Origin of the sequence: Halegenticoccus soli (assembly GCF_002844195.1) — an archaeon.
Taxonomy (GTDB): Archaea; Halobacteriota; Halobacteria; order Halobacteriales; family Haloferacaceae; genus Halegenticoccus; species Halegenticoccus soli.
Map to the genome: position 1 here is coordinate 107,871 of NZ_PEND01000007.1, position 111,949 is coordinate 219,819.

The window sequence follows — 111,949 nt, forward strand, 5'->3', positions numbered from 1 at the left end:
GACGAGTTCGGGTCGGGAGAGGTCGTGCGCCGCGGCGAAGCGCGCGAGCGAGAGGGCGACGGCGATCTCGTCCACCGCCGCGACCGCGGCGTCGACGTCCTCGCGGGCCGCCTCGACGGACTCCCGGAGGTCGGCGGCGACCTCCCTCTCCCGCTCGTCGACCCGCTCGCGGAGATCCGCGGCGAGCGTCCGCAGGGTGGTGCTGACGAAGTCCGCCGCGTCCGCGGCGTCGTCGGCCGCGGCGCTCCGGATCTCGCCCCGCGTCAGGCCCGTCTCGCGGGCGACGTACTCGACCGTCGCGGCCTCGAAGTCCTCGAGGCTCGATACTCCGGCGCCCCTGACCTCGTCGAGCACGTCGAAGGCGCTGTTCGCGAGCCGCTCCGCCTCGGCGAGGCGCGCGCGCAGCCCGTCGAGGCGATCGTCCGCCCCTTCCAGCACCGCGTCGCCGTCGACGTAGCCGAGGGCCCCCGCGGCGGCTTCGAGCGCCTCCTCGTCGACCTCGTCGAGCGCCGCGAAGGTGTCGCCCCGCAGTCCCGCCTCCCGGAGCGCGAGCGCGCACCGCACCGCCGCGCGCTCCGTGCCGCCAGCCTCGTCGTAGGCCGAAAACGCGTCGAGGACGGCCTCGCGGGCCTCGTCGTCGAGGGCGGTCCACGCCTCGCGCGCCGAGCGAACGTCGTCCAGTCGGTCCGCCGCCTCCTCGCGGTTCGGCAGCGGCGTCAGCACCCGGATGCGGTCGGCCGCGTGCCGGGAGACGGCGAAGTCGCTCGCGAGCCGCAGCAGGTCGTCGTAGACGCTCCGCGCGTCTCGGGTGCCGAGCATCGCCATGCCGGCCTCGCCGTTGGCGCGGCGCAGAATCCTCGTCGCCCGGCCGCGACTCAACCCCGCGTCGACCAGCGTCCGGATGTCCGCCGACTCGATGGCCGCGACGGCCGCCTCCACCCCGAGGGAGTCGCGCAGTAACTCGCTCGTCTTCGGGCCGACTCCCCAGTACTCCTCCAGTCGCATACGCGATGCTGTCGGGGAACGGTCTTAGTGGTTGTCGGTCTCCGCGACGGTCGCGGGGTCCGACTTCTCTCGGGTGTGACGTCGCGGTAGTGTGCCGGAAGAGAGTCCGGTCCGCGGACCGGAAAAGAGAGAGACGCCGAGCTAAGCGGGACAGATAACGTTTCGAGGGGTCGCGGAAGTCGGGCGGGGCATCGGTCCCCGGCGGGGTCGAGGTGTCACCCTTCGACGAGTTCGGGGTGCGCCTTCGGTTCCCGCTCCGACAGGGAAGCGAGAATTCCGGCGAGCGTCGTCACCGCCTCCTCGTGGCGGTCACGGGATGCGGTGAGCGTCATGGGGGTCACGCCGCGTTCGCGGTACGGGTCGAAGTCCCCCTTGCCCGCGATGCCACGCTTCACGTAGTCCTCCGCGATGATCGTGAGCAGCGTGTGAAGGTGGATCAGTTCGTTCTTCTTCACCGTGCGTATGATACGCGTTCGTTACGGGTAAACCACACGGTGGACGAGTGCTGTAAATTAGTACTGAGAGGCGCACGAACGGCCAAATAAGGGCGGATAACCCGTCGAAATTCAACCCTTCTACTCGACTGATTAATACGGCGGCGGCGTACGATACCGTTACCCCCGTTCGGTCGGATTCGAACGTCCGGCCCGCGGCGTTCGGCCCGTCGCCGTCCCCGCTCGCGGTCTCGTCGCTCCGGGCGGTCCCGCGACTGCGACTCGATCTCCCGGGGCGGTCCCGCCCCTCCGAGACGATCCCGTCACCCCCACCCGCCGTCGAACGACTCGAACCGTTCGAGGTCGTGGCCGTACAGCACGTCCGCGTCGTGGACGCGCTCTTCCTCCTTCAGTTTCCTGACGGTGTCGAGCCACCGCCGCTCGCACCAGAGGAGCCCCGGTCCCATCGGGAGCTCGTCGGCGTAGTTGGCGTCCACGTACGCCGCGTCGCCGGCGAGGAGCACCGTGCCGCCGTCGCGGTCGATCCGGGCGGCGAGGAGGCCGGGTGTGTGTCCGGGCGCGCGGATCAGTTCGAACCCCTCGGCGAGCGTCCGACGGTCGCGGTGGATCACGTTCCAGTTCAGGTCGCGGTCGAAGTCCGACGCCAAGTACGCGACCGATCCCTCCGTCGTCTTCGCGCTGTAGTAGGCGTACTTGAGCTCCTCCCGGTGGACGTAGATCGGGACGCCGCTCCCGTCGAAGTTGTACAGCCCCCCGGCGTGGTCGAGGTGGAGGTGGCTCGTCACGACCGCGTCGAGGTCGGACAGCGAGTAGCCCGCGGCGTCGAGGTCGTCCTCGAGGCGGTGCTCGTCGGCGTCGACGTGCTCGAAGGCACCGTAGAGGGGCTCGGGCCAGTAACCGCTCCCGGCGTCTGGGTGGGAGCCGGTGTCCCAGAGCACCGTCATCTCGGGGTGGTCGACGACGGCGTTCCAGACGACGAACTCCCCGATCTCGTGTTCGGGGCGCGGGTTCTCGGCGTCGGCCATGACGTACCCGTCGACGACGTAGTTCACGTCCGCGCGGACCCGGCCGCGGTCGAGGAGGTGGACGCTGGCGTCTGTCATACCGACGGTTGGAACGGCGAGGGGATAAACCTCGGCTCACCGACGCCGCTCAGATCACGTTCTGCGTGATCCCTCCGTCGACGTTGACCGCCTCGCCGGTGACGTTCCGGTTCGTGGCGAAGAAGACGGCGAGTCGGCCCATGTCCTCGGGCGTCTGATCCCGACCGAGCGGGATGACGCGCTCTATCGTGTCCGCGTAATCCTCTTCGAGCGTCGGCGTGAGCGCCTTCTCCCACATCGGCGTGTTCACGATGCCCGGGCAGACGGCGTTCACCGTCACGTCGTCGGGCGCGAGTTCGAGCGCCAACACCTTCGTCAGCCCGATCACGGCGTGCTTAGAGGCGCAGTAGTGGCCGAGACCGGCCGCGCCGATGGTGCCCGCGATGGAGGCGACGTTGACGATTGTCCCACGCGACTCTCGAAGGTGCGGAATCGCCGCCCGCGAACAGAGGAAGACGCCCTTCGCGTTCACGTCCATGATCGCGTCCCACGCGTCCTCCTCGAGCTCTTTGACCGGCGCGACGGTGATGACGCCCGCGTTGTTGACCAGCACGTCGAGGCTCCCGAACGCCTCCACCGTCCGATCAACCATCGACCCGACCTCGTCGGCCTTCGTCACGTCACACTTGATCACCATCGCCTCCCGCCCGAGCGACTCGATCTCCTCGACGACCGACGTCGCCCTCGTCGCGCCGCCGACCTCCGCCGATCCCTGCTGGTTGTGTGCCGATTCGAGGACGTCCACGTCGGCGACGACGACATCGCACCCCCCTTTCGCTAATTCCCTCGCGATGCCGTGACCGATCTCACCGCCGGCACCGGTGACGACCGCGACCTTCCCGTCGAGCGAACGTTCGACTGACATGATCCGACGTGACGTACGACGCACGTTAGCATATCAGGTGACATCGTCTCGATCGCGGACAGGTGTCGAAAAAGCGGCGCGAGACCGCGTGAACCGACGAATCGCCGCCTCGACTCACCGCGACTGCCGGTAGATCAGGTTCCGCTGGATCTCGTTCGCGCCCTCGTAGATCACGGGGATGCGAACGTCGCGGTAGACGCGGGAGATGCGGCGGTCCGCGAGGACCGAGCGGCCGCCGTGGAGCTGCATGCCGCGCTCGGCGCAGAAGTTCGCCACCTCGGTCGACTTCGTCTTCGTCGCCGCCGCCCAGAAGCCGGCGTTCTCGCCCGCCTCGACCTTCTCGGCGGCCCGCCAGTTCAGCGCGCGGGCCGCCTCGAACTCCGTGCGCATGTCCGCGAGGATGTGCTGGACCGACTGGAACTCGTTGACGCGCCGGCCGAAGGCCTCGCGGTCGTGGACGAACTCCCACGCCTCCTCGATCGCCGCCGCGGCGAGCCCCAGGCCGTGGCCGCCGACGACGACCCGGCCGTGGTTGAAGAAGTCGGCGAGCATGTAGAAGCCGCCGCCCTCCGCGCCGACGAGGTTCTCCTCCGGGACGGCGCAGTCGTCGAAGACGACGTGGCCCTGCTTGGAGGCGCGCATGCCCATCTTCTCCGGGATGTGCTCCGCGTCGTAGCCGTCGGCGTCCGTCGGGACGACGAAGAGCGAGTAGTTCGAGTAGCGGTCGTCCAGATCGCCCGTCTTCGCGTAGACCGTGAGCCAGTCGGCCTCGACGGCGTTGCCGATCCAGTACTTCTCGCCGTTGAGGACGTAGCCGTCGTCGGTCTTCTCCGCCGTCGTCGTCATTCCGGCGAGGTCGCTCCCCGTGTCGGGCTCGGACACCGCGAGGCCGGAGATCTGCTCGCACTCGGCGACCGGCCGGAGGTACTCCTCCTTCTGCTCTTCGGTGCCGTACTTCTCGACGATCTCGCAGCCGAAGCTCGCGAGCTGGAGCGTCAACGCGATGCCGGCGTCCGCGCGGTAGAACTCCTCCGCGATCGCCAGGATCTGCCGGAGGTCGTAGCCGGCTCCGCCGTACTCCTCGCCGATGTCCTGGGCGACGAGGCCGGCGTCCTGCCCGGCTTCGAGCACCTCCCACGGGTACTCGCCGCTCCGGAAGTACTCCTCCGCGTTCGGTGCGATGTGCTCGGCCGCGAACTCCCGGGCCTCCCGCTTGACCCCGCGGGCGTGCTCCGGCACGATGCTTTCGTCGAGAAGTTCCATAACGCACCTCCGAGGGCCGTGCTAAAATATCTCGTGGAACTCCGAGTTCCGGAACCGCCGTTTACTCGGTCGACGACGGCTCCGGCCCGTCGTCGCTCTCGTCGGTGTTTCCGTCGTCGCCCTCGTCGGCGCTGTCGTCGCCCCCAGTGGCACCCTCGTCGGCGATCGCGTCGTCCCCCTCGTCGATTCTGCCGGCTCCGTCTCGGTTCGCGTCCGGGTCGCCCCCGCGGTTTCCGCCCTCCGGGCCGCTTCCGTCTCCGCCGATTTCCCGGCCGTCTTCGCCATCACCGTCCTCGACGCTCTCTACGTCTTCGCCGCTCTCTTCGCCATCGCCGTCCTCGCCGCTCTCTACGTCTTCGCCGTCTTCGCCGTTCGTCTCCCCCGACTCGGCGGCCGCCGCGACCCCGTCCGCGGTGTCCGCCTCCGCGACCCCGTCCTCGCCGTCCGCCTCCCGAGCTTCGACGAGCGAGACGATGCGCTCTCGGACCGCCGGACGCTCGACCGTCCCGGAGGCGGTCCGCGGCAGCTCCCCCTCCTCGAAGGCGATCGTCCGCGGGAGCTTGTAGCCGGCCAGCCGCTCGCGGCAGTGCGCCTCGACCGCGTCGGCGGTCAGGTCGGGGTCGTCGCGGACGACGAGCGCCGCGACCCGCTCGCCCCACTCGTCGTCCGGGAGCCCCACGACCGCGGCCTCGGCCACGCCGGGGCAGTCCCGGAGCGCCTCCGCGACCTCGCCGGGATCGACGTTCTCGCCGCCCGTGATGATCCGGTCGTCGATCCGGCCGAGCACGTACACGCGGCCGGCCTCGTCGCGGTAGCCCACGTCGCCCGTCCGGAGGCCGCGAGGCCCGAAGGCGTCCGCCGTCGCCTCCGGGTTCCCGTAGTAGCCGGGCGAGACCGTCGCCCCCGAGACGACGAACTCGCCGATCTCGCCGGGAGCGACCTCGTCACCCTCGTCGCCGACGACGGCGAGGTCGGTCCACAGGAGCGGCCGGCCGACGGTCCCCTCGAACTCGAACGCCTCCCCGGGCGAGGCGGTGGCAATCTGCGACGCCGTCTCCGTCATCCCGTAGGTCGGACACACCGGGACGGAGTAGTCGCGGCACCGCCGGACGAGCGACCGCGGCGCGGGCGCCCCGCCGAGCAGGACGAACCGCAGCGAGTCCGAGAGCGTCCCGCGGCTGTCCAGCATCCGCCGGAGCATCGTCGGCACGAGCGAGATCCCCGTCGCGCCGTACGCGCCGACGTCGTCCGCGGTTCCCCCCGGGTCGAACGACGTGCGGAGGACGACCGCCGTGCCGTAGAGCGCCGACCGGTACAGGGGGGCGAGCCCGCCCATGTGGTACAGCGAGAGCGCGACGAGCCAGCGGTCGTCGGGCGCGACGCCGAGGCGGAACGCCGAGGCGACGGCGCTGTGAAAGACGTTGCCCGCCGTGAGCACGACGGCCTTCGGGGCTCCGGTCGTCCCCGAGGTGAAGAGCATCGCCAGCGGGTCGTCGTGCTCCCACGACGCGGGGTCGAACGCGACCGGCTCGGCCGCCGACAGCGACGCGACTCCCCCGCTTTCCGGGTCGTCCACCGACGCCGCGGGCACGCCGCCCGCGGCCTCGACCGCCCGCGCCTCCGTCTCCGCCCCGCAGACGAGCGCCGTCAGGTCCGCGGTCTCGATCTGATCGGCCAGTTCGGTCGCGGTGAGCCGATCCGAGAGGGGAACGAGCGTCGCGCCGAGGCGCATCGCCGCGTGGACGAGTCGGACGTAGACCACCCGCGACGGCAACAGCACCCCGAGATGATCCCCGGCGGTCACTCCGAGCGCGGCGAGCCGACCGGCCGTCCGCTCGACCGCGGCGTCGAGTTCGGCGTAGTCCCACTCCCGACCGGTGTCGGCCGCGACGAGCGCCGTCGAATCCGGCGTCGCCCGCGCCCGGTGAGTGAGCCAGTCGTTCATCGACCGCCCTTCTCGGCCGATCCACTACTCTTTTTGCATCGTTCGGCCCCCGGTTCGTCACCGGCGCGTCGAGCGGGTCGGGTCACCGACCCGTCCGCTCAGTGCTGCACGAACTCGACGAGGACGCCGCCGGTCGACTCCGGGTGCAGAAACGCGACGTCGTGGCCCCACGCGCCGGGACGCGGCCGCTCGTCGATGAGATCGAGTCCGAGGTCGCGGGCGCGATCGAGCGCCGCCTCTATGTCGTCGGTGGCGAGCGCGACGTGGTGGATTCCGGGGCCGCGGCTGTCGAGGAACCGCGAGATCGCACCCTCGGCGTGGGGTTCGAGGAGTTCGAAGTAGCCGTTTTCGAGTTCGAGGAAGACGACCGTCATCCCCTCGAACCGCTCCTCGTGCGCCACCGGCGCGCCGAGCAGATCGGCGAACAGGTCCGCGAGCGCCGCCGCGTCGGTCGTTGCGATTCCGGCGTGATCGAACTGCATGTGTCGGCACTCGGGAGGCGAGGTGATAAATCCGAGCGGAGGAGGAAACGGCGCTCACGTCCGCCGATTTCGCCGGACCCGCCGAACAGAAAACATATACCCGGACGTACGTCTCTGGTCGTAACGACTGTCTCGAAATATGATCTATACGAACGAATTTACCAACCATCCCGTCGGGAGTGGCGGGGAGCGGCCGTCAAATCGGCACGGACGCGTCCGATGACCGTATCACGGATATTGTACGTGGGAGAAGGTGTCCGGGTACCGTCACGGCTTCCGGCCGAACGACCGCACACCGTGGTCAGCGCGGCGGCCGGACCGGACGCGGCGACGGCCGAACTGCTCGCCGGCCCGGTCGACTGTCTCGTCTGCGGCCGTCCGATCGGGGACGAGCGCGTCGGGGACTTCCTCCGTTTCGTGCGCGAGGCGGCCCCCGATGTGCCGATCGTCCTGGCGGCCGAAGCGCCCGGAGCGGCGCGGGACGTCGCTCCCGGTCTGTACGACGAGTGGGTTCCCGCCACGGACGACCGGCGGGCCGACGAGCGGTCGCTCGTCGAGGCGGTCGAACGGTGCCTCGATCGACGGGCGGGGACGGGGAGCGCGGACCCGTCGAGCGGAGCGTCGACGGATCGAGCCGTCGAAGCGACCGGCGACGCGGTCCTTCGGCTCGACGCCGACGGCGCGATCAGCGCCGCGAACGCCAGGATGGCCGCCCACCTCGGCGTCCCGCGCGAGGAGGCGCTCGGGCGGGCGCTGTGCGACGTGCTGGACGCGGACCGCGGGTGCGAGCGGTGGCTCGAAGCCGTCGACGCCGCCGTCGAGGAGGGGCGGCCGGTCGAACTGCGCGAGTCGATCGACGGGCGGGTGTACCTGCTGCTCGTCGTGCCGCTCGACGACGGCGGCGCCCAGATCCTCCGGCGGGACGTCACGGAGCGCGTCGAGACGCGCCGCGCGCTCGAACGGGAGCGGGCGTTCATCGACGGCGTCCTCGACAACCTGACGGACATCTTCTTCGTGATGAACACAGACGCCGAGTTCGTCCGGTGGAACGAGCGCGTCGGCGCGGTGACCGGCTACGGGGCGGACGAGATCGCGGCGATGAGCCCGTTCGACCTCATGGCCGCCGAGGACGTCAGCCGGGCCGCCGCCGCGGTTTCGAGGATCGTCGAGGACGGGGAGGCGACCGAGGAGATCAGGATCGAGACGCGCGACGGCGAGCGCATCCCCTACGAGTTCACGGGGTCGCTCGTCCGCGATTCGGCGGGCGATCCGCTGTACATCTGCGGCATCGGACGCGACGTCACGGAGCGGAAGCGACACGAGGAGCAGTTGCGTCGCAAGCGGGAGGAGCTGGACCGCAAGAACGCCGAGCTCGACCGGAAGAACGCGGAGCTCGAGCGTTCCAACGCGGAGCTCGAACGGTTCGCGTCGGTCGCCTCGCACGACCTGAAGGAGCCGCTTCGCGTGGTGTCGAGCTACCTCGAACTGCTCGAACGGCGCTACGGGGAGGATCTCGACACCGACGCGCGGGAGTTCGTCGCGTACGCGGTCGAGGGGGCCGACCGGATGCGGGAGATGATCGAGAACCTCCTGCACTACTCGCGGGTGAGCCGCCGGGACGAGTCGCGCGCGCCGGTCGACTGCGAAGTGGTCGTCAAGACGGTGCTCGAAAACATGCAGGTGACCGTCCGGCGGGCGGACGCCGAGGTCGCGGTCGACGAGCTGCCGACGGTCGTCGGGATGGAGACGCTCCTGGTGCAGCTGTTTCAGAACCTCATCGGCAACGCGATCGCGTACGCCGGGGACGCGCCGCCGCGCGTCCGAATCGGGGCTGAGCGGCGCGGGGACGAGTGGCTGTTCGCCGTCGCCGACAACGGCGTCGGGATCCCCCCGGAGCGACACGACCGCATCTTCGACCTCTTTTCGGGTTCCGGCACCGACGGCGGAACCGGGATCGGCCTCGCGACGTGCGAGCGCATCGTCGAGCGGCACGGCGGCGACATCTGGGTCGAATCGGAGCCCGGCGAGGGATCGACGTTCTACTTCACGCTCCCCGCGGCGTCGGCCGCCTCCGGGCCGCTCGCCGATCCGACGGCCGGCGAGCGAGAGTAGCGTCGCCGCGGGCCGAACGTCGCTCCGCGGCGACCCCCCGGCGTCCCCCGTTCCCTTTTCGCGGGCGACTCCTCCCTCTCCGCGGAAGTCTTCCTCTTCGCGGCGGAACGCCTCCCGTCAGGCGGTCGGTTCGACCGCCGCCGCGGCTCGCCGGGCGAGAACCTCCTCGTAGTAGTGGGTCATGATCTCCGCCGCGCGCTCCCAGTGGCGGCGGGTGTGCATGTCGTGGAGTTCGGTTCCGACGAGGTAGTACGACGCGAGGTGGCCGAATCCCGACCGCCCGAACGTCGGCTTTTTCGGGTGCCCGGCACCCCCGAGCGCGGCCGCGATCTCGTGGCGCTGTGCGGCCATCGTCGGGGTCCAGTAGTCGCCGCCGACCTTGTGCTTCCGCCACGCCTCGGTCGTCCTCGTCGCGTACTCGCGGTCCGCGCCGACGACCTCGGCGCGGCGGGCGAGCCGCGCTTCGACCGGACTCCAGTCGGCGGCCGCGAGCGCCCTGCGGTCGAGTTCGCCCCCGCGGACGTGCGGGTCCTCGACCCGGTCCTTCTCCCAGAGGGCGGCGGCGTACGCCCGCGCCGCCGCGTGGGCCTCCGCGTCGTCCAGGTGGGCGAACTGCCGCCTGTCGACCTCGTAGAACGCCTCGACCGCGCCCTCCCAGTCGCGGTCGTCGTGGGCCACGAAGCCCCGGCAGATCCGGCGAGCCATGTACCTCGCCCGTTCGCGCAGCCCCTCGGTCCTCCCCGGATCCGCGGCGCCGACGGGTGCGGTTCTCGGGCGATCTGTGCGTCCTGTCGCCGTGCCGGTCGTCGTACGGATCGAGCGGGCGGACGTTCCTTCCTCGGAGCTCATCTCTCCTACCCCCGTCTGGCTCTGACTGTCCGCCTCCCATATACGTTCCCTAACGGCGGCGTTACCTCCGTGGTTACTGGTCGGTTACTCGGGGAGAGGGAGGTGCCGACCGATACGGGGTGATTTCGCCGCGGCGCAAGACGTATATCGGGCCCATTCGTTCGGCGCGACATGTTCGTCACGACGACAGACGCGGTCGCCGGCCGCGATGTCGCGGAGACGCTCGGCGTCGTCCGCGGCAACACCGTTCGCGCCCGGAACGTGGGAAGCGACGTGGTGCAGGGGCTCCGAAACATCGCGGGCGGGGAGCTGAAGGGATACACGGAGCTACTGTCGGACGCGCGCGACGAGGCCGTCGCCCGGATGGAAGCCGAAGCGGACGAACTCGGCGCGGACGCCGTGGTCAACGTCCGGTTCGAGACGGGGAGCATCGCCCAGGGCGGCGCGGAGATGCTCGCGTACGGTACCGCGGTGAGACTGAAGTAAAGGGAGGGGCTCAGACCGCGCTTCCGGGGTGGTACTCGCCGAACTCGTCGCGGAGCACGTTGCAGATCTCGCCCACCGTCGCGTACGCCTTCACCGCCTCGACGATCGGGGGCAGGAGGTTGCCCTCCCCCCGCGCGGTGTCGCGGAGCGCGGCGAGCGCCGCTTCGACAGCCTCGTCGTCGCGCTCCGCCTTGACCGATTCGAGCCGTTCGATCTGTCGGCGCTCGTCCTCCTCCGTCACCTCCTCGATGTCGATGTCCGCCTCCTCGTCGACCCGGTACTCGTTGACCCCGACGATGATCCGCTCGCCGTCTTCGATCTCCCGCTGGCGCTCGAAGGCGACGTCGTGGATCTGCCGCTGCACCCACTGGCTCTCGACGGCGTCGAGCATGCCGCCGCGCTCGTCGACCTCCGCGACGATCCCGCGCGCCTCCTCCTCGATCGCGTCGGTCAGCGATTCGACGTAGTAACTCCCGGCGAGCGGGTCGATGGTGTCGGCCGCGCCGGACTCGTGGGCCAGGATCTGCTGCGTCCGCAGGGCGGTCCGGACGCTCTCTTCCGTCGGCAGCGACAGCGCCTCGTCCTTCCCGTTCGTGTGGAGGCTCTGGGTGCCGCCGAGCACCGCCGCGAGCGCCTGGTAGGCGACCCGGACGACGTTGTTCTCGACCTGCTGGGCGGTGAGCGTCGACCCTCCGGTCTGGGTGTGGAACTTCAGCTGCTTCGACTTGGGGTTCTCCGCGCCGAAGCGCTCCTCCATGATCCTGGCCCACATCCGCCGGGCCGCCCGGAACTTCGCCACCTCCTCCAGCACGTTGTTGTGGGCGTTGAAGAAGAACGACAGCTGCGGCGCGAACTCGTCCACGTCCAGGCCGGCGTCGACCGCGGCTCGCACGTACTCGATCCCGTTACCGAGGGTGAACGCGACCTCCTGGGCCGCGGTGGAACCCGCCTCGCGGATGTGGTACCCCGAGATGGAGATGGTGTTGAACTTCGGCGTCTCCGCCGCGCAGAACTCGAAGGTGTCGGTGATGAGCCGCATCGACTGCTCGGGGGGGTAGATGTAGAGGTTGCGGGCGATGTACTCCTTCATGATGTCGTTCTGGACGGTGCCCCGGAGCTTCTCGCGGGGAACGCCCTGTTTGTCGCCGACGGCGACGTACATCGCGAGCAGCACCGAGGCGGGCGCGTTGATCGTCATGCTGGTCGACACCTCGTCCAGCGGGATGCCGTCGAAGAGCGTCTCCATGTCCCGCAGGGTGTCGATGGCGACGCCGGACTTGCCGACCTCGCCCTGCGCCATCGTCGCGTCGGAGTCGTAGCCCATCTGCGTCGGCAGGTCGAACGCCACCGAGAGGCCGGTCTGGCCGTTCTCGATGAGGTACTGGTAGCGGTCGTTCGTCTCCTCTGCCGTGCCGAACCCGGCGTACTGGCGCATCGTCCACAGCCGCCCGCGGTGCATCGTGGGGTAGACGCCGCGGGTGTACGGCTCCTCGCCCGGGAACCCCAGATCCTCCAGGTAGTCGAGGTCGGAGACGTCGGCCGGCGTGTAGAGCCGCTTCACCTCCTGGCCGCCGGTGTCGGTGGTGAAGCGCTCCTCGCGCTCTCCGAACCGCTCCAGGGTGGGCGAGAGCGTCTCCTCCTCCCACTCCTCCTTCGCGGATCGTATTCGCTCCAGGTCGTCCCGATCGAACATGGTCGAAGATGAAGGTAGGGGCCGACTTAAGCGTTTGATTCGAACGGAAATACGTGACAGAATTTCGCCATCTCCGGAGTTACTTCGCGCTCACTGATACGCTCCGAGCGCGTGGATTCGGTCGATGGATCGCGGTCGACGGCGCGTTCTCGAACTCGCGGGCGTCGGCACCGGCCCGGCGCTCGCCGGGTGCGCGGGCGGATCGAGCACGGAGGCGACGGATCGGACCGGGACGACCGATGTCGAGGAGGCCGTCTCCGTCGTCAACTCACGGGGGCGGCGTCACGTCCGCCGGGCGATCCGCACGTGGTTGTACTTGTGCTTGTCGAACCCCGCGGCGCCGGTCTTGGGCACGTCGACCCACCGGTAGTAGAAGCCCTCGCCGACGGGGTGGTACTTCGGGACGATCACCGCGTCCTCCCAGTTCGCCCGCTCCATGGCCAGACAGGCCCGTCTCCGAGCCGTCCGGTCCGCGTCGCTCTCCGTCCGGTGGGCCTCTATCGCCTTCCACGCCTCCGCCGCCCGCTTCGACGCGTCGGTCCCCTTCCACGCGACTCTGGAGGCCTCGGCCGTCGGCGAGAGCAGCTGGAGGAAGTTCTCGGGGGCCGGGTAGTCCATCGACCAGCCGAACGAAAACATCTCCAGAGCGCCGTTCTCGCGGCGCTTCGCCAGCGCCGGAAACGGCGCCTCCTCCAGGGTCAACTCGACGCCGACGGCCGCGAGCTGGTCGCGGAGCCGCTCGCCCGTCGTCCGCCAGTTCGCCCCCTCGTACACCGTGAACGTCAGCTCGGCGGGATCGCCCGGGTCGTACCCCGCCTCCCGGAGCGTCCGCTCCGCCGCGTCGAGGCGCGTTTCGCCGACTCCGTACGGGTAGTGGCCCCTCGCGTGCCGGTCGTACGCCTCCGGGCCGCCGGGGAAGAGGCTGGGCGGCGTCAGGTGGGTCGCCGCCAGCCCCCGGCCCTTGTGGACGTCGCGCAGCTGCCGCTCCTGGTTCAGCGCGTACGCGACCGCCCGACGGACGGGCCTCGGCACCAGCTCGGCGTTGAACCCGACGTACATCGTCGTCGCCTGCGGCACCTGCACGTACCTGACCGTCTTCCCGTTCTCGGGGAGCGGGCCGTAGGTGCCGACCTTCCGACCCCGCTCGTCGACCGCCCGGATCGAAACCAGCTCGGGGTCGAAGCGCGCGTCCGGGACCCAGAACGCGTCGGCGTTGCCGTTCGTCGCGTACTCGTACGCGCTGTTCGGGTCGCTTATCACCTGCCAGTGGATCCCGGCCACCGTCGGCGCGTGACCGTGGTAGTCCTCCCGCGCGTTCACCCGGTACTCGGTCCCCTGCTTCCAGTAGTCGAGCGCGAACGGGCCGGCCCCGACGGGACGGCGCGCGGCGAACTCCTCCCGTTTCACTTCGCCGTCGTACCCCTCGACGTCGCCGACGATCCCCTCGGGGACGATCCCGAACGACGGGTGCGCGAGGACGGCGGTCGTCGCGTGGAACGGCTCCGACAGCCGGAGCCTGACGGTGCGCTCGTCAGCCGCCTCGACGCCGAGGCTGCCGGGGACGTACTCCTCCCGCGTCCCCGAGTCGGTTTCGACCGTTCGCGTCTCGTGCGTCACGCCCACGAGGTCCAGGAGCGTCGACGCCCAGGCGGAGACGGGCGAGGACGCCAGCCGTTCGAAGGTGTAGACGACGTCGGCCGCGCGGACCGGGGAACCGTCGCTGAACGTCGCGTTCGGCTTCAGCGCGAACGCGTACTCCCTCCCGTCGTCGGAGACCGAGAGGTCCTCGGCGAGCAGGAGCTCGGGCGTCGGAGTCCCCTTCGGATAGTACGTCAGGCCGTCGTACAGCTGGCTCACGATCTTGGCGGACGCGGTGTCGATAGACTGCGCCGGATCGAGCGTCCTGATCGGCTGGCCGATCATCCGGAGGGTTCGGTCAGTCGGGCGGTCCCCGGCGCTCGGCGCGTCCGTACAGCCGGCGAGCGCGAGCCCCGATCCGAGGCCCGTCGCCGTTCGGAGAAAGCTCCGCCGCGAGAAAGCGTGTCGAGTCATGGTTCGAATCTGAGCGTTCGTGGTCGAGCCGACGAGCTGAAACGGAACGGTCTCGGAGCCCGTCGGTTTCGCTTGATCACCTCCCGCGAGCGCGGATAAAAAGCCAGCTAAGTGCTCTCCCCTCGGGTACCGTGATATCAATTGCCGCGTCGGCCGCCGAACGCACATTTAGATACCCACGACTCGATCCCTCCCGCATGGTCCTACCCGACGACGTGTCCCGGTTCGTCCGCGCGACCGGTCCCGAGCACGACGAGATTCAAGCGGAGATGGCGGCGTACGCCCGCGAGAACGGATTTCCCGTCATCGGTCCGGAGGCCGGCGGCGTCCTCCGGCTCCTCGCCCGCCTGACCGGCGCCAAGCGCGTGTTCGAGTTCGGGTCCGGCTACGGCTACTCCGCGTACTGGTTCCTCCAGGGGATGAGCGCGGACGGCGAGGTCGTCCTCACGGAGTTCGACGGGGACGAACTCGCCATGGCGCGGGAGTTCTTCGAGCGCGCCGGGATCGACGACCGCGCGACCTTCGAGGAGGGCGACGCGGTTTCCATCGTCGACGACTACGACGGCCCGTTCGACCTCGTGCTCGTCGACCACCAGAAGCACCGCTACGCAGAGGCGTTCGAGAAGGTCCGGGCGAAAGTCCGGGTCGGCGGCGCGGTCGTCGCGGACAACGTCATGCGCGGGCCGATCGACTTCGACGCGCTGCTCGCGTCCGTGGAGGGCGTGGACGGAGAGGGAGGGGACGGTGACGGCGTGGACGAGGCCGAAAACGCCGGAGGCGACGGCGCCTCCGCGCGCGCCGACCTGGACCGGGACACCCGCGGCATCGCGGCGTACCTCGCGACCGTCCGCGCCGATCCGTCGTTCGAAACGCTCGTTCTCCCGGTGGGCAACGGAATCGCGGTGAGCTGTCGGACCGCCTGAGAGGGCGGTACCACCGTCGGATTTCCGGCGGAGCGCTGCGACCCGGCTGCGTGAAACGGCCGGGCGTCGAGCGGTCGAACGATCCGCGGCGTCGGCCGCGGTCGCGCGGTCGGCCGCCAGTCACACCGACGCATGGCGGACGCCCTCGGTTGTAGTCGTGAGGGGAGTCGGACGCTAATCGGAGAGCGCCTCCCGTTCGGATCGCTCCCCGACCGATATCCTGACAGTCCCGGAACGGTTGCTGCGGACGGTGACGGAACAGCCGTCGTAGGGAAACGAAACGAAAACGTCCGGACGCGGGTGCGGGTCCTCTATCGTCGTGAAAAGGTCGTCGAGCGCGTCGGGATTTATCGCCTCCGAGAGGGGAAGTTGAAGCTCCATCTGGTCGCATCCCTCGCGGCGTGAAACCGCCACCAGCACTCCATCGCTTATCCGCTCCACCGGAGAGGGCTCGTAAACGACCCGGCCGTGCTTGCTCATCTCACACGCGGTTCTTGGCGGCGGGGTAAAAACATATCGTGTCGTTGAAAAAGTGTGAAGATAAATGGAAGATTTAATGAAATTTCCTCACCACCGTGAGATACTAATTAGTAATCGTTCGACTACGCTACTCCGTTCCATTTGATGCCGGCCGACCGGCGCTCCCTCGATCGCTCGTGGTCCCACGCGCGACAGCGACCGGAGCGGAAGACGGACGGCCGTCGCGTCCTTCGCCATACTTTTGCCGCCGGACCGCGACCGTCCGGGTATGTTCGGAGGCGGCGGAATGAACCCGCGGAAGATGAAACAGATGATGAAGCAGATGGGCATCGACGTGACGGAGCTCGACGCCGAGGAGGTCGTCATACGGACCGCCGACGAGGAGCTCGTCTTCACCGACGCCCAGGTCACCCGCATGGACGCGCAGGGGCAGCAGACCTACCAGATCGTCGGCGAGCCCGAGGCGCGCGAGCGCGGCGCGGCGGGGGCGGTCGAGGGCGAGTCGGGGGCCGACGCCGCCGAGGCGGGCGGCGCGGAGATCCCCGACTCGGACGTGCAGATCGTCGCCCAGCGCGCCGGCGCGAGCGAGGACGAGGCCCGCGAGGCGCTCGAAGCGGAGAACGGCGACCTCGCCGCGGCCATCTCTCGGCTGGAGTGATACTCCTCGTCCGCGGCGACCGGGAGTACCTCCTCGCGCCGGGCGACGAACTCCAGACCGACCTCGGCGTGCTCGAAGTGCCCGAGGACGCGACGCCCGGACAGCGGCTGGAGACGCACCTCGGCGAGGAGTTCGTCGTGCGCGAACCCCGCGGCCCCGACCTCTTCAACCACTTCGAGCGGACCGGCGCGCCGATGATGCCCCGCGACGTGGGGCTCATCGTCGGCCACACCGGCGCGGCCGCCGGAGATCGCGTCCTCGACGCGGGCACCGGAACGGGCGTCCTGTCCGCGTACCTCGGTCGCCTGGGTGCGTCAGTCGTCACCTACGAGCGGAACCCGGAGTTCGCCGAGGTCGCCCGGCGGAACGTGAAACTCGCCGGCGTCGAAGATCGGGTCGAGGTCCGGACCGGCGATCTCACCGACGAACTCGAAGGCGTCGACGGGTTCGATCTCCTCACCCTCGACACGGAGGACGCGGCGACCGTCGTCGAGCGCGCCCCGGACCTCCTCGTCTCCGGCGGTTTCGTCGCCGTCTACTCGCCGTTCGTCGAGCAGACCCGCGCGGCGGTCGAGGCGGCCCGCGGAGTCGGGCTGTCCGGCGTCGAGACGTACGAGACGATCCAGCGCCGCATGGACTTCGGCGAGCGCGGCTCCCGCCCGTCGACGGCGGGCGTCGGCCACACCGGGTATCTGACCTTCGCCAGGAACGAGTAGCTCGGCCGCGCTTCTTCTTTCACCTCGCTTCGACCCGTACGAACCTCTATGGTCGTGGCGGACGAACGTTCGGCGACGCATGAGTGCCGAAGACAGGCCGACCGAGGTCGAGGAGACGCGCACGTGGCCCGAACTCGCCATGGGGCTGTACGAGCGCCTGACCGGTCGCGGGGCGGAGATCACCTACGAGTTCGAGGACATGGAGGTCGACGTCCCGAACAAGACGGGCGACGACGCCGAACACGCCCACTGGCGGCTGAACGGGACGCTCCGGATCAGAACCCGCGAGCCCGAGGAGTGATCCCGGCCGAGGGCGGACGAGGGCTCGCCGTCGACGCCGATCTCTCGCTGACGATCGACGGCGCGGACGTGCGCGTCAGGGGGTACGGCGACCTGCTCGTCGTCGACGCGCCGTCTCTCCGCGTCGCGCGATCGCTCCTCCGCGGGATCGCCGCCGCGCCCGCCGGCCCGTCCGCGCTGGATCGGCACCCGAAGTCGGGTTTGACGGTCGACGTCAGGGTCGGCGGCGGAAGCGTCGCGCGGATCGAACCCGGCGTCCGCCCCGGCGCCGTCTCCCGGCTCCTCGGCGTCTCGCCCGCGCGGATCTCCCTCGCGGGCGCGGTCCTCGCGCTTCTGCTTTCGGACGGGGTCGACGATTAGCGACCCGCGGTCCCCGTCGCCCGGATCAACCCGAACAGCTCGTCGCGGAACGCCTCCGGACGGAGCAGTTCGCCGAGCGCCGCCGCCGTCGCGTCGTCGGCCTCGCGAACGGCCGTCGGATGCGCCCCGCCGGCGAACAGAAACTCACCCCCGTCCCGCCAGACCGCGACCTGCGCTTCGACTGCGAGCGTCGCGTCGCCGGTCTCGCAGACGGCGTCGTACGCGGTGAGCCGCGCCTCGACCCCGTCGACGGGGAACGATCGCGCGCCCGTCCGCCTCACCGACGAAAACCCGCGATCGCGGAGCTGTCGGGCGAATCCCTCGGCGGTCCGGGAGGCGACGAGGCGTTCGAGGGCGGCGGTGACGGGGATGGGCGGCGTCAGCACCAGACGTCCGGCGAGGAAGATCCGCCACGTCCGATCAGCGCCCGTCCGCTCGCGGATCGACGCCCGGAGGTCGGCGTCCTCGTAGACGGCCGCGTGCGCGGTGACCGCGAAAAACCCCGTCGAAAAGGGCGTCTCGGTCGACTCCTCGATGGGTCGCCAGCCGGCGAGCCGGTCGCCCGGAACCGCCGGCGGCGACGGCATTCAGTGGTCGTCTTCGCGCCACTTGTGTTCGCACTCGGTGCAGACGAAAAAGCGCGTCTCGGACTCGTCGGCGGAACGGATCTGCTGCATGTACCAGTACGCCGTGTCGTTACCGCACTCGGGGCAGCGCGCGTCGGTCGTCGGGAGGCCGCTCGACCCGCCGCCGGACTCGATGATCTCGCTTTTCTCCTGGGCCTGGGTGGTCACCATCTGCGCCTCCTTCGCGGAGTCGCGCGGCTTCTCGAAACCGCACTTGGCGCAGACCCACGCGCCGTCGTCGGCTTTCATCATCGAACCGCATTCGTCGCAGAATTCCATGTTAGAGGTTCCAGTCGCCTGGTCCACTTAAAGACGGGGATTCGAGGCGAACCCGGCGCGCCCGTCAGGCGTCGCCGTCGGACTGCATCGGTTCGCCGACCGCCTCGATCGGCAGCGCGTTGTTCAGTTCGGCTGACAGCTCGTCCGGCCCGTCGAACGTGTCGGTCGGGACGTCGGCGATGAGTTCCCCCAGGTTCTCCTGTCCGTCCGCGAGGAGGACAGTGACGTCACCGAACGCCGCGGCCGCGTCGTCGCGGGTGGCGGGGTACTCGATCCGCCCGAACAGCGTTTCGACCCTGCTGAGCTTAACCGTCTCGGACATACCTAACGATTCCTCATGCAGGGGCTTAGCCTTTCGCTGTCGACCGCGTCGATCGGCGTTCCGGACGATCTGTCCGACGGTCGGGACGCCCATCACCCGTCGGACGACGGGGTGCGGGAATCTGCGGAGTCGGCGGAATCGTCGGGGCCGGCGGCGTCGACGGAACCAGCGGAATCGGCGGTGTGGTCCCCGATCGGCTCGACGGAAAAGGAGTTACAGCGCGGACAGACGTGATACTGCACCGGGAATCTCGTGTCGCACTTCGAGCATACATACTCGTTTGTCGGTTCGGATTCGAACCGCCGGAGCAGGTCGGTTATCGGCCACATGAAGCGACGCTAGCGGCTCCCGGATATTGTTATGATTACGTTAAGTCACCCGAATTCTCGGATCGATAGAGCTAACAATCGATTAATAGGAACCGCTACTCGAACGTCGGGTCCCGCTTTTCGACGAACGCCTTCATGCCCTCTCGCTGATCGTGGGTGCCGAACAGCCCGCTCCAGACCCGGCGCTCGTACGCGAGCCCCGCCGACTGCGACCCCTCGCGAGCCGCGTTCAGCGCGTCCTTCGCGGCCCGGAGGGCGAACTTGGGCTTGGAAGCGAGGTCCGCGGCGAGGTCCGCGACGTAGTCGTCCAGCTGGTCGTGGGCGACGACCTCCCCGACGAGCCCGTATTCGAGCGCGTCGGTCGCGTCGACGCGCTCCCCGAAGAAGATCAGCCGCCGGGCGAGTTCGTCGCCGACGAGCCGCGGCAGGCGCTGGGTTCCCCCCCACCCCGGGACGATGCCGAGGTCGATCTCGGTCTGCCCGAGCACCGCGCGCTCGCTCGCCACCCGCAGATCGCACGCCAGCGCGAGTTCGCACCCGCCGCCGAACGCGTAGCCGTTGACGGCCGCGATCGCGGGCGCCGGGAACGTCTCGATGGCGTCGGCGACGCGGTGACCGAGTTCGGCGTACGCCTGCGCCTCCGGCGTCGTGAGATCCTGCATGTACCCGATGTCCGCGCCGGCGACGAACGCCTTCTCGCCCGCGCCGGTGAGCACGAGCGCCCGCGCGTCCTCGTCCTCGGCGGTCGAAAGCGCCTCGTCGAGCGCCTCCAGCGTCTCGACGTTGAGGGCGTTGAGCGCGTCCGGTCGGTCGACGGTGAGCGTCGCCACGTCGTCCTCGATGTCCAGGCGGATGGTGTCCCACGCCATGGGTGGCGGTCACGGGCGACGGCCATAACCGTTCCCCCGGCGGCGTCGAGTGCCGGATCCGGCCCGTTTCGACGACCGATCCGCTCGGGACCGTTCCGTCCGATCGCTTCGCCCGATCGCTCCGTCCGATCGCGGTCGATCGCGGTCACTCCGTTCGATCGCGGTCGCTCCGTTCGAGAACCTTACCGAAACCCCTTTTCTCGCCAAACGGCTAGCGCCACCGATGACCGGCCACTCCCGCGGCATCCCGCGACGCACGTTCGTCAAAAGCGCCGTCGCCATCGGCGGCGCGAGCGCCCTCTCGGCCTGCGTCGACCGGTTCGGGCAGCCGGACGTCCCGCGGGGGCCGGACGACCTCTCGAAGCTTCCGGAGCGACAGCACGCGTGGAACGGCGCGCTTCCGGCCGACGACAGCGGGAACCGGCTCGCGCCCCGGCACAACGTGCTCCTGCTTTTGAACTACGCCGGCGACGGGACGCCGACGGGCGGGGAGCGCCGGACGGTCGAGACGGCCCTCCGGGGGCTCGAACGCGCCTACGCGCGGCGGCACGACGGGCTGCTCTTCACCGTCGGCTACTCGCCGCGCTACTTCGACCGCTTCGACGAACCGCTTCCCGAGAGCGTCGACCTCCCCGAGCCGGAGGCGCTCGCGCCCTTCGAGAACCCGGCGTTCGATCGACCCGACGCGATCGTCCACCTCGGGAGCGACCACGGACAGGTCGTGCTCGCGGCCGAGGAGGCGCTCCTGGGGGACCGCGAGGAGCTAAACGGCGTCGAGCTGTCGGCCGACTTCGGCGGCGTCTTCGAGGTCGCAGCCCGGCGGACGGGCTTCGTCGGGGAGGGACTGCCGGCGGACCACCAGGACGTGAGCGGCATCCCCGACTCGGAGCCCGTCCCGGAGGACGCGCCGCTGTACATGGGGTTCAAATCCGGATTCGCGAAGAACCAGGCCAGCGAGGACCGCGTCACGATCCCGGACGGGCCGTTCGCCGGCGGGGCGACGCAGCACGTCTCCGCCATCGCGCTCCACCTCGATCAGTGGTACGAGCAGGACAGCCGCGAGCAGCGGGTGGCGAAGATGTTCTGTCCGGCGCACGCCGAGGAGGGCCGCGTCGAGGGGACCGGCGAGAACCTCGGCGACGGGACCGGGATCGAAGCGTGCGCCGACGACACCGAGAGCGACGCCCGGACGAAGGGGATGGTCGGCCACTCCCAGAAGGCCGCCCGCGTCCGCGAGGGCGGCTCGCCCCTCATCCTCCGGCGCGACTTCGACTCGACCGACGGCGATCAGGCCGGGGTGCACTTCGTCTCGATCCAGCGGCGGATCGGCGACTTCGTCGACACGCGGAAGGCGATGAACGGCACCGACCTCTCGGAGGGGTCCGCCGTCGGCCAGCGCACGAACAACGGCATCCTCCAGTACATGACCGTCAACCGGCGGGGGAACTACCTGCTTCCCCCGCGGAGTCGCCGGGCGCTCCCCGAGCCCCGTCCCCGGTGACCGGGAGAGGCGCTCCGAACGTCGCCCCGAGGGTTCGCCGAGCAAACCAGAACCGATAATCGGACGCGGCCGCTTTCCGGAGGCATGGAACGCCGCAACGTTCTCCGAGCGGGCGGATTCACCCTTCTCTCTGCGCTCGCGGGGTGCACCGGGCTGTTCGAGACGCGGCCGGCGGGACGGGAGCCGCCACTGGTCGAAAACCGCCCCGACGCGGTGTACGTCCCGACGCACTTCGAGGAGATGCAGATGGCCGGGATGGGCCACGGCGGGTCGCGCATGGTCGGGCTGACGTACTCGTACCCGCACCGCTTCTGGACAGTCACCGGTCGCGAGACGAAGCGCGTCGACGTCGAGGGAGACGACGCCGTCCACATGATGCTCTCCGTGTGGGACACGGAGACGAACGAGGTGCTGCCGATCGAGTCGGGGCTGCAGATCGAGATCGAGAAGGACGGCGAGACGGTCACGCGGCTGTCCCCGTGGCCGATGCTCTCACAGCGGATGGGATTTCACTACGGGGACAACGTCTCGCTGGACGGCGACGGGACGTACGCCGTCTCCGTCGACCTCGGGTCGATGGGGCTCCGCCGGATGGGATCGTTCGCCGACCGGTTCGAGGGACGGACCACCGTCCGGGTCGAGTTCGACTACAGCGAGTCGGAGCGGAACGATCTCGGGTACACGATGCTCGACGAGCGGAAGGGGCAGAAGGGGGCCGTCGATCCCATGATGATGGAAGACGTGCCGCTGTCGTTCGCCCCGAAAAAAGGCGATCTGCCCGGCGAATCCGTCGGCGAGGGGACGAGCGGGGACGCCGTCTTCGTCGCGACCGCCGTCGAGCGCGACGGCGGGCCGTACCTCGCCGTCTCGCCGCGGACGCCGCACAACCGGTACGTCCTCCCGATGATGTCGCTCTCGGCGACGGTCGCCCGCGGGAACGAGACCGCCTTCGACGGGGCGCTGACCGAGGCGATCGATCCGGAACTCGGCTACCACTACGGCGCGGCCGTCGACGGCCTCCGCCCGGACGACGACGTCACGATCACCGTCGACGCGCCGCCGCAGGTGTCCCGGCACGAGGGGTACGAGACGGCGTTCCTCGACATGCCCGAGGTCACCCTCTGAACGCGCCGCCGATCGAAGGGTTCGAGTCCGTCCGCTCCCCGCGTACGGACGTGAGCGACGAAACCGAACCCGAACGAGGGCGAGAGACGAGCCCACCGTCGACCCGACCGCGTCGCGTCGGAGGGGCGGCCGCGCGGCTGCTCGGCGCGGTCGCGGCGGCGCAGGCCGTTCCGCCCGTCGCGGCGCACGCCGGTGCGGCTCACGGAGCCACGCCCCACTGGCTGTTTCTCGTCCTCCTCGCCGTCGGCGCGGAGATGGTCGTCGCCTGCGCGGTCGCGCTCCGGAGGCGGTGGGTCCCGGCGGCCTACGCCGTCGGCGGGCTGATCGCGGGCGTCGCGCTCGGCGCGTTCGGCGGCGTCGCCCTGGCGGAGTCGCTCGGCGGTCCGGAGACCGGCCTCGGGGCGACGACCGCGGGGCTCGCGGCGGCGGTCGTCGCCCTGCTCGCGGGGATCGTCCTCGTTCGACGGTACCGGACGGCGTGAGCGCACGAAAGCGCCGGAGTCGGAGCCGTTTCGAGGTTCGGTTCCCGTGCCAGAACCGATAGACCGCTCCGGTCCGTCGGGGCGAGCGGACCACATGGATCCAGACGCACTCTTCGACGACGCGCGCAGTTCGAACGCGAACCTCTCCCGCCGGACGCTGCTCAAGTCGGGCGCGGTCGCCGCCGCGGCCGCGGCCGCCCTTCCGACGGTGGGGGGCGTCGCGACCGCCCACTTCCCCGACCGGCTGGACATCGACGTCAGGCCGCGCTGCGATCGGAACGTGATTCCGACGGAGGGACGGGGATACGTCTCCGTCGCGGTGCGCTACACCGAGTACGCCGACGAGAGCGGCGAGACGGTCGCGTTCGACCCGACCGAGCGCGCGGAGCGGTACCGGTTCGGCGCTCCGGACGCCGTCGCCGACGGGGGCGGAACCCGCCCGGCGTCCCGCGGTCGCGTGACCGACGTCGATGGCGACGGTAACGACGATCTCGTGCTCCGCTTCCCGGTCGACGGGGCCGGGTTCGACGGCGACGAGACGACGGCGACGCTGGTCTGGGAGGAGGACGACTCCGGCGAGCACGGGCTCTCCGGGACGGACGAGGTCGACCTCGTCGGCGCGGGAGGGCGGGCGGACGGGCGGCGGTGAGAACGGAGAGGTCCGGTCACGCGACGACCGGTCGGGAGATGATCCACAGCGAGAGGACCGTGTACCCGACCATCAGCGCGACGAGGGGGGCGTGCGCGCGCCCGGCCGCCCGGAGCGAGTCGTACCGCCGGACGGCCACGGCGTGGGCGGCGACGACCGCGACCACGTGGCCGGCGACAACGAGCGCGACCTGCGAGGCCCAGAAGGCGGGGAGCGACAGCCAACCGAGAGGGTCGACCGCCGGAGCCTCGATCCCCGGCAGCAGCGTTCCGCCGACGGCGAGGAACTGGCCGAGGTTTCCGAGCACGTACGGGTAGTTGTGCGCGACCTCGTACGCGGCCGCGATCGGGATCACGGTCGGTGCGAAGGCGCGCGCCGCCCCCCTCCAGGTTCCGCCGCGCGCGCCGCCGAGCCGTCGCACGACGTCGCTCGTCAGCAGTAAGCTCCCGACGAAGACCGCCAGGCCGATCAGGTAGAGGACGACGCTCGCCGCCGGCCCGACGCCGAGCAGGCCCCGCGCGCCGATCGAGAGCGTCTGAAACTCGGGCGTGCTCGTGAACCCGTCGAAGCTGACCGTGTAGACGGCCGAGACGACGAACGCGACGAGCGCGATCGACGGCGCGGGCTCCGCGCTCCCCCGCCACGGCGGTCGGACCAGCACGTCGTACCCCCCGTCGGCCGTCCGAACCGCCCGGAGCGGCGCGGCGCGCCCGAGCACCCGATAGAACACCTCGAACGCGTCCGCGCGCTCGAACCACCGCGGGCCGAACGCGACGCCGCCGAGGAGCATCACGAGCGCGTAGCCGGCGACGAGAAACACGGTCAGCCGCGGGTCGAGCGGGATCGCGGTGAGGTTCTCGAAGACGCCGACGATCGCGACGAACCCGACGAACGCGGGCCACTCCCCCAGCCGGGCGGGGTACTCACCCAGGACGGCTATCTCGTCGCCTTCGATCCGTTCGAGGGCCGCGTAGAGCGTCCGCCACGGCGAGAGGACGCGCCACGGGCTGCCGGCGAGGACCGTGAGCAGGCCGACGCCCCTGAACCACAGCGGCCAGACGAACACCGTCGCCAGGTTCTCCGCCCGCACTTGCTTGCCCGCCACCCCGTGCGCCAGCGCGGCGACGACGAGCGCGAGGAACCCGACGCGGGCCGCCGTCCGCAGCGCGGCCGCCGCGGTCGGCGAAAGCGAGACGAGCGGCCGCCGCGGTTCGACCGCCGCCGCGTTCCGTTCGGCGGTCGAACCCCGCTCGGCGGCCGGGTTTCGCTCGGCCGCGCCGAGCCAGACGGCGGTGACCGCGACCGTCGCCCCCGCGCCGACGAACAGCAGCGGGAGGGGGATCGGCGCGTCGAAGCGCGATCCGCCGACCTCGTGCGCCCTGGCGATCCGCGCGCTCGCGAGCAGGAGAACCGCCGCGCAGAGCAGCCGCGTCCGACGCATGCGGCGTACTCGGCGAGGCGGCGGGAAAGCGTCACTGATTCGCGCCGGGCGGGCGACGGAACGGGATGGAGGACGCGGAAGGAGGCGTCGGACGCGGGACGGGCGTCGAACGCGGAACGGGCCGCTTTTCTCCCTCCGCGGCCGAACCGCTCGTATGCGGCCTCGAACGGCGGCGGCGCTCGTGGGACTCGTCGTCCTCCTCGGCGGGATCGCGCTGGCCGCGACGTACGACGGCGGGTCGTCCGGCGCGCGCCTGACCGAGCGGTGGGTGAGCGACACGTCGACCGAGACCCTGGGCAACCACCACGCGCCGGCCGCGGGCCGCGTCGAGGGGCGGGGGATGGTCTACGCGCCCGTCAGCGGACGGAGCGGAACGGCGCAGTGTTCACTCGTCGCGCTCGACGCGTCGAACGGGACGGAGCGGTGGAGCCACCCGATCCCGCCCGAAAACTGCACGATCCACTCGGTCGCCGATCCGGCGATCGCGGACTACGACGGCGACGGCGCGAAGGAGGTGCTCGCGGCCACGACGGAGCGGTCGGTCGTCGCGCTCCACCCGGTCACCGGCCGCGAGGAGTTCCGCTACGACCTGGACGCGTACGGGTACACGAAGCCGGTCGTCGCCGACTTCACGGGCGACGGCGCGAAGGAGGTCGTCGTCGTCGACGTGAGGGGGACCGTCTCCGTCGTCCGCCCGGACGGGACGGCGGTCTGGACGAAGCGCCTCTCGTCGTACGTCTGGGGACAGCCGACCGCGGCCGACTTCACGGGCGACGGGCGGCCCGAACTGGCGCTCGGTCTCGGCGACGGCGACCTGGTCGTGTTCGGGCGCGACGGATCGGTCCGCTGGCGGCTGACGAACCCGTTCGACAGCTCGATCACGTGGCAGACCACCGGGGAGATCGACGGCGATCCGGGGCGCGAGATCGTCGTCGCCACGAGGGACGGCGCCGTGGCGGCGGTCGACGGGCGGACGGGCGACGTCGAGTGGCGGCGGAACTTCGGCGCGTTCGCCGCCGTCCGCGCCGTCGGGGACGGCGACGGCGACGGCGAGCCGGAGGTGTACGCCGTCGCCCGCGACGGGAAGCTCCGGAGCCTGGACGCCCGGACCGGGGAGGTCGAGTGGACGACGACCCTCACGACGGGCGACGTCCAGATGACGCCCCCGCCGAGCATGGGCGACGTGACCGGCGACGGCTCGCCCGAAGTCGTGGCCGTCACGAACGACGGGATCGTCTCGGTGGTTGATCCGGCGTCGGGCGAGGTGCTCGACTCGTACAAGCGGGACGTGTCGGTGTACACCCACCCGACGCTCGCCGACGCCGACGGGGACGGCGTCCCCGAGATCTACGTCATCTACGGCGACGGCAGCGTCGTCGCGCTGTCGGCCGCCGAAGGTGGGTGATCTCGTCGCACCGTCGGCGGTCGAGGGTGAGCGATCCCGCCGCACCGTCGGCCGCGGTGGGGGTTGCGCCGAGCGCACCGTCGGCGGTCGAGGGCGGTTGGGGCGACCGACTCGCGGACCGCCGAAGCGGGTGAGCCGACCGCAGCGCGGGCGGACGAGCGAGTCGACCGCCGACCCGGGTTGTGTGCGGTTTCAGAACACCGATATAGGTCGTCCCCAAACGTTCGAACATGAGTCTCTCCGACGAGGAGCAGCAGCGGCTGGCGGACGTCGTCCGGCTCCAGCCGACGAAGAACAAGGAGTTGCAGGAGCGGTGGGGCTTAGAGAGCGGCAGCGAGGTTCACCGATACCTCGAAGGGCACCTGAAGGAGTACTACTACCGCGACGACAACAGCCTCATCCGGGCGACCGACGAGGCCGCGGCGCTCGTCGGCGTCGAGCCGGGGGTCGAGGGCGAGGAGGACGACGAGGAGTCCGGCGTCCCGAGCGTGATCCGCGTCCCGGAGCTCGAAGCGCGGGTGTTCCGCGTCGTCGCCGGGCCGGACGATCGGTCCGAGAGCGTCGTGAGCGTCCTCAACAAGCTCCGCGAGGAGTTCGACGTCGACCCGGAGGCGAAGGAGGTCCGCCGCGCGCTCCAGAGCCTCCGGCGCAAGGGCGTCGTCGAGGTCGTCTACCGGACCGTCCCGACGTTCCGCCTCGCCGTCGAGCGCGACGAGGTCGACGTGGAGATCGCGTAGTCGGCCTGCATATACAGGCTCGCCCCTCTTTCCGGTCGGCGTCGATACTCCCCGTGTGAGCCCTCCAGCGAACCGCCACCGAGCAGCGCCGGTGGGGACGTCTCCGGGATCGACGACGGTTAGCGAGCCGCCTCTCGCCCGCGATACGTCGGGGTTCGGCGTACCATGACCGACCGGCCGAACGTCGTGCTGGTCGTCATGGACACGGCCCGCGCCCGCGACGTGACCCCCGAGACGGCCCCGACGCTCGCCGACGTAGCGGCGTCCGGCACCGACTACCGGCGAGCGTTCACCAGCGCGCCCTGGACGCTACCGTCGCACGCCTCGCTCTTCACCGGAACGTACACCGCGGACCACGGCACCCACGGCGGCCACACGCTGCTCGACGACCGGCTGCGGACGCTCGCCGAGTCGTTCCGGGACGCCGGCTACGCCACGGCCGGCGTCTCGAACAACACCTGGGTGACCGGCGAGTTCGGCCTGGCGCGCGGCTTCGACACGTTCCACCGCACGTGGCAGCGGATTCAGACGGAGGCCGATCTGGGCGAACTCAGGCACGTGCTGGGCGGCCGCCGGCGGCTGGAGACGTTCGTCTCCCGGCTGTTCGAGGGAAACCCGATCGCCAACGCGGTCAACGCCGTCTACGACCGCGTCGGCGGATTCGGGGACGACGACGGCGCGGCCCGGACGGTCGACTGGGTCGGGCGGTGGCTCGACGGGGTCGAGCCGCCGTTCTTCCTGTTCGCGAACTTCATCGAGCCGCACCTCCCGTACAGTCCGCCGCGGCCGGAGGCCGAGCGGTTTCTCCCCGACGGCTGGAGCTACGAGGACGCGACGTCGCTGCCGCAGGCCCCGCGGGAGTACGACGCGGGGCTGTTCGACCTCACCGACGAGGAGTTCGAGGCCCTCCGCGGTCTCTACCGGGCCGAGATCGCCTACCTCGACCGACGAATCGGCGACCTCAGGCGCGCGCTCGTCGAGGCGGGCGAGTGGGACGACACCGTGTTCGTCGTCGTCGGAGATCACGGCGAGAACGTCGGGGATCACGGCTTCCTCGGCCACCAGTACTGCGCTTACGACTCGCTCCTGCACGTGCCGCTCGTGATCGGCGGCGGCCCCTTCTACGGCCGCGGCCGGTCCGACGAACTGGTCCAGGTGCTCGACCTCGCACCCACCCTGCTCGACGTCGCCGGCGTCGACGATCCGGTCGCGCGCGAGCAGTTCCGCGGCCGGTCGCTGCACCCGGCGTCCGACGCGCCGCCGCGGGAGCACGTCTTCGCCGAGTACGTCCGTCCGCAGCCGCCGATCGAGGCGCTCGAAGAGCGGTTCGGCGACCTCCCGCCCGAACTGTACCGCTACGATCGATCCGTCCGGACGGCCCGGACCGACGAGTACAAGCTCATCACCCGCTCCGACGGCACCGAGGAGCTGTACCGCGTCGCGGACGATCCGGCGGAGACCCGGGACCTCGCCGCCGCGAGGCCCGAGCGCGCGGCGGAACTCCGGGACGCCGTCCGATCCCGGCTGGGACCGCTCGCCGACGTCGAGAACGCGGACGCCGACGGCGACGCCGTCTCGATGAGCGCCGAAACCGAAACCAGGCTCCAGGACCTCGGGTACCTCTGATGACCGACGACAGGCCGAACGCCCTCCTGTTGCTCACCGACCAGGAACGGTACGATCTCACGACGCCGGACAGCGGGGTCGAGACGCCGGCGATCGACGGCCTCGGCGAGGCCGGGATGCGGTTCGAGCGGGCGTACACCCCCATCAGCATCTGTAGCAGCGCCCGCGCCTCGCTCCTGACCGGGCTGTACCCCCACAACCACGGCATGATGAACAACTGCCACGAGGCCGACGCGATCCGGCGGAACCTCCCGCCGGGGCTCCCCACGTTCGGCGAGCGCCTCCGGGAGGCGGGGTACCGCAACACGTACCTCGGGAAGTGGCACGTCGGGCGGGATCAGGGCCCGGACGACTTCGGCTTCGAGTACGCCGGCGGCAGCGACAGGCACCACGATCCGCACCTCGCGTCGTCGTTCCGCGACTACCAGCGCAGTCTGGGGATCGACCCCGGCGGGATCGAACTCGAAGACCCGACGTACACGGAGCACGACCGGGATCCGACGCTCGTCGCCGCGACCACCCCCGCGCCGGTGGAGGCGACTCGCCCGTACTACCTCGCCGAGCGGACGATAGAGCGGCTGGAGGCGTACGCGGAGGGGGACGAGGACGGGCCGTTCTTCCACCGGACGGATTTCCTCGGGCCGCACCACCCTTACGTCGTCCCCGAGCCGTACGCCTCGATGTACGACCCCGACGACGTCGATCCGTGGCCGACCTACGCGGAGACGTTCGACGGGAAGCCCCGCGCCCATGAGCAGTACCTCCGCTACCGCGGCGTCGCGGGGTTCGGCTGGGACGACTGGGCGGCGATCGCCGCGAAGTACTTCGGGTTCGTGACGCTCATCGACGAGCAGATCGGGCGGATCCTGGGGGCGATGGAGGAACTCGGCCTCGACGGCTCGACGGTGACCGTTCACGCCTCCGACCACGGCGACTTCGTCGGCAACCACCGCCAGTTCAACAAGGGGCCGCTGATGTACGAGGACACCTACCGGGTGCCGCTCTTCGTCCGGTGGCCCGACATGACCGAGCCCGGAAGCGTCTGCGACGAGTTCGTGAGCCTCGTCGACCTGATGCCGACGTTCCTCGACGCCGGCGGCGCGCCGATCCCCGACGGGATCGACGGGCGGAGCCTCCGCCCGCTGCTCGCGGGCGAACCGCCGGACGACTGGCCCGAGGACCTCTTCGCCGAGTACCACGGCGACGAGTTCGGGTTCTACTCCCAGCGGATGCTCCGGACGCGGCGGTACAAGCTGGTGTACAACGCGCCCGACCGCAACGAGCTGTACGACCTGCGCGAGGACCCGAACGAGCTCAACAACCTGATCGACCACCCGGCGTACCGCGGCGTCCGTCGCCGGCTCGAACGCCGGCTCGCCGCGCGGATGCGCGAGACCGACGACACGATCGCGGAGTGGGCGTCGAAGGCGCTCGGTGCGTGAGCCTCAGCGCCGTTCGAACGCGCGCTCCCGCCCCCGCTCTCTGACCCACTCCCGTCGCCCCTCCAGCAGCCGTCTGATCCCCTTCCCCGGTCCCCCCTCGATCGGCCAGCCCTTCGTCCGCCACCGCGGCGGCTCGGGCTCGAACGCCGAACACGACCCCGCGCACTCGGCGGCGCTCTGGTGTTTCCCCTTCGCGGCGCACCAGGGGACGAGCGCCTCCCCGCGGCGGCGGAGTTCGAAGTGCCGGCAGTCGGGCCGCATCGTCCCGACGAACGACCGCCACCCCCGGCCGTACGCCCGCTCGGCGAGTTCGAGCCGCGTCTCCGCGCGGGCGTCGTCGGTCTCGTCGGGTTCGAGCCGGCTCGGGTGCCAGACGACCTCCCCGGCGTCCCGCCGGACGCCGTCGGCGAAGTCGAGCGCCAGGATCCCCGCCTCGACCGGCATGTCCTCCAGGAGCGCCGGTTCGACGCTCGCGCCGGTCGCGGCCGTCGCGACCCACACCTCGTCCGCGAGCGCGCGCGAGACGTCGTGTTCGAGCTGCGCTCCCAGTGCGCGCGCCGCGCCGGCGTCGAGGTCCGGCTTGTTCTCGACGGCGACGATCCGCCGAACCCAGTCGGGATAGGGGGCGATCCGACGGATTTCGATCCGGTTGCCGTTCCGCCGCTTCTCGACGACGCCGCGCCCGGCCGCGCGGTGGACGGCGGCGCGGACGTATCGCCAGGGATACCCGGGGTGCGGGAGCGCGTCGCGGTACCACGCCCACTCTCTCGGGGCGTGCCGGACGACGTGCAGGAGGTCCGAGTCGAGCGTCCGCGGTCCGAACCGCGCCCTCGCTTCGAGCGCCTCCGGGTCCGCCTCGACGACGACGGTGTCCCACCGCCGCCGCCGCGTCCCGAGCTGGCGGGCGACGATCGGCGCCGACTCGCGCGCGCCGCCGGGGGGCCACGACCGCTCCGCCCACCGGCACGCCAGGAGTTCGAAGACGAACTCCGAGTCGCCGGGATAGCGTCCGCTCACGGATCCCTCCGACTCCGATCTCGCGCCGGTCCGGTCGTCCTCGGAGCGCACGGGAAGAGACGCCGCGTCGCTCAGGCGAGGTACTTCCGCCCGCCGTCGACGTCCTCGTTCTTCGCCTCCAGGTCGTTGAGGTAGGCGTGCGCGCGTTTCAGAATCTCGCGCGGGCCGTCCTGGGTGATGGTGTTGATCGCCTGCTCGTAGTCGCGCCACTGGAGGTCGCGGTGCTCGTTCGAGAGCTCCGCGCTCGCCTCGAAGGAGCGCGCGATGAACAGGTGAACCGTCTTGTGGATGGTCTTGCCGCCGGCTTCGAACACGTAGTCGTAGTCCTCTCTGAACCCGTCGACGAGGCGGAATTCGGAGATCCCCGCCTCCTCTTCGACCTCTCTGATCGCCGTCTGCTGGAGCTCCTCGTCCCCTTCGACTCCGCCTTTGGGGAACTCCCAGTCCCCCGGTCGGCTCTTCAGGAGCAGGTACTCCCGTCGGCCGCGGGTGTCGCGGAAGAGGATGGCTCCGGCGCTGACCGCTTCGACCGTCATTACCCGATGTAATCGGTCACGAGTTAAGAGAATATCGGAGGCGCGGCTGTCCGACCCTCCTGTGCCCGTCTGCGGGACGTTCCGGCGGGAGGTAGATGCGTTTTTACGGCTCGACGCCGCACCTGTTTGTAGAACCCAGCTCATGACGTTCGTAACCAAACTCGCCTTCCAGAGCGGCGACCGGGCCGTCCTGGAGGACGTCGTCGGCGACCTGAAACGGATGATAGAACGGAAGGGCGCGGAGTGTAAGGGACCGCACTCCGCGCCGCCGGAGCGCATCCGCGTTCCGCAGTACCGGCGGCTCGCGCCCGGGGACGAGTTCTCGCCGTGGAACTACACGGTGTACTCGCGCCGGCTCGAAATCCACGGGAACGAGCACATCGCCCGCGAGATCGGCCACCGCGAGTTCCCCGAGAGCGTCCGCGTGGAGATCGAAGTCGAACAGAAGAAGCCGCTGGGACACCGGCGCGGCTGAGCGACCGGCCGAGGGTCGAACTCGGGTCGCGTTCCGGTCGCGGTCGGCGACCGGCGCGTTTTCGGGCGGACCGAGCGCGAGTCGCGCCCGACCCGCGGTCTGCTCAGAACGCGCTCTCTCCGACCGTTTCGAGGTACTCCGCCTCGCCGACGTGGTCGTTCTCGGCGAAGTCCGTCACGCGGACGCGGACGCGCCTGTCGAGCAGCCCGTCCGGCGCGTCCGGGACGCGGATCACGGTGTCGCCGACGCGAACCACCGCCGTGCCGTTCTCGTACCCGGTGACGAACACCGAGATCTCCTCGCCGACCTCGAAGGACGGGTGCGTCGTCCGGAACGACCACCCGGTCAGATACTTGTCGAGCGTCGTTCGGAACGCCCCGCCGCCCAGGTACCTGTCGAGGAAGCTCATACGCGCGCCACCTCCTTGACCTCGCGGTCGGACGTGTACTCGCGGCCGAAGCCGGTCAGCGCCGCCACGAGGAACACGGTCACCAGCAGCCAGCCGTGGAAGACGAACGGCCACACCTCGGCGGGGTTGACGATCATGCTCCGCGTGAACCAGTCGTACTGGTTCGGGAGCCCCTGCATGGCCGCGAAGCCGACGAGCACGCCCCCGGACCACGGGAAGATGTACCCGAGCGCGGAGGTGTTCGCGTCGAGGATGTTCGCCCGGCGGTAGCCGTTGATGTTGAACCGCTCGCCGAGGCGCGCGATGTACGGCGCGATGGCGATCTCGGCGGCGGTGTTGATCGTTATCATCGCGTTGACGATGGCGGTGCCGAGCACCATCGACGTCTCGGCCCGGCGGACGCTGGTGGCGACCGAGTCGAGGAGCCAGTCCTGCAGGGCGGCGAACCCGCCGCCGCGGATCATGATCTGCGCGCCGGCGACGATGAGCAGCGTGAGCACGATGAGCGGGAAGAAGCCCTCGGCGCCCGAGTAGAGGCTCCCGCCGACGCCGACCTCCTCGGTCCCGACGAGTTCGACGAACGGCAGGAACGAGAGCGACTGCGCGACGGCGGCGTCGCGCGGCGCGTTGAACACGACCATGTCGCTGAACGACGCCAGACCGAACACGACGTTGATCAGGAACGCGACGATGATCCCCCAGGAGATGGCCTCGACGATGTGCCGACCGGACACCGCGGTCGCGATGACCACGAAGATCGACAGGAGGTGGAGCAGGCCGCCCGGTTCGCTGTTCGCGACGAACACCTCGCGGAACTGCCCGGCGACGTCGACGCCCGACATGGCGTTGCCGGCGACGACGTACGCCGCGAACGCGATCACGGCCGCGACGATCGCGTACTTGAAGCGCGACGCGACCACGCCGCCGATGTCCGAATCCTGCGTCACGGCGCTCACGATGGTGGTGTCGCTCACCGGCGCGAGGTTGTCGCCGAACACGGCCCCCGAGAGGATCGCCCCGAACAGCAGGACGGGGTTCGCCCCGAGCAGGACGCCCGCCGGGAAGAAGAGGGTCGTGAACGCGACGGTGGTGCCGTAGCCGGTGCCGATACCCGTCGCGAGCAGCGCGGCGAGGATGAACGTGATCGCCGGAAACAGCGCCGCGCCGATCTCCAGCACGGTGGCCGCCCAGACGAGGCCGCCGACGAACCCGCCCGTCTGGATCGTGGCGGCGAACATCCCCGCCCACAGCCACGCCACGACGGCCGTCGCCGCGACGCGTCTCGTCATCCCCTCGAAGATCGTGTTCGCGTACGCCTTCCACGATCCCTTCGCGAACAGCATTCCGATGATGAGCGCGATCAGCATCCCCGCGACCAGTCCGGTCGTGTCACCGATCCGGAGGAGCCCGCTCTGTACGATCGCCCACAGGATGAAGAACGCGATCGGGAACGCGCTCATCCACTTTCCGCCGCGGAACTCGATGCGATCGGACCGCTCCGCGGCTTCCGCCTCTTCGAGTTCTTCGTCGATCGTTTCGTCGTCAGTGGCCATGTCGCATCACGTATTCGCATGATTCTACACAGGTATATAAATGCCTACGTCACCGCGTCTGACACCGCCGGTCGGACGAACTGCGGTCGGGCGATTCGTCGCGGGCGGTCGTCCTTGGCCTCTTCTCCAGCAATTAAGAGCGCCGGCGCACTGGTAGCCACATGGACCAGTCGAAAGACGCGGACGACCTCGTCGCGCTTCGCCGCGACCTCCACCGACATCCCGAGCCCGCCTGGCGCGAGTTTTACACGACGGCGCGCATCGTCGACGAACTCGAAACGCGGCCGCTCGACGAACTGTACGTCGGGCCGGAGGTGCTCGCAGACGAGCGCCTCGCCGTCCCCGACGGGGCCGAACTCGACGAGTGGTTCGAACGGGCCCGCGCCGAGGGCGCACGCGAGGACATCCTGGACGACCTGAAGGGCGGATACACCGGGGCCGTGGCGACCCTCCGCGAGGGCGACGGGCCGACCGTCGGCCTCCGGGTCGACATCGACGCGCTCCCCATCCTCGAATCGAAGGGGGGCGACCACGCCCCCGCCGCGGGCGGCTACCGCTCGGAGCGCGAGGGGTACATGCACGCCTGCGGACACGACGCCCACGCGACCATCGGCGTCGGCGTGATCGACGCGATCGCCGACAGCGACTTCGAGGGCACGCTGAAGGTGTTCTTCCAGCCGAGCGAGGAACTCGTGGCCGGCGGCAAGCCCATGGCCGAGGGCGGCCACCTCGACGACGTGGACTACCTCCTCGCCGTGCACGTCGGCCTCGACCACCCCACCGGCGAGATCGTCGCCGGGATCGACGGCTTCCTCGCGGTGCACCACTTCCGCGCCGAGTTCGCGGGCCACCCGGCCCACGCGGGCGCCAAGCCGGAGGAGGGCGACAACGCGGTGCTGGCGATGGCGACCGCGGTGCAGAACCTCTACGGGATCTCCCGGCACTCGGACGGCGCGACGCGCGTCAACGCCGGACTCGTCGGCGGCGGGACGGCGACGAACATCATCCCCGAGGAGGCGTTCGTCGAGGGGGAGGTCCGGGGCGAGACGACAGAGCTGATGGAGTACATGCGCGAACGCGCCGAGCGCGTCGTCGAGAGCGCGGCGGAGATGCACGGCTGCGAGGTGTCGCTCTCGACGGAGGGGCGAGCGCCGAGCGCCCGCAGCGACCGCGCCCTCGCCGACATCGTCGCTGAGGTCAGCGGCGGCGTCGACGGCGTCGAGTCGATCCTGGACCGGGACGCGCTCGGCGGCAGCGAGGACGCGACGTACCTGATGCGTCGGGTGCAGGAAAACGGCGGCAAGGCGGCGTACGTCGGCGTCGGGACCGACCACCCCGGCGGCCACCACACGGGCACGTTCGACGTCGACGAGTCGTCCATCCCGATCGCCGTCGACGTGCTCTCGGGTGCGATCCGCGAGATCGCCGCGCGGCGGCCGTAGATCACATCGACTGTCGATCACGGCGGCCGTAATCGCGGGTATCGGAGACCGCGGCGGAACGAGAACCGAGGCGGGCGACCCGGAGGCGTCGAAGCGGCGGTTCGAGACACCGGAAGAGGACCGCCCGTGAGGGCCGAAGCGGGGAAAGTGAAGAACTCGGAGGGCCGAAGCGGAGCCGACGGGACTCGGCGGGCCGGAGGGGAGACGGATTCGCGGCGCGGCGTCCGCGGACGCCGCGCCCCCCGGCGAGTTCGATCCGAGAGATCCGTTCGATCGGATCGGCGCGCCGGCTATTCCGTCCCCTCCATGAGGGCCAGCGCCTCGATCTGCTCGTGGTAGCGGTTGCGGATCGTCACCATGGTCACCTGCGCGACATCGCTGACCTCCTTTTGCGTCCGCTTTTCGTTGCAGAGCATCGAGGCGGTGTAGATCGCGGCCGCGGCGCAGCCGGTGGGGGACTTTCCTGAGAGGAGCCCCTCCTCGGTGGCGATGTCGAGCACTTCGCGCGCCTTCGCCTGAACCTCCTCGTCGAGTTCGAGCTCCGAGCAGAACCGGGGCAGGAACTGCTTGGGGTCGACTGGGCACAGTTCGAGGCCGAGTTCCTGCGAGACGTACCGGTACGTCCGGCCGATGTCCCGCTTTTCGATCCGCGAGACCTCGGCGACCTCGTCGAGGCTGCGCGGGATGCCCTCCTGGCGGCACGCCGCGTACAGCGCGCTGGTCGCCATCCCCTCGATCGAGCGCCCGCGGATCAGATCCTCGTCGAGCGCGCGGCGGTAGATGACGGACGCGACCTCGCGGACCGACCGCGGCACGCCGAGCGCGCTCGACATCCGTTCGATCTCCGAGAGCGCGAACCGGAGGTTGCGCTCCTTCGCGTTCTGCGTCCGGATGCGCTCCTGCCAGGAGCGGAGCCGGTGCATCCGCTGGCGCTTCTCCGCCGACAGCAGTTGCCCGCTGGCGTCCCTGTTGCGCCAGTCGATCGTCGTGCTCAGCCCGCGGTCGTGGATCGACTCCGTCAGCGGGGACCCCACCCGCGACTTCTCGCGGTGTTCGCTGTGGTTGTACGCCCGCCACTCCGGACCGAAGTCGATCCGGCTCTCGTCGACGACCAGCCCGCACTCCTCGCAGACGAGCTCCTCGCCGTCGGAGCTCTTCGTGCACGGCCCGTCGCACTCGGGGCACCGTCGGACGGCGTCCGACCGAGCGTCCGCGTTCCGTTCGGTCCGCTCCGCGTTTCGTCCGGGCGTTTCGGCCGTCCTGAGCTGATTTTGAGACATCGTTGATCTCCCCTATCCGCTGTGTAGCTGGCGTTCGGTGATCCGCGGGGGATCGCACTCCGTGCGCGGCGCGACCGGCGTCGAGCGGTCGCCCGCCGCGGCGTCGGTCGTCCGATCGTCAGTCATCCCCTCACAGGCCGTTCGGCCTACCTGACCACAGCAACGATCGACAAAAAGAGGTTCTGACCGAACTCTCAAAACGGGCGTCTCGGCCGCTCCGTCCGAGAAGTCGAAAAACGAGCCCGGCGAGAGGGGCGCGGCTACGTCGTCGCTTCGATGCGAGCCACCGTCGGCTCGCCGTCGTCGACGCGCACGTCGCTCGCCAGCCGGTTCAGCACCGTCCCGCCGTCGCGCTCCTGCTCGATCAGGCCCGCCTCTTCGAGCCGAGAGAGGTGGTACGAGACCGTGCCGGGCGTCCGGTCGACCTCCGAAGCCACCTCCGAGACGGTCGCGGGAGCCAGCCGCGCGACCGCGTCGAGCACCGTCGCGGCGGCGTCGTCGTCCAGGGCGGCGGTGAGCTCGACCCGCTCGGCGCCGACCGGGAAGAACCGCTGCTTGCCCCGGATCTTCTCGCCGAAGATCAGCCGCTCCCGTTCGAGCACCTTGATGTGGTACCTGACGGTCGAGCGGGGCGTGTCAGTTCGCTCTGCGATCTCCGAGACGTACGTTCCCGGCGCGCTCGCGATCGTCTCGTACACCCGCTTTCGGACGTCGTTTTCGAGCGGGCTCGACTCGTCGTGCCGGCTGTAGCCGAGCAGCAGGACGACCCCGGTCGGGTTGAAGTCGTCGAGCCGACCGCGGAGGACGTACTCGAAGGCGTCGGTCGTCGAGGACGACGGAGCGAGCTGCGTCCCCCCGTCGTTCCGCTCGGCGATCGAACCCGCGACCGTCGCGGATCCGTGCTGTGGACCGCCGGGGACGGTTGCGCTGAATCCGCCGGGGACGGTCGCGTCGAATCCGCCGGCGTCGATCGCGTCGACGCCGGAGTGACCGGCGTGATCAGCCGCGTGCGGTTCCTCCTGCGCCGCGGCCGCGAAGGCCGGGGCCGCCGCGCTCGCGAGCACGAGGACGACAGTGACCGAGACGAGCGCCCTCAGGTACGTCGAGCGTTCCATGGTGTCTGCGTTTGCTGTGACATTCTCTCCTCTCTGCCGGTTCGTTCGCTCTCTCTTTTCCGGTGTCGTGACTACCCTTGTGGTCCCAGTGCTTATAGCCTTCTTGGACCGCCGATCGAAATCGACGGACGCCGAAACGACCTGCGACGGCCGTCGGCTTCGGGGGGCGACTGTCGTCGGTCGACGGACGCCCGACGCGGTCGTCGGACGACGGCGCAACCGGCGTCAGTAGGCGGAGTCGGGACACGACCGGCGTCGGGCGACGGAACCGGGACGCGACCCCGCGCGGGTCCCCGGATCTGAGCGCCGCCGGCGCGGTCGCGGGGACGCCCGAGAATCAGTACTTCGCTTCGGCGCCGGTCGTCTCGTAGATGCTGTCCATGAGCGCGTCGCGTCCCTCCTGCCAGGCGGCGAGCGCACCGGGCCGCGTCGGATACCGCCGGTAGTGGTCGATGAGCTCCTCCGCGAGCCGCTTCGTCCGGTAGAAGTTCCAGATCACGCCCCAGTAGTCGCGGCTCTGGACAGCCGTCCGGAGCTTCAGCTTCCACCCCATGGACGTCTGCCCGGAGTACAGCGCCTCCGCGAGTTTCTCGCCCGGCAGCGAGGCGAGAAGGCCCATCAGGTCGTCCACGTCGACGGCCGTCGAGAGGACGTTGTACACGTCCAGCCCGGCGTACCGCGCGCCGAAGTGCTCCATCACCCGCTCGTTGTAGCGCCACAGCGCCGCCTCGCTCGCGTCGCCCTCCTCGACGGCCCGGACCGCCTGCTCGCCGGCGTAGTTGCCCGCGTACGCCGCACCGGCGATCCCGCCACCGGTGGTGGGGTTGACGTGGCCGGCGGCGTCGCCCGCGGCCAGAAAGCCCGGCGCGACCGCGGAATCGTACGGCCGCCGCGTCGGCAGCGCCGCCCCCAGCTTGTCCGTCACCTTCGCCCCCGCGAACTCCGGTCGGTTCCGCAGGTCCTCCTTGAGGTCCTCGACGAGCTTCATCGGCTCCTCGTTCATCTGGAATCCGAGTCCGGCGTTGATCTCCGTCCCCGTGCGCGGGAAGTACCACAGGTAGCCCGCGGCGCGCTTCGTCGGCTTGAACACGAGCGCGTCCTTCCACGGCACCTCCTCTCTCACCTCGACGATCTCGCGGTAGGCGGAGCAGAACTGCGAGTACGAGACGTTCGTGTCGAACGTCGCCCCCGAGAGGTCGGCCTTGTCCTGGAGGATGGAGAGCGCGCCCGCGCCGTCGATGGTGACCGCGGCGTCGTACTCGACGACCTCGCCCCTGCGCTTGCCGCGGACGCCCGTCACCCGACCGTCGTCGTCCTGCGTCACGTCCTGGACCACCGTGTCGTAGTGGAACTCGGCGCCGGCGTCCTTCGCTCCCTCGATGATCCGCCGGCCGTAGTCCCAGCGGTCGATGACCGCGAGCTCGCCCGGCACGGGGATCTCGAGCACCGTGTCGTGGGAGGGGATCTCGAACCGGCCGTGGTCGACGCCGGTGTTCGTGAACGCGGGCTCGATCTGCGACTTGGGGATCGCGTCGGGGAACGCGTCCGCGCCCTTCAGGGCGTCGCCGCAGGCGATGTGCCCCGCCTCCTCCTCGGACTTCCGCTCGACGACGACCACGTCGAGTCCCTCGTTGGCGACGGTCGCCGCCGCGTAACACCCGGCGGTCCCCGCGCCGACCACCGCGACGTCGCACTCGTAACTGGTCATTGGGGAGAGTGCATATCCCGGGAGGAAAACTCTTTATCCCCGAATCCGTCCCCCGCGGCGCGACGTAATGCCGAGGGCGACGGTCGCGCCCCCGCTCAGTCCTCGCCCGATTCGTAGTGGTCGCCGGCGGCCTCGGGGATCCGCGTCCGTCCGAACAGCGCCAGGACGACGATGACCGCGACGTACGGGATGGTCCGCACGAGCGACTGCGGGACGGCGATGATGGCCGCCGCCTGCAGGCGGATCTGCAGCGCGTCGAGGCCCGCGAAGAGGAACGTCGAGAGCAGCGCCCCGACCGGGTTGTAGTTGCCGAACAGGTACGCCACGATGGCGATGAACCCCTTGCCGTTGACCATCGTCGCGCCGTTGCCGATGAACTGCCCGAGGCTCAGAGAGAGCGCGGCGCCGCCGAAGCCCGCGAGCACGCCGGACAGGAGCACCGCGGCGTAGCGCACGCGCGTGACGTTCACGCCCGCGGTGTCGAGCGCCTTCGGGTTCTCGCCGCTGGCGACGACCCACCGGCCGAACGACGTCCGGTTCAGCGCGTACCACGACAGGCCGACCGCGGCGAACATCAGGTAGACCACGGGGTTCGCGTCGAACAGCGCGCCGAAGAACGGGATCTCCGACAGCACCGGCACCGTGATCGTCCCGAACGATCCCTCCAGGCTCTCCGTGTTCGGCCCGCCGTAGATGGCCTGGGAGGCGAACGGCGCGAGGCCGAGCGCGATGAGCCAGACGGCGAGGCCGGCGATGATCTGGTCGGCCCGGAACTCGATGCAGACGACGGCGAACAGCCCGGCGAGGAGCGTGCTCGCGAGGACGCCGACGAGGAGGCCGAGCCAGACGCTCCCGCCCACGTCCGCCGCGTACACCGCGACGAACGCCGAGATGATGAGAAGCCCCTCCAGCCCGATGTTGATCACCCCGCTCTTCTCGGCGAAGATGCCGCCGAGCGCCGCGAACGCGATGGGGACGGACAGGCGGAGCGTCGCGGCGAGCGCGCTCTTCGTGAACGCCACACGCAGCACCTTGCCGGGCGTCGAGTCGGGCATCGCCACGCCGGCCAGGACGAACAGCGCGACGGCGGCGCCGAGGGCGAGGCCCGCGAGCCGTCGCGTGGAGAGTCCCGCGCGGGAGGCGACGGCGTTACTCATCGACCTCACCCCCCGCCTCCGCGCCCGCGTCGTCGCCGCCATCGCCGGGGCGACCGCCGTCGGTCGCGACCGGCCGCTCCGGTTCGATCGCGACCACTCGCCGCCCGAGGAGCCGGAAGAACTCCGGCATGGCGACGAAGAGGATGATGAGGCCCCGGAGGACGCCGACGAGCTGCGGCGGCGCGCCGGTGTTCACGTCGACGACGATCGAACCGCTCTTCAGCACGCCGAACAGGAACGCCGCGAAGCCGACGCCGAGCGGGTTGTTCCCGGCCAGGATCGAGACGGTGATGCCGTCGAACCCGTAGGCCGGGATGCCGGTCTGGTAGTTTCCGATGATCATCAGCACGTAGACCGCGCCGCCCAGGCCGCCGAGCGCCCCGGAGATCGCCATGCTCGACACGACGGTGCGTTCGGCGTCGACGCCGCCGTACTCGGCGGCCTCGGGCTGGATCCCGCTGGTCCGGATGTCGTACCCGAAGGCCGTGTGTTCGAGCAGGTAGTACACGCCGCCGACGAGCGCGACGCCGAACAGGAGCGCGAGGACGGAGAAGTCGTCCCGCGGCTCGAAGACGACCGGCGGGAAGATCGCGTACCCCGGCAGCGACACCGTCTCGTTCGCCGCGCTCGCCGGGTCCTTGAACGGCCCCGCGACGAGGTACAGCGCCACGCCGGTGGCGACGAAGTTGAGCATGATCGTCGTGATCACCTCGTTCGCGTCGGCGTACGCCTTCAGCGCGCCCGGTATCGCTCCGTACAGTCCGCCGGACAGCGCGCCGACGAGGAGGCCGAACGGGATGAGCACGAGCGTGCCGACGAGGCCGGCGACGAGCGGCGAGGCGTACAGCGCGGCGAGCGCCGTCGCGAGCGCCCCGACGACGAGCTGCCCCTGCGTCCCGATGTTGAAGATGCCCGCGCGGAACGCCACGGCGACGGACAGCCCGGTGAACACGAGGATCGTCGTCTCGCGGAGCGTGACGGCCATCTGCCCGTTGAGCGGGCTCCAGCCGCGGCGGAACGGCGGGGCGAACTGCCCTTCGAGCGGCCGGAACAGCGGGTTTATCGGGTTGCCGAGCGCGCCCAGAAAGAGGCTGTCGTACACCGCGAACGGATCGTAGCAGAAGCCGACGCCGAAGTAGACGGCCGCCGCCTCGCCGCACGTCGTCATCCGCCCCGCCGCGAGGACGATCACGACGCCGACGGCCATCGAGAGGACGAGCGCGGCAGTGCTTATGAACACGCGCTCGGCCGCCGAGGCGCGGACCAGCCGTTCGAGGGCCGCCCGACCGCGGCGGCGCGCGCCGCCCGATCGGTCGTCGCCGCTCATCGTCCCCCCTCGTTCGTCGCTCCCGCGGCGACCGGGCCCGAGCCGTCCGACGGGTCCTCGCCGGCCATCAGGAGACCGATCTCCTCCTCCGTGGCGGATTCGGGGTCGACGACGTCCATGATCTCGCCGTCGTGGACGACCGCGAGCCGGTCGGAGAGCCCCCGGACCTCCTCCAGGTTCGACGAGACGAGAAGCACCGCCACCCCGGACGACCGGAGCGCGAGCAGGCGGTCGTGGATGAACTCCGTCGAGCCGATGTCGACGCCGCGCGTCGGGTGGGTGGCGACGACGAGCGCCGGGTCGCGCTCGAACTCTCGGCCGACGATGAACTTCTGCTGGTTACCGCCGGAGAAGGAGGCGGCCGCAGCCCGGCGATTCGGCGGGCGGACGTCGTACTCCTCGATGATGGTCTCGGCGTGGTCGCGCGCTGCGTCCCAGTCGAGGCGGCCGTCGCACGCGAACTCGTCGCTGTGCTGGCTCCCGAGAATGCCGTTCTGCGTGAGGTCGAAGTCCATGACGAGGCCGCGCTCGTGGCGGTCCTCCGGGACGTACGACATCCGCGCTTCGATCCGCCGGCGGCGCGACCAGTCGGTGACGTCCTCGCCGCGGTAGACGATCCGGCCCGCGGTCGGATCGCGCAGCCCGGTGACGGCCTCGATGAGCTCCGACTGGCCGTTGCCGTCGACGCCCGCGATCCCGAACACCTCGCCGGCGCGGACGGAGAAGGAGACGTCGCTCACCGCCTCGACGCCCCGGTCGTCGTCGACCGAGACGCCGTCGACGGCGAGCACGCGCTCGCCGCGATCGGCCGGCGGTTTCTCGACCGTGCGGAGCACCTCGCGGCCGACCATCATCTCCGCGAGCTCCTCGCGGGTCACCTCGTCGGCCGGCACGGTGCCGACGTTGCGGCCGTCGCGGAGGACGGTGATCTCGTCCGCGGCGTGCATCGCCTCGCCGAGCTTGTGGGTGATGAAGATGATCGTCTTGCCCTGCGCGGTGAGCTCCTCGAAGACGGCGAACAGGTCGTCGACCTCCTGCGGCGTCAGGACCGCCGTCGGCTCGTCGAGGATCAGCACCTCCGCGCCCCGGTACAGCGCCTTCAGGATCTCGACGCGCTGCTGGACGCCCACGCCGACCTCCTCGATCCGGGCGTCGGGATCGACGTCGAACCCGTACCGGTCGCGAAGGTCAACGACTTCGCGGCGGGCGCGCTCTTCGTCGACCGTCAGACCGAGCCACTTCCGCGGCTCGTTGCCGAGGGTGACGTTCTCGGTCACCGTCATCGGGTCGACGAGCATGAAGTGCTGGTGGATCATGCCGACGCCCGCGTCGATGGCGTCGCGCGGCGAGTCGAACCGCCGCGGCTCGCCGCCGACGTACACCTGGCCGTCGGTCGGTTCGTACAGCCCGTAGAGCACGTTCATCAGGGTCGTCTTTCCGGCGCCGTTCTCGCCGAGGAGGGCGTGGACCGTCCCTCGTCGGACGGCCAGGTCGACGTCGTCGTTCGCGACGACGCCAGGGAAGCGTTTCGTTATTCCGTCGAGGTGGACGGCTGTCGCCATTGGTACGTCGCTTTGTGAGTGATGTCTTAAGGTCGTGGTTTCGGCGGTTCGACGCGCCGGTCAGACGTTCGCGGGGTCGGCGGGGACGGAGATCTCGCCGTCGATTATCGCCTGCTGTGACGCCTTGATCTCGGACTTCACGTCCCCGGAGATCTGGCCGCCGAGCTGCTGCCCGTACACCACCTCGACGCCGTCCTGTTCGAGGCCGAGCGTCGTCACGTTCCCGCCATCGAACTCGCCGTTGACGACGTTCTCGACGGACGTGTACACCGCGGTGTCGACGCGCTTGACCATGCTCGCGAGGATGACGTCGGCGTAGTTCGACTTGGTCTTCGACTGGTCCTGGTCGACGCCGATGGCGAACCGGCCGGCCTCCTGGGCGGCCTCGAAGACGCCGGTCCCCGTGTTCCCAGCGGCGTGGTAGACGATGTCGGCGCCGCTGTTGTACATCGCCAGCGCCGCCTCCTTGCCGCCCGCCGGGTCGTTGAAGTCGCCGACGTAGGTGCTCTGCACCTCCGCGTCGGCGTTCGCGCGTGCGACGCCCGCGATGAAGCCGGCTTCGAACTTCCCGATGAGCGACCCCTCGACGCCGCCGACGAAGCCGACGCTCGCCCGATCGGGGTTCGTCGACCCGGACCCCGCGCTGAACTCCCGCGTCGTCAGGAGCCCGGCGAGCTGGCCGACGAGGAACGAACCCTCCTCCTCGCCGAACACGTAGCTCGCGACGTTCGGTTCCTCGACCACCTCGTCGACGATCATGAAGTTCTGGTCGGGGTAGTCCGGTGCGTTCTCCGCCAGCGCGCTCTTCTGGAGGAAGCCGATGCAGCAGACGAGGTCGTAGTCGGGGTTCGTCGACTGGGCGAACTGCTGCTGGAAGCTCTTGAACTGCGAGACCTCGTCGGGCTGGGCGTCGTTGTAGCTGATGTTCAACTCCGATTCCGCCTGCTGTATCCCCTGCTGGGCCTGGTCGTTGAACGACCCGTCGCCGAGGCCGCCGGTGGCGTACACGACGCCGACGTTCGCGGACACTTCGGCCGAACCGGACGATCCGTCGCCGTCGCCGTCGCCCGTCCCGTTCCCGTTCTCGGAGTCGTTCGAGCCGCTTCCCTCGGTCGGGCCGCCCGTACAACCGGCGAGCGCGGCGATTCCGGCGATTCCCGATCCCCTGATGAACGTACGTCTATCCATACCTACGGACACCTATGGTGCAGAACGCGAACATGTCCGCATAAAGGCGTCGTTCCGTCTGCGCCGAAACGTCGGCTCGCGCGGAGTGCGAGGGCGCGGCGAACGGAACGGCGCGACCCGCGGACGACGGTATCAGCGGGTCGAGGCGTTCGCCACGGCCTCGGCGACGGTCTCCGACGCCCGCTCGACGAGCGCGTCCACGTCCTCGCTCTCGGCGTAGATGCGGACGTACGGTTCGGTTCCGCTGGGCCGCACCAGCACCCACGACCCGTCGGGCAGTTCGAGGCGGACGCCGTACTCCGTGCTCGCCTCCGCGTCGGGGAACGCCTCGGGGAGCGTCGCCTCCAGCGTCGCCATCACCGCCGGCTTCGCCTCGTCCGGGCAGTCGACCGAGGTTTTGCGGTAGGGGCGCTCCGTCACGGGCGCGCGCAGGCCGTCGAGGCCGAACTCCGCGACGAGCAGCGCGACGATCGCCGCGCTGGCGACGCCGTCGATCCAGCCCCCGAACGCCGTGTGGATGTGCTTCCACGGCTCGGCCGCGAAGACGACGTCGCCGCCGTCCGCCTCGGCCCCCGCGATCCCCTCGTGGAGCGCGCCCAGCCGGACCCGCTCGACGCGACCGCCAGCTTCCCGCACGCGCTCGTCGATGCGCGCGGAGGCGTTCGGCGTCGTCACGACGACGGGCTCCTCGGCGTCGCCCGCTCGGACGTAGTGCTCGGCGATGATCGCGACCACCGTGTCCTCGTGGACCACCTCGCCGCCGGCGTCGACGATCACGATGCGGTCGGCGTCGCCGTCGTGGCCGACGCCGAACGCCACGTCGTCCCCGTCGCGGATGAACTCCCGGAGATCCGAGAGCGACTCCGGCGTCGGCTTGCTCTCGCGGCCGGGGAAGTGGCCGTCGACGTTGGCGTTGAGCGTGACGACCGCCGCGCCGAGCGCCCGGAGCACCTGCGGGGTGGCGAGGCTCGCCATCCCGTTGCCGCAGTCGACCGCGATCCGCATTCCGCCGAGGGGGCCCTCGGTCGAGACGGCACCGTCGCCGGCGGCGGACGCACTACCGTCGCCGATCTCCGCCGCGAACTCGCGGGCGTACTCGACGACTGCGTCGCGGTAGGCCGGCAGCGGGTCGACGTCGCCGCCCCGTCCCCACTCGTCCCAGGCGACGGACTCGGACCCGGCTGCGACGCGCTCTTCGACCGATCGTTCGAGCGTCCTGTCGTACTCCACGCCGTCGACGAACACCTTGATGCCGTTGTCCTGCGGCGGGTTGTGGCTCGCGGTGAGCATCACCCCGCGGCGGCCCCGCGAGGCGAACGCCAGCGCGGGCGTCGGCAGCACGCCCGCGCGCCGGACGTCGGCTCCCGCGGATTCGAGCCCGGCCTCGACGGCGGCGGCGAGCGCCGGGCCGGTGACGCGACCGTCCCGCCCGACGACGAACTCCCTGCCGTCCTCGCCGACCGCCCGCCCGACGGCGAGCGCGAGCTCCGGCGTCACTCGCTCCGCGACGCTCCCTCGGATCCCGGCTGTCCCGAACAGTTCCATACCCGAACCTCTCGACCCGGGCACTTAGAGGGGGCCGGTTCCGCGCGGCGTTCGGACGCGCGGGGCGACGAGCGCCGGGAGCGTCGCGTCACTGGTGGAAGTAATTTCGTGAACTCGCTCTCGTCCTGTTGGTCGATACCGCGACCACCGCAGTGCTCGATATTCACGTGACGACGACACGAAAACACGATACGCAGATTGCACCACAGGTAGTGAAACGGAACGCAGCCTCCATCGCGGTGTTGACCGGTGACAAGGGATACGATGATCAGAAGCTCCGGCGTCTCGCCTGGAATCACGATATTCGGCTACTCATCAAGCACCGTGAGTTCACACCCCTCCACAAGGCGTGGAATGCTCGACTGGACAGCGACCTCTACCATCGACGGAACATGAACGGGACGGTCAACGCGGCGATCAAACAGAAATTCGGGGCATTCGTTCGTTCATGCCTCTGGTGGAAGCGGTTCCGCGAACTCGTTATCAAGTGCGTTGTTTGCAATCTGGAGCGAAGCTTCGCTATTTCACACGAGGGAGACGAATATCCGCGATTCTGAGAGGAACGGACTGCTGAATGCAGAGGCTGCAACCAGCAAGGAAAAATTCCCACTAGGAAATAGATAGATCCACGGATTCACCGAGAAAACGGCTGATATCGGTGATCTCTTCATCGAGTGCATTCTTGTCGAGTTCCTCAAACGGCACCACCTTGACGACCGGTGTTGTCCGTGAGCGATCCAACTGCCAGGTCCCGACGACGACACCGTCGCGGACAATTGTCGGTCTGATGATTCCCGCTCCGGGCCACACATCGGTCCAGAGGGATTCCGGAACCGGACGGTTCACCGTCGCGTACCCGAGCAGGTAGGTATCGTATGCGGGAAGCAGCCGGAGTTCGCCGGTCGGAGCAGGTGGATCAGCCGGCGCGTCAGCAGCTACTACTGCCTCGGTGTCGTCAACTCTTACGACGATGCTCTCTGCACCCTCCCAGCCAAGGCGAGCGTCTCGCTTCCCGAGACCAGTCCACGCAACGAAGTCGTCAAGGGTCGCCGGCCCGTAGGCAGCGAGATACCGCTCTGCCAGTCGGACCAGTGCCGTCTCGCGGTCGAATCCCTGGGTCGGAATCTCGATGCCGAGCACGTCGTATGCCACGGCGCCGTCGAGAGAGGCGACTTCGCGGAGGACACCTCTGAGCGCTGCTCGTCTAATCAGGAAGTTCGGAAGTTGACTCGATGGGTCGATTTCCACGCCGGCCTCGACGAGCGCGGCCGCTGCGTCGTCACGGGTCATCGGACCGGCATCGGCCAGAGTCTGACCTAACGTCACGACCGCCGCCTCTACTGCGTCGTTATCCAGACCCGCCTCGGCCAGCCGTTTCGGCTCCGGCCCACGCTCTGCGAAGTAGGGACCGAAGAGCGACAACAACCACGGTACATCGTCGGCTGCGACCAAGTGGAGCGTGCCACGTAGCGTCCACGTCCGAACTACGCTCTTGTGCAGTTCTGCCTGGACGGTGGCGGCGTCGAGTCCTTTCGAACGCGGCCGTACCGCCAACACGGCTGCGCGGGCGTCCTGCGCCTGCAGTCCACAAACCGACTTCGCAATAGCCACGACTGATTCAGCTCTCCCGTCCAATTCATTTACAGCCGCTCGGAGACGCCATGCTTCGGGTTCAGTATAGGTGCGCATGGCGTCCATAGGACGCTGATCGGTATCACCTACTCGGCAATCGTTCTTCCGAGATTTCGATAGCAGAAGGGGTGAAACCGATCCTCAGGGACAATACGTTACTGAACGACTATATCTGGTGCAGAAGTGCCTCTGTCCAACATGGCCTCCGGAACCAATCACGAGTTGAGGATTTCAACACGGTCGTTAAGCCTTCTCTCGACATTGACGTATATGAGGAGATAGGCGAATGAACGTTCAATCTTACGAGATCAGTGTCTCAAAGGAGGTCATCGACGATCTCCACAACCGACTCGCTAACGCGCGGTGGCCCGACTCCATCGAGACTGACTGGACGTATGGGATGAATCCGGAGTATCTGCGCGAGGTCGTCACCTCCTGGCAGGAGGAGTTTGACTGGCGAGCCCAAGAGGCCCGGCTCAATGAGTTCGCCCACTTCCGAGCGCAGATCGACGGGATTAGGATCCACTTCGTTCATGAGCGCGGGACAGATGAACAGGCGACGCCGTTGCTCTTGCTCCACGGTTGGCCGAGTCCGTTCGTCCAGATGCTCGACCTTCTCCCGCTGTTGACCGAGCCCGAAGCCGACGGAGATGCCGCCGCCGGATCGTTCGATGTCGTAGTCCCGTCGCTACTCGGCTACGGATTCTCCGACCGACCGACTGAGCCAGGGATGAGTGTCGCAGAGATGGCCGACTACTTCCATCGATTGATGACCGACGAACTCGGCTACGACCGGTATGTGGCCCGCGGCAGTGACCTCGGTGCGGGGATCATCCAGCAACTCGGACTCAAATCCCCCGAATCCCTCATCGGCATTCATCTCTCCGGGACGAACCCGTACATCGGCGAGGTGCCAGCGACGCTCTCGGACGCCGAGAAAGAATTCGTCGAACGTGCCAACGAATGGAACCAACAGGAGATGGCCTACGCGAAGCTTCACTCGACAAAACCACAGACGATTGCCTACTCACTGAACGATTCACCGCTCGGACTGGCCGCGTGGATTATGGAAAAGTTCTGGACGTGGAGCGATCACGACGACGACCTTGACGCCGTCTACGAGCGGGACGATCTGCTGACGAATCTCACGATTTACTGGGCTACCGAGACGATCGGGTCATCGATCAGGCTCTACTACGAGTCGGCCCGAGACCCCGGTGAGTGGGGACGCCCCGACGTGCCGACGGCAATGTTGATGCCCACGAACGACATGTTCCCGACCCCTCGGGAGTGGGCAGAGCGCACGTACGATATCAATCGCTGGACTGAGACCGACCACGGGGGGCATTTTCTCGACTGGGAGGCTCCTGAGACAGTTGCCACTGACCTCCGAGCGTTCTTTGATGAGCTTCAGGAGGGACGCGAACAGGCGTCTGCCTAATTCCCGCCCCCGCCAACGGCTACTCGTTCGAACGAATGAATCAGAATTCAGTAGATAAGAAACGACTTACATAATCCAGAGACGTCTCGACTGAATCTGCGCACTGTATGCAGCACGACTGCTGAAACCTATCACCGACAGAGGTTTCAACAAGGCCGTTTCGTTCTGACTACGTTGGCCGTAGAGGTCGACGTCCAGCCGGGCGTTCCACGCCTTATGGAGCGGCGAAAATTCTCGGTGCTTGATGAGCGGACGAACACCACCTTCACGGGCTAGCGCCCGAACCTGCTGGTCGTCGTATCCCTTGTCGCCGAGGAGAACCGCTACTTCACCGGTATTCCGCTTGATGAGCGACGGCGCAATCTAAGAGTCGTGTTTTTTGGTCGTCGTAACGTGAAGATCGAGGATGGCATTCGCTCTGGTATCCACGAAAAGTGTGGCTTTCAACTTCTGTATCATCAACTTCGTTCGCTTTGTGTAGTGTTTTGGGGCATGACTACGGTCAAATCCGGAGGCGTCGATACCGACGACACCGTTAGTCGGGACGAGTGTGACCGAGAGGTTGAGCAGGACGCCGTCGTCGTGTTGAATGGAAAGCGCGTATCTTGTAACGGAGTGAGAGTAGTAGAGCTGGCTCTGTTCAGTAAAAATTTAGGAACTTATACAGCGTTTGAATCTGAAGGCGTGGTATGTCAGACCACATAGAACGCCTCCTCTCACTTCTCGTCATATTAGTGGCGCTCGGGATGATTAACCAGACTTGGGCTCCACCTGGAAGAGCCTGGAATCTAATCGTACTCGCCCTTGGCGGAGGTGCTACTCTCTACTCTGCAGTCCGTTTCATCTCTACGCTCTGACCTCACATAGTCCAGATTCATCGGAGTCTGCGATTTGAATTGGTGCTGAACACATCCTCTCTAGTCAGCACGCTAGTTCTGTTAGCTGGTAAGAGGTTCAACTGAGCCACTTTTCTGGCTTCCATCAACGAACAATATATGCCAACTACTATCAACAGTTACACAGTTTGTTATCACACACGATTCAGTCAATGATATGATTAGTAGATTGAAACCCCGTCTTTGTTGAATCACTCTTGGCGTCTTGCGGCTTCGTATTGCGGACTGGTGCTCCCGTACCAGCCACAGACGGACACCAAATCCAGTCTATTGAGTATCAGTCGTGAAGGATTTCACCGGAGCCATGAATGTCTACCTAATGTTAGTTTCAATCGAGTGAATATCGGACAAATTGGGTGCAACAGAGCCGATTTTTTGATCCCTCCGTCCGAAGCGTGGCCCATGACCGACAGGACGCGCGCACACGTGTTCGTCTCCGGCAAGGTACAGGGCGTCTACTACCGCGCGAACACCCGAGACGCCGCCCGCGAACGGGGGGTCGACGGGTGGGTCCGGAACCTCCCCGACGGCCGGGTCGAGGCCGTCTTCGAGGGGCCGTCCGACGCCGTCGAGTCGATGGTCGAGTGGTGCCACACGGGGAGTCCCGCCGCCCGCGTCGACGGCGTGGAGGCGGAGTACGGCGACCCCGAGGGCGAGGACGGCTTTCGGATCCGGCGCTGAACGGGCCGTCGACGCGTTTCCGGGGCCGGCCGCGCGCGGCGCGACCCCGCGCGGGCCGTCTCCGCCCGGGGCGGGTCGACGCTCGTGCGGACCCGCGCGGACGCGGGCGTTCCGAGCGCCGGCTTACCCGTCCGCGGGGTCGCGCCGCGCGCGGGCGACGAACCGGACGCCGACGGCCATGAGCGCCCCGCCCAGGGCGAATTCCGGCCCGATCGCCTCGCCGAGCAGCAGCGCGCCGAGGGCCGCGCCGACGACCGGTTGAGCGAAGAAGAAGACGGCGACCGTCCCCGCGTCGACGTACTCCAGCCCCTTGTACCAGAGGTACCACGCGCCGGCGGTCGAGGCGAGCCCCAGGTAGGCGACCGCGGCCAGCACCGGCGGCGTCGTCGGCAGCGAGGCGATCGGGCGGCCGAGCGCGGCGAGTTCGACGGCGGCCAGCACCGCGAGCATCGGCACCGCAGCGAGCGTCGAGTACGCCGCCGCCGCGAGCGCGGAGTACTTGCGGACGAGCGGCGCGCCACAGACGGTGTAGCCGGCCCACGCGGCGCTGGCGGCGACGAGCGCCGCGACGCCGAGCAGGTTCCCGGCCGCGACGTTCGAGAGGTCGTACTGCCCGGCGAGGACGACGAGCGTCCCGATCGCGGCCAGGGCGACGCCGACCGCCTTCGCCCGGGTGACCCGTTCTCCCAGCACCGCCGCGCCGAGCAACACGGTGAACACCGGGGTCAGCACGGTCAACAGCGAGCCCTGGCTCGCGTTCGTGAGTTCCGTTCCGACGAACTGGGTGACGATGGTCGCGGTCACCCACCCGCCGAGGACGGCGAACCCGCGGTAGTCGGCGCGGTCGACGGTGACGCCGCGCGCCCTCACCGCGAGCCACAGCGCGGCCGCGCCGAGGGCGACCCGGAGGAAGCCGAGCGTGACGGGCGGGACGAGGTCGAACCCCCACTTGCTGACCACGTACATGCCGCCCCACAGCGCCGCGGCCGCGAGCGGGGCGATCGCGAAGGCGTACCGGCGGAGCACGGCGCGGCGTCCTCAGGCGGCGCGGATGCCGTCGATTCGGTCCGTGCCGCCGATCCGCTCGACGCCGTCGGTCCGCTCGACACCGTCAGTCCGTTCGACCCCGCCGGATCGTGGGCGAGTCCGCGAGATCACCCCGATCTCGCCTCCCGCTTCGCGTCGAACAACTCGCCGCAGGCTTCGCACCGGTAGCCGATCACGCGCCAGCCGCCGCCCGTCGCGTACCGCGGGGTGATCGAGTCCGAAGACCCGCAGTTCGGGCAGGTCCGGGGAGGTTCCATGCCGGCACTCGGTCGCCGACGGGCAAAAAACGGGGCGGATCACCCCCCCAGCAGGGCCTCGACGCCGCCCCGGGTCGTCTGCACGAGCACGGCGGCCAGCGCCGTGTCGGCGCTCCAGATCGCCGTCTCCTCGGTCACGCCGGGGATGTCCGACCCGGCCAGCACCGACAGGAGGATGACGTTGTCGTCGCAGAGCAGCACGCGCCCGGTGAAGTCGGACGGGGGTTCTTCGACCGGCGCGCGGACCGCGGCCGGGCCGTCGGCGAAACGCTCCCTGACCGCGGCGTCCTCGCTGACGACGAGCACGTCGACGCCCGACGCGGCCCGATCGCACAGCGCCGCCGCGGTCGCCTCCGAGACGAGCGCCGGCGCGGCGGCCGCAAAGAGGATCCGCCCCGTCGCGCGACCGACGAGTTCGGCGACGCGGTTCGAGATCGGCTCCCGGCCGCGGACCGTCCACACGTCCTCGCGGGTCTCCTCGCCCGTCTGCTCGCGCTGCACCCGTTCGAGGTAGTCGAACGCGCGCTCCTGTTCGCGCTCCAGCCGCGCCGCGAGCCGCTCGCGCGCGGCGTCCGGGTCCGCGGGCCGGTACCGCTTCGGCGTCGACTGCTGGATCTCGACGAGGCCGCGCTCCTCCAGTTCCTCGGCCGCGCCGTACACCTGCGACCGGGGGACGCCCGCGATCCGGTGGACCTCGCGGGCCGTCCCGGAACCGAGCTTCTGGAGCGCGACGAACACCCGGGCCTCGTAGTTCGACAGCCCCAGCCGTTCGAGCGACTCGACCGCGTCGCGCTCGTTCCCGCTCACGGCGCGTCACCCCCGGCGGATCCGCCCGGTCGATCGATCTGATCGGCCCGATCGGCCCGGCCGTCCATCGGCGCGTCGGGGTCGTCGTTCGCGAACCGGTCCCAGAGGACCAGCACCGACGGGAGGACCAGGAGCGACACGAGGAAGGAGTAGACGATGCTGAGCGCCGTGAGGAGGCCGAACTGCCCGAGCACGTCGAGCACCGCGAGCGTGAGCACGCCGATGCCGAACGCGGTCGTCAGCATGCTCCCGGCGAGCGCGCCGCCGGTCCCGCGGACGGTCCGGTCGAGCGCGGTGAAGAGGTCGTGCCGCCGCCGCTCGTCGACGAACCGGTGGACGACGTGGACGGAGTAGTCGATGCCGAGGCCGATCGTGAGCGCCAGGATCGTCGCGGTGAAGGCGTTGAAGGAGATGCCGAGCGCCCGCATCGATCCGGCGACGAGCGCGACCGCGACGGCGATGGGGACGGTGTTGGCGACGCCGAGCGACGGCCGCCCTTCGAGCGCCCAGTAGATGAACACGAGGAAGGCGACGGTGCCCGCGAGGGCGGCCGCGAGGCTCACGATCGCCGACTCCAGGATGAGGTCGGAGACGGCCTTGAACACCACGATGTCGCCGGTCGCGACGGCGTCGCCGCGGTACCGCTCCGCGAGCAGGCGCGCGTCCGCCGTGACCTCCTCGTTCGACGCGCCGGCCTTCACCGAGTAGACGATCCGCGCGCTGCGTCGGTCGTCGGCCAGGTATTCGAGCGTCTGTCCGCGCGCCGACGAGTCGAGGAGGTAGTCGTACACCTGTTCGAGGTTCCGGTCCGGGATGCCGTTGCCGTCGCGGTCGTTCCGATCGACGAGCCGCCTGAACTCGGGGTCGCTCGCGGCGCGATCCCGGATGACGGTGACGACGCTCTGCTCGTCGGCGTGGCCGCCCTTCCGGACGAACGAGTCGGGCGGGTCGTCGCCCGCGCGGTGGAGCGATTCGAGCGCGGCGTCCTCCTCCATCGGCCGCTCGTGGTAGATCGTCGCGCTCCCGCCCTGCGTGGTGCCGAACTTCCGTTCGAGGAAGTTCAGCTGCGCGACGACGGTGTACTCGTCGGGCTCGAACGGGTCCGGGAGCGCCCGCAGGTACTCGGGCGTCTCCTCCGGCGGGAGGAAGTCCTCCTGCGTGAAGCTCGTGTCGACGTCGACGGCGTAGACGCCCGCCCCGGCGCTGACGAGGAGCGCGAGCGCGAGGAACGCCCCCGGAGCGCGCTCCGCGACGAAGACCCCGCCGCGCAGCGCGACGCCCAGCCGCGACCCCTCCGCCCCGAGCGGCGTCTGGCTGAACGTCGGGATCGGGTACCGCTCTCGCGCGCGGTCGACCCACACCTTGGCCGCGGGGAGGAACACCCCGAAGACGAGGAAGGTGAAGACGATGCCGACGGCCGCCACCGCCCCGAAGTCGCGGATCGGAACCAAGTCGCTGACGAGGTTCGAGAGGAAGCCGATCACGGTCGTCCCGGTGACGATGAAGAAGGCGACGAGGAGCTGATCGGTCGCCCGGCGCATCGCCCCGTCGATACCGCGGCCGTCCGCGCGGTCCTCGCGGTAGCGGTTGACGGCGTGGATGCCGAAGTCGATCCCCACCGCGAGGAGGAGCGGCGGGACCGCGATCATGATCTGGTTGAACGGCACCCCGGCCAGTCCGAGGAACCCGAACGTCCAGACCGTGGCCATGAGGAGCGCGAACGACCCCAGGAGGAGATCGACGAGGTCGCGGTAGGCGACGACGAGGAAGAAGACGATGAACAGCACCGCCGCCGGCGTGACGATCAGGAGCGAGTCGGAGATGACGTTCCCGAACTCCTGTGAGATGAGCCCGCTGCCGAACACGGTGATGTCGCCGCCGACGGTGTCGACGACCCGCTGGGCGCGGACCTGGATCGGCGTCAGCGGGCTCTCGCCGCCCTGCCCGCTGCCGCTCGCGAGCCCGGCCGGGATCGAGTGTTCGACGACGCCGATCGTCGCCGACGCGGACGCGTCGCGCCGGTTGAAGTCGTTGCTCACGAGGCCGGTGAACCCGGGGTTTCCGGCGTTCGCCCGGACCGCCCGCTCGATCTCGGTCGGCGTCGACCGCTCTATCGCCTCGACCTGCCGGTCGAGCGTCGTCGCGTTCGGATCGATCGTCAGCGCGATCACGCCCGCCGCGCTCGACGCGGACGAGACGCGCAGGTCCTCCCGCGCTTCGAGGCGCTCCTGGGCCCGGAGCATGCGGAGCAGCTCCGGCTTCGAGAGCACGTCGTCGCCCCGCTGGATCAGCTGGGTGCTCCCCGCGTCGGGTTCGAACGCGGGGCCGAACTCGCTGTTGATGTTCGAAAGCGCCCGCTCTTCGGGCACGTCCTGCGCGAACTGTTCGGTCCCCGCTTCGGTCGACACGTTTCCGAGGCCGACCGCGAACACCCCCGTCAGCGCCAGGAAGACGAGGATCACCCTGCCGGGGCTCTCGACGATGCGGTCGTCGACCCAGTCGATGAGCCGCTGGTGGTCCATCCCGCGCCCTCACCGCCGCCCGTAGACGTACCCGACCCCGCCGAGCGCGACGAGGGCGACGATCCCGACGACGACGGCGAGCGGCAGGCCGCCCGAGTCGTCCGTCGTCACCGCGACCGGCACCTGGTACGTGTCGGAGATGAGCGTCTCGCCGTCCTCGGTCTGGTACTGGAAGTCGAGCTTCACGGGGTAGACCTTCCCGAGGGCGTCCCCGTCGACGCTCACGCCGAAAACGAGCGTCTCGCTCTCGCCCGGCCCGAGTTCGGCGACGAACGCCTCGTCGTCGCTCGCGGAAACCGGCGGGTCGACGAACAGCTTCGCCGAGACGTCGCGGAGCGTCTCGTCGCGGTTGTTCGTCACCGTCAGTTCGAGCTGCCCGTCCTCGCCCGCCGCGAACGTCGCGTTGACGGGCTCGACGACGAACTCGTCCCGCTCGGGCTCCACGTCGGCGCGCACGTCGATCCCGTCGCTCTCCCGGTTCTCGCCGTCGTCGTCGCGGTACTCGACGCGCAGCGAGAGCTGTCGGGGGCCGGCCTCGGCCGAGTCGGTTACCTCGGCGTCGAACGAGAAGTTCGCCCGCTCGCCCGGACCGAGGTCGCCGACGGCGTACTCCGGTTCGAGCACCTCGACGTTCGGGTTCGGACTCTCCAGGACGACGACCGCGTTCCGCGCCGCGATCTCGCCCGCGTTCGTCACCTGGCCGCTCACCGCGCCCCGCTGGCCGACCCGGAGCGAGCTCTCGACGTTCTCGACCGCGAACGTCTGCTCAGGCAGCGGCGTCACGCCGAAGGGCAACGGACGGGACTCCTTCCGGGTTCCGTCCTCGTCGTAAGCGACCGACGCCTGGACGGCGTAGCTCCGCGGCTCCGCCGATCCGGCGACCGTCGTCTCGTACTCGAACGTGCGGGAGTCGCCGGGGTTCCACTCCTCCACGAACCGGCTGGCGGATTCGCTCTCGCCGAACCTGATCGCGGGATCGGTCGAGGAGACCGTCACCGAGGCGTCGGTCGCGACTTCGTCGCCGACGTTCGTCATCGTCACGCTCACCGTTCCGCTCCCGCCGACGGGAGCCGACGCGTCGGTCCCTTCGACGACGAACTCGGCGCGCTCCTCGACGCGGACCGTCGCGTAGATCCGCGTCGTCCGCTCGTCGTCGTCCTCGTCCACGTACTCGACGTCGATCGGGAGCTCGTACGTGCCCGCCTCGATCGTCGAGGGGACGCTGACGCGCACGGCGAACTCCCGGACCTGTCCGTCCTCTATCGAGCCGAGTAGCCTCGTGCCGGAGGTGACCGAGACGGGCGCGTCGCCGGACTCGACGGTCGCGCGGACGTCCCGGGCGGTCTCCGCCCGGTCCGCGGGATCGGCCGCGTCGTTCGTCAGCTGGACGACGAGCTCCGACTCCTGGCCCGGCGTCAGCGTCGGTTCGGGGACGTAGGCTTCGAACCTGGGGTTCACCGCGCTCGCGGGGGCGGAGGCGACGAGCGATACGAGGATCAGGGCGACGAGCAGCGTCCGTGTTTGCATGGAATCTCCCGCCGACGGAGGGGTGACGCTCGGGCGTCGCGGTCGCCGAGACCGGGTATCGCGATCGCGGCGACCGGGCGTCGCAGTCTCGGGGACCGGACCGTCAGCCGTTGTCTCACCGTCGGAGGAAGACTACATAAGGTGTTGTAAATTTCTACAAACGAACCTCGCGTTGTTCCGAGCCGACCCGTCCGCCCCTCGCCCCCGGTCGCCGCCCGTCGGCTCACGTCCGAACGGCGTACCGTTCGGTGAGGTGATCGAGCACGGCGTCGACGAGATCGGGATCGTAGGTCCAGACCCCGCGGAACCGCCCGTCGTCCCGCTCCTCGGCGAGCAGCGCGCACTTGTCGCTCGGCACCGCCCCGCCGTCGAAGACGACGAACCAGGTGCGCTCGATCTCCGGCGAGCCGTCGAGGTGGAGCGTCACCCCCGCGATGTCGGGCGCCTCGGCGTCCGGGACCGCGTACGCGTGAACGTCGAGATCCGTCCGCGCCAGTCGCTCGTACAGCGCGCGCTGGGATCGAAGCGCCGACACCGTCTGGAATCCGGCGTGGAGCGAGCCGACGCCGGCCCGCCAGGCGCGATCCTCGATCTCCCTCGACGTCGCGGTCATCTGCCGGGTGTCGTACGACGAGAACGTCGTCCGGTCGAGGTAGCCGAGCAGTTCGCGGAACGCGTCGGACGGCCCCCGCCCGAGGAGCGCCGGCGCGTCGATCGCCGCGAGCGCGCGGTCGCCCTCGCTCAGGACCGCGAAACTGTCCGGACCGCCGACCGCCGTCCCCCCCTCGACGACCACCTGCTGCGCGTCGAACTGTTCTGCGAGCTCCGCGACGGCCGAGGGGCGCGGCGGGTTGAACAGGGTCAGCGTCCGCTCGCGGCGTTCGATGGCGTCGATTATCGCGTGCAGGTCCATGGTACTTTCCGGTCGAGTTCCATCTCGGTCCGGTTATGACTGATACAAGATATGTATTTCCATTTATACGATCGACGGGTGCGGACCGCGCCGCGGTCGCACCGGAACGGGCGGGCTCCGCTCCCGATCGCCGCGGCGGCGCGGCCGCGCTCGGGTTGACAGGCACACGCGACAGGCTGGTTGTGACGCGGCGCGCGCCACCTCGTCGAAGGCGACAGAGCGATAAAAATCTCGCCCTCGTACCGGATTATATTGTATATATCTCGCATATGGTGTACGATCGTACTGGTTCTCGATCGAACTCGTGACGAACGGGGGTCGAGCGTGACCGCCCGGAACAGACGCGGTCGAGCGCGAGTCGTTTCAAACCTCCGGGGTCCGTCCGTCGCGGTCGTCCTCGGTCGGGAGCGCCTCGGGACGATCGGCGAGTAACCGCTCAGCGCGCGCCCGCGCCTCGTCGTTCATCGTCGCCGTCCCGAACTCGAACGGCAGCGCGGCATCCTTGAACGCGTACTTGCCCCGAGCGTCGATGACCGACCCCTGCAACCCCATCTCGCGTATCCGGTGCGTTCCGCGGAACCGCCTCGTTTCGACGAACACCGCGTCCGCGTCGACGCGGACGTCGACGACGGCGTCGTTCTTGAGGACCGTCTTCAGCAGTTCGACCGCACCCTCCCGATCGCCCTCCCCGACGAGGGAGCGAACCCGGTCTTCGAGCGTCTCTCTCATGCGACCTCGTCCGCCGGCCGCGGTGCGCCGCGGGGCGGTTCGTCGGCGTCCGATCGACGGTGGCGGCTTCCCTCGCCCGCCGCCCGGTCGCCCCGCGTCGGTTCGATTCGTGCCCGGAGACGTTCCCGACTTCCCCGTCCGGGGCGCGTCGCGTCGCGCCCGCCGCGACGGCTCGTCCCGACCGCCCGCCGTCGACGCGATCGACGGCGTCCGCGGGCGGCCCGGCGAGCGAGAAACGCTGCGTAATTCGTTCCGCTCACGCCGTCGTACACTCCGGCTTTGCGGAAAGAGGTTCTGACGGATACGTCGAAACGTCGCCGGAGTCCGGCGATCTCGGATCCTCGGAGGACCCGTCAGCGGTCCGTCAGTCCCCGCCGTCGAACCGCTCGGGCGTCGTCTCCAGCCGGACGATCACCGACCGCCCGTCGCGCTCGCGGTCGACGGCGCCGACCGCCTCGAGCCGGGCGAGGTGGTGCGACACCGTGCTTATCGCCCGGTCGAGTTCGTCGGCGAGAGCGGACGCGGTCGTCGGCTCCAGCCGATCGACCGCGTCGATGATCGCCGCGGTCCGGTCGTCCTCGAACGCCGCCAGGAGCTCGAACTCGTCGATCGGGACCGCCGCCGGGTAGAACCGGTGTTGGCCCCAGATGAGCGCCGAGCGGACGAGCCCCGCCTCCTCCAGCACCCGAGCGTGATACCGGACCGTCGACTCGTGACTCCCCGTCTCCTCGACGGCGTCGGCCAGCCGGACGCCGGGGCGTCGGTCGATCAGTCCGTACAGCTCGGCCCTGCGTGCGTTCTCCAGCGCCTCCGTCGCGTCATCCCGCTGGTACCCCGCCGCGAGCAGAACGCCCGGCACGTCGCCACCCGACGCGACCGCGTCGAGGGCGCGCTCGACGAGGTCGGCGTCGAACGCGCCGTCCTCGTCGATCCGCGGCGGCGGATCGAGCGGGTGCGATTCGTCGCCGAGTGCCGCGTACGCGGATCCGCCGCCGTGATTCGGGACGTGGGGCGCGGCGGTCGCCGTCCCGCCCGGTTCGGCTCTCGCCGCGTGAACGACCGGCGCGACAGCCTGTGCCAGCGCGACGAGGACGAGCGCGGCGAGCGCCGCGCGTCGGAGCGTCGAACGTGTCATCGTCTCTGATCGGATTCGGTGGAACCGTTTCGGGTCGCGTCCCGCGCGATCCCGGTGCCCGGCGGTGCGATCCGACGGGGGTCCGTCGACCGCACCGGTTCGGAGTTTCGAACGCTGGTTGGGCGTCGTCGCTCAAAAGCCGGACGGCCACCTGTGGGCCGAAAGACACGAGCGCGGCGAAACCGAGCGGCGGCGCGCGTCGAAATCGGAGCCGCGCGCCTTCGGACTGGCAACGCTCGCGCCGTCCTCGCCGACGCGAGCCGGACGGGAGGCTCGCCCGGTGACACGACCGTTACCGGGGACATATGTGCGTCTCGCGCCTACGCACGCTCGTGCACGAAAGCAACGCAGAAGAGGGGACCGAAGTGACGGCCGAGCGACCGGACAGCGCGATCCGCGTCACGGGGACCGACCACGTCACCCTCGTCGGCAGCAACGAGGCGGACACCGTCGAGTTCTACCGCGACGTGCTGGGGATGCGGCTGGTCATGCGGCAGCCGAACCTCGACGACCCGTCCCAGACGCACCTGTTCTTCGACCCCGGCGACGGCAGAATCGTCACGTTCTTCGTGAGCGACGACAGGGAGTCCCGCGGGGGGCCGCAGCGGACGCCCGTCGGCGCGGTACACCACCTCGCGTTCTCGCTCGACCCCGGGGAGTTCGCCGAGACGAGGAATCGGCTCCGCGAGGCCGGCCACCGGTTCTCGGAGTTCGACCGGGGGGCGTTCCACTCGCTGTACACGCGCGACCACAACGGGCTCGTCGTCGAACTGGCGGTCGACAAGTACGAGATCCCCGACGATCGGCGGGGCGACGTGCTCGCGCGAGCGCACGAGATCCGGGTCGAACGCGGCGACGAGTTCGTCGACGACGAGCACCTCGAAGCCGCGCTGTCCGATCTCGGCCTTCCGGTGACGAAGTACGACCTGCCGGACGCGTCCGTCGGCTCCGCCAGGGAGTGGAGGGAGTGACCGCGCGACGCCGGAGGACGTGATCGCATGAACCACGAGGAACTCGGCGTCGACGCGGAGGGGCAACCGGATGAAGCCGGACGGTGCGATCGTTCGAAGCCGCAGGGGGCGAGCCGATGAAGGGCGAACCGTCGGAGTTCGGCGCGTACCGACTCCTCGCCGGCGCGGTCGTGCCGCGGCCCATCGCGTGGGTCAGCAGCCGGAGCGGCGACGGCGTGGACAACCTCGCGCCGTACAGCTTCTTCAACGTCGTCGCCGTCGATCCGCCGGTCCTGATGTTCGCGCCGGTGGGGACGGGCGAGGACCTGAAGGACACGCCGCGGAACGTCCTCGACACGGAGGAGTTCGTCGTCAACGTCGTCACGGCGGACCTCGCGGAGGCGATGAACGCGACGAGCGCGACGCTCGCCGCTGGCGAGAGCGAGTTCGACCACGCGGGCCTCGAAAAGGCGGACGCCGAACGGGTGGACGCGGCGCGCGTCGCCGACGCGAGGGTCGCCTTCGAGTGCCGCCTGTACGACGCGATCGAGGTGGGGGGGTCGACGATGATCCTCGGCGAGGTCGTCTACGCCCACGTCGACGACGACGTCGCGACCGCCGGAGCGCTCGACGTGACGAAGCTCGACGCGGTCGGCCGCCTCTCGGGGAGCTACTACGCGACGACCCGCGATCGGTTCGCCATGGAGCGGCCGCCCTGAGTCGCATTTCCGGAAGGGGCGACCGCCGCGCACGCGGCCGTTCTCGGGGCAAAAGCCGAACGTCGGCGTCCGCCACGTGCTCCGGGTCGGTCGCGGCACCCACGCCGGCCGTCACGCCGTCGTAGAGGTCGTCCGCCTCGTATCCTCTCGGATGGCCGTTCGGCCGCTCGTCACTCCCTCTCGCCGTCCACCGTTCTGACACGTCCGCCTATATGAACGACGAGGCGCGTTTGCTCGCTCTGAAATCGCACTCGCCTACTCATCCCCCTCCGCCCCGTATCACCGGGTACCGGAACGACTCGGCGTATCGGCGAACTCGAAAACCGAACCCGGCGGAACCGGACACCCCCGCGCACCATGACGACGCACGTCCTCGCGTTCAAACCCGCGATCGGCCTCTACGGACAGCACGACCCGAGCGCAGCCCTCTTCGAGAACGGAGACCTCGTCTTCGGCATCGAGGAAGAGCGGCTCTCCCGAACCAAGCACGCCACGAACACGTTCCCGGAACGGGCGATCCGGGCGTGTCTCGACCACCGGCGTCTCGAACTCGGCGATCTCGACCGGATCGTCCTCCCGTACGACCCGCGCCTCCGGGCGGAGATCCTCCCCCACTACCTCCGCGACGCCCTCCGCCAACCCGGCGCGCTGTCGAAGCTCTCGGCGCTCGAACGGACCGCCGTGACGCAGCTTCAGGCGCGGTTCCGACCCGCGAGCGAGATCAAGTCGCGGCTGGCGGAGATCGGGACGCCCGTGCCCCCGATCGAAACCAGACCCCACCACGCGTGCCACGCCGCGAGCGCGTTCCACCCCTCCGGGTTCGACGAGGCGATCGTGCTCACCGTCGACGCCAAGGGTGAGTACGACTCCACGGTCGTCTGGTACGGAGACGGCGACGGTCTCCGGCGGATCCGGACCTACGAGCACCCGAACAGCCTCGGGCTGTTCTTCGCCGCCGTCACCGAGTACCTCGGCTACCGGATGTTCAACGGCGAGGGGAAGGTGATGGGGCTCGCCCCCTACGGGCGGGAGAATCCGGAGATCGAGCGGACGCTCCGGCGGCTGGTCACGACCGGCGTCGACTACGACGTGACCGACCTCACGGAGGGGTGGGGGACGGGGCGAGGAGTGAGGCGGCTGGAGCGGGCCCTCGGTCGCCCCCGAAACGACGCCCCCGGCGAGTTCGACCAGTGGCAGAAGGACCTGGCGTACGTCGCGCAGAAACTGCTGGAGGAGACCGTCGTCGACGTCGCCGAGACGTACGCCGGCCGACTCGGCGTCGGAAACGTCGCCCTCGCGGGCGGCGTCGCGCTCAACTGCAAGATGAACGCCCGCGTCCGGGAGTCGCCGGTCGTGGACCAGGTGTTCGTCCAGCCGGTCGCCCACGACGCCGGCCTCGCGCTCGGCGCGGGGTGGCTCGACCGACGGCCCGCGGACGTCCCGGAGATGGAGACGGTCTCCCTCGGTCCCGAGTTCGCGGTCGAGGAGATCCGGCGGCTGCTGGAGACGAACAAGATCCCGTACGGCGAGCCGGGCGACGTCGCGCGGTACGCGGCCGAGCGGCTCGCCGAGGGGGCGCTCGTCGGGTGGTTCCAGGGACGACTGGAGATGGGGCCCCGCGCGCTCGGCAACCGGAGCATCCTCGCCGATCCCCGGTCCGTCGACTCGCGCGACCGGGTCAACCGGTTCGTGAAACACCGCGAGGAGTGGCGACCGTTCGCGCCGTCGATGCTCGAATCGGCGGCCGAGGAGTACCTCGAAGGCGCCGTCCCCTCGCCGTACATGATCGACGCCTTCCGCGCGAGAGACGATCGCAAGGACGACGTCGCGGCGGTGCTCCACCCGGCCGACGACACGACCCGGCCGCAGACGGTCCGCGCCGATCAGAATCCCCGGTACCACCGCCTCATCTCGGAGTTCGAGCGCATCACCGGCGTCCCCGTGGTCCTCAACACGTCCTTCAACGACCACGCCGAACCGATCGTCGCGACGCCGACGGAGGCGCTCAAGGACTTCTACGGCATGGGCCTCGACGTGCTCGTGCTGGAGGACCTGGTGATCGAGAAGGCGGCGACGGCGAGGGAGCCGACGCCGGACGCGAAGAGGGCCGCGCTCCCGGAGAACTGATCCCCCGCCGCGACGGCGACGTTTCCGCCGGACCGGGACGCGATGGCCGCGCGACGGTCGCGGAGTTCGCGCGATTCGCCGTTGGTACCCGACACAGTGATTCTCGTTTTTCCCACGACTACACTTTATTACCGGCCGTCGCCTACCTCCCGGTGAAGATGACACGCGAACGCTCCACGCGGCGCGGAGTTCTACGCGCGCTCGGCGGCGCTGGGCTGGTCGCGCTCGCCGGGTGTGCAACCCAGTTTTCCGCCTTCGATCCGACGCGCCCGTCGACGCCTCGACCGACGGTGTCCGGCCCGGCCGACGCGACGGTCGACCTGACGGCTTCGCCCGGGACGGTTCGCCCCGGACCGTCTGAGGCCGACGCCTCCCGAACCTGGGTCTACGACGGGACGTTCCCGGGACCCGAACTGCGCGTCGAGGAGGGCGAGATCCTCCGGGTCGACGTGGCGAACCGGCTTCCGGAGGGGACGACGATCCACTGGCACGGCGTCCCCGTTCCGAACGCGATGGACGGCGTTCCCGGCGTGACGCAGGAGCCCATCGCGGCCGGTTCGACGTTCGCGTACAAGTTCCGGGCGGAGCCGGCGGGGACGTACTTCTATCACAGCCACGTCGGTCTGCAACTGGACCGGGGGTTGCTCGGCCCGCTGATCGTCGAGGAGCGGGAGCCGCACGTCGAGTACGACCGCGAGTACACCCTCGTGTTCGACGACTACCTCGTCGGAGACCCGCAACCCGCGTCCGGATCGGGCGGGGGAGGGCCGGGTGGCACGGGCGGTATGGGCGGGGCGGACGGCGGTATGCACGGCGGTGCTGGCGGCATGGGCGGCGGGACGGACGGGAGTGGAACGGGCGGCGGGATGGACGGAAGTGGAATGGGCGGCGGACCGAGCGGCAGCGGAATGGGCGGTACGGACGGCGGAAGTATGATGGGCGACCGCCGTCCGCCCTACGCCGGGTTACTCGTCAACGGTCGGCTGCCGGCGGACTCGCCGACCCTCCCCGTCTCGGACGGCGAGCGCGTCCGCCTCCGCTTCGTCAACGCCGCGAGCGCGACGGCGTTCCGCGTCCGGCTCGCCGGTCACCGGCTGAACGTGTCCCACGCCGACGGCCGCCCCGTCGAGCCGGTCGCCGTCGACGAGTTCGTGTTCGGGTCGGGCGAGCGATACGACGCGGTCGTCGAGGCGGACAACCCGGGCGCGTGGGAGCTCCGGGCGGACGCGGTGTCCGGAACCGAGCGGCCGGCGCGCGCGGTCCTGCGGTACGACGGGCGCGCCGGCACTCCGGCCGCGCCGCGGTCGGGGGGCCGACAGCTGCGGTACGCGGATCTGCGGGCGATCGAACCGCTGGAGGGTCTCGACGGGACCCCCGACAGGACGTTCGATCTGACGCTGTCCGGCGCAATGGGAGGAATGGGCGGCATGGGTGGGATGGGCGAAACGGGCGGGTCGTCGGCCTGGCTGATCGACGGCCAGGCGTACCCCGACGCCGATCCCTTGACCGTCCGGGAGGGCGAGCACGTCCGCGTTCGCGTGGTGAACCACAGTCCCGTCGTTCACCCCATGCACCTCCACGGGCACTTCTTCCGGGTCGGCGACGCGGTGAAGGACACGGTTCGCGTCCCGAGCCACATGGGCGAGTTGACGTTCGATTTCGTCGCCGACAACCCGGGCGAGTGGCTCTTTCACTGTCACACGCTGTACCACCTCGAAGCGGGGATGGCGCGGGTCGTCCGGTACGGCTGAGGCTGGCGACCGGTCGCCGTTCGCGACCGTCCGCGACCGCCCCGCGGTCTGGTCGATCGTCCGGTTCGCCCCGTTGTCGCGCAACTCCGGCCGCGGTCGAATCGCCGGTTCGCCGTCGAGTACGCACAGCTTACCGACTCGAAACGAGAGCCATACTAAGCGCGTCCCGGCGCTACCCGGATCCGCACAGAATGTCCAAGGCGATAGTTCACTTCGCCGTCGGAGCGACGGTCATGACGGTCGTCCTCGCGCCGTTCGGCCGACGCGTCCCGTTCGAGAAGACGCTGATCCTCCTGAGCGGCTGCTGGGGGCTGGTCCCCGACGCGTACAAGATCGCCCCGGCGCGCGCCGCGTGGACCGAAGCCGTGCACGAGTCGGCGACCGCGAACGCGTTCTGGTTCCACCGCGCGCTCGACGTGGTCGATTCGAACGACTCCACCGCGTTCGCGGCGCTGGCGGTCGGGGTGTGGCTCGCCGCGACCGTCGCGGTCGAGTCCGGACGGTATCTCGTCGCCGCCCGCCGATCGGCGGGCGGCGCACCGGAAACGCGGGCCGAGTGACTCCGGGGCGGCGAGCTACGGCCTGTACTCTCGACCGCTCGCGGTGAACGGCGCCACCGTCGCCGTCCGCTGTGCGATCCAGGCGAGGCGGAGGACGAAGGAAAACAGCACGGCGAGGGGAGCCAGCCCGATCGTGAGCGCGACCGCGACGGTCGCGTCGAACGCGGCCGTCGACAGCGAGCCGACGTTCGCCGTGCTGTACAACGCGAGAACGACGACCGAACTGCCGACCGCCGGAACGCCGACGTACAGGAGAAGACGCGACAGGAACGCCAGTTCCTTCTGGACGTACACCGTCTTGAAGTACTCCCTGGCGACGTCGATCTGCAGGAGCGCTTCGGTGACGCGGTCCAGCGTCCCGACGGCGTCGGACGGAAGCGAGGCGCCGAACTCGTCTTCGATCAGTTCGATCTCCCGAAGCTGGTCGGCGTGGTTAGTCCGCAGCGTCGCCGAGACGGCGTTGAAGGCGCTGCTTTCGTCCCGCTCCAGCGTTCGGTTCACCGCGCGCACGTCGGCCGCGATCGACTCGGCGAGGGAGTCGACGCGTCCGCGCAACTCCTCGTCGTCCGCCGCTCCGACCGTCTCCCGGAGGGATTCCGACAGCGAGCCGACTTCCTCGTGAAGGAACTGGAGGAAGCGCGACGGGGTCGTCGGGGGCACAGATCTCTCCGCGCTATCCCGGACCTCCCGCCGGTAGTCGAGCGTTTCCTGGACGCGTCCCCGCAGGTCGCCGGGTTCCCCCAGCTCGCGGGACAGGACGAGCTGGTTGATCGACAGGACGACCGTGATCAGGGTGAGATCGCCGGTGAGAAGCGAGCTGAACAGGAAGAACACGGAGCTCGTCGGTCGGAGCCGCCCCGTGTCCGACAGGCCGACGACGAGCGAAAACGCGAGAAGAAGGGCGAACAGCGCGCCGCCGGCGATCGCCACCCGGCTCCCCTCGAGGAGAAACCAGCTCGCCGCCCGTTCGACGGCGGTTCGACCGTCCCCCTCACCGTCGGCGTTCGAGTCCATCTGAGAGCGAAGTACGCCGAGAACGGGGTAAAGTGCTTTGGCGGCGAACGCGCGCGGAGGTCCCGTTTCGTCGTGTCCCGACTCGACGCCGGACCCGAAATTCCGACGACAGCCGCTACCCTATAGTAATTCCAAAACCGTACAAACACACGAACGATGTTCGAGCAGATCACCGCCGAGCGGCTGAAGGAACTGCAGGACGCGGGCGAGGAGTACGCGCTGATCGACACGCGCCCCGAGGAGAGCTACGAGTCGTGGCACGTCCGCGGCGCGCGGAACTTCCCGTTCGGGCCGACGGAGGCGCTCGACGAGGAGCGGAGAGGGGAGGTCGACGAGCTGATCGGCGGGCGTCCGGTCGTCACCATCTGCGGCAAGGGCGCCACGTCGACGAACCTCGCCGCCCGGCTGGACGCCGCCGGCTACGAGGACGTCTCCGTCGTCAAGGGCGGCATGCGAGACTGGAACGACGTGTACGATCGGGTGCCGATCGACGCAGGAGACGGCGACCTCGTCGTCGTCCAGTTCCAGCGCCGGGCGAAGGGCTGTCTCGGCTACCTGATCGGGTCGAGGGACGCCGGCGAGGCGATCGTCTTCGATCCGACGCGGCAGACGGACCAGTACGTCGTGACGGCCGCGGAGCTGGGGTTGCGGATCTCGCGCGCCGTCGACACGCACGTCCACGCGGATCACCTCTCCGGGGGCCGCGCGCTGGCGGAGCGGCTCGGCGTTCTGTACCACCTCGGCGCACGCGCCCGCGAGCGAGGCGTCGAGTTCGAGTTCGAACCGATCGAGGACGGGGACGTCCTGGCGCTCGGCGACGCCGAGATAACGGCCCTCCACACGCCGGGGCACACGTCCGAACTGACGAGCTACCGGATCGACGACGAGGCCGTCCTCACCGCCGACGCCCTGTTCGTCGACTCGATCGGCCGCACCGAGCTGGAGTTCGGCGGGGACGAAGCCGAGGCGGGCGCGAGAATGCAGTACGAGTCGCTCCACGACGTGCTCGCGGAACTTCCCGACGGCCTTTCAGTCCTCCCCGGCCACGTCACCGTCACGAGCGACGGCCGGTACGAGAACGGCTCGCCGGGCGAACCCGTGACCGCGACCCTCGGAGCAGTCGCGGAGCGACTGGACGCGCTCGGACTCGACGAGGACGAGTTCGTGAAGCGCCTCGTCGAGAGCACGCCCGAGAAGCCGGCGAACTACGAGACGATCATCGACGTCAACCGCGGCAGAAGGCGCCTCGAAGGCGTGGAGGACGCCGAGGACCTCGAAACCGGGGCGAACAACTGCGCCGCGTGAGCCGCGTTTCCCGCCGGCGAGGCGGGCGGCGGCGTCCGTCCGGCGGAGTGCGACAGCGGCCCGCCGGCGGCGGATCGGTCGCAGAGTAATGCGACACCTATGCAAGGCCTTATGAGAGGCAGGCGCCTAGTCACACCGAATGGCCGACTCGATGGTGGAGTACCTTCAGAAGGACATGGAGTGCGAGGGGCTTCTCGAGTGTATTCACGGGCTCAAGGAACTGGATCGACGGTGCTTCCGAGCGCTGAGCGAGAGCGGCGAGCCGATGACCGTCGACGAGATCGCGGCGGCGGTCGACCGCGAGCGGTCCACGGCGTACCGGGTCGTCCAGCGGCTGCTGCAGGCCGGATTCATCCAGAAAGAGCAGGTGAACTACGAGCAGGGCGGCTACTACCACGTCTATCGACCGACCGACCCGAACGAACTGGCCGACGACATGCAGCGCAAGCTCAACGAGTGGTACGCGAAGATGGGGCAGCTCATCCAGGAGTTCCGCGACAAGTACGACGAGCAGGCGGGACAGGCCGTCACGGTGGAGAACTGATCCGCCGACCGCCGCGAGTTCGCGTCAGAAAAGAGAGAAAAGAGCGCCGCGGTGGTCTCCCGCCCTTCGGCAGAGCATATTAGGAGATATGTGTGGTATAACGTGTTATAACTTCTTTCGAGAAAGAGTTAATATACGTGTTGTGCTACGCCGTGGCACAGATGAAGCCGACGAAGAAAACGATGAAGGACGTGAGCCACACAGCACCGACGGGCGTCTCCGCCTCGAACGTCTGGCGACGCGGACGAGCGCCGAAGGACGAATCGAACGAGAAGTAAGCGATCGTTCTCGCGGACCCGATACGTCCCGTTCTCACGGAGCGATAGAGAGGAGTCGGCGACTCCGAGAAGCCGCGTTTTTCACGTCGTCTGAGCGATCACGCTCCTTAAATCACTGATCGAATCAGATAATCTCTACTTTAGAACCGCGAATCTTTTCTCGGTGTGCGAACCACGTACTCGCCGGTTACTATGACCACCGCTGTCACGTCCGCCTGGAGGACGTACCGTTCTGTGCCGATCATCTACAGAATCGCCGCGGCGTTCGTCCTCGGATCCGCTCTCGGCCTCGTCGTCGGTCGGCCCGCGACGGCGCTTCAGCCGCTCGGGGACCTCTTCGTGCGCCTCTTGGGGATGATCATCGTCCCGATCGTCGTCTTCACGCTCCTCCTCGGGGCGCGCAAGCTGACGCCGTCGACCCTCGGCCGGATCGGCGGGCAGGTCGTGGCGCTGTACCTGATCACCACCGCGGTCGCGATCGTGATCGGTCTCGGAGTTGCGAACCTCGTCGATCCGGGGATCGGCCTCGAAATCGCCGACGCGGAGGCGCAGTCCGCCGAGGCCCCGAGCCTCGTCGAGGTGGTTCTCGGGATCGTCCCGGAGAACCCGATCGGCGCGATGGCCGCGGGGGACGTGCTGCCGACGATCTTCTTCACCGTCGTCTTCGGCATCGCCCTCGCGACCCTCGTGGAGGAGTCCGAAGCGGGGACCGCCGTCCACGACGGCGCCGAGGCGATCTTCGACGTCGCCGAGGCCGGCGCGGAGGCGATGTTCAAGGTCGTCTGGGGCGTGATGGAGTACGGCGTCGTGGGCGTGTTCGCGCTCATGGCCGCGACGTTCGGCGAGGCGGGCGCGGAAGCCATCCTCCCGTTCGCGAAGCTCGTCGCCGCGCTCGCGCTCGCCGTCGGCGTCCACATCGGGCTCACCTACCTGCTCGTCATGCAGCGCGGGCTCATGGGCGAATCTCCCACGGCCTTCCTCGCCGGCGCGAAGGACGCGATGATCACCGCGCTCAGCATCCGCTCCAGCAGCGGGACGCTCCCCGTGACGATGAGTGACGCCGAGGGGAACTTCGGCGTCGACGAGGAGGTGTACGGCTTCTCCCTGCCGCTCGGCGCGACGATCAACATGGACGGCACGGCGATGTACCAGGGCGTCGCGGCCGTCTTCGCGGCGAACCTCGTCGGCGAGACGCTCACGCTCGGCCAGCAGTTCACAGTCGTGTTGACGGCGCTCCTCGCCAGCGTCGGCACCGCGGGCGTCCCCGGCAGCGGGCTCATCATGCTCACGCTCGTCCTGACGCAGCTGGGCCTCCCGCTCGAAGTCGTCGGCATGGTCGCCGGGGTCGACCCGATCCTCGACCGCCTGCGGACGATGAACAACGTGGCGGGCGACCTGGCCGTGACGACGCTCGTCGCCAAGTGGAACGGGGCCATCGACTACGCCGGGACGGTCTGGAGCGAGTCGGCCGACGTGTCGACGGTCGGTACCGTCGACGACTGAGCCCGACGACGGAAAGGTACCGTACCGGACCTATCCGAACGATCACCTTTAAATCCTCGCCGCCTCGCCTGGCTATCGACCGCGCCGACGGCGTCGAACGGTCGTAGATCGAGATCGGCGCCGTGCGACGATACTGCTGACCGCTGGCATTTAACAGAGTTATGCGGCTTCGGACCGTACCATCTACCGGGGGGAGAACGACGATGGCAACCGGCGAAGGACGCACGGAAATCGGATCGATGGACGACCTCTTCGAGTACGAGTTAGAGAGCGTGTACTACGTCGAGAACCGGCTGGTCGGGGCGCTCGACGAGATGGCGGCGGGGGCGGCCAACGACCGGATCGCCCGCGCCTTTGCCGACCACCGCGACGAGACGCGGACCCACGTCGATCGCCTCGAAACGGTGTTCGAGAAGCTCGACCGGGAGCCGGCCGAACGGGAGGTGCTGGCGATCGACGGGATGATCGAGGACCGCCGCCGGTTCGAGGAGTCCGTCCGCGACGACGACCTCCGCGACGTGTTCTACCTCGGCGCGGGGGCGAAGGCGGAGCGCTTCGAGATTACCAGCTACCGGACGATGCTGGAACACGCCGACAAACTCGACCTCGGCAACGAGGTCCTCAAGCCGCTCGAAGACAACCTCGACGAGGAGGAGGCGGCGCTCGACGACCTCCACGGGATGACCCGCGGCACGGGGATCAGAGGACTCATCCGGCGACTGACCGGGTGAGCCGCGGCCGCGCGGTCGGCCGCGGACCGTATCGACGACCGCGGTCGGTTTTCGGACGGATCCGACGAATCGGACGAATCGTCCGACTGTAGGAATTCGGTGAAAGATCGCTGGATTCTACTTTACTTCGCGTCTAAAAGTGAACGAACGTTTATTGAAACGCGCGTTGCCGTCCTAGACGGTGGTAACGATGAACGTCGAGTCACTACACGACATGTTCGTGTACCAGCTGCAGGGGATGTACTACACCGAAAACCAGCTCGTCGACATCCTCGACGAGATGGCGACGGAGACGACCGACGAGGACATCAGCCGCGCGTTCGCCGACCACCGCGACGAAACGCGGAACCAGGTCGAACGGCTCGACAACGTGTTCGCGGCGCTCAACGAGCAGCCCCAGGAGCAGGAGATGCACGTCGTCGACGGGCTGAACCGGGACCGGATGACGTTCAAGGAGGTCGCGCAGGGGGACGACCTGCTCAACCTGCACTGCCTCGGCGCGGGGATGAAAAACGAGCGCCTCGAGATCACGGCCTACGAGAACCTCCTCATGCTCGCGAACCAGCTCGACCTCGGCGACGACGTCACGGATCCGCTGCAGCAGAACGCCGACGAGGAGGAGGACGCGCTGGACAAGCTTCAGGGCCTGTCCGGCGGATCGGGGATGAAGGCGATGTTCCAGCGGCTCCTCGGCTGACGCTCGACGGATTACGCCCTCGCTTTTTTCGGACGGCTCCGCGATCCGAACGTGCCCGGGACCCGAGCCCGCGTCACGTCTCGGTCCACGCCGAGACGTCGGCCTCCGGTTCACGCCGCGACGACGTCGACGACCGTCTCCCCGTCGACGACGAGGTTGTACGCCCCCTCGTCGTCGTTCCACAGGCAGAGCGCGTTTTCGAACGCGAGCACCGCGCCGTACGGGGCGCGCCGGAGCGCCTCGTTGAGCGCCGACTCCCGCGTCAGCACGGCGTAGTGCTCGATCGACTCGCTCCCGTCGCCGACCTTGAACACCGGGTTCCCCTCGCCCGCGAGGTTCCGGCTCAATTTGACCGCGAGCAGGTCGATCCGCTCCGTGACGTGCCGCTCCATCTCGGCCATCGCGGCGTGGCGGCCGGGGTCCGCGCGGACGTCGAACCGGCGCGCTCCGTCCCGCCGGAGGACGACGTACGAGTACTGAACGTCGGCGTTGACGAACGTCCCCGGCTCGTCGCCGTCCTCGTCCAGCCGCCGCTGGAAGGACGGAACGTCGAGGTCGGGCTTCACGTCGAAGGACCAGCCGCGGTCCGACGGGGCGCGGCCGGGCCACAGCCTGAGCGTCGGCGAGTAGACGGTCACGTCCGAGTCCGGCGGCGCGATCGCCCGTTCGACCTCGCGGAGGCCCGTGCTCGTGTTCAGGTCGGCCGGGGCGACGGCGACGAGCGAGCCGTCGTCCGCGAGCGCGTCGAGGTACCGGTCGACGACGGCGACGGGGTCGTCGAGTTCGCTCAGGACGTTGGCGAAGAGGAGAAGATCGCACTCGTCGGCGATCTCGCCCGGCTCGAACGCCTCCGCCGTCGTCCGGTGGACCGTCGGGCGGAAGTTCGTCCGCGTCTCGTCGAGCACGCGCTCCAGCACGTCGGCCGCCGCGCTGGGCTCGACCGCGTGGTAGTCGACCAGGAGGTCGTCCGGCAGGTAGTCGTGCAGGCCGAGCGCCGGACCGCCGGTCCCCGCGCCGACGTCCAGAACGCGCAGCTTCCGCGGGAGCAGGCCGCGCTCGGCGACGTCGTCGAGGACGTAGCCGACGGCGGCGTAGTAGTCGGGGAGGTGGTAGATCGCGTAGCCGGCCGCGGCGTCCGCGTCGTACTCGACGTCTTTCTGGTGGTAGTAGTCGGCCTTCAGCCGGCGGATCGCGTCCCGGAGGCGGTTGCCCGACTCCCCGCGGTTCCAGTTTGCGCCGTACCGCTCGACGAGGAGGTCCTCCAGCGCGAAGGCGTACGCCTCCGGGAACGACTCGGGCCGCCACCCCGGCGGAGTCACCGGCTCGTCGTTCGCGGGGACGAACGTCCCGTCGTCGCGCTCCAGGAGGCCGAGGTTGAACGCCTCCTCGCGGAGCACCCGGCGGACCAGGCTGGGATGGGGGTTCCCCTCGACGTACTCGCAGATCTCCTCCGGATCGATCGGGCGGACGCTCCGGAGGTACTTGGCGTTCGAGCGGACCGCGTCGCGGTCGATCATTCCCCCGGCGTCACCCCCGATTCCGCGTCCCTTCGCCGCCGATCGGCCGCCTCGGCGTACAGCCGCTCGAACTCCGCCGCGTCGGCCTCGGCGATCCGCTCTGCGGCCTCGGCGATCCGTCCGGCCCCCTCGAACGTCTCCTGGATCTCGGCGTACACCCGCGGAGTGCCGCCAGTGACCGCCTCGACGAGGCCGTCGAGGCCGGCCGAGATCGGCGTGGCGAACTCCTCGCGCACGTCGCCGGCGGCGATCGCGTACGCGAGGATCGCGGTGTGCGCTCCGGCCTGGACCGTTTCCATGGCCTCGTCGTGCTCCTCGACGGTCGTTTCGAACACCCGGTTTCCGGCCCGGTCGATCGCGGCGCGGACCCTGTCGGTGATCGGTCCGGACTCGTCGGCGACCACCGCGACGTTTCCGGGGGCGTTCTCGGGGGCGAAGAGCGGGTGAAAGCTCGCGCGCTCCCGACCGGCGGCGTGCTCGCGCATCGCGTCGACCGGCGCGGCCATCGCGCCCGAGACGTCGAACACCGCCTCCTCGGCGTTCGGCGCGTACCGCTCCACGGCGTCGGCGATCGCCGATATCGGCACGGCGAAACAGACCGCCTCGAATCGCTCCTCGGTGTCGACCCCGACGTGGCGGCCGTCGACGGCGTCGGCCGCCTCGCGCGCCGTCGCCGCGTCCGCGTCCGCGAAGGCGACCTCGGCGTCGAGGGTGTCGGCCACCCAGCGACCCATCGCGCCCGCGCCGACGATGAGTAGGTTCATTGGCCCGTGGTAGCCAGCGGCGTCTCAAAAGGGGTTCGATGCCGACGGTGTCCGTCGACTCAGAGCCCGAGCCCGAACGCGCGGTTGGCGACGAGCACCGCCAGCCCGAACGCCATGACGCAGACGAGCAGCCCGATCGCGACGAACCACCCGAAGGCGTCAGAGAGGGCCCCGACGACGACGCTCCCGCTCGCCCCGAGCACCATGTACACCGTCCTGACGAGCCCGAAGCCGGCGCCGCGCTCCTCGGGGGAGAGCAGGTCGATGAACCGCGACTGGATCGGCGCGCCCCAGCTCATCGCGATCCCGGCGAGACAGACGCCCGCGACGAAGGCGACGAGGCCGGATCCGAACGCGAGGAGCCCGTAGCCGACGACGCCGATCCCCATCGTGAGGGTGGCTGCCGCGTCCCGGTCGAACCGATCCGAGAGCCAGCCGGTCAGCGGCTGCGTCGCGCCGTGGACGACGAAGTACAGCGAGAACAGCGCGCTCGCTATCGCCGCGGAGAGCCCGTGGTACGCCTGGAGAAACGTCGGCAGAAACGAGGCGGTCGCCTGCCAGGTGAACGCGCCGGCGACGGCGAGCGCGCTCGTGTACGCGATCTCCGGCCGGGAGAGGAGTCCGAAAAGCGGTGCGAGCGCGAACCGCTGCCGCATCGGCTGCTCGGGTCGTTCGGGCGCAGTCGGTCGGATCCGTGCCGCGAAGGCGAAGAAGACCGGGACCGCGGCGACCGTTCCGAGCAGGAGCGCCGCCCGCCAGTTCGCGCGGACCGCGATCGCGGCCGCGGCGACGGGTACGAGCAGTCCCGCGAGGGGACCGCCGGTGACGTGGACGCCGATCGCCCGGCCGACGTTGGGAAACTGCTTCGAGATGAACGTCGTGGCCACGCTGTAGTGCAGTCCCGCGCCGGTGCCGAGCGCGACGGCGAACGCGAGAAACGCGGGGAACGTGGGCGAGAGCGCGAGCAGCACGCTGGTCACGGCGGTGAGTCCGACGGCGGCGAGGACGACGCGTCGCTCGCCGAACCGGTCGCCGAGGACGCCGCTCGGAAACTGCATGCACGCGTAGGCGGCCCACATCCCCGCCAGCGCCGCTCCGACGGCGGCGTTCGAGACGCCGAACTCGGCGGTGATGTCCGGCACGACGGGACTTATTGCCAGCCTGGCGGCCATCGTGGCGAAGAACGCGAGCGTGCAGAGGCCGAGCACCGTGTGTCGGTACTGCCAGTTCACAGCGACGATCCGCCCGTTCGACGCAAGTCGATTGCGGTTCCGGAGAGCGGCGACGCGAAAGGCCGGCACTCGCCGATCCTCGAGGTCCGCCGAGATCGCCGCCCGCGGCCGTCGCCGTCACTCCACGACCAGTTCGATCGGATACCCGGTGAGGTTCTCGTAGCCCTCCTCGGTGACGACGACGAGATCCTCGATTCGAACGCCGCCGACGGCGGGATCGTACAGCCCCGGCTCGATCGTCACGACGTGGCCGGGCTTCAGTTCCTCCCCGTTCGGGCCGACTCGCGGCAGTTCGTGCACGTCGAGACCGATCCCGTGACCCGTGCTATGGATGAAACCCGTTTCCGTCGTCGGATCGCTCCGGAGCGTCGGCAGGCCGGCACTCTCGTACACGTCGCAGACGGCTTCGTGCACGTCCGCGCCGGTGACGCCGGGTTCGAGCGCGTCGAGCGCGGCCCGCCGCGCCGCGTCGGTGAGGTCGAACCACTCGCGTATCTCGCCGCTCGGTTCGCCCTTGACGAAGGTCCGCGTCATGTCGGCGTGGTACTTCGTCGCCTTGCTCCGGGGGAAGATGTCGACGATGATCGCCTCGTTCGCGCGGAGGGGACCGCTACCCCGGTCGTGCGGATCGGCGGCGTCGGCGCCGCACGCGACGATAGTCTCGTCGAGCGCACACCCCTCACGGAGCAGCGTCACTTCGATCTCCTCTCTGACCCGTTCGCTCGTCAGCGGTTCGCCCTCGTGCTGCAGGACGCCGTCTTCGATCGTCGCGTCGCGGACGATCCGTTCGGCCGCTCGCATCGCCTTCTCGTTGGCCTTCTGAGCCGCTCTGACGTGGTCGATCTCCTCGTCCGTTTTGACCGCCCGGATGTTCGTCAGGAGGTCCTCGGACTCGACGGTCACCGAGACCCCCCGATCGCGGAGACCGTCCGCCGTCCCGAGGGGGAAGCGTCCGGGCGCGACGACGGATTCGACGTCGTGGTCGGCGAGGAAGGCGGCGACCGTTCGAGCGTGCCCTTCTTGCGGGCCGTGCTCGGCGACGTTCTCTTGCAGATCGTACTCGGCCGTCCGAGAGACGGCGTCCCCCCGGCTTTCCTTTTTTGCGCGGCCGTACTCGAGGCCGGACACGAGGAGGTGGATCCCGTCCGGCGCGTACAGCGTGACGAACGGGTCCGGCGCGTCGAATCCTGAGAGGTACAGCTGGTTCGAATCCGAGCCGTCGGCTTCGATCAGGTACCCGTCGAATCCGTGGACGTCGAGATACTCCGCGAGCGGAGAGAGATCGGGCTCCATGCGGGGAGATGGGTTCCCCCGACGGTAAAGCGGTTCTCCTCCCGGCGAGGGGATAGCTCCCCCGAGCAGGGTTCTCACGTCCGGACCGTCGACATTTTCACCACCTCCGGTACCCTCATACCGGGGGCCGTACACCCCTCGGCATGGACATCGAGATCTCCCGGTCGCGCGTTCGCGGAACCGTGCGAGCCCCGCCTTCGAAGAGTTACACGCACCGCGCGATTCTCGCCGCGGGATACAGCGGCGGCGCGGTCGTTCGCGGCGCGCTCGTGAGCGCGGACACGAAAGCGACGATGCGCGCGGTCGGCGCCTTCGGAGGAAACGTCGACCGCGACGGGCGGACGCTCGACGTCACCGGCTTCAACGGGCGACCTGGCGTCCCCGCGAACGTCGTCGACTGCGCGAACAGCGGGACGACGATGCGACTCGTGACCGCGTGCGCCGGACTGGCCGACGGTATCACGGTTCTCACCGGGGACGGATCGCTCCGATCGCGGCCGCAGGGCCCGTTGCTCGACGCGCTCAACGAGCTGGGCGGACGGGCGGAGAGCACCCGCGGCAACGGGCAAGCTCCGCTCGTCATCAGAGGACCCATCTCGGGCGGCGAGGTCTCCATCCCAGGGGACGTCTCCTCGCAGTACGTCACCGCGTTACTGATGGCCGGTGCGGTGACCGACGACGGGATTGACGTCCGGCTCGAAACCGAGCTGAAGTCGGCCCCGTACGTCGACATCACGATCGAAGTACTCGACGTCTTCGGCGTCGCGGCCGAGTCGACCGCGAACGGGTTCTCCGTCTCCGGTGACCAGCTCTACGAGCCGGCCGACGGCGAGTACCGCGTACCGGGCGACTTCTCATCGATGTCGTATCTCCTCGCCGCCGGTGCGGTCGCGTCCGAGGACGGACTCGTCGTTGCCGGAGCTCAACCGAGCGCTCAGGGCGACAGCGCGATCGTCGACGTCCTCGAACGGATGGGGGCGGACATCGACTGGGACCGCGAGAACGGTCAAATCAGCGTCTCACGGTCCGATCTGGTCGGTGTTGAGGTCGACGTCGGGGACACACCCGATCTGCTTCCGACGATCGCGACGCTCGGCGCGGTCGCCGACGGTGGCACCCGAATCGTCAACTGCGAACACGTCCGGTACAAGGAGACAGACCGCGTGAGTGCGATGGCCGAAGAGCTGACGAAGCTCGGCGCGAACGTCACGGAGGAACGGGACACGCTGACGATCCACGGCGGACGGTCGGACCTGAAGGGGGCGCGGGTCGACGGACGGGGCGACCACCGGATCGTCATGTCGCTCGCCGTCGCGGGCCTCGTCGCCGACGGAACGACCAGGATCAGCGGCGGCGAGCACGTAGACGTGTCGTTCCCCGAGTTCTTCGACGTGCTCTACGACGTCGGCGCAGACGTACGAAGGCGATCCTCGTAACGTCAAACGCCGTCACTGTCGAAAATGGCGTGCAGACGGCACGGGAGCGCGCTACGCGAAGCGAGGCGCCGTGCGACCGCGGATCGCTTCGCGTCGAACAGTCAGCTCATAGTATTGTTGGACCCGTTTTGGGTTTTAAATCCTCGTGCCGGTATTGAATCGGTCTCGCGACCGTCGCCGACGAGAGCCGTTCGCTTGCGTCTTCTGCAAACGATAAATGTACGGAAGTCACACGCAGAGGTAATGAACGGAAATCGATTCGGGCGGCTGTTTCAGGTCACTACGTTCGGCGAGAGCCACGGCGAGGCGATGGGCGTCACCGTGAGCGGCTGTCCCGCGGGACTCGAACTCTCGGAGGAAGACATCCAGCGCGACCTCGATCGTCGTAAGCCCGGCCAGTCGATGATCACGACGAGCCGCGGTGAGCCGGACGAGGTCTCGATCAAGAGCGGTCTGCAGGACGGATACACCACCGGGACGCCGATCGGGATGGTCATTCAAAACAAGGACGCGCGTTCGAAAAAGTACGAACCGTTTGTCACGGCGCCCCGTCCGAGTCACGGCGATTTCACCTACTCCGCGAAGTTCGGCACGCGGAACTGGGGCGGCGGCGGCCGCTCCAGCGCGCGCGAAACGGTAAACTGGGTCGCGGCGGGCGCGATCGCGAAGAAGATACTCGACCGAGACGGGATCCGAATCAAGGCGCACGTCAACCAGATCGGCGACGTGGCCGCCCCGGAAGTGACGTTCGAGGAGATGCTCGAACGGGCGGAGGAAAACGAGGTCCGGTGCGCGCATCCGGAGACGGCCGAGAGGATGCGCGATCTCATCGACCGGTACCAGAAGGAGGGAGACTCCATCGGCGGCAGCATCTATTTCGAGGCCCGCGGCGTTCCCAGGGGACTCGGTGCACCCCGATTCGACTCCTTCCCGGCCCGGCTCGGACAAGCGCTCCTATCGGTGCCTGCGGCGACCTCCTTCGAGTACGGCCTCGGTAAGGACGCGCGCGAATGGAGCGGACGCGACCGAAACGAAGACTGGACGTTCGACGAGAACGGTGATCCGACGCCGGTCGGCAACAAACACGGTGGGTTACAGGGCGGCATCACGACCGGACAACCGATCTACGGCGAGGTGACGCTCCACGCGCCGACGTCGATCCCGAAGACGCAGCAGACGGTCGACTGGGAGACCGGCGAGGAGAAGGAGATCCAGGTCGTCGGTCGTCACGATCCCGTCCTCCCGCCGCGCGGCGTTCCGGTCGTCGAGGCGATGCTGGCGCTGACGATCGTCGACTTCATGCTGCTCGGCGGTCGGATCAACCCGGATCGGCTCGACGGAAATCCGGGCGAGTACCGGACCGACTACCACCCGCGGAGTCCGGAGAACGTAGAGGAGTAGCGCTACCGGAGACGTCGCGCCGCCAGTAACGCGACGAGGACGACCCCGGCGACGAGGTATATCCACTGCGTGGAACTGAACCCTTCCTTCGAGTCTTTGTCCGCGCCGGTTTCGATCGATTCGTTCTGGTAGGTGTAGTGGTTCTTCCGCCACGGCGCTCTGACGGGTTCGTACGCCACGTCCCACACCGTCGTGTCGTGGTTCGCCCGGCCGACGAACTCGACCTGATCCATCGCACCGTCGCCTTTCGAGAGGTTCCCGGCGTAAAGCCGCGCCTCGCCCGCGACCTTGGCACCCCTCTCGTCCAGGAGTTCGACTGTTATCGTCCGATTTTCCCCCGGCGGAACGGACGCGCCGTAGAAGCTTCCGTCCGTTCCTTCGGTGTGGACCATCAGCTTCGTACTGTAGGTCTGGATTCCGGGGTTCGATACGGTGACTTCGGCGACCGTCGACGGTTCGCCCTCGATCGTTCCGTTCGCGATTTTCACGTCCGTTATCTCCGGTTTCGGAATCGGCCCCGGATCTGTGGTATTGATTTCGCGGGTGAAGTTGAACTGAGTGTGGTTGCCGTAGGTTGAGACAATTACGGTGTGGTTGGTTTGGACAACGTTTAGACCGCGAGTGATGTTGAATTCAAATGTTCTTTTTTCATTCCCTTTTAAATCTATTCGTTTTTCGATCAAATAGTGGCAATCAGTTTTGACATTAATAACAGTTCTTATTTCAGTAGTTTGTCTGTTCTCTGCTTTTACACAAACTTTTGACGGGTTTGCCCAAATCATATACTTAGCGCCAAACGAAGAGGTGATAATTTCTGCCTCCTCTAATGTGTCCGCACATTCAATATAGGATTTGTCTTGTTCTTCTCCAACTACTAATGTAGGCTGGATAGCTAATAACACAAGAGCAATTAGAGCTACGGATCTTACTATACCAGTTACCATTTCTGGCAACCCCCTCGATTAACCCGAGAGCGTAGAGGTACGCACGAACCGTCTTCGGACTGCTTAACCTCATTTATTATCTCGCTTTTACTCGCAACACCTTCTTTCTCAACTGTAGTCCGGAATACGGATTCATTTTTGACAATATACTTTCCAGATTCCGCATTGAATAACCGGTGTTCCTCCAATCCATATACTGTCGCACGTGTTTTGATGACCCTGTCCTCATCGTCGTAACTGTCTGCCATCACTCTCTTTCTCCCGACCGTCTTGGTCAGTTCCCACTCCTTGTCTACGTCGATAGATCCGATACGATAACCGTCACGCTGAGCCATGTCTAGCGCTCGTAAACGGTTCAGTGGCGTGGCGTGTTCTCGCCATTCGTATTTCGCAGGCTCGACCATCACCTGTCGCTCTGCGAGATACGTCGTCTCCGTCTCTCGGTAGGTTTTCTCGAATTCGTACTTGTATTGCGTATCGTACCGAGCGTCAGCGACTTTCACGCGCTTGCTGCGTCCCGTGTACCGGTGATCAGACCCGTACTTGTTGAACGCCCAGTAGGTGTCCGACTCGGTCGTCGTGTACGTGTAGGTCTGCGTGACGGGTCGCCAGATCGTTTTTTGAACGGGGACGGTGTACGTCCTCGTGATTCTGTAGCAGTATCCGAAGCGGCACCGCCACTCCTTCCGAGTCCGTTCTTCGCGAACAGTCACCCGTTTCGGTCGCATCACCGTTCGCCACCCCGTCTTGGTGACCGTCCGTGTGTACCTGTACTGTTTTTTGACGCGGTATTCCGGCGGTTCGACCATGACCTTCCGCGTCTGTCCGGTGAACGTCCCGGATCCGGTCCTGCTGTCCCGCCACTCCGTGTCGGTACCCGTCCACTCCCTGACGGATCGTTTCGTTCCCGCCGATTTCCACTCCGAGGTGAGCCGGAGGAACTGCCGCCAGTTCGACGGATTCGAGAAGGATTTCGTTCTCGTTTCGTAGACCGGATCCCGCACTTTCACGCGCTTGTCGACGGTGATTTTGTAGCCGTTCTCGTGAACTCTCTCGACATCGTACCCCTCAGAAAGATACTGATCTCGTTCCTCCGTCGAATCCGCATAGACGCGAGATATTTTCGGCTTGTCAAGCACGTACCGCAAGTCGGAGACTGTGACGTTGCGCCTGACAGTTCCGACATCGCGCAGAACGGTAACCGACGGAATCGTCCCATAGTGGTACGCCTGGTCGGGTTTTTTGGTGCTGTATACTTTTATCCGTGCGCCGTCGGCGTACTGAAGTTCCTCGGCGGGGATCGAAACGATTCCTTCCCAGCGACGGTGAATCTGTGCATCATCTGTAATGTCATCCTTAAACCGTTTCCACTTTTCAACCCTTCCAGACACACCTTCAAGGTCAAGCGACAAGTCGACGTTGTACGTGTTCTTACTGAACTCGTATTCTTTCGTTTTTACCCGGAACTGGACCGTATCATTCGGGGCGTACGGTCCCTCTTCGACCGGTTCGATACTTTCGATTTCCGGAGCGTAGTACTGGTGGAACTGCTCGTCTCTCGTCACCGAGTTCCCGTACTCGTCGACGATCGTTATCGACGCGAACTTCATCGAATCGAACTTCGCGGTCGTGTTGTCCGGACGGGTCGGTCTCGCACCGTAGCCCCATATGTACTTTAGATCGGTTCCATCGGGATCGAAGGAGTCCCCCGCGTCGATCCGTATTCCCCACGCCGTTTTCTGATGGGGCGTCCCGTCGTAGGTTACCTCTAAGCGGAGTTCGGGTGGGCTTTGCTCTACAGCTAATATGTCAATTGAAGAGTCTCTCTTTCTCCCGCTTTCATGTTCGGCTTCAATAATACTTTTTAACGTGTATACTCCGGGCTTCTTTGCTGCCCACTCAGTAGTCACAGTTATCTTATCACCATCTCTCTTAGGGAATACTTCCTTTTTATTTATCCTTTTTATATCACTTTTCCCGGGTTCAAAACTGAAAACGAGACTATCTCTCTCCACCCCATTCAAATCAATCTTCATGACGTGCTTCGCGACGTACCGATCCGGATCGATGCGTTCGTGATACGAATCGACCGGCGTGTTCACGAACCCCGACTCGACGATCTCCGGCGCGGCGGTCGGCGTCACCGATCGCTCGATTCGAGCCGTCTGCCCCCGCGCATCGACCGCCGTGACGACGAGGTCGTACTCGTCCCCGAGCGCAACCCCGTCCTTTCGGAACGGAAGCGACCGCCGGCTGGCGTTGCGATTCGGAAGCGCAGATCCCCGGTTCGACCACCGGCCGACGGTCTCCCCGCCGATCCGAACGCGTATCTCCTCGAGATTCTCGTAGCCGTCGAACGCCGTCGCTCGCCCCGTTATCGACTCGCCGGGATCGAGCTCGTCGAGCGAGAGCGTCGGAGCCGGATCCGCGACGACGCGAGTCGTACCGTCGGAGAACCTGGCGACGTCGCGCGAACCGTCGCGGTACGCGACGACGGCGTACAGCCTGTGGTCGCCTGGTGACCAACTCGTCCCGAGATCGGAACCGCGTCCGATACGGCCCGTCTCGCTGTGCCAGGTGACGGAACGGACGTCACCGAGATTCACGCCCGTCACCTCGTAGTTCGCCGTCAACGGCTCGCTGCCCGTCACGACCCGCGCGCCACTGACGGACGGGGAGTACCTCGCGGCGAGCGATCGCACGCTGTCGTCCGGCGGACGGCTCCGCGAATCTCGCGCCGCCGGCCTCGATCGCGTCGTGACCGCGAGCGCGTCCGACGCGCTCAGGCCGTCCGCGTCGTGCACGACGGCCGTCACGTTGTGTTCCTCGACAGTGCCGAACGTCGTCGAGAGCGTGTCGGTCGACTGCTCGTCCGCGAGCGTCCGATTAGCGACGACGGTCCCGTCGACGATCCAGACGAGGCGATCGAGGGGCGCGGCACCGGAATCGAGGGAGGCGGTGTAGGTCCGCTCCGAACCCACTCTGGGACGCGTCGGCCCCGAGACGGACACCGCCGGGCGCTCTCCTTTCTCAACCGTGACGTAGAGCGTATCGGCGCGGGAAGCGCCGTCGTCGTCCACGACGGTGAGTCTGACCTCGTATCTCCCGCGCCGGGTCGCTTCGAAGCTCGTCTCCGGAGCGGAGGCGTTCTCGGGGGAGACCGACCGTCCGTCGGGCGACGTAATCGACCACCGGTAGGAGGCGACGCGACCGTCCGGATCGCGCGATCCGGTGCCGTCGAGCAACACGGTGGAGCCGCGCTCGACGGTCTGATCCAGACCGGCGTCGACGAGCGGGGGTTCGTTCTCGGCGGCGACGGCGTCGGCGGGGACGGCCGTCGTCACGACCAGTGCTGCGACGAGTAGCGACGTACCCTTCATCTCGTGGTAGCACCGAATAGTTCGGCTACCTGATTTAAAATTTGGGATAAAAGTTAAAATATGATTATACGTGCTGAGAGACCGTAGAAGCTGCACGGGGGATTCTCACTCTTCGGTATCTTACAAGAGTCATACCAATTACAATACCTTTTAGAGATAGTATTGTTCAGATACGATAGAAAATTACGGCTAAAGGGCGTCGCGGTCGCCGGATTCTTCATTATCGATCCTTGGTAATCCATAGCAAAGCCTTTAGTCCGGGCCTAGCCAAAAACCAATACCAATGGCTCTCTCAAGGGCCGTGATTGCACAATATGACTGACCACGAACTCATCTGGCGGATCGCGGGCGGATCCGGCGACGGCATCGCCTCGACCAGCCAGAACTTCGCGAAGGCCCTGATGCGTTCGGGCCTGCACGTTTTCACGCATCGACACTACCCGTCGCGCATCCGGGGCGGCCACACGTACACCGAGATCCGCGCGGCGGCGGATCCGGTAAAGTCGCGCGGGGACGGCTATAACTTCCTCCTCGCGCTCGGCGACTCGTTCGCCCGGAACCCCCAGCAGGAAGCCTACTACGGCAACGAGGAGATCAAACCGCTGTCGGAGAACCTCGACGAACTCCGCGAGGGCGGCGTCATCGTCTACGACTCGGGGCTGCTCGACGCGAGCGAGATCGAAGACTTCGAAGCGCGCGTCGAGGAGAACAACTGGCACGTCTTCGATCCCGATCTCCGCAGTCTCGCGCGCGAGCACGGTCGCGAGGTCATGCGCAACACGGCCGGCGTCGGCGTGACCTGCGCGATCGCCGGCATCGACCTCGAGTGGATCGAGGACCTGATGACGGATGCGATGCCCGAGAAGATCCTCGAACCGAACATCGAGATCCTCCACGAGGCGTACGAGATGGTCCAGGAGGAGTACGACGTCGAAGCGCCCGACGTCGCGGTCCCCGAGGGCGAACACGACGAGGAACAGGTGCTCCTTTCGGGCAGCGACTCCATCGCCTACGGCGCGCTCGACGAGGGCTGTCGGTTCATCGCGGGCTACCCCATGACGCCGTGGACCGAGGTCTTCACCATCATGTCGCAGAACCTCCCCGAGGTCGGCGGCATCTCGGAGCAGGTCGAAGACGAGATCGCGGCGGCCGCGCTCGCCATCGGCGCGAGTCACGCCGGCGTCAAGGCGATGTCCGGTTCGTCCGGCGGCGGGTTCGCGCTCATGTCCGAACCGCTCGGCCTCGCGGAGATGACGGAGACGCCGGTCGTGCTCATCGAAGCGATGCGCGCCGGCCCGTCGACCGGCATGCCGACGAAGCCGGAGCAGGGCGACCTCGAGCACGTTCTCTACACCAGCCAGGGCGACTCGAACCGCGTCGTCTTCGCGCCCGGCACGGTCGACGAGGCGTACGACCAGGCCCGCAAGGCGTTCCAGATAGCCTACGAGTACCAGATTCCGGCGATCGTCCTCTACGACCAGAAGCTCGGCGGCGAGCTGACCAACGTTCCCGCCAGCCACTACGACCGCGAGCCGAACCCGAGCCTCGGGAGCACGCTCACGGAGGCCGAACTGGAAGACGCGGAACACGAAGGCGGCAAGTTCGCCCGGTTCCAGTACGACCCGGACAACGACGAGGGCGTCAGTCCGCGCTCGATCCCCGGACAGAAGGGCGGCCGGTTCCTGGCGACGGGCAACGAGCACATGCCGGAGGGGCACATCAGCGAGGACCCCGACAACCGCGTCTACCAGATGAACCGCCGGATGCGGAAGCTGGAGGCCATCCGCGAGGAGCTCGACTCCCAGGAGAAGAGCCACCAGACCCAGTACGGCCCGGAGGACGCGGAGTACGGCATCATGACCTTCGGCAGCAACCAGGGCACCGTCGAGGAGGCGGTCGACCGTCTCAACGAGGCGGGGCACTCCGTGAAGGCGCTGGGCGTCAGCGACCTCATGCCCTACCCCGAAAACGAGGTGTCCGAGTTCCTCGAAAGCGTCGACAAGTGTCTCGTCGTCGAGATGAACGCCTCGGCGCAGTTCCGCGGGCTGACCCAGAAGGAGCTCGGTCAGTACGGCGAGAAGCTGTCGAGCCTCCTGAAGTACAACGGCAACCCCTTCGAACCGGCGGAGATCGTCGAGGGGTTCGAAGTCAACATCGTCGAGGGCGGGGATCTGCCCCACACTCGAACCAAATTCGTCCCGGCAGCGGGTGATTAAACATGAGTGCATTCAGCGCAATCGGTGAGGAACGCGAGATCGACCGCGACGAGTTCACGCCCGGACTCGAACCGCAGCCGACGTGGTGTCCCGGGTGCGGCGACTTCGGCGTCCTGAAGGCCCTGAAGCAGGCCATGCCCGAGGTCGGCCGCACGCCCGACGAGACGCTTCTCGTCACGGGTATCGGCTGCTCCGGTAAGCTCAACAGCTACTTCGAGAGCTACGGCTTCCACACGATCCACGGCCGTTCGCTGCCCATCGCGCGGGCAGCGAAGCTCGCCAACCCCGGCATCGAGGTCATCGCGGCCGGCGGCGACGGCGACGGCTACGGCATCGGCGGCAACCACTTCATCCACACGGCTCGTGAGAACCACGACATGACATACATCGTGTTCAACAACGAGATCTTCGGCCTGACCAAGGGCCAGACCTCGCCCACGAGCCCGAAGGGGCACAAGTCCAAGACCCAGCCCCACGGCAGCGCGAAGGAACCGCTCCGACCGCTGTCGATGTCGCTGAACGCGGGCGCCTCCTACATCGCCCGAACGGCCGCCGTCAACCCGAACCAGGCCAAGGAGATCCTGAAGGAGGCTATGGAGCACGACGGCTTCGCGCACATCGACTTCCTGACCCAGTGTCCGACCTGGAACAAGGACGCCCGGCAGTACGTCCCGTACATCGACGTGAACGACTCCGACGAGTACGACTTCGACGTCCACGACCGCGCCGAGGCCGCGGAGATGATGCGCGAGACCGAAAGCGCCCTCCACGAGGGCAAGGTGCTCACCGGTCGCTACTACGTCGACGAGGACCGCCCGTCCTACCAGCATGAAAAGCAGGCCCTCGGCGAGATGCCCGAGACGCCGCTGGCGGAGCGGTACTTCGACGACGACTACGAGTGGGAGCGGTCGTACGATTCGTTCCTCGCGAAGCACAAGTAGGGAAGCCGAGGCGGCGCGACCCCGTCTCTTTCAGTCGGCGGAGAAGCCTTTTCCCGTTCGCAAGATATTTTTTCGGGGAAGCGAAAACGATGGACATGGGAGCGACGTCTACGGAGGATCGCATCCTCGCCGCACTCGAACGGGATGCGCAAGCCTCCTACGCCGATATCGCAGAGAGCGCGGGCGTGTCGAAGCCGACCGTGCGCAAGTACATCAAAAAGCTCGAAGACGACGGGGTTATCGTCGGGTACTCGGCCGACGTGGACCCGAAGAAACTCTCCAGCCAGTCGATCGCGCTCGTCGGCATCGACGTCGAGAGCGAACGCTACGTCGAGGCCAGCCGCGCGCTGAAGTCGCTCGATTCCGTCGAGTCCCTGTACACCTCGTCGGGCGATCACATGCTCATGGCGGAGGTCCGGGCGTCCGACGGCGATTCGCTCGGCGACGTCATCAGCGAAGAGATCCTCTCCATCGACGGCGTCACCGCCGCCCACCCGTCCTTCCTCCAGGAACGGCTGAAGTAACGAAGTGGCCGCCTAACTGCGCGAGGATGCGCCGGCCCGCGGGAAGGAGCGGCGGTCTGCTCCTCCGTCGACGAACCCGGAACCCACCTTCGACCACTTTCGCTCCGGTTCGAGAACCTTAACGAGGGATCGCCCCCGACTGCCGTACATGAGCGGGAGGACGTTGCCCGGCACGGGGACCGACGACGATCGCCGCATCGTCCTCCACGTCGACATGGACTGCTTTTACGCCTCCTGCGAGCGCCTCCGGGAGCCGGAGCTCGAAGGCGAGCCCGTCGTCGTCGGGATGGGTTACGAACCCGGCGAGGGCCACGGCGCGGTCGCCACCGCGAGCTACGAGGCGCGCGAGTACGGCGTCGAGAGCGCACAGCCCATCTCGAAGGCGCTGGAGGCGCTTCCGCGGATCGAGGACGCGCGGACGGATCCGGACCTCGACCCGGCGGACGCCGGCCACTACCGCCCGGTCGACCTGGACTTCTACAAGGAGGTGAGCGAGCAGGTCAAGGAGATCCTCCACGACTGTGCCGACGTGGTCCGCGAGGTGAGCATCGACGAGGCGTACCTCGACGTGACCGACCGCACCTCCTGGCAGACCGTCGAGGGGACCGATCGCACGCTCGCGGAGGGGTACGCCAGGCACGTCCGGGACCGGATCGCGCGGGAGGTGGGGGTCCCTGCAAGCATCGGCGTCACTCCCAACATGAGCACGGCCAAGCTCGCGAGCGACTACGACAAGCCCGAGGGGCTCGTCGTCGTCGGACCCGGAGAGGTGCGCGACTTCCTCGAACCGATACCCGTCGACGAGCTCCACGGCGTCGGGCCGGTCACCGCGCGGGAGCTCCGCGAGATGGACGTCGAGACGGCCGGCGATCTGGCGGCGGCGGACCCGTCGGCGCTCCGCGCGCGGTTCGGCGAGCGCGGTCGGGAGCTGTACGACCGCGCCCGCGGCGACGACGACCGCGAGGTGACCCCGACCGGCCGACCGAAGAGCCTCTCGCGGGAGTCGGCGTTCACGGAGGCGACGGCCGAGACGGACCGCAAGCGGGAGAAGGTCCGGACGCTCGCGGCCGACGTGGCCGCGCGAGCCAGGAGCAGGGACGCGCTGTACCGGACCATCGGCGTCAAGGTCGTCACCCCGCCGTTCGACGTGCACACCCGCGCGAAGTCGCTTCCCGGTCCGGTGGACGACCCCGACCTCGTCGAGGAGGTCGCGCTCGACCTCCTCTCGGAGTTCGCCGACGACGAGGTTCGAAAACTCGGCGTCCGCGTCTCGAAGCTGAGCTTCTCGGCCGGCGATCAGGCCAGGCTCGACGGCTGGGACGGCTCGGCGGCGGACGCGGAACCGGACTCGGCATCGGATCCGACACCCGCGCCGCCCGGCGCGGCCGAAGCGGACGCGACCGTCGCGGACCTGAGCCGCTGGGCCGCCGACTCAACCTCGGTCGATTCGACCGCGGCCGACGCGACGGCCGCCGACGCGACGGCGGGTGGTGCGACGGCGGGTGATCCACCGCCGACCGACGGCGCTGCGAGCGATTCGGCGGCCGACCGCAGAGAAGAGGGCCAGGCGTCGCTGCTGGACTTTGAGTAGTTCGGAGAAAGGCTTATTTCCCGACAAGTCAGCGAAACCACATGGAGCGACGGGTCCTCCTCGGAGTCGTCGTCGGCGCGGCGTTCGGCTGGGCCGCCGCGACGTACGCCGGTTCGCCGCACATCCGCCTCTTTCCGGGCGCAGGCGGAACCGGGGGCGCGAGCGACGAGGACGGGAGCGGCGAAAGCGGAGGCGATGGCGGCGGTGCGGACGACAGGGCGTCGCCGACGACTGGCGCGACCGCCGAGGGTCCGTCCTCGACGCCCGCCGACCCGACCGGCGAGTCGACGCCGTCTCCGCCCGCGACCGCCGAGGGGGGCGAAGCGCCGTCGCCGGACCGTTCCGATCGAACCGCGACCGAGGATTCGTCGCCGACGGCGACCGACCCGGCCGGAGAGTCGACGCCGGATCTCCGGGGTAACGTCGACGTGTACTCGAACTCCAACGGGGCGCACGCCGACCCGAACGAGCCGGTGTACGTCAACTACGTCATCCGGAACGATCACGAGTTCGCGGTGGACGCGACGTTCGAGGGGACGCTCACGCTCGGCGGGGGCGACACGCTGCGCCGGCGGCGAACGGCGCGGATCGAAGCGGGCGGGGTCGCGAGCGATTCGCTCGTCTTCGACGAGTACGAGGGGCGCGCGACCGGCTGGAGCTTCTCGCTGCTCTCGGTCGACCGGGCGTGACGAGAGCCGACGGGGTCCGACGGCGTCGGCGGCGGGCGATCGTTTCCGAGGGCGATCCCCCGGTAAGTTATACTGTCGCGGGGAGAGACACCCCACGAAGCGCATGACGGACACGGAAACGATCGCGGTTGCCGAGGTGAGCGCTGGCCCGGGTGGGACGGACGACGCGGAACCGGGATCGCCCGTCGAGCTCCCCGTCGTCGAGATCCTCACCGGACGCGGGTTCATCACCGGGAAATCGGGCGGGGGGAAGAGCATCCTGGAGGGGACGCCCGTTCACACGGCGAACGGGCGGAAACCGATAGAGGAGGTCGAGGAGGGCGAGAAGGTACTCTCCCTGAACAAACGCACGTACCGACAGGAGTTCCGGGAGGTGCGAGCGACGATCAGCCACACCGACGACCGACTGTTGCGGATCACGCTGGAGGACGGAACGGAGCTCGTCGGCACCGAGGACCACAGCTTCCTCACCGTCGACGGGCTCGAAATCGTCCCCGTCAGGGGCGACGAACTCGAGGAGGGCACGTGGATGCCGCTCTCCCGGGAGCTCCCGAGCGCCGAATCCGCGACCGAAATCGACCTCGCCGAGTACGTCGACGACGCGAACAACATCAGGGTCGACGGAGGGGTGATCCAGAGCGGCCCGCGAGAGGAGCTCCGCCGGCTGACGCTCGACTTTGCGACCGGCAAGGAGATCGGGCTGTACCTCGCCGAGGGATCGTTCGACTCCGGTCTGACGCTCCAGATTTCGAACGTGGACGACGGCGTCAAGGAGTTCCTCCGGTCCCGCGGTTACAACGTCTACGAACGGACCTGCAACAAGGGGTTCCGACCGTACGCGAGGTTCCTCGAAGCCGAGTTTGGGAGCGGGTCGGCGAACAAGCGGATCCCGAACTGGGCGTTCGACGCGCCGTCCGCGTTCCGCGCCGGACTCCTCTCCGGGTACTTCGACGGTGACGGGACGGTCGGCGAAAACGCCGTCGCCGCGATGTCGAAGTCGGAACGACTCGTAGACGGACTCAAAGAGCTCCTCCGTCAGTTCGGAATCTCGTCGACGGTTCGAGAGAAGTTCACGCTCTACGAGGGCGAAGACCGCCGGTATCGCCGGCTCACCGTCGACTCCTTCTGTATCGACGCGTTCGACGACACGGTCGACCTGAGCGTCGAATCGAAGTCGGAGCGCCTCGCCGAACTCCGCACGGAGCTCGCGACCGGTGATCGGTACAACTCCAAGGACATGATCCCGAACTTCGGCCCGGTCCTCAACGTGACCGCCCGGGGGGCGGACTGGACGACGCGCGACAGCGAGCGGAGAATCGAGGGCGCCTCGGTCCACAACCTCACCCGCAAGCAGAAAGCCGGGAGACGGACTTACAACCGCCTCGTCGATGAACTCGACGTCGGCGGTCGAGCCCGGGCGTTCGGCGAGTCCGACGTCCAGTGGAAGCGCGTCGTTTCGGTCGAGCGGCTGGACGAGGAGCGGACGGTGTACGACCTGGACGTCGAACTCAACGACAACTTCGTCGCGAACGGGGTGTTCGTCCACAACTCCAACACGGCGAGCGTCATCATCGAGAACCTCCTCGACAAGAACTTCCCGGTCCTCATCGTCGACACCGACGGGGAGTACTACGGACTGAAGGAGTCCTACGAGATCCTCCACGCCGGCGCGGACGACGAGTGCGACATCCAGGTGAGCCCCGAGCACGCGGAGAAGATCGCGGCGCTGGCGCTGGAGCAGAACGTCCCGATCATCCTCGACGTCTCGGGGTACCTCGACGAGAGCGACGGTCAGGAGCTCCTCCTGGAGGTGTCGAAACAGCTGTTCGCGAAGGAGAAGAAGCTCAAGAAACCCTTCCTGATGCTCGTCGAGGAGTGCCACGAGTACATCCCGGAGAAGGGCGGCGTCGGCGAGGCGGGGAAGATGCTGATCAAGATCGGCAAGCGCGGCCGCAAGCACGGCCTCGGCGTCGTCGGCATCAGCCAGCGCCCGGCGGACGTGAAGAAGGACTTCATCACCCAGTGCGACTGGCTCGTCTGGCACCGACTCACCTGGGGGAACGACACCAAGGTCGTCGGCCGCATCCTCGGCGGCGAGTACGCCGACGCCATCGAGGACATGGGCAACGGCGAGGCCTTCCTGATGACCGACTGGAGCGAGTCCGTCCGGCGCGTGCAGTTTCACCGCAAGAAGACGTTCGACGCCGGCGCGACGCCCGGCCTCGACGACTTCGAGCGGCCGGAGCTGAAGTCCGTCAGCGGCGACCTCGTCTCGGAGCTCCGCGACATCTCCGACGAGAAGGCCCGGCGCGAGAGCGAACTCGCCGATCTCCGCCAGGAGCTCGACGAGAAGCGACAGCGAATCGAGCAGCTGGAGCGCGAGCTGGAGGAGGCCCGCGACATGAGCCGGATGGCCGATCAGTTCGCCCAGGCGATGCTCCGGAAGGCGGACGCGCCCTACCGCGGCGGCCAGGGACGGAACTTCGAGCGACCGGAGCACCAGACCGAGCTTCACGCGTACGAGCGGAGCGCCGGCGGCGAGGCCGCGGCCGCGTCGGACGACTCCTCGACCGCCGTCGACGCGTCGCGCCGGATCGACGCGTCGGAGCGCGAGAAGGCGACGGAAACGAAGACGGCGGTAGAAACCGACGAGAAGGCGGAAAGAAACGACGCGCCGGGAGCCGACGGACCGACGCGCACGGACGGCGAAGCCGACGCCGAAGCGGACGACGATGCGGCGTCCGACGCCGAGTACGTCGCACAGCCGTACCCCGGGTTCGAGGAGGTCGTCGACGAGGCCGACGACGAGCGGCGGGGAGTCGTCGTCGAGCTCGGCGCGCTCATCGCGGAGCTCGATCCGATTTCGCGTCGGATGCTGCGGTACTACCGCGACCGCCGCGTCGGGGAACCGGTGGACGCGCACGTGGCCGCGGGCGGCTCGGGCGACCAGCGGCTCGCCTACAGCCGGAACCGGCCGCTCCGCCGCGCGGGGCTCGTCCGCCACGCGGGCCGCGGCCGGTACGCCTACGCCCTCCCCGACCTCGTGCGCGAGGAGTACGCCGACAGGCTCGACGACGACGAGTTCGAAGCGATCGTCGCCGCCGTCGAAGCGACGTTCCTCGACGACGGGCGACAGGCGGAACGGAAAATCCGGTAGTCGCTGCCGACCGGGCGAAACGGTCGGCGAAACTGTTCGTTTACGGGGCGCGGTCGCGGCCTACAGCGGCTCGACCAGGTCTCTCAGTGCCGCTTCGGGGTCGTCGGCCTTCGCGACGCCGCTGGCGAGGAGGATTCCCTCCGCACCGAGGTCGGCCGCCGCGGTCACGTCGTCGCCGGTCGAGATGCCCGCGCCGCAGAACACGTCGACCGCCTCGTCGACCGCGGCGGCCGCCTCGACCGCGTTCTCGACGATCTCCGGGTCGGCGGTGCTCACCGAAACGTCGCCCCCGATGAGCTCCGGGGGCTCCACCGCGACCGCGTCGGGTTCGAGCGCCGCGGCGGCCCCGATCTGCGCGGGGTTGTTGGCGCAGACGACCGTTTCGAGCCCCGCGCGCTTCGCCGCGCGAACCGAGCCGTCGACGTCGGCGAGCTTCAGCCGCTTTTCGGAGTGGTTGACGAGCGTTCCCGTCGCGCCGGCCTCGGCGACCGCCTCGGCGAGCGTGCTGCCGGTGTGGCTGCCGTAGTCGTTCGGCGAGACGTGCTGGGCCCACGTCTCGACTTCCGTCTCCGCGACGCGAGACAGGTGCGCCGCCTGCGGCGCGACCGCGATGCGGACGCCGGACTCGTCGCCCACGTCGCGCGCGGCCGTCGCGACCTCGATCGGATCGCAGGGGTACGCCTTCAGGTTCACCAGGATGAACATACCCAACGAGGTTCCCCGAGGGGCAAATAGCTTGATTATCCGAGCCGCTTAGGACGCGCCCAACCGACGCGAAGCGAGTCATTTCTCCGACCGGGACGGGCCGTTTCCCCGAATAGGGACCGCTTAGCTACGTACCGGCCCGTCGTACGTTACTGAACGAGCTATGGGTGTGCGAAACTCCGCTTCCGTGTTCCGATCCGTGCAGCTCGTCGCGTTCTGGCTGGCGGTGGTGCTACCGCTGGTGCTCCTGGGACTCATCGCCGTCGGCGTGAACGGAACGTGGCTGCCGCTGTTTCTGTCGCTGCTCGCGCTGAACGCGGTCGCGCTGGCGCTCGGACACGGGTACGGACAGTGAGCGCTCGGGAGAACGGCGGACGGTGACCGCACGGACGGGCCGTCAGTCCTTCCGCTTCACCACGTCGCCGAGCGTGGTCGTCGTCGATCCCCCGCCGGACCACTCGGCCTCGTCTGTGTCCCCGCCTTCGGTCAGCGAGATGTCGAGCTTCCGCTCGAGCTTCCGCTGGATCGTGTCGTTCGGGAGCATGTCGCCGCGTTCGAGTTTCCGGATGAGGCTCGCCTTCTCGTTGAGCTGCTTTGCGAGGTCTTCCTGGCTCAGTCCCATCCCCTCGCGCGCGCGACGGATGCGGTCGTCGTAGTCGGTCGCGATTTCGTCCATGTCGTCGAACATGTCCCGGCGCCGTCGGGTCGACCCGGACCCGGCGGACGCGCCGCCCGACGACTGCGAAGCGGTCGAAGACTTCGACGAACTCGACGTGGAGTACTTCGTCGACGCGCTCGACCCCGAAGACTCAGTGCGGACTTCGGTGCCGAACCCCTTGCAGTTGTCGCACAGCTCCAGTTCGGCACCCTCGACTTTCGTGGTAGTGAGTGACGGCTTCTCGGCGCCACACATCTCGCACTGGGGCATGAGTCGTGATAGATGATCCCCCGCTATAAAATGCACGCAGCGATTCCGTCGGCCGATTCCGCTCCGAACCGGTCGCGCGCCGCTCACCGCAGGTCCGACCACGCGCCCCAGAACCGCTGGAGCGCCGTGAGGTGCCCCACGACGGTGAAGAGCGCGAGCAGCAGGCCGACGGCGGTCAGCCCGAAGACGAGGGGGTCGGGGACGACCGCCGCCAGCACGCCCGCGACGCCGACGAGCGCGAGCCGGTCGGCCCGGCCGAGCAGGCCGCCGTACTCGCGGCCGAGTCCGACCGCCTGAATCTGCGTCCCGAGGTAGGAGGTCATGAGCACGCCCGTGACGGCCGCGAGGCCGAGGGCGTACCGCCCGACGCCGGCGGCGAGGCCTGCGATGACGACGATGTCGGCGTAGCGGTCGAGCACGTGGTCGAGCAGGTCGCCGCCCTTCGAGGCGACGCCCTGCTCGCGGGCGAGCGCGCCGTCGAGGAGGTCGAGCCAGCCGTTGGCGAAGACGAACGCCGCCCCCAGGGCGTACCACAGCGGGGTGGCGAGGTAGAACGCGACCCCGGCCGCGGCGGCGAAGCCGAAGGCGATGACGCTCACGCCGTTCGGCGTCAGCCCGGCCGTGTCGGCAACGGAGACGAAGGGGTTCAGCGCGCGGTTCGCCACCGGGCGGAGTTGATCGAGCGTCATGATTCTCGGAGGTAGTCGAGGAAGTCCACGGTCCCGGCGCTCGGGTCGCGCTCGCCGTCGACGACGGCCCGTATCTCGGCGGCGACCTCCCCGGGCGTCAGGTCGGTCGTGTCGATCTCGAACACCTTCGCCTCGCCGTGGCGCTGGACGGCCTCCGAGAGGATCACGTCGAGCGCCTCGCTCTCGGCGTTCTCGCGGGCCTTCGCCTCCGGAACCCCGCGCTCCGAGAGTCGCTCCTCCAGCACGTCCGGTCGGCACCGCAGGACGACGACCCTGTCGGCGTCGAGGAGGTGCGCGAGGTGGGACTCGACGATCCCGTCTCGGTCGCCCAGCCACTCCCGGACCGCGTCGAGGTCGACGACGAGCGAGTCCCGTCCCTCGTCGCGGTCGGTCCAGAGATCGCGCTCGCGGACGGCGTCGTTGAGGTGGACGACCGGGAGGTCCGTCCCGACGGCGTCGACGGCCGTCGTCTTGCCGGTTCCGGGCGTCCCCGTGACGGCGACTCTCACGGCTTCGCCACCTCGGCCAGCACGCCGTTCAGCGTCTCGACGGCCCGCCTGGTCCCCGCTTCGGTGCCGCAGGAGATCCGGATGCAGGCGGGGAGGCCGAAGCTCGTGCAGTCGCGGACGATGACGCCCTCGCGCTGGCTCGCCTCGGCGACCGCGCTCGCGTCCCCCACCTCGGCCAGCACGAAGTTGCCCGCGCTCTCCCACGTGCGGGCGTCGAGGTGCTCGTACATGTACTCGCGCGCCCAGCGGGCGGTCTCGACGGTTCGCTCGACGTGCGCGTCGTCGTCCAGGGCGGCGAGGGCGGCCCGGCAGGCGACCTCGTTCGCCGCGAAGGGCGTGTTCACGCGCGCGTAGGCGTCCGCCCACGCCTCGGGGACGGCCGCCCAGCCGATCCGGAGGCCGGCGATGCCGTAAGCCTTCGAGAACGTCCGGAGGACGGCGACGTTGTCGTGGTCGGAGAGCAGGCCGATCGCGCTCGCCCGCTCGGCGTACTCGCCGTACGCCTCGTCGACGACGAGCAGCGTGTGCGCCTCGACCGACTCGGCCAGCTCGGAGACCGCTTCGAGCGGGAACGCCGATCCGGTCGGGTTGTGCGGCGTCGTGAGGTAGACGATCCGCTCGCCGTCGTACGCGTCGAGCACCGTCTCGGGCGTCTGCGCGAAGTCGTCGTCCTTCGAGAGTTCGTACTCGGCGACCGATCCGTGGTGGTACCGGGCGCTCATCCCGTAGTAGGAGAATCCGGGCGTCGGCGCGAGCACGCGGTCGCCGGGTTCGAGCATCGCGCGCGAGAGGTAGTCGATCGAGCCGTCGGCCCCCGCGCTGACCCACACCTGCTCGGGGACGAGCCCCCACTTCGCCGCTAACTTCTCCGTCAGGTCCGCGTGCGACGTCGTCGGGTACACGTCGACGTTCGGGGCCGCCTCCCGGACGGCCTCGACCGCCTCGGGACTCGGCCCGAAGGGGTTCTCGTTCGACGAGAGCTTCGTCAGCTCGTCGGGGTCCATCCCGAGTTCGCGGGCCACCTCCTCCGACCCGCGCCCGGGGACGTACGGGGAGTGCGCTGAGAGATCCCGTGGCTGCATGTGCGATGGATGCGGGCGGCCGGTCTTAAGGGTGCTTACAGCGGTCGGCCGCTTCCGCGCCACCGCCGACGGCCCGAGCCGTCGATCGTCGAGGCGCGAACCACCGACCGCCGGCGGCGTCCGCGGCGACCCGCGGCGATCTTCGACGGTTGTGACCGAGACGAGGCGTCAAATCCCGAAACCCGCATAGAGGCACCGAAACGGCAGAAAAACCCGCGTTCGATTCACCGTTCGAGGGTCGAGTACTTAATGGGGTTGCGCTCGCAGGCTCTGCGCTTAGCCGACGACGAAACGAAAGAGGGGTACCGGGCCGCGGCCCAGAGTCGCGCCCGACTCAAACCCATGAAACTCGGACTCGAGGTGGAGTACTGGGTCGTCGACGATCGCGGCCGTCCGTGCGACGGTCGCGACCTCGTCGAGGCACACGAGCACGCGAAGCCCGAGTTCGTCGGGCCGCTGCTCGAGATCCAGACTTCGCCGCACGAGAGCGTTCGGTCGCTCGGCCGCGAACTCCAGGAGACGCTCCGGACGGTGCTCGACGCAGCCGAGGAGACGGATCGGCACCTCGTCCCGCTCGGCACGCCGCTCACGGAGCTGTCGGTCCCCGCGACGACCCGCCGGGGTGAGCTCTTCGAGGAGATCTACGGCGACGGAATCCTGAGCGCCAAGAACTGCGCCGGCACCCACGTCCACTTCGAGCAGGGACGCGTCGAGCGCCAGCTCGACCTGCTCACCGCGCTCGACCCCGTCATCTCGCTCGTGAGCTCCTCGCCGTACTACCGGGGCGAACGCACGATGGACTGTGCGCGCGCGGACGCCTACCGGCGACGGTGCGGCGACCGGTTCCGGCGGTACTGCGACCTCCAGCCGTACGTCGACGGCGTCGACGAGTGGGAGCGCCGCGTCCGCCGGGACTTCGAGGGGTTCGTCGACATCGCGGCCGACCGCGGAGTCTCCGAGAGCGAGGTCCACGCCCACTTCACCCCCGAGGACGCGGTGCTCGCGCCGGTCCGGCTCCGCCGGTCGCTCCCGACGGTCGAGTGGCGCGCGCCGGACGCCGCGCTGCCGAGCCAGCTCCTGCGGCTCGTGGCCGACGTCGCCGCCCTGATGGAGCGGACCGAGCGCACGCCCGTCGAGTTCGGCGATCCGGGGGTGTCGGCCGACCGAATCCGGATCCCCGAGTTCGGCGACCTCCGGACGCTGAGCGACGAGGCCGTTCGGTGGGGGCTCGGATCGGCGCGCGTCCGGGAGTACCTCGACGCGCTGGGCTTCGACATCCGCGCCTACCGTCCCCTCTCGTCGCAGCTCTCGGGTCCGGGCGAGCTGTACGAGGACGAGGCGCGGCGGATGCGCCTCGACTGCGCCGCACGGCTGCGGGCCGACGTCGAGTCGCTCGCCGACCGCCGCGTCGCCGAACCCGCCCCGACCGCCCCGCGCTACTCGTACGCGTAGCCCGCGTCGCCGCCGAACCATCGGCCGGTGGGGGAACGCGCGTCCCCGGACCGTCTCTCCGATCGGCCGACGCGCGTCCCCCGCCCGGCTCCGTCCCCGCGGCCGTCACCCTGATCCGCGACCTCCCCGTCTGTCCGACACGTCGCAATGGGAACCATCGTCGCCGTCCGCATCCCCGCGGACCAGTTCGCCCTCTCGGAGACGCTCGCCGCGGTCCCCGACGTCGCGTTCGAGGTCGAGCGCGTGGTCGCCCACGAGGACGACAGGGTGATGCCCTTCGTCTGGGCGCTCGGAGACGAGACGCGACTCGGCGAGCTGGACGACGCGCTCCGCGCGGACCCGAGCGTCGCGTCGGTCGAACCGCTGGCCGACCTCGACGGCGAACGGCTGTACGCGATGGAGTGGGTCGACCGGATCCGCCTCGCGCTCCGGGTGCTCGTGGAGGAGGAGGGGACGATACTGAGCGCGCGGGGGGCGGCCGACGGCTGGCGGCTCCGCGTCCTGTTCGCGGACCACGAGTCGCTGTCGAACACGTTCCACTACTGCAGGGAGCGCGGCGTCGACCTCGACGTGGAGCGGGTCTATCAACTCGACCGCGGTGCCGAACGCGGCCGGTTCGGACTGACGGAAGAGCAACACGAGACGCTCGTCGCCGCCGTCGAGCGGGGGTACTTCGATGTCCCGCGCGGCGTCTCGTCGGAGGAGCTCGCGGACGAACTCGGGATCACCCACCAGGCGCTCTCCGAGCGGCTCCGCCGGGCGCAGAAGCGGCTCGCCGAGCGGGCGCTCGACGTCGAGGCCGACGCCGACGGGGACGGAGACGAGGGCGGCGAAACGGACGACCGGGACGACCGAGCGGACTGAACCGGCCCGAACCGGCCTGACCGGGCGGTCGACTCGTCGCGCTCGCGCCCGGCGCCCGGCGTCGCGTGCGCCTACTCGTCCGACCAGCCCCGCGGCACGTACTGGCCGAACCGCGGCGTCTCGGAGATCGCGTCGGGGACGAAAAGCGGCCCGTCGTCGCCCTCCGCGCCGTACCCGCCGATTCGGCGCTGGCCTTCGGGGCCGGTGAGGAAGCCGACGTACGCCATCGCCAGGGCGTAGTTCGTCCGGTGGCGGGCCGGGTTGGCGGCGATGGCGCCGTACGGATTTTTCAGGATCGGCGGGCCGCCGCCGAGCGGCCCTTCGACGAACGCGACGAGCCCCGTCGAGTCCCGCGTCACTCGGAACGTCGCGCGATCCGAGAGCGTGTACGCGCCGCGCTGTCCCGCCTGAACGAGCGTCTTCCCCATCCCGGTGCCGGTCGACTGGTACCATCGACCCGTCGGGTCCACGCCCGCCGCGGCCCAGAGGTCGCGCTCCTTCCGGTGGGTTCCCGAGTCGTCGCCCCGGGAGAGAAACAGCGCTCCGGACGCCGCGATCCGGCGGAACGCTTCGCGGGGACCGCCGGAACTGCCGATCCCCGCGGGGTCCGACTCGGGACCGACGACGAGGAAGTCGTTGTGCATGAGGTCGCGCCGGTTGACGCCGTGGCCGGCGCGGAGGAACGCGTCCTCGGCGCCGCGGGCGTGGACCAACACGGCGTCGGCGTCGCCGTCGGCGGCGGTCCGCAGCGCCGCGCCCGTCCCGCGGACGAGCGTCCTCACCCGGGCGTCGAACCGCCGCTCGAACGCGGGGTGGAGCGCGTCGAGCAGCCCCGCGTCGTGCGCGGTCGTGGCCGTTGCGAGGGTGAGCGTCGCCGCGTCGTCGCCCCGCCGGGCGGCGCGCGCGCTGTCGACCCGGGGGTTCGAGTCGGCGCAGCCGGCCAACCCCAGGGCGCTTCCGGCACCGAGTGCCCGCAGGTAGCGTCGCCGTTCCATCGTCCGACGTTGGCGGCGGGCCGGTAAGGGCTCTTCGCGGGACCGCGCTCGCCCGCGCTCAGTTCGCTTCCCTCGTTTCCGTCGCTTCCTCGTCGCTCAGGTCCCCGGACAGCTCCTTCCAGGCGAGGATGCCCACGCCCGAGGCCCACGCGACGCCCGCTTCATCGCGCGCGTCTCGGCGATCTCGTTTCCCGTTTCCCGTTCGACGCCGCGCTCTCGAACGGCTGGGAGCCGGCGACCGATCGCGCTACGGGATCCGAACCGAGTGTTCGAGCGCGCCGACGCCCTCGATCTCGACCTCGACGCGGTCGCCGTCGGAGAGCGGACCGACGCCCTCGGGCGTCCCCGTGGCGATCACGTCGCCGGGTTCGAGCGTCACGTACGCCGTGATCTCCTCGATCAGCGACGGCACGTCGAACAGCATCCGGTCGCGCCGCCCGTCCTGTCTCGTCTCGCCGTTGACGCGCAGCCGGACGGCGGCGTCCTCGGGGACGTCCTCGGGATCGGCGACCACCGGGCCGATCGGCGCGGCCCCGTCGAACGCCTTGCCGCGAACCCAGTTGGTCTCCCGCCGCTGGTCGTCCCGGTTCGAGAGGTCGTTGACGCAGGTGAAGCCGGCGACGACGTCCATCGCGTCCGCGGCGGCGACGCGGCGGCACTGCTCGCCGATCACGACGCCCAGCTCCGCCTCGTGGTCGATGCGCTCCTTCCCGGCCGGCAGCGTGATCGCGTCGCCGTGGCCCGCGACGGCGTTCGGCGGCTTGAGGAACAGGAGCGGCCGATCCGGCACGTCGTTGTCCAGCTCGGCCGCGTGGTCGGCGTAGTTTCGGCCGACGCAGACGATCTTGGACGGCTCGACCGGCGCGAGCACGTCCACCTCGTCGGGGTCGTACCGCTCGCCGCCGAAGGTGATCGCGTCCTCGCGCCACCGCCCGCGCCGGACGGCCCCGGCGGGGTCGCGGAATCTGACGTGGTGCATGGCGGTCGGTGCGTTCCGCCGTTCTTTAGGCCTTTGCAAGGCGGCGAACCCCCGGCCGACCCACAGCGACGTCGACGTCGGTCCCGCGTCCGCCGTCCACCCCGCCGAACGAACGTTTTTCACGAACGACGGTGAACGTCCGGCCATGCTGGCGTACCTGTATCAGTACCGGCGGGACGACGCGAAGGAGACGGTCGAGTCGGGCGACGAGCCGGTGGACACCGACTCCGAGGAGTACTTCGGAACGGAGGAGGTCGGTCCGGAGGACGAGTGGGAGCGCGTCGAGTACGGCGACCAGACGATCCTGCGGAAGCCGGTGACCTACGAGAACGTGACGCGCGTGTCGGTCCCCGAGGACGGCGAGCCCCGCGAGGTCCCGGGGCGGACGATCCAGCTTCGCATCGACGGCGAGACGAAGTACGTCGAGGGGGCCGAGATCGCGGAGATCACGGACGAGGACCCCGGCGAGAACCCGTAAGACGGCCCGAGCGGGGCCGCGGCGGGACTTTCCGTCGGGGCAACATTCAGGTGGCCGTCGGGAGTAGTGTACGGCGGATTATGTCCATGGAACTCACCTGGCACGGCCACTCCACCTGGCACGTCACCGTCGGCGACACCTCGCTCCTCGTCGATCCGTTCTTCGACAACCCGAAGACCTCGAAGGAGCCCTCGGACCTCGACTCGCCGGACTACGTGCTTCTCACCCACGGGCACGCGGACCACATCGGCCACGCGGGCGAGTTCTCGGACGCGACGCTCGTCGCGACGCCGGAGCTCGTCGGGTTCGCGCAGGACGAGTTCGGCTTCGAGGACGCCGTCGGCGGGATGGGGATGAACATCGGCGGCACCGTCGAGTGCGGCGACGCGTTCGTGACGATGGTCCGCGCCGACCACACGAACGGCGTCAACACCGGCTACGAGTACGACGTCGGGATGCCAACGGGGTACGTGATCAGCGACACGAAGCCGACGCAGGTGTCCGACGAGGAGAGCCTGACCTTCTACCACGCGGGCGACACGGCGCTCATGACCGAGATGCGCGACGTGATCGCCCCGTTCCTCGAACCCGACGCGGCGGCGCTGCCGGTCGGCGATCACTTCACGATGGGCCCCTGGCAGGCGGCCGTCGCGGCGGACTGGCTCGGCGTCGACCACGCCTTCCCGATGCACTACGACACCTTCCCCCCGATCGAGATCGACACCGACGACTTCGTGCGCGAGGTCGAGGCGACCGGCGCGAGCGCCGAGGTGCACGTCCTCGACGGCGACGAGACGTTCGCGCTCGAATAAGGCGGTCGAGCGGGGCGTCGATTCGCCCCCGAGTTTCGGATCTTCGACCGACCGGATCCGTATCTCCGGCGCTCCGGATCGGCCGCGTTGGCCGCGGCGGGAACGATTTAGGGTCTGGCCGTCGATACTGCACCCGCATGGCGAAAGAAGTCCACACCGTCTCCGAGGAGGGGTTCAGTTCGACCAACCAGATCCGCGACTTCGAGACCGCGATCGATCCGAACGCCGAGGACGCGCCGGACACGCTGGAGAGCCTGCTCGCGGCGTACGCGTCCTGTTACGTCCCCGCGCTCCGCGTCGGCGGGCGGCAGCGCGGCGTCGACGACCTCGGCCGCATCGAGATCGACGCGTCCGGCGAACTCAACGACGACGACAAGCTCGAATCGGTCTCGTTCGACATCCGGGTCGAGGCCGACCTCGACGACGGGCAGGGCGAACAGATCGTCGAGCGCGGCTTCGAACTCTGCAAGGTCCACGACGCGCTGAAGGACAGCCTCCACGCAGACACGACCATCGAGGGCGGCGCGTTCTGAGCGGCGATCTCCGACTCTTTTATTCGATGGCGCGCTCGCCGCGCTCGCCCGAGTGGACAATCTTTAGGACAGTCGCGTCCGTCGAACAGAACGCATGAGCGACATCCAGACCACCACCGTCAGCGAGCAGGGGTTCGCGAGCACCAGCCAGGTCGGCGACTACGACCTGTCGATCGACCCGACGGACGAGGAGGGCCCGAACCCGAACGCGACGCTCGTGGCCACCTACGCCGCGTGCTTCCTGCCCGCCTTCCGCGTCGGCGGCCGGCAGGCCGGCCACGACGACCTCGGGAAGGTCCAGATCGACGCCGACGCCGACCTGAACGACGAGGACGACCTCGAAGCGATCCGCTTCGAGATCCACGTCGAGGCCGACCTCTCGGACGACGAGCTCGACGAGATCGTAGAGCGCGGCGAGGACATCTGCCACGTCCACTCGGCGCTCCGCGAGGGGCTGCACGCCGACATCTCCGCCCACGGCGGCGCGTTCTGAACGGCGGCGCGACGCGTTCCGAGCGCTGACACGGACGCGATCCGAGCGTTGACACGGACGCAATCCGACGCGACGCGTTCCCGCCGATCGCGTCCGCTCCGACGTCCCGTCTTTTCGTTCCCGCGAGCCGAGCGGAGAGCGACGGCAGAAATCGGCAGGCCGTTCGAGGGGACTCGCCTACCGGCGATAGCTCCGGAAGCTCATGGCCTGACCGTCGACGATGACGACCTCGCGCTCTTCGACGTCGTACGTCGGGGGCTCTTCCACCTCGTCGCGGAAGACGTATGGCGTGTCAATCGCTTCCATACCACACAGTACGGCGTCCGCAACATAAACGTACCGTCAGACAAATGCCAGCGGCTCTGAAAATCCGCGGCGGGGGTGACGGTCGCCGGTCGTCGGACTCGCGCCTCCGCGAAACCTCCGCGAGGCCTCCGCCGACCCGACCGCCGCCGACGGTCCGTCGCGCACCCGATCGTCCACGCGTCCGCTCAGTCACCGGTTGCGCGTCCGTTCGATCGTCCGTTGCGCGCCCGCTCAGTCGTCCGCGGTCGCCTCCGCCGCCCCGTGTTCGACGGAGGTTCCGAGCACGTCGAGGAACGCCGAGAGCCACTCGGGGTGGTCCGGCCACGCCTGGCCCGTAACCAGGTTCCCGTCGACGGCGACCTCGTTTCGCCACTCGCCGCCGGCGGCCGTCACCTCCGATTCGAGCGCGGGGTAGGCCGTACAGCGCTTCCCGTCGATCACGTCGGCGGCCGCGAGGATCTGCGCGCCGTGGCAGAGCGCCGCGATGGGCTTTTCGGCCTCGGCGAACTCGCGGGTGATTTCGAGCACCCGGTCGTACGTCCGCAGGTACTCGGGCGCGCGGCCGCCCGGGATCACGAGTCCGTCGTACTCGTCTGCGTCCACCTCGTCGAACGTCGCGTTCAGCTCGAAGTTGTGACCGGGCTTTTCCGTGTACGTCTGATCGCCCTCGAAGTCGTGGACGGCAGTCTTCACCGCGTCTCCCGCCCCCTTTTCGGGGCAGACCGCGTCGACCTCGTGGCCGACCATCCGCAGCGCCTGAAACGGGACCATCACCTCGTAGTCCTCCACGAAGTCGCCGACGAGCATGAGGAGTTTCTTGCCTGGCATGGCACTGCGCGTGTTCGCCGCGCGAAACGATAACGGTTGTCCACGTCGCGCTACGGCGGGTCGGGGCCGGTCTGCCTCCGCGGCGCTCACCCCTCGATGACGCGCCCTATCTCCGCCACCGAGTCGAGCACGTGGTCCGGCTGGATCTCCGAGCGCGCGCTCGCGCGCTCGTCCGTGACGCCGGTGCGGACGAGGACCGTCGTCATCCCGGCGCGCTCCCCGAGCGCGATGTCGGTGTCGAGGCGGTCGCCGACGACGAGACACTCCTCCGGCGGGACGCCGAGGCGGTCGAGCACCATCCGCCTGGCCGTCGCCGAGGGCTTCCCGAGCACGCGGTCCGGGGTCCTCCCGACGACGCCCGAGACGGCGTGGATGATCGCGCCGGAGCCGGGGATCAGCCCGTCGGCCGTCGGGATCGTCACGTCCGGATCGGTTCCGATGAACGCCACCCCGTCGTCGGAGAGGACGGAGAGCGCCTCGGTCAACCGCTCGTAGTCGAAGCGACGGTCGACGGAGACGACCGCGACGTCCACCGCCTCGACGTCGGTCGGTTCGCCGACGACGGTCACTCCCGCGTCGAGGAACTGCTCGCGGAGGCCGGGATCGCCCACGAGGTACACCGTCGCGTCCGGGTGGTTCTCCCGCAGGTAGGCGGTCGTCACCGTGCCGGACGTCACCACCTCCTCGGCCGTCACCGAGAACCCGGCTCGGCCGAGGCGGTCGACGTAGGCGGCGGGCGGCTTCGTCGGGTTGTTCGAGACGAACAGCCGCCGGATGCCCGCGGCGGACAGCGCCGCCAGCCCCTCGGCGGCGCCGGGTATCGGCTCGTCGCTCCTGACGACGGTCCCGTCCACGTCGAGCACAGCGCCGCGGTAGCTCATCGGCGACCGTAGGCGGCCGTCGCTGTTGAAACCCGCGGTTCGGGCCGACGCCGATCCCCGCTCGTCGCGGGGTAGTCGGCTGATAACGCCGCCGTACGGCGGGTAGGAACCAAAGAACGATGTGCGTCCCCTCCGTCCGGTACCGGTGTGACGAACGCGCACCCCACCCAGGTCCGGATCGACACCGACGGTCCGCGGCGTCCCGCGGTCGTCGGACGCCGAGGGGCCCGACGTGACCGTCCGCGAACCGTCGCGCCCGGGGCGGACGCGGCGCGGCGGACGCCGACTCCGGGGGACGGGTAGCGCCATGCGCGCACGTTCGTTGTACTTCACCGGACGGGGGGAAGTCGAGGTCCGCGAGCGGACGCTCTCCGGACCGGGACCCGACGAGGTTCTCGTCGAGACGGAGGCGTCGGCCGTCAGCTCCGGCACCGAACTGCTCCTGTATCACGGCGACGCCCCGAGCGATCTCCCGGCCGACGAGTCCATCCCGGCGCTCTCCGGGACGTTCGAGTACCCCTTCCGGTACGGGTACGCGGCCGTCGGAACCGTCGCCGAGACGGGCGAGGACGTGTCCGACGACTGGCTCGGCGAGACCGTCTTCTGCTTTCACCCGCACGAGAGCCGCTTCGTCGCCCGCCCGGAGCGGCTCGAACGGATACCCGACGGCTGTTCGCCCGCGACGGCGGCGCTCCTCCCGACAGTCGAGACCGCGCTCAACTTCGTGATGGACGGCCGACCGGCGGTCGGCGAGCGCGTCGCCGTCTTCGGGCAGGGGGCGGTCGGCCTGGTGACGACGGCCGTCCTCTCGTCGTTCCCGCTGGACCGGCTCGTGACGGTCGACACGGTGCCCGAGAGGCGAACCCGCTCGCGCTCGTTCGGCGCCGACGCGAGCCTGGCACCGGACGAGGCGCGGGCGCGCCTGGACCCCGGACCGGAGGCGGATCCCGACGCGCCTCGGGGTGCCGATCTGACCTTCGAACTCACCGGCGATCCGGCCGCGCTCGAAGACGCCGTCGGGGTCACGGGGTACGACGGCACGGTCGTCATCGGGTCGTGGTACGGCGACAAGCGCGCCGAGGTCGACCTCGGCGGGCGCTTCCACCGCAGCCGCATCCAGCTCAAGAGCAGCCAGGTCAGCACGATCGATCCGGACCTCCGCGGGCGGTGGACGACCGACCGCCGGCTCGATCTGGCGTGGGAGTGGCTGCGGCGGCTCGACGCGGATCGGTTGATCACCCACCGCCTGCCGCTCGACGAGGCGGCGTCGGCGTACCGGCTGCTCGATTCGCGGCCCGCGGAGACCGTGCAAATCATCTTTACTTACGGCGCGCGATAGCGCAGGCATGTACTCCGTCACCGTGCGACGGTCGTTCATCGCACAGCACTACCTGACGGTTCCGAACCCGGGGCCGGAGGGCGACCTCCACTCGCACCGCTTCACGGCCGAGGTCGGCTTCGAGGGGCCGGAGCTGAACGAGTACGGCTACCTCGTCGACATCGACGACGTGGAGGCGGCGATGTCGGCGGTCATCGACCGGTACCGGGACGCGACGCTGAACGACGAGCCGGCGTTCGACGGGTTGAACCCGAGCGTCGAGCACTTCGCGCGGATCGTCTGCGAGGAGGTCGTCGCGGAGGCGGAGCCGACGAACCCCGATCGGGCCGCGGTCACGATGTGGGAGGACGAGAGCGCGCGAGCGTCGTACGAGACGGACCTCTGAATGCGCGTCGGGTTGCTCGTCTACGGGGACCTCGACGAACGATCCGGCGGGTTCCTCTACGATCGGAAGGTCGCGGACCACCTCGAATCGGCGGGCGAGACCGTTCGGGTGTTCTCCCTCCCCGAGCGGGGGTACGTCCGATCGCTCGGGCACAACGCCTCGCGGTCGCTCCGCGGCCGCCTCCGGCGGGCGGACCTCGACGTCCTCCTCCAGGACGAACTCTGTCACCCCTCTCTGGCCTGGTTCAACCGACGGCTCGACCTCGACGCGCCCGTCGTGGCCGTCGTCCACCACCTCCGCTCGGCCGAGCGGCGGGCCGACTGGCGAAACGAGGTGTACCGGCGGATCGAGCGCCGGTACCTGGAGAGCGTCGACGCGTTCGTCCACAACAGTCGGACGACCCGCGAGGCGGTCGCCGAACTCGCCGACCCCGATCCGTCGGTCGTCGCGTACCCCGCGGGCGATCGGTTCGCCGCCATCTCCGACGAGGTCGGCGAGGCGCTCGATCCGGACCGGATCCGAGAGCGGGCGCACCAGGGGCCCCTCGGGGTCGTCTTCGTGGGCAACGTGACGCGGCGGAAGGGCGTCCACACGCTCGTCGAGGGGCTGGAACGGACGCGGGCCGACTGGCGGCTGACCGTCGTCGGCGACCTCGGGGTCGACCGGGAGTACGTCGCCGAGGTCTGGCGGCAGATCGGCGAACTGGGCGTCGGCGACCGGATCACGCTCACCGGTCGCCTCCCCGACGAGGCGCTCTCGGAGCTCCTCGCCGACAGCCACCTGCTCGCGATGCCCTCCTCCTACGAGGGGTTCGGCATCGCGTACGTCGAGGCGATGGGCTTCGGCCTCCCGGTCCTCGCGTCCACCGCCGGCGGCGCGCGCGAACTCGTCTCCCACCGGGAGAACGGCGTGCTCGTCGACCCGGCCGACCCGAGCGAGATCACGGACGCCGTCGCCCCGCTCTGCCGCAACCGCGATCGGCTGGCCGAGATGGGCCTCGCCGCGCGGGAGACGTTTCTCGCCCACCCGACGTGGGCGGAGACGGGCGAACGCGTCCGGAAGTTCCTCGCGGGACTGGTCTCAGAGGCCGAGCCGCCCGCGCGCGAAGCCCACGGCTGTCCGCAGTAGCGACGGGCGCTCGACCGCCCGCATCTCCGCGCCGGTCAGCCCGAAGTCGAACACGTCGAGGTTCTCCGCGAGGTGTCGCCGCCCCGTCGCCTTCGGGATGGCGACGACGGCCTCGTGCTGGATCGCCCACCTGAGCGCGACCTGCGCCGGCGTCTTGCCGTACCGCTCGCCGACGCGGCCGAGGACGTCGTCCGAGAGCACGCCGCCGTGCGCCAGCGGGCTGTAGGCGGTGAGGACGAGGCCGCGCCGCTGACAGTACGACAGCAGGTCCAGCTTCGGCCTGTAGGGGTGAAACTGCACCTGGTCGGTGAGCAACGGGGCGTCGCTGATCCGGCGGGCCTCCCGCAGGCGGTCGAGCCCGAAGTTGCTCACGCCGACGTGTCTCACGCGGCCCCCATCGACGAGATCGTTCATCGCGCCGAGCGTCTCGGCGAGCCGAACGCGGGGGTTCGGCCAGTGCACGAGCAGGAGGTCGACGTAGTCGGTGCCGAGTCTCCTGAGGCTCTCCTCCGTGCTCCGCCGGACGCCGTCGGCTCGCACGTTCCCCGGCGCGAGTTTGGTCGTCAGGAAGAGCTCCTCGCGGTCGACCGCCGAGCGGGCGATCGCCCGCCCGACGCGGCGCTCGTTGCCGTAGAGCTGTGCGGTGTCGACGTGGCGGTACCCGAGATCGAGCGCCGTCGCGACCGCGCGCTCGCAGGCGGCGCCCGAAAGCCGCCACGTCCCGAGACCGATCTTCGGGAGCCTCGCGCCCCGGCGGTCGACGTACTCCATACCGACGCCTGGGGCGGAGCGACAATGAGTCCAGCGGGCGACCGACGGGACGGCGAAGCGGAGGCTCGACGGAAGGGAGACAACCGACGGAACGGCCGGCCGCGGGGGCGAACGCAACGCCGGCAGTCGCCCTGATCACCAAAATAACCGATGAATTAGCGGAAAATATTTAGCTCAAGGGTGACAATCAATAGTGGGGGAGGAAAACGGAGTCACCGCTCGGCTATCGTTCCCGCGTGCCGTACTGTCAACCGTTCTCCCCCGTTCTCACCGGGGCGCGAAGCGTCACCGACGGCGCATAATTTCATCCGATATCGGAAGTATTTTTATGCGGACTCGACGAGTCGGATACGGAAGGGGGTACTCGTCGTTCCGGGCGACCGCCGCGCGAGCCGCGGTTCCCGCCGCCTCTCTGTCATCCTTCCCCCTTCTCTCTTCGAAACTGATCGCGAGCGCCGTCGTCCACCGCGGCGCTCGCACCTCTCCCGCATCGGCCTCACCCCGACCCCGACTCGACCGTCCACCTCCCGTTTTTTAGCAGTTCACGCCGTAGAGAACGTCATGGCCGAGTTCGAGTGCCCGATCTGCGGACGCGAGTGTACGAACAGGAACCACCTGCGCGACCACCTCCACGAACGCCACCGAAAGAGCGAGATCATCGACGAGTACCTCGGCGCCGTCTCCGGATGAGGCGGCCGTCGGCGATCACTCCGAGATCGTGCCGCTCCGTTCTTCTTTCTCCTCGAAGTACGCGTGCACCGCCTTCGCCAGCTCTCGCTTGCTGTGTTCCTTCATGAGGTGAGAACGGAGGTCGCCGCCCTCGTCCACCTCCTCGAGCGCTTCGTTGCAGACGGGACACTCCACCGGAAGTCGTTGACCCCTCATCGACAGTCACCGACGGCGCGTAGGGGTCGCCCACGGAAATACCTGTTTCCGGTCGGTTCGCTCGACCGCGGCGGTTCGGCTCTCCGGCGGATCTCTCGCGAAAAGGTATCACGATCGAAGCCGTGCAGTAACAGACGATGGCATCGCCGAACGACGAACCGAACGGGGGTCCCCCGTCGGGATGGACGGAAGAGGAATCGGACGACGACCTGCGGTCGTGGCTCGGCCCGGAAGACCGAGTCATCTGCAGGGCGGAGGGGGACGGGTGGGTCGCGTACACGCAGCCGCGCGACGAACTCGGGGCGGCCCACCAGGTCGATCTGACCGACGGCCCCGTCGCGCGCGAGGAGGCCGTGGAGACGGCTCGGGGGTACATGGAACGAAACGGCGAGTAGTTCCGACCGCCGCTCAGAACTCCAGCGCCCGCTCGATGCCGGCCCTGATGCGGTCGTCGTCGGGTTCGTACGCGCTCTCCCTCGCGAAGAGGGGGTACGGCACGTCGTACCCGGTGACCCGCTGAACCGGCGCTTCGAGGTACAGCAGGGCGCGGTCGTTGATGCGGGCGGTGATCTCCGCGGCCATGCCGGCGGTCCGCGGGGCCTCGTGGACGACGACGCAGCGGCCGGTCTTCCTGACGGAGTCGAGGATCGCGTCCGTGTCCAGCGGCGCGATCGTCCTGGGGTCGATCACCTCCACGCTCGCGTCCACGTCGTCGACGAGGCCGAGCACCCGGTGGCGCATCGCGCCCCAGGCGACGACGGTGACGTCCTCGCCCTCGCGGACGACGTCGGCCTCGCCGAGGGGGACGACGTGGTCCTCCTCCGGGACGGGTTCGCGAATCGAACGGTAGAGGCGAGTCGGTTCGAGGAAGATCACCGGGTCGGGGTCGCGGATCGAAGCCGTCAGGAGCCCCTTCGTGTCGGCGGGCGTCGAGGGGACGACGACCTTGAGCCCCGGAACGTGGGCGTACCCGGCCTCGAAGCTCTCGGAGTGGTGTTCGAGCGCCCGGATGCCGCCCCCGAACGGCGCGCGGATCGTCATCTGGCAGTGGAACTCCCCGCGCGTCCGACTCCGCAGTCGGGCGACGTGCTGCTGGATCTGGTGGAACGCCTGGTAGGTGAACCCCGCGAACTCGATCTCGGGTACGGGCTTCAGCCCGTAG

106 protein-coding genes and 3 pseudogenes (2 of these 109 only partly in view) are annotated in these 111,949 nt (G+C 68.9%); 50 read left to right on the forward strand and 59 right to left on the reverse strand.

Translation table 11 applies throughout. The annotated features are described in order from the left end of the window. The 7 genes from CNO20_RS18485 to mce form a co-directional block, all read right to left on the reverse strand. Nucleotides 1-1,005: the 5' portion of a P-loop NTPase family protein gene (locus CNO20_RS18485; RefSeq protein ID WP_101297683.1), read on the reverse strand. The gene continues 747 nt to the left of window position 1, outside the view; the window shows 1,005 of its 1,752 coding nt (coding positions 1-1,005); its start codon is at nucleotides 1,003-1,005; the stop codon falls past the left edge of the window. Nucleotides 1,006-1,220: 215 nt separating this feature from the next. Continuing rightward, complete coding sequence (locus tag CNO20_RS18490) at nucleotides 1,221-1,460, reverse strand: UPF0058 family protein (protein ID WP_101297684.1); 240 nt, start codon at nucleotides 1,458-1,460, stop codon at nucleotides 1,221-1,223. 302 nt (nucleotides 1,461-1,762) lie between these two features. Further along, nucleotides 1,763-2,563 carry an N-acyl homoserine lactonase family protein gene (locus CNO20_RS18495; protein WP_101297685.1) on the reverse strand — a complete coding sequence of 267 codons (801 nt, stop codon included), beginning with the start codon at nucleotides 2,561-2,563 and terminating at the stop codon, nucleotides 1,763-1,765. A 49-nt stretch (nucleotides 2,564-2,612) separates the two neighbouring features. Then, nucleotides 2,613-3,428 carry an SDR family NAD(P)-dependent oxidoreductase gene (locus CNO20_RS18500; RefSeq protein ID WP_101297686.1) on the reverse strand — a complete coding sequence of 272 codons (816 nt, stop codon included), beginning with the start codon at nucleotides 3,426-3,428 and terminating at the stop codon, nucleotides 2,613-2,615. 114 nt (nucleotides 3,429-3,542) lie between these two features. Beyond that, complete coding sequence (locus CNO20_RS18505; protein WP_101297687.1) at nucleotides 3,543-4,691, reverse strand: acyl-CoA dehydrogenase family protein; 1,149 nt, start codon at nucleotides 4,689-4,691, stop codon at nucleotides 3,543-3,545. A 61-nt stretch (nucleotides 4,692-4,752) separates the two neighbouring features. After that, nucleotides 4,753-6,636, reverse strand: coding sequence for an AMP-binding protein (locus CNO20_RS18510; protein ID WP_101297688.1), 1,884 nt, complete (start codon nucleotides 6,634-6,636; stop codon nucleotides 4,753-4,755). Nucleotides 6,637-6,734: 98 nt separating this feature from the next. Beyond that, nucleotides 6,735-7,118: a methylmalonyl-CoA epimerase gene (gene mce / locus CNO20_RS18515; RefSeq protein ID WP_101297689.1), complete on the reverse strand. Its 384-nt coding sequence runs from the start codon at nucleotides 7,116-7,118 to the stop codon at nucleotides 6,735-6,737. A gap of 297 nt (nucleotides 7,119-7,415) precedes the next feature. Here mce and CNO20_RS18520 point away from each other — a divergent pair, with 297 nt between their 5' ends. Continuing rightward, nucleotides 7,416-9,230 (forward strand): sensor histidine kinase, encoded by a 1,815-nt coding sequence (locus CNO20_RS18520; protein ID WP_158237447.1) that lies wholly within the window; start codon nucleotides 7,416-7,418, stop codon nucleotides 9,228-9,230. Between the two features lie 117 nt (nucleotides 9,231-9,347). Here CNO20_RS18520 and CNO20_RS18525 read toward each other — a convergent pair whose 3' ends face one another. Then, nucleotides 9,348-10,079, reverse strand: a complete 732-nt coding sequence (locus CNO20_RS18525) for a hypothetical protein (protein ID WP_101297691.1) — start codon at nucleotides 10,077-10,079, stop codon at nucleotides 9,348-9,350. Between the two features lie 171 nt (nucleotides 10,080-10,250). Between CNO20_RS18525 and CNO20_RS18530 the strand changes: the two genes are divergently transcribed. Continuing rightward, nucleotides 10,251-10,565: a YbjQ family protein gene (locus tag CNO20_RS18530; protein ID WP_101297692.1), complete on the forward strand. Its 315-nt coding sequence runs from the start codon at nucleotides 10,251-10,253 to the stop codon at nucleotides 10,563-10,565. Between the two features lie 10 nt (nucleotides 10,566-10,575). Here the strand turns inward: CNO20_RS18530 and CNO20_RS18535 are convergent, their stop codons facing one another. Both CNO20_RS18535 and CNO20_RS18540 read right to left on the reverse strand, forming a co-directional pair. Next, nucleotides 10,576-12,258 carry an acyl-CoA mutase large subunit family protein gene (locus CNO20_RS18535; RefSeq protein WP_101297693.1) on the reverse strand — a complete coding sequence of 561 codons (1,683 nt, stop codon included), beginning with the start codon at nucleotides 12,256-12,258 and terminating at the stop codon, nucleotides 10,576-10,578. A 282-nt stretch (nucleotides 12,259-12,540) separates the two neighbouring features. Beyond that, nucleotides 12,541-14,310, reverse strand: coding sequence for an ABC transporter substrate-binding protein (locus CNO20_RS18540; RefSeq protein WP_158237449.1), 1,770 nt, complete (start codon nucleotides 14,308-14,310; stop codon nucleotides 12,541-12,543). Between the two features lie 197 nt (nucleotides 14,311-14,507). On the opposite strand from CNO20_RS18540, the gene CNO20_RS18545 reads away from it, so the two are divergent. Then, nucleotides 14,508-15,233 (forward strand): O-methyltransferase, encoded by a 726-nt coding sequence (locus CNO20_RS18545; protein ID WP_101297695.1) that lies wholly within the window; start codon nucleotides 14,508-14,510, stop codon nucleotides 15,231-15,233. A gap of 174 nt (nucleotides 15,234-15,407) precedes the next feature. Here the strand turns inward: CNO20_RS18545 and CNO20_RS18550 are convergent, their stop codons facing one another. Next, the gene (locus CNO20_RS18550; RefSeq protein ID WP_143423289.1) at nucleotides 15,408-15,713 is read right to left on the reverse strand and encodes a HalOD1 output domain-containing protein; all 306 of its coding nucleotides are present in this window, start codon (nucleotides 15,711-15,713) and stop codon (nucleotides 15,408-15,410) included. A gap of 268 nt (nucleotides 15,714-15,981) precedes the next feature. Here CNO20_RS18550 and CNO20_RS18555 point away from each other — a divergent pair, with 268 nt between their 5' ends. The 4 genes from CNO20_RS18555 to CNO20_RS18570 all read left to right on the forward strand — a co-directional run bounded on the left by CNO20_RS18555 (nucleotide 15,982) and on the right by CNO20_RS18570 (nucleotide 17,747). After that, nucleotides 15,982-16,371, forward strand: a complete 390-nt coding sequence (locus CNO20_RS18555; protein WP_101297697.1) for a nascent polypeptide-associated complex protein — start codon at nucleotides 15,982-15,984, stop codon at nucleotides 16,369-16,371. After that, on the forward strand, nucleotides 16,368-17,087 hold the full coding sequence (locus CNO20_RS18560; RefSeq protein ID WP_101297698.1) for a tRNA (adenine-N1)-methyltransferase: 720 nt from the start codon (nucleotides 16,368-16,370) through the stop codon (nucleotides 17,085-17,087). The genes CNO20_RS18555 and CNO20_RS18560 overlap by 4 nt, the downstream gene beginning before the upstream one ends. Nucleotides 17,088-17,166: 79 nt before the next feature. Then, entirely contained in the window at nucleotides 17,167-17,388 is a 222-nt protein-coding gene (locus CNO20_RS18565) for a hypothetical protein (protein ID WP_101297699.1), read from the forward strand. Further along, entirely contained in the window at nucleotides 17,385-17,747 is a 363-nt protein-coding gene (locus tag CNO20_RS18570; RefSeq protein ID WP_101297700.1) for a hypothetical protein, read from the forward strand. The genes CNO20_RS18565 and CNO20_RS18570 overlap by 4 nt, the downstream gene beginning before the upstream one ends. Here CNO20_RS18570 and CNO20_RS18575 read toward each other — a convergent pair. The 4 genes from CNO20_RS18575 to CNO20_RS18595 form a co-directional block, all read right to left on the reverse strand. Beyond that, nucleotides 17,744-18,334 carry a DUF6517 family protein gene (locus CNO20_RS18575; RefSeq protein WP_101297701.1) on the reverse strand — a complete coding sequence of 197 codons (591 nt, stop codon included), beginning with the start codon at nucleotides 18,332-18,334 and terminating at the stop codon, nucleotides 17,744-17,746. The two genes, CNO20_RS18570 and CNO20_RS18575, sit on opposite strands and share 4 nt — an antisense overlap. Further along, nucleotides 18,335-18,652, reverse strand: a complete 318-nt coding sequence (locus CNO20_RS18580) for a transcription factor S (protein WP_101297702.1) — start codon at nucleotides 18,650-18,652, stop codon at nucleotides 18,335-18,337. A 64-nt stretch (nucleotides 18,653-18,716) separates the two neighbouring features. After that, nucleotides 18,717-18,974: a DUF5789 family protein gene (locus CNO20_RS18585; RefSeq protein WP_101297703.1), complete on the reverse strand. Its 258-nt coding sequence runs from the start codon at nucleotides 18,972-18,974 to the stop codon at nucleotides 18,717-18,719. Nucleotides 18,975-19,398: 424 nt separating this feature from the next. Beyond that, nucleotides 19,399-20,172 (reverse strand): enoyl-CoA hydratase/isomerase family protein, encoded by a 774-nt coding sequence (locus CNO20_RS18595; protein WP_101297705.1) that lies wholly within the window; start codon nucleotides 20,170-20,172, stop codon nucleotides 19,399-19,401. Between the two features lie 223 nt (nucleotides 20,173-20,395). Between CNO20_RS18595 and CNO20_RS18605 the strand changes: the two genes are divergently transcribed. The 4 genes from CNO20_RS18605 (at nucleotide 20,396) to CNO20_RS18620 (ending at nucleotide 23,929) form a co-directional block, all read left to right on the forward strand. Further along, nucleotides 20,396-21,673 carry a DUF7405 family protein gene (locus CNO20_RS18605; RefSeq protein WP_101297707.1) on the forward strand — a complete coding sequence of 426 codons (1,278 nt, stop codon included), beginning with the start codon at nucleotides 20,396-20,398 and terminating at the stop codon, nucleotides 21,671-21,673. An 84-nt stretch (nucleotides 21,674-21,757) separates the two neighbouring features. Beyond that, nucleotides 21,758-22,798 (forward strand): DUF7350 domain-containing protein, encoded by a 1,041-nt coding sequence (locus tag CNO20_RS18610; protein WP_101297708.1) that lies wholly within the window; start codon nucleotides 21,758-21,760, stop codon nucleotides 22,796-22,798. A gap of 50 nt (nucleotides 22,799-22,848) precedes the next feature. After that, complete coding sequence (locus CNO20_RS18615) at nucleotides 22,849-23,280, forward strand: hypothetical protein (RefSeq protein ID WP_101297709.1); 432 nt, start codon at nucleotides 22,849-22,851, stop codon at nucleotides 23,278-23,280. Between the two features lie 94 nt (nucleotides 23,281-23,374). Next, complete coding sequence (locus tag CNO20_RS18620; protein WP_101297710.1) at nucleotides 23,375-23,929, forward strand: hypothetical protein; 555 nt, start codon at nucleotides 23,375-23,377, stop codon at nucleotides 23,927-23,929. Nucleotides 23,930-23,945: 16 nt separating this feature from the next. On the opposite strand, the gene CNO20_RS18625 is transcribed toward CNO20_RS18620, so the two are convergent. Beyond that, on the reverse strand, nucleotides 23,946-25,370 hold the full coding sequence (locus tag CNO20_RS18625) for a hypothetical protein (RefSeq protein ID WP_101297711.1): 1,425 nt from the start codon (nucleotides 25,368-25,370) through the stop codon (nucleotides 23,946-23,948). 154 nt (nucleotides 25,371-25,524) lie between these two features. Between CNO20_RS18625 and CNO20_RS18630 the strand changes: the two genes are divergently transcribed. The 4 genes from CNO20_RS18630 to CNO20_RS18645 all read left to right on the forward strand — a co-directional run bounded on the left by CNO20_RS18630 (nucleotide 25,525) and on the right by CNO20_RS18645 (nucleotide 30,580). Beyond that, nucleotides 25,525-26,775: an FG-GAP-like repeat-containing protein gene (locus CNO20_RS18630; protein ID WP_101297712.1), complete on the forward strand. Its 1,251-nt coding sequence runs from the start codon at nucleotides 25,525-25,527 to the stop codon at nucleotides 26,773-26,775. A gap of 230 nt (nucleotides 26,776-27,005) precedes the next feature. Next, nucleotides 27,006-27,512, forward strand: coding sequence for a DUF5797 family protein (locus CNO20_RS18635; protein ID WP_101297713.1), 507 nt, complete (start codon nucleotides 27,006-27,008; stop codon nucleotides 27,510-27,512). Between the two features lie 165 nt (nucleotides 27,513-27,677). After that, on the forward strand, nucleotides 27,678-29,138 hold the full coding sequence (locus CNO20_RS18640) for a sulfatase (protein WP_101297714.1): 1,461 nt from the start codon (nucleotides 27,678-27,680) through the stop codon (nucleotides 29,136-29,138). Further along, entirely contained in the window at nucleotides 29,138-30,580 is a 1,443-nt protein-coding gene (locus CNO20_RS18645) for a sulfatase family protein (protein WP_101297715.1), read from the forward strand. Before CNO20_RS18640 ends, CNO20_RS18645 begins: the two co-directional genes overlap by 1 nt. A 3-nt stretch (nucleotides 30,581-30,583) precedes the next feature. Here CNO20_RS18645 and CNO20_RS18650 read toward each other — a convergent pair whose 3' ends face one another. Together CNO20_RS18650 and CNO20_RS18655 are read right to left on the reverse strand one after the other, a co-directional pair. Continuing rightward, the gene (locus tag CNO20_RS18650; protein WP_101297860.1) at nucleotides 30,584-31,597 is read right to left on the reverse strand and encodes a DUF5787 family protein; all 1,014 of its coding nucleotides are present in this window, start codon (nucleotides 31,595-31,597) and stop codon (nucleotides 30,584-30,586) included. A gap of 71 nt (nucleotides 31,598-31,668) precedes the next feature. After that, complete coding sequence (locus CNO20_RS18655) at nucleotides 31,669-32,133, reverse strand: bis(5'-nucleosyl)-tetraphosphatase (protein ID WP_101297716.1); 465 nt, start codon at nucleotides 32,131-32,133, stop codon at nucleotides 31,669-31,671. A gap of 142 nt (nucleotides 32,134-32,275) precedes the next feature. On the opposite strand from CNO20_RS18655, the gene CNO20_RS18660 reads away from it, so the two are divergent. Continuing rightward, the gene (locus tag CNO20_RS18660; RefSeq protein ID WP_101297717.1) at nucleotides 32,276-32,608 is read left to right on the forward strand and encodes an uS10/mL48 family ribosomal protein; all 333 of its coding nucleotides are present in this window, start codon (nucleotides 32,276-32,278) and stop codon (nucleotides 32,606-32,608) included. Nucleotides 32,609-32,711: 103 nt separating this feature from the next. Here CNO20_RS18660 and CNO20_RS18665 read toward each other — a convergent pair whose 3' ends face one another. Beyond that, entirely contained in the window at nucleotides 32,712-33,017 is a 306-nt protein-coding gene (locus tag CNO20_RS18665) for a DUF7513 family protein (RefSeq protein WP_199174925.1), read from the reverse strand. Next, complete coding sequence (locus CNO20_RS18670) at nucleotides 33,014-34,570, reverse strand: Na+/H+ antiporter NhaC family protein (protein ID WP_101297718.1); 1,557 nt, start codon at nucleotides 34,568-34,570, stop codon at nucleotides 33,014-33,016. Before CNO20_RS18670 ends, CNO20_RS18665 begins: the two co-directional genes overlap by 4 nt. Before the next feature lie 161 nt (nucleotides 34,571-34,731). On the opposite strand from CNO20_RS18670, the gene CNO20_RS18675 reads away from it, so the two are divergent. Next, nucleotides 34,732-36,012: an amidohydrolase gene (locus tag CNO20_RS18675; RefSeq protein WP_101297719.1), complete on the forward strand. Its 1,281-nt coding sequence runs from the start codon at nucleotides 34,732-34,734 to the stop codon at nucleotides 36,010-36,012. Nucleotides 36,013-36,302: 290 nt separating this feature from the next. Here CNO20_RS18675 and CNO20_RS18680 read toward each other — a convergent pair whose 3' ends face one another. The 8 genes from CNO20_RS18680 to CNO20_RS18715 all read right to left on the reverse strand — a co-directional run bounded on the left by CNO20_RS18680 (nucleotide 36,303) and on the right by CNO20_RS18715 (nucleotide 46,894). Continuing rightward, entirely contained in the window at nucleotides 36,303-37,292 is a 990-nt protein-coding gene (locus CNO20_RS18680) for a transcription initiation factor IIB (protein ID WP_101297720.1), read from the reverse strand. A gap of 260 nt (nucleotides 37,293-37,552) precedes the next feature. Beyond that, complete coding sequence (locus CNO20_RS18685; RefSeq protein ID WP_101297721.1) at nucleotides 37,553-38,407, reverse strand: winged helix-turn-helix transcriptional regulator; 855 nt, start codon at nucleotides 38,405-38,407, stop codon at nucleotides 37,553-37,555. 337 nt (nucleotides 38,408-38,744) lie between these two features. Beyond that, on the reverse strand, nucleotides 38,745-40,115 hold the full coding sequence (locus CNO20_RS18690) for a geranylgeranyl reductase family protein (RefSeq protein WP_101297722.1): 1,371 nt from the start codon (nucleotides 40,113-40,115) through the stop codon (nucleotides 38,745-38,747). Nucleotides 40,116-40,210: 95 nt separating this feature from the next. Next, nucleotides 40,211-41,272, reverse strand: coding sequence for an ABC transporter permease (locus CNO20_RS18695; protein WP_101297862.1), 1,062 nt, complete (start codon nucleotides 41,270-41,272; stop codon nucleotides 40,211-40,213). Beyond that, complete coding sequence (locus CNO20_RS18700) at nucleotides 41,265-42,599, reverse strand: ABC transporter permease (protein ID WP_101297723.1); 1,335 nt, start codon at nucleotides 42,597-42,599, stop codon at nucleotides 41,265-41,267. Before CNO20_RS18700 ends, CNO20_RS18695 begins: the two co-directional genes overlap by 8 nt. Next, on the reverse strand, nucleotides 42,596-44,161 hold the full coding sequence (locus CNO20_RS18705) for an ABC transporter ATP-binding protein (RefSeq protein WP_101297724.1): 1,566 nt from the start codon (nucleotides 44,159-44,161) through the stop codon (nucleotides 42,596-42,598). Before CNO20_RS18705 ends, CNO20_RS18700 begins: the two co-directional genes overlap by 4 nt. Nucleotides 44,162-44,221: 60 nt before the next feature. Beyond that, nucleotides 44,222-45,349: a BMP family lipoprotein gene (locus tag CNO20_RS18710; protein WP_101297725.1), complete on the reverse strand. Its 1,128-nt coding sequence runs from the start codon at nucleotides 45,347-45,349 to the stop codon at nucleotides 44,222-44,224. A 132-nt stretch (nucleotides 45,350-45,481) separates the two neighbouring features. After that, nucleotides 45,482-46,894: a phosphohexomutase domain-containing protein gene (locus CNO20_RS18715; RefSeq protein ID WP_101297726.1), complete on the reverse strand. Its 1,413-nt coding sequence runs from the start codon at nucleotides 46,892-46,894 to the stop codon at nucleotides 45,482-45,484. Nucleotides 46,895-47,001: 107 nt separating this feature from the next. On the opposite strand from CNO20_RS18715, the pseudogene CNO20_RS18720 reads away from it, so the two are divergent. Next, a pseudogene (locus CNO20_RS18720) lies at nucleotides 47,002-47,451 on the forward strand (transposase); the annotation flags it as partial. Between the two features lie 52 nt (nucleotides 47,452-47,503). Here CNO20_RS18720 and CNO20_RS18725 read toward each other — a convergent pair. Beyond that, a complete protein-coding gene (locus CNO20_RS18725; RefSeq protein WP_101297728.1) occupies nucleotides 47,504-48,592 on the reverse strand; it encodes a winged helix DNA-binding domain-containing protein in 1,089 nt (362 codons plus the stop codon). Nucleotides 48,593-48,812: 220 nt separating this feature from the next. On the opposite strand from CNO20_RS18725, the gene CNO20_RS18730 reads away from it, so the two are divergent. Continuing rightward, on the forward strand, nucleotides 48,813-49,967 hold the full coding sequence (locus CNO20_RS18730) for an epoxide hydrolase family protein (protein WP_101297729.1): 1,155 nt from the start codon (nucleotides 48,813-48,815) through the stop codon (nucleotides 49,965-49,967). A gap of 66 nt (nucleotides 49,968-50,033) precedes the next feature. On the opposite strand, the pseudogene CNO20_RS18735 reads toward CNO20_RS18730, so the two are convergent. Beyond that, nucleotides 50,034-50,540, reverse strand: a pseudogene (locus tag CNO20_RS18735) (transposase); the annotation flags it as partial. Nucleotides 50,541-51,265: 725 nt separating this feature from the next. Here CNO20_RS18735 and CNO20_RS18740 point away from each other — a divergent pair. Further along, nucleotides 51,266-51,544: an acylphosphatase gene (locus CNO20_RS18740; protein WP_101297730.1), complete on the forward strand. Its 279-nt coding sequence runs from the start codon at nucleotides 51,266-51,268 to the stop codon at nucleotides 51,542-51,544. A gap of 123 nt (nucleotides 51,545-51,667) precedes the next feature. Here CNO20_RS18740 and CNO20_RS18745 read toward each other — a convergent pair whose 3' ends face one another. From CNO20_RS18745 to CNO20_RS18780, 8 genes are all read right to left on the reverse strand, one after another. Continuing rightward, on the reverse strand, nucleotides 51,668-52,570 hold the full coding sequence (locus tag CNO20_RS18745) for a DMT family transporter (RefSeq protein ID WP_269844159.1): 903 nt from the start codon (nucleotides 52,568-52,570) through the stop codon (nucleotides 51,668-51,670). Between the two features lie 128 nt (nucleotides 52,571-52,698). Further along, the gene (locus CNO20_RS23500) at nucleotides 52,699-52,848 is read right to left on the reverse strand and encodes a hypothetical protein (RefSeq protein WP_199174926.1); all 150 of its coding nucleotides are present in this window, start codon (nucleotides 52,846-52,848) and stop codon (nucleotides 52,699-52,701) included. Nucleotides 52,849-52,887: 39 nt separating this feature from the next. Further along, nucleotides 52,888-53,655, reverse strand: coding sequence for a TrmB family transcriptional regulator (locus CNO20_RS18750; protein ID WP_101297731.1), 768 nt, complete (start codon nucleotides 53,653-53,655; stop codon nucleotides 52,888-52,890). Further along, on the reverse strand, nucleotides 53,652-56,177 hold the full coding sequence (locus CNO20_RS18755; RefSeq protein WP_101297732.1) for an efflux RND transporter permease subunit: 2,526 nt from the start codon (nucleotides 56,175-56,177) through the stop codon (nucleotides 53,652-53,654). The genes CNO20_RS18750 and CNO20_RS18755 overlap by 4 nt, the downstream gene beginning before the upstream one ends. 9 nt (nucleotides 56,178-56,186) lie before the next feature. Further along, nucleotides 56,187-57,704, reverse strand: a complete 1,518-nt coding sequence (locus CNO20_RS18760) for a COG1361 S-layer family protein (protein WP_101297733.1) — start codon at nucleotides 57,702-57,704, stop codon at nucleotides 56,187-56,189. A gap of 223 nt (nucleotides 57,705-57,927) precedes the next feature. Next, nucleotides 57,928-58,617, reverse strand: a complete 690-nt coding sequence (locus CNO20_RS18765) for a DICT sensory domain-containing protein (protein ID WP_101297734.1) — start codon at nucleotides 58,615-58,617, stop codon at nucleotides 57,928-57,930. A gap of 363 nt (nucleotides 58,618-58,980) precedes the next feature. Further along, on the reverse strand, nucleotides 58,981-59,346 hold the full coding sequence (locus tag CNO20_RS18770) for a hypothetical protein (protein ID WP_101297735.1): 366 nt from the start codon (nucleotides 59,344-59,346) through the stop codon (nucleotides 58,981-58,983). 364 nt (nucleotides 59,347-59,710) lie between these two features. Continuing rightward, on the reverse strand, nucleotides 59,711-60,481 hold the full coding sequence (locus tag CNO20_RS18780; RefSeq protein ID WP_101297737.1) for a winged helix-turn-helix transcriptional regulator: 771 nt from the start codon (nucleotides 60,479-60,481) through the stop codon (nucleotides 59,711-59,713). A 332-nt stretch (nucleotides 60,482-60,813) separates the two neighbouring features. Between CNO20_RS18780 and CNO20_RS18785 the strand changes: the two genes are divergently transcribed. Further along, nucleotides 60,814-61,452 carry a VOC family protein gene (locus CNO20_RS18785; RefSeq protein WP_394337275.1) on the forward strand — a complete coding sequence of 213 codons (639 nt, stop codon included), beginning with the start codon at nucleotides 60,814-60,816 and terminating at the stop codon, nucleotides 61,450-61,452. A gap of 116 nt (nucleotides 61,453-61,568) precedes the next feature. Next, nucleotides 61,569-62,150, forward strand: coding sequence for a flavin reductase family protein (locus tag CNO20_RS18790; protein WP_101297739.1), 582 nt, complete (start codon nucleotides 61,569-61,571; stop codon nucleotides 62,148-62,150). Between the two features lie 49 nt (nucleotides 62,151-62,199). Here CNO20_RS18790 and CNO20_RS24545 read toward each other — a convergent pair. Then, nucleotides 62,200-62,292: pseudogene (locus CNO20_RS24545) on the reverse strand (DsrE/DsrF/DrsH-like family protein); the annotation flags it as partial. A gap of 215 nt (nucleotides 62,293-62,507) precedes the next feature. Here CNO20_RS24545 and CNO20_RS18795 point away from each other — a divergent pair. The 3 genes from CNO20_RS18795 (at nucleotide 62,508) to CNO20_RS18805 (ending at nucleotide 66,588) form a co-directional block, all read left to right on the forward strand. Next, nucleotides 62,508-64,277: a carbamoyltransferase family protein gene (locus tag CNO20_RS18795; protein WP_101297740.1), complete on the forward strand. Its 1,770-nt coding sequence runs from the start codon at nucleotides 62,508-62,510 to the stop codon at nucleotides 64,275-64,277. Between the two features lie 158 nt (nucleotides 64,278-64,435). Beyond that, nucleotides 64,436-66,028: a multicopper oxidase family protein gene (locus CNO20_RS23945; protein ID WP_101297864.1), complete on the forward strand. Its 1,593-nt coding sequence runs from the start codon at nucleotides 64,436-64,438 to the stop codon at nucleotides 66,026-66,028. Nucleotides 66,029-66,219: 191 nt separating this feature from the next. Further along, nucleotides 66,220-66,588, forward strand: coding sequence for a hypothetical protein (locus CNO20_RS18805; protein WP_101297741.1), 369 nt, complete (start codon nucleotides 66,220-66,222; stop codon nucleotides 66,586-66,588). A 15-nt stretch (nucleotides 66,589-66,603) separates the two neighbouring features. On the opposite strand, the gene CNO20_RS18810 is transcribed toward CNO20_RS18805, so the two are convergent. Next, entirely contained in the window at nucleotides 66,604-67,602 is a 999-nt protein-coding gene (locus tag CNO20_RS18810; RefSeq protein ID WP_101297742.1) for a DUF7972 family membrane protein, read from the reverse strand. Nucleotides 67,603-67,758: 156 nt separating this feature from the next. Here CNO20_RS18810 and CNO20_RS18815 point away from each other — a divergent pair, with 156 nt between their 5' ends. The 5 genes from CNO20_RS18815 (at nucleotide 67,759) to CNO20_RS18835 (ending at nucleotide 72,660) form a co-directional block, all read left to right on the forward strand. Further along, nucleotides 67,759-68,907, forward strand: a complete 1,149-nt coding sequence (locus tag CNO20_RS18815) for an MBL fold metallo-hydrolase (RefSeq protein ID WP_101297743.1) — start codon at nucleotides 67,759-67,761, stop codon at nucleotides 68,905-68,907. A 139-nt stretch (nucleotides 68,908-69,046) separates the two neighbouring features. Next, nucleotides 69,047-69,451: a helix-turn-helix domain-containing protein gene (locus CNO20_RS18820; protein ID WP_101297744.1), complete on the forward strand. Its 405-nt coding sequence runs from the start codon at nucleotides 69,047-69,049 to the stop codon at nucleotides 69,449-69,451. Between the two features lie 470 nt (nucleotides 69,452-69,921). Further along, entirely contained in the window at nucleotides 69,922-71,232 is a 1,311-nt protein-coding gene (locus tag CNO20_RS18825) for a dicarboxylate/amino acid:cation symporter (protein WP_101297745.1), read from the forward strand. Nucleotides 71,233-71,435: 203 nt separating this feature from the next. Continuing rightward, nucleotides 71,436-71,963 (forward strand): YciE/YciF ferroxidase family protein, encoded by a 528-nt coding sequence (locus CNO20_RS18830; protein WP_158237451.1) that lies wholly within the window; start codon nucleotides 71,436-71,438, stop codon nucleotides 71,961-71,963. A gap of 190 nt (nucleotides 71,964-72,153) precedes the next feature. Next, nucleotides 72,154-72,660, forward strand: a complete 507-nt coding sequence (locus tag CNO20_RS18835) for a YciE/YciF ferroxidase family protein (protein ID WP_233204257.1) — start codon at nucleotides 72,154-72,156, stop codon at nucleotides 72,658-72,660. Nucleotides 72,661-72,770: 110 nt separating this feature from the next. On the opposite strand, the gene CNO20_RS18840 is transcribed toward CNO20_RS18835, so the two are convergent. The 4 genes from CNO20_RS18840 to CNO20_RS18855 all read right to left on the reverse strand — a co-directional run bounded on the left by CNO20_RS18840 (nucleotide 72,771) and on the right by CNO20_RS18855 (nucleotide 77,466). Next, nucleotides 72,771-74,177: a small ribosomal subunit Rsm22 family protein gene (locus CNO20_RS18840; RefSeq protein WP_101297748.1), complete on the reverse strand. Its 1,407-nt coding sequence runs from the start codon at nucleotides 74,175-74,177 to the stop codon at nucleotides 72,771-72,773. After that, nucleotides 74,174-74,941: a prephenate dehydrogenase/arogenate dehydrogenase family protein gene (locus CNO20_RS18845; RefSeq protein ID WP_101297749.1), complete on the reverse strand. Its 768-nt coding sequence runs from the start codon at nucleotides 74,939-74,941 to the stop codon at nucleotides 74,174-74,176. The genes CNO20_RS18840 and CNO20_RS18845 overlap by 4 nt, the downstream gene beginning before the upstream one ends. Nucleotides 74,942-75,000: 59 nt before the next feature. Next, nucleotides 75,001-76,173, reverse strand: a complete 1,173-nt coding sequence (locus CNO20_RS18850; RefSeq protein WP_101297865.1) for an MFS transporter — start codon at nucleotides 76,171-76,173, stop codon at nucleotides 75,001-75,003. A 117-nt stretch (nucleotides 76,174-76,290) separates the two neighbouring features. Further along, complete coding sequence (locus tag CNO20_RS18855; protein ID WP_101297750.1) at nucleotides 76,291-77,466, reverse strand: M24 family metallopeptidase; 1,176 nt, start codon at nucleotides 77,464-77,466, stop codon at nucleotides 76,291-76,293. Nucleotides 77,467-77,609: 143 nt separating this feature from the next. Between CNO20_RS18855 and aroA the strand changes: the two genes are divergently transcribed. After that, nucleotides 77,610-78,902 (forward strand): 3-phosphoshikimate 1-carboxyvinyltransferase, encoded by a 1,293-nt coding sequence (gene aroA / locus CNO20_RS18860; RefSeq protein ID WP_101297751.1) that lies wholly within the window; start codon nucleotides 77,610-77,612, stop codon nucleotides 78,900-78,902. Between the two features lie 243 nt (nucleotides 78,903-79,145). Next, complete coding sequence (aroC, locus tag CNO20_RS18865; RefSeq protein WP_101297752.1) at nucleotides 79,146-80,303, forward strand: chorismate synthase; 1,158 nt, start codon at nucleotides 79,146-79,148, stop codon at nucleotides 80,301-80,303. A 2-nt stretch (nucleotides 80,304-80,305) separates the two neighbouring features. Here aroC and CNO20_RS22750 read toward each other — a convergent pair whose 3' ends face one another. Further along, a complete protein-coding gene (locus CNO20_RS22750) occupies nucleotides 80,306-80,986 on the reverse strand; it encodes a hypothetical protein (RefSeq protein ID WP_233204252.1) in 681 nt (226 codons plus the stop codon). Between the two features lie 254 nt (nucleotides 80,987-81,240). Continuing rightward, on the reverse strand, nucleotides 81,241-84,627 hold the full coding sequence (locus CNO20_RS18875) for a PKD domain-containing protein (protein WP_101297754.1): 3,387 nt from the start codon (nucleotides 84,625-84,627) through the stop codon (nucleotides 81,241-81,243). Nucleotides 84,628-84,941: 314 nt separating this feature from the next. Here CNO20_RS18875 and CNO20_RS18880 point away from each other — a divergent pair, with 314 nt between their 5' ends. The 6 genes from CNO20_RS18880 (at nucleotide 84,942) to CNO20_RS24445 (ending at nucleotide 93,745) form a co-directional block, all read left to right on the forward strand. Beyond that, on the forward strand, nucleotides 84,942-86,843 hold the full coding sequence (locus CNO20_RS18880; RefSeq protein ID WP_101297755.1) for a 2-oxoacid:acceptor oxidoreductase subunit alpha: 1,902 nt from the start codon (nucleotides 84,942-84,944) through the stop codon (nucleotides 86,841-86,843). A 2-nt stretch (nucleotides 86,844-86,845) separates the two neighbouring features. After that, nucleotides 86,846-87,784: a thiamine pyrophosphate-dependent enzyme gene (locus CNO20_RS18885; RefSeq protein ID WP_101297756.1), complete on the forward strand. Its 939-nt coding sequence runs from the start codon at nucleotides 86,846-86,848 to the stop codon at nucleotides 87,782-87,784. A 95-nt stretch (nucleotides 87,785-87,879) separates the two neighbouring features. Next, complete coding sequence (gene lrpA1, locus CNO20_RS18890; RefSeq protein WP_101297757.1) at nucleotides 87,880-88,308, forward strand: HTH-type transcriptional regulator LrpA1; 429 nt, start codon at nucleotides 87,880-87,882, stop codon at nucleotides 88,306-88,308. Nucleotides 88,309-88,456: 148 nt separating this feature from the next. Beyond that, a complete protein-coding gene (gene dinB, locus CNO20_RS18895; protein WP_101297758.1) occupies nucleotides 88,457-89,899 on the forward strand; it encodes a DNA polymerase IV in 1,443 nt (480 codons plus the stop codon). Between the two features lie 41 nt (nucleotides 89,900-89,940). Then, complete coding sequence (locus CNO20_RS18900) at nucleotides 89,941-90,588, forward strand: hypothetical protein (RefSeq protein ID WP_101297759.1); 648 nt, start codon at nucleotides 89,941-89,943, stop codon at nucleotides 90,586-90,588. A gap of 103 nt (nucleotides 90,589-90,691) precedes the next feature. Further along, a complete protein-coding gene (locus CNO20_RS24445) occupies nucleotides 90,692-93,745 on the forward strand; it encodes an LAGLIDADG family homing endonuclease (RefSeq protein ID WP_101297760.1) in 3,054 nt (1,017 codons plus the stop codon). Nucleotides 93,746-93,805: 60 nt separating this feature from the next. Here CNO20_RS24445 and tpiA read toward each other — a convergent pair whose 3' ends face one another. Next, the gene (gene tpiA / locus CNO20_RS18910) at nucleotides 93,806-94,450 is read right to left on the reverse strand and encodes a triose-phosphate isomerase (protein WP_101297761.1); all 645 of its coding nucleotides are present in this window, start codon (nucleotides 94,448-94,450) and stop codon (nucleotides 93,806-93,808) included. Nucleotides 94,451-94,619: 169 nt separating this feature from the next. On the opposite strand from tpiA, the gene CNO20_RS18915 reads away from it, so the two are divergent. Continuing rightward, nucleotides 94,620-94,805 (forward strand): DUF8028 family protein, encoded by a 186-nt coding sequence (locus CNO20_RS18915; RefSeq protein ID WP_199174927.1) that lies wholly within the window; start codon nucleotides 94,620-94,622, stop codon nucleotides 94,803-94,805. Nucleotides 94,806-94,847: 42 nt separating this feature from the next. Here the strand turns inward: CNO20_RS18915 and CNO20_RS18920 are convergent, their stop codons facing one another. The 4 genes from CNO20_RS18920 to hisC form a co-directional block, all read right to left on the reverse strand. After that, nucleotides 94,848-95,378: a multiprotein bridging factor aMBF1 gene (locus tag CNO20_RS18920; RefSeq protein ID WP_101297763.1), complete on the reverse strand. Its 531-nt coding sequence runs from the start codon at nucleotides 95,376-95,378 to the stop codon at nucleotides 94,848-94,850. 83 nt (nucleotides 95,379-95,461) lie between these two features. After that, entirely contained in the window at nucleotides 95,462-96,067 is a 606-nt protein-coding gene (locus CNO20_RS18925; protein WP_101297764.1) for a CDP-alcohol phosphatidyltransferase family protein, read from the reverse strand. Next, nucleotides 96,064-96,576, reverse strand: a complete 513-nt coding sequence (locus CNO20_RS18930; RefSeq protein ID WP_101297765.1) for an adenylate kinase family protein — start codon at nucleotides 96,574-96,576, stop codon at nucleotides 96,064-96,066. The genes CNO20_RS18925 and CNO20_RS18930 overlap by 4 nt, the downstream gene beginning before the upstream one ends. Continuing rightward, nucleotides 96,573-97,658 carry a histidinol-phosphate transaminase gene (gene hisC, locus CNO20_RS18935; RefSeq protein WP_101297766.1) on the reverse strand — a complete coding sequence of 362 codons (1,086 nt, stop codon included), beginning with the start codon at nucleotides 97,656-97,658 and terminating at the stop codon, nucleotides 96,573-96,575. Before hisC ends, CNO20_RS18930 begins: the two co-directional genes overlap by 4 nt. A 342-nt stretch (nucleotides 97,659-98,000) precedes the next feature. On the opposite strand from hisC, the gene CNO20_RS18940 reads away from it, so the two are divergent. Beyond that, nucleotides 98,001-99,110: a glutamate-cysteine ligase family protein gene (locus tag CNO20_RS18940; RefSeq protein WP_101297866.1), complete on the forward strand. Its 1,110-nt coding sequence runs from the start codon at nucleotides 98,001-98,003 to the stop codon at nucleotides 99,108-99,110. 147 nt (nucleotides 99,111-99,257) lie between these two features. Continuing rightward, nucleotides 99,258-99,974, forward strand: a complete 717-nt coding sequence (locus CNO20_RS18945) for a helix-turn-helix domain-containing protein (protein ID WP_101297767.1) — start codon at nucleotides 99,258-99,260, stop codon at nucleotides 99,972-99,974. Nucleotides 99,975-100,045: 71 nt separating this feature from the next. Here the strand turns inward: CNO20_RS18945 and CNO20_RS18950 are convergent, their stop codons facing one another. Further along, a complete protein-coding gene (locus tag CNO20_RS18950) occupies nucleotides 100,046-100,969 on the reverse strand; it encodes an ABC transporter substrate-binding protein (protein ID WP_101297768.1) in 924 nt (307 codons plus the stop codon). A gap of 247 nt (nucleotides 100,970-101,216) precedes the next feature. Further along, the gene (locus CNO20_RS18955) at nucleotides 101,217-101,948 is read right to left on the reverse strand and encodes a fumarylacetoacetate hydrolase family protein (RefSeq protein ID WP_101297769.1); all 732 of its coding nucleotides are present in this window, start codon (nucleotides 101,946-101,948) and stop codon (nucleotides 101,217-101,219) included. 145 nt (nucleotides 101,949-102,093) lie between these two features. Between CNO20_RS18955 and CNO20_RS18960 the strand changes: the two genes are divergently transcribed. The 4 genes from CNO20_RS18960 (at nucleotide 102,094) to CNO20_RS18975 (ending at nucleotide 104,264) form a co-directional block, all read left to right on the forward strand. Continuing rightward, nucleotides 102,094-102,426, forward strand: coding sequence for a hypothetical protein (locus tag CNO20_RS18960; RefSeq protein ID WP_101297770.1), 333 nt, complete (start codon nucleotides 102,094-102,096; stop codon nucleotides 102,424-102,426). Nucleotides 102,427-102,512: 86 nt separating this feature from the next. Further along, entirely contained in the window at nucleotides 102,513-103,238 is a 726-nt protein-coding gene (locus CNO20_RS18965; RefSeq protein WP_101297771.1) for a metal-dependent hydrolase, read from the forward strand. Between the two features lie 137 nt (nucleotides 103,239-103,375). Further along, on the forward strand, nucleotides 103,376-103,771 hold the full coding sequence (locus CNO20_RS18970; RefSeq protein WP_101297772.1) for an OsmC family protein: 396 nt from the start codon (nucleotides 103,376-103,378) through the stop codon (nucleotides 103,769-103,771). 94 nt (nucleotides 103,772-103,865) lie between these two features. Beyond that, nucleotides 103,866-104,264: an OsmC family protein gene (locus CNO20_RS18975; RefSeq protein WP_101297773.1), complete on the forward strand. Its 399-nt coding sequence runs from the start codon at nucleotides 103,866-103,868 to the stop codon at nucleotides 104,262-104,264. Between the two features lie 177 nt (nucleotides 104,265-104,441). Here the strand turns inward: CNO20_RS18975 and CNO20_RS24165 are convergent, their stop codons facing one another. From CNO20_RS24165 to CNO20_RS18985, 3 genes are all read right to left on the reverse strand, one after another. Beyond that, nucleotides 104,442-104,570 carry a hypothetical protein gene (locus CNO20_RS24165; protein ID WP_269844160.1) on the reverse strand — a complete coding sequence of 43 codons (129 nt, stop codon included), beginning with the start codon at nucleotides 104,568-104,570 and terminating at the stop codon, nucleotides 104,442-104,444. Nucleotides 104,571-104,801: 231 nt separating this feature from the next. Next, entirely contained in the window at nucleotides 104,802-105,398 is a 597-nt protein-coding gene (locus CNO20_RS18980) for a DJ-1/PfpI family protein (protein WP_101297774.1), read from the reverse strand. Nucleotides 105,399-105,484: 86 nt separating this feature from the next. After that, entirely contained in the window at nucleotides 105,485-106,279 is a 795-nt protein-coding gene (locus CNO20_RS18985; RefSeq protein ID WP_101297775.1) for an HAD-IIA family hydrolase, read from the reverse strand. Between the two features lie 307 nt (nucleotides 106,280-106,586). Between CNO20_RS18985 and CNO20_RS18990 the strand changes: the two genes are divergently transcribed. The 3 genes from CNO20_RS18990 to CNO20_RS19000 are packed head-to-tail and all read left to right on the forward strand — an operon-like array spanning nucleotide 106,587 to nucleotide 109,131. Further along, nucleotides 106,587-107,618 (forward strand): zinc-dependent alcohol dehydrogenase, encoded by a 1,032-nt coding sequence (locus tag CNO20_RS18990; protein WP_101297776.1) that lies wholly within the window; start codon nucleotides 106,587-106,589, stop codon nucleotides 107,616-107,618. A 7-nt stretch (nucleotides 107,619-107,625) separates the two neighbouring features. Continuing rightward, nucleotides 107,626-108,003, forward strand: a complete 378-nt coding sequence (locus tag CNO20_RS18995; protein WP_101297777.1) for a 6-pyruvoyl trahydropterin synthase family protein — start codon at nucleotides 107,626-107,628, stop codon at nucleotides 108,001-108,003. Then, nucleotides 108,004-109,131 (forward strand): glycosyltransferase family 4 protein, encoded by a 1,128-nt coding sequence (locus CNO20_RS19000; RefSeq protein ID WP_101297778.1) that lies wholly within the window; start codon nucleotides 108,004-108,006, stop codon nucleotides 109,129-109,131. Here CNO20_RS19000 and CNO20_RS19005 read toward each other — a convergent pair. After that, nucleotides 109,084-109,902, reverse strand: coding sequence for an aldo/keto reductase (locus CNO20_RS19005; protein ID WP_101297779.1), 819 nt, complete (start codon nucleotides 109,900-109,902; stop codon nucleotides 109,084-109,086). The two genes, CNO20_RS19000 and CNO20_RS19005, sit on opposite strands and share 48 nt — an antisense overlap. Nucleotides 109,903-110,463: 561 nt before the next feature. Between CNO20_RS19005 and CNO20_RS24170 the strand changes: the two genes are divergently transcribed. Further along, nucleotides 110,464-110,592 (forward strand): hypothetical protein, encoded by a 129-nt coding sequence (locus tag CNO20_RS24170; RefSeq protein WP_269844161.1) that lies wholly within the window; start codon nucleotides 110,464-110,466, stop codon nucleotides 110,590-110,592. Between the two features lie 15 nt (nucleotides 110,593-110,607). Here the strand turns inward: CNO20_RS24170 and CNO20_RS19010 are convergent, their stop codons facing one another. Further along, entirely contained in the window at nucleotides 110,608-110,787 is a 180-nt protein-coding gene (locus CNO20_RS19010; protein WP_101297780.1) for a hypothetical protein, read from the reverse strand. Nucleotides 110,788-110,924: 137 nt separating this feature from the next. Between CNO20_RS19010 and CNO20_RS19015 the strand changes: the two genes are divergently transcribed. Further along, the gene (locus tag CNO20_RS19015) at nucleotides 110,925-111,182 is read left to right on the forward strand and encodes a hypothetical protein (protein WP_101297781.1); all 258 of its coding nucleotides are present in this window, start codon (nucleotides 110,925-110,927) and stop codon (nucleotides 111,180-111,182) included. A 13-nt stretch (nucleotides 111,183-111,195) separates the two neighbouring features. On the opposite strand, the gene CNO20_RS19020 is transcribed toward CNO20_RS19015, so the two are convergent. Further along, nucleotides 111,196-111,949 carry the 3' portion of an alpha-ketoacid dehydrogenase subunit beta gene (locus CNO20_RS19020; RefSeq protein ID WP_101297782.1) on the reverse strand. 215 nt of this gene lie beyond the right edge of the window, so 754 of the gene's 969 nt are visible here — the last part of the coding sequence; its start codon lies off the right edge, out of view; its stop codon occupies nucleotides 111,196-111,198.

Bases quoted from the DNA above. Each gene is read 5' to 3' on its own strand.
- CNO20_RS18880 (WP_101297755.1), top strand. From the start codon at position 84,942: ATGACTGACCACGAACTCATCTGGCGGATCGCGGGCGGATCCGGCGAC.
- CNO20_RS18795 (WP_101297740.1), top strand. From the start codon at position 62,508: ATGACGACGCACGTCCTCGCGTTCAAACCCGCGATCGGCCTCTACGGA.
- CNO20_RS18710 (WP_101297725.1), bottom strand. From the start codon at position 45,349: ATGGATAGACGTACGTTCATCAGGGGATCGGGAATCGCCGGAATCGCC.
- CNO20_RS18500 (WP_101297686.1), bottom strand. From the start codon at position 3,428: ATGTCAGTCGAACGTTCGCTCGACGGGAAGGTCGCGGTCGTCACCGGT.
- CNO20_RS24445 (WP_101297760.1), top strand. From the start codon at position 90,692: ATGACGGACACGGAAACGATCGCGGTTGCCGAGGTGAGCGCTGGCCCG.
- CNO20_RS24165 (WP_269844160.1), bottom strand. From the start codon at position 104,570: ATGGAAGCGATTGACACGCCATACGTCTTCCGCGACGAGGTGGAAGAG.
- CNO20_RS23945 (WP_101297864.1), top strand. From the start codon at position 64,436: ATGACACGCGAACGCTCCACGCGGCGCGGAGTTCTACGCGCGCTCGGC.
- CNO20_RS18620 (WP_101297710.1), top strand. From the start codon at position 23,375: ATGGATCCAGACGCACTCTTCGACGACGCGCGCAGTTCGAACGCGAAC.
- CNO20_RS18505 (WP_101297687.1), bottom strand. From the start codon at position 4,691: ATGGAACTTCTCGACGAAAGCATCGTGCCGGAGCACGCCCGCGGGGTC.
- CNO20_RS18610 (WP_101297708.1), top strand. From the start codon at position 21,758: ATGGAACGCCGCAACGTTCTCCGAGCGGGCGGATTCACCCTTCTCTCT.
- CNO20_RS18985 (WP_101297775.1), bottom strand. From the start codon at position 106,279: ATGAGCTACCGCGGCGCTGTGCTCGACGTGGACGGGACCGTCGTCAGG.
- CNO20_RS18675 (WP_101297719.1), top strand. From the start codon at position 34,732: ATGGACCAGTCGAAAGACGCGGACGACCTCGTCGCGCTTCGCCGCGAC.
- CNO20_RS18640 (WP_101297714.1), top strand. From the start codon at position 27,678: ATGACCGACCGGCCGAACGTCGTGCTGGTCGTCATGGACACGGCCCGC.
- CNO20_RS18815 (WP_101297743.1), top strand. From the start codon at position 67,759: ATGTTCGAGCAGATCACCGCCGAGCGGCTGAAGGAACTGCAGGACGCG.
- CNO20_RS18900 (WP_101297759.1), top strand. From the start codon at position 89,941: ATGGAGCGACGGGTCCTCCTCGGAGTCGTCGTCGGCGCGGCGTTCGGC.
- CNO20_RS18965 (WP_101297771.1), top strand. From the start codon at position 102,513: ATGGAACTCACCTGGCACGGCCACTCCACCTGGCACGTCACCGTCGGC.
- CNO20_RS18920 (WP_101297763.1), bottom strand. From the start codon at position 95,378: ATGCCCCAGTGCGAGATGTGTGGCGCCGAGAAGCCGTCACTCACTACC.
- CNO20_RS18990 (WP_101297776.1), top strand. From the start codon at position 106,587: ATGCGCGCACGTTCGTTGTACTTCACCGGACGGGGGGAAGTCGAGGTC.
- CNO20_RS18760 (WP_101297733.1), bottom strand. From the start codon at position 57,704: ATGCAAACACGGACGCTGCTCGTCGCCCTGATCCTCGTATCGCTCGTC.
- CNO20_RS18855 (WP_101297750.1), bottom strand. From the start codon at position 77,466: ATGGAGCCCGATCTCTCTCCGCTCGCGGAGTATCTCGACGTCCACGGA.
- CNO20_RS18705 (WP_101297724.1), bottom strand. From the start codon at position 44,161: ATGGCGACAGCCGTCCACCTCGACGGAATAACGAAACGCTTCCCTGGC.
- lrpA1 (WP_101297757.1), top strand. From the start codon at position 87,880: ATGGGAGCGACGTCTACGGAGGATCGCATCCTCGCCGCACTCGAACGG.
- CNO20_RS18605 (WP_101297707.1), top strand. From the start codon at position 20,396: ATGACCGGCCACTCCCGCGGCATCCCGCGACGCACGTTCGTCAAAAGC.
- CNO20_RS18730 (WP_101297729.1), top strand. From the start codon at position 48,813: ATGAACGTTCAATCTTACGAGATCAGTGTCTCAAAGGAGGTCATCGAC.
- CNO20_RS18780 (WP_101297737.1), bottom strand. From the start codon at position 60,481: ATGACACGTTCGACGCTCCGACGCGCGGCGCTCGCCGCGCTCGTCCTC.
- CNO20_RS19010 (WP_101297780.1), bottom strand. From the start codon at position 110,787: ATGAGGGGTCAACGACTTCCGGTGGAGTGTCCCGTCTGCAACGAAGCG.
- CNO20_RS18975 (WP_101297773.1), top strand. From the start codon at position 103,866: ATGAGCGACATCCAGACCACCACCGTCAGCGAGCAGGGGTTCGCGAGC.
- CNO20_RS18630 (WP_101297712.1), top strand. From the start codon at position 25,525: ATGCGGCCTCGAACGGCGGCGGCGCTCGTGGGACTCGTCGTCCTCCTC.
- CNO20_RS19015 (WP_101297781.1), top strand. From the start codon at position 110,925: ATGGCATCGCCGAACGACGAACCGAACGGGGGTCCCCCGTCGGGATGG.
- CNO20_RS18495 (WP_101297685.1), bottom strand. From the start codon at position 2,563: ATGACAGACGCCAGCGTCCACCTCCTCGACCGCGGCCGGGTCCGCGCG.
- CNO20_RS18805 (WP_101297741.1), top strand. From the start codon at position 66,220: ATGTCCAAGGCGATAGTTCACTTCGCCGTCGGAGCGACGGTCATGACG.
- dinB (WP_101297758.1), top strand. From the start codon at position 88,457: ATGAGCGGGAGGACGTTGCCCGGCACGGGGACCGACGACGATCGCCGC.
- CNO20_RS18660 (WP_101297717.1), top strand. From the start codon at position 32,276: ATGACGTTCGTAACCAAACTCGCCTTCCAGAGCGGCGACCGGGCCGTC.
- CNO20_RS18565 (WP_101297699.1), top strand. From the start codon at position 17,167: ATGAGTGCCGAAGACAGGCCGACCGAGGTCGAGGAGACGCGCACGTGG.
- CNO20_RS18820 (WP_101297744.1), top strand. From the start codon at position 69,047: ATGGCCGACTCGATGGTGGAGTACCTTCAGAAGGACATGGAGTGCGAG.
- CNO20_RS18625 (WP_101297711.1), bottom strand. From the start codon at position 25,370: ATGCGTCGGACGCGGCTGCTCTGCGCGGCGGTTCTCCTGCTCGCGAGC.
- CNO20_RS18680 (WP_101297720.1), bottom strand. From the start codon at position 37,292: ATGTCTCAAAATCAGCTCAGGACGGCCGAAACGCCCGGACGAAACGCG.
- CNO20_RS18810 (WP_101297742.1), bottom strand. From the start codon at position 67,602: ATGGACTCGAACGCCGACGGTGAGGGGGACGGTCGAACCGCCGTCGAA.
- CNO20_RS18535 (WP_101297693.1), bottom strand. From the start codon at position 12,258: ATGTTCGATCGGGACGACCTGGAGCGAATACGATCCGCGAAGGAGGAG.
- CNO20_RS18715 (WP_101297726.1), bottom strand. From the start codon at position 46,894: ATGGAACTGTTCGGGACAGCCGGGATCCGAGGGAGCGTCGCGGAGCGA.
- CNO20_RS18685 (WP_101297721.1), bottom strand. From the start codon at position 38,407: ATGGAACGCTCGACGTACCTGAGGGCGCTCGTCTCGGTCACTGTCGTC.
- CNO20_RS18980 (WP_101297774.1), bottom strand. From the start codon at position 105,398: ATGCCAGGCAAGAAACTCCTCATGCTCGTCGGCGACTTCGTGGAGGAC.
- CNO20_RS18595 (WP_101297705.1), bottom strand. From the start codon at position 20,172: ATGGCGTGGGACACCATCCGCCTGGACATCGAGGACGACGTGGCGACG.
- CNO20_RS18575 (WP_101297701.1), bottom strand. From the start codon at position 18,334: ATGCCGTCGCCGCCGGCGGTTCCGGGCGACCGGCTCGCCGGCTGGCGA.
- CNO20_RS18540 (WP_158237449.1), bottom strand. From the start codon at position 14,310: ATGACTCGACACGCTTTCTCGCGGCGGAGCTTTCTCCGAACGGCGACG.
- CNO20_RS18670 (WP_101297718.1), bottom strand. From the start codon at position 34,570: ATGGCCACTGACGACGAAACGATCGACGAAGAACTCGAAGAGGCGGAA.
- CNO20_RS18525 (WP_101297691.1), bottom strand. From the start codon at position 10,079: ATGAGCTCCGAGGAAGGAACGTCCGCCCGCTCGATCCGTACGACGACC.
- CNO20_RS23500 (WP_199174926.1), bottom strand. From the start codon at position 52,848: ATGGAACCTCCCCGGACCTGCCCGAACTGCGGGTCTTCGGACTCGATC.
- CNO20_RS18885 (WP_101297756.1), top strand. From the start codon at position 86,846: ATGAGTGCATTCAGCGCAATCGGTGAGGAACGCGAGATCGACCGCGAC.
- CNO20_RS18950 (WP_101297768.1), bottom strand. From the start codon at position 100,969: ATGGAACGGCGACGCTACCTGCGGGCACTCGGTGCCGGAAGCGCCCTG.
- CNO20_RS18845 (WP_101297749.1), bottom strand. From the start codon at position 74,941: ATGAACCTACTCATCGTCGGCGCGGGCGCGATGGGTCGCTGGGTGGCC.
- CNO20_RS18835 (WP_233204257.1), top strand. From the start codon at position 72,154: ATGAACGTCGAGTCACTACACGACATGTTCGTGTACCAGCTGCAGGGG.
- mce (WP_101297689.1), bottom strand. From the start codon at position 7,118: ATGCAGTTCGATCACGCCGGAATCGCAACGACCGACGCGGCGGCGCTC.
- CNO20_RS18790 (WP_101297739.1), top strand. From the start codon at position 61,569: ATGAAGGGCGAACCGTCGGAGTTCGGCGCGTACCGACTCCTCGCCGGC.
- CNO20_RS18840 (WP_101297748.1), bottom strand. From the start codon at position 74,177: ATGATCGACCGCGACGCGGTCCGCTCGAACGCCAAGTACCTCCGGAGC.
- CNO20_RS18970 (WP_101297772.1), top strand. From the start codon at position 103,376: ATGGCGAAAGAAGTCCACACCGTCTCCGAGGAGGGGTTCAGTTCGACC.
- CNO20_RS18585 (WP_101297703.1), bottom strand. From the start codon at position 18,974: ATGTCCGAGACGGTTAAGCTCAGCAGGGTCGAAACGCTGTTCGGGCGG.
- CNO20_RS18645 (WP_101297715.1), top strand. From the start codon at position 29,138: ATGACCGACGACAGGCCGAACGCCCTCCTGTTGCTCACCGACCAGGAA.
- CNO20_RS18945 (WP_101297767.1), top strand. From the start codon at position 99,258: ATGGGAACCATCGTCGCCGTCCGCATCCCCGCGGACCAGTTCGCCCTC.
- tpiA (WP_101297761.1), bottom strand. From the start codon at position 94,450: ATGTTCATCCTGGTGAACCTGAAGGCGTACCCCTGCGATCCGATCGAG.
- CNO20_RS18555 (WP_101297697.1), top strand. From the start codon at position 15,982: ATGTTCGGAGGCGGCGGAATGAACCCGCGGAAGATGAAACAGATGATG.
- CNO20_RS18765 (WP_101297734.1), bottom strand. From the start codon at position 58,617: ATGGACCTGCACGCGATAATCGACGCCATCGAACGCCGCGAGCGGACG.
- CNO20_RS18510 (WP_101297688.1), bottom strand. From the start codon at position 6,636: ATGAACGACTGGCTCACTCACCGGGCGCGGGCGACGCCGGATTCGACG.
- CNO20_RS19005 (WP_101297779.1), bottom strand. From the start codon at position 109,902: ATGGAGTACGTCGACCGCCGGGGCGCGAGGCTCCCGAAGATCGGTCTC.
- CNO20_RS18690 (WP_101297722.1), bottom strand. From the start codon at position 40,115: ATGACCAGTTACGAGTGCGACGTCGCGGTGGTCGGCGCGGGGACCGCC.
- CNO20_RS18740 (WP_101297730.1), top strand. From the start codon at position 51,266: ATGACCGACAGGACGCGCGCACACGTGTTCGTCTCCGGCAAGGTACAG.
- CNO20_RS18770 (WP_101297735.1), bottom strand. From the start codon at position 59,346: ATGAGAGAGACGCTCGAAGACCGGGTTCGCTCCCTCGTCGGGGAGGGC.
- CNO20_RS18830 (WP_158237451.1), top strand. From the start codon at position 71,436: ATGGCAACCGGCGAAGGACGCACGGAAATCGGATCGATGGACGACCTC.
- aroA (WP_101297751.1), top strand. From the start codon at position 77,610: ATGGACATCGAGATCTCCCGGTCGCGCGTTCGCGGAACCGTGCGAGCC.
- CNO20_RS18530 (WP_101297692.1), top strand. From the start codon at position 10,251: ATGTTCGTCACGACGACAGACGCGGTCGCCGGCCGCGATGTCGCGGAG.
- CNO20_RS19000 (WP_101297778.1), top strand. From the start codon at position 108,004: ATGCGCGTCGGGTTGCTCGTCTACGGGGACCTCGACGAACGATCCGGC.
- CNO20_RS18825 (WP_101297745.1), top strand. From the start codon at position 69,922: ATGACCACCGCTGTCACGTCCGCCTGGAGGACGTACCGTTCTGTGCCG.
- CNO20_RS18545 (WP_101297695.1), top strand. From the start codon at position 14,508: ATGGTCCTACCCGACGACGTGTCCCGGTTCGTCCGCGCGACCGGTCCC.
- CNO20_RS18725 (WP_101297728.1), bottom strand. From the start codon at position 48,592: ATGGACGCCATGCGCACCTATACTGAACCCGAAGCATGGCGTCTCCGA.
- CNO20_RS18695 (WP_101297862.1), bottom strand. From the start codon at position 41,272: ATGAGTAACGCCGTCGCCTCCCGCGCGGGACTCTCCACGCGACGGCTC.
- hisC (WP_101297766.1), bottom strand. From the start codon at position 97,658: ATGCAGCCACGGGATCTCTCAGCGCACTCCCCGTACGTCCCCGGGCGC.
- CNO20_RS24170 (WP_269844161.1), top strand. From the start codon at position 110,464: ATGGCCGAGTTCGAGTGCCCGATCTGCGGACGCGAGTGTACGAACAGG.
- CNO20_RS18655 (WP_101297716.1), bottom strand. From the start codon at position 32,133: ATGACGGTCGAAGCGGTCAGCGCCGGAGCCATCCTCTTCCGCGACACC.
- CNO20_RS18550 (WP_143423289.1), bottom strand. From the start codon at position 15,713: ATGAGCAAGCACGGCCGGGTCGTTTACGAGCCCTCTCCGGTGGAGCGG.
- CNO20_RS18995 (WP_101297777.1), top strand. From the start codon at position 107,626: ATGTACTCCGTCACCGTGCGACGGTCGTTCATCGCACAGCACTACCTG.
- CNO20_RS18875 (WP_101297754.1), bottom strand. From the start codon at position 84,627: ATGAAGGGTACGTCGCTACTCGTCGCAGCACTGGTCGTGACGACGGCC.
- CNO20_RS18580 (WP_101297702.1), bottom strand. From the start codon at position 18,652: ATGGAATTCTGCGACGAATGCGGTTCGATGATGAAAGCCGACGACGGC.
- CNO20_RS18755 (WP_101297732.1), bottom strand. From the start codon at position 56,177: ATGGACCACCAGCGGCTCATCGACTGGGTCGACGACCGCATCGTCGAG.
- CNO20_RS18940 (WP_101297866.1), top strand. From the start codon at position 98,001: ATGAAACTCGGACTCGAGGTGGAGTACTGGGTCGTCGACGATCGCGGC.
- aroC (WP_101297752.1), top strand. From the start codon at position 79,146: ATGAACGGAAATCGATTCGGGCGGCTGTTTCAGGTCACTACGTTCGGC.
- CNO20_RS18700 (WP_101297723.1), bottom strand. From the start codon at position 42,599: ATGAGCGGCGACGACCGATCGGGCGGCGCGCGCCGCCGCGGTCGGGCG.
- CNO20_RS18955 (WP_101297769.1), bottom strand. From the start codon at position 101,948: ATGCACCACGTCAGATTCCGCGACCCCGCCGGGGCCGTCCGGCGCGGG.
- CNO20_RS18960 (WP_101297770.1), top strand. From the start codon at position 102,094: ATGCTGGCGTACCTGTATCAGTACCGGCGGGACGACGCGAAGGAGACG.
- CNO20_RS18925 (WP_101297764.1), bottom strand. From the start codon at position 96,067: ATGACGCTCGATCAACTCCGCCCGGTGGCGAACCGCGCGCTGAACCCC.
- CNO20_RS18665 (WP_199174925.1), bottom strand. From the start codon at position 33,017: ATGAGCTTCCTCGACAGGTACCTGGGCGGCGGGGCGTTCCGAACGACG.
- CNO20_RS18635 (WP_101297713.1), top strand. From the start codon at position 27,006: ATGAGTCTCTCCGACGAGGAGCAGCAGCGGCTGGCGGACGTCGTCCGG.